The organism is Enterobacter sp. RHBSTW-00901 (assembly GCF_014103115.1).
Classification (GTDB): Bacteria; Pseudomonadota; Gammaproteobacteria; order Enterobacterales; family Enterobacteriaceae; genus Enterobacter; species Enterobacter cloacae_P.
Genome location: NZ_JABXPB010000001.1, coordinates 3046018 through 3161360, shown reverse-complemented (window position 1 = coordinate 3161360; position 115343 = coordinate 3046018). Strand labels below are relative to the sequence as shown.

Here is a 115343-nt window from a genome sequence, read left to right as displayed (position 1 = left end):
AATAGTGCCCCCTTCTCCCTCTCCCTGTGGGTGTACGGTCCGGGGACATGGTAGACAGGTGTTCGGGGACATGGTGAACACTTTTTAACATCCTTTACCTATGGTGATCGACTTTTTCTTCAGGTCGATCACCCCCACTTTCGTGCTGTACCACCACACGTCATAACAGCCGTCTTCCTGTGTTTCCCTCAGCCCTACCCGTTCCCCCCTGAACGCCTTGCCTGCGCTCAGACTGACTCCTTTCACGCTCAGCTTCCCGCTGATATCGACTTTCCTGACCATCACCCCCTCATCGTATTCCGGTGGGATTGTGTTGCCGTTGTACTGCCGTGCGGACGGCTGATACCGGGAGGCCGGAACGTTCATACCCAGCGCCTCGTGCGGTCGTTCAAGGTTATAGACGGTGCGCCAGTGTTCAAATGCACGCTGCAGTTCACCGCTGTCCGCGAACCACTTCCCCTGCAACACTTCCGCCTTCAGGCTGCGGTGAAAACGCTCCAGCTTGCCCTGTGTCTGCGGATGATATGGCCGGGAGTGCCCCACCCGGATACCCAGGCGCATCAGCCACAGCTCCAGTGCCGTCCAGATGCCGGTGGTGTCGCCCCACGGCGCTCCGTTATCCATCGTCATCCTGTCCGGCAGACCGTAGCGTTCAAACACGCTGACCAGTTGCTGCTGTACGGTCTCACGCCGTTCATCGGTGCAGTGTGCCAGGCACAGGGAAAAGCGGGAGTGGTCATCCAGCAGGGTGAGCGGATGACAGCGGCCACCACCAAAGGGAAAGTGTCCCTTAAAATCCATCTGCCAGAGGCGATTGGGCGCATCATGTTCGAACCGCCCTGAGGCCGGAATGCCCGGTGAAATGCCCGGCAGCAGACCGTGGCGGGCCATCAGGTTATGGACGGTGCTGAAAGCGGGCATGCAGTGCCCCAGGTCTTCCAGCCAGCGCTTAATCTTGCGTGCGCCCCAGCGTTCATGACGGTCATGTGCCATGCGCAGCAGAGCAGTGATGTCATCAGATGAGCGGTTCGGGGAATGATGAGGTATACGGGGCCGGTCCAGAAGGCCGGATGCACCTTCCTGAGCCCAGCGCTGAAGCCACTTATAGCCAGTGGCAGGCGAAATGCCGTAGTGACGGCACAGGGAACGGATGTTCGCCCCGTCCTGCGAGGCGAACAAAACAAACTCGGTACGTAATGACATGGTATCTCTCGCATCCCAGGGCATAAGTGACTCCATAAACGGGTTCTTATGCCTTAGTTGTAAGTGTCTACCATGTCCCCGAACAAGTGTTCACTATGTCCCCGGACCGTACAGTGGGAGAGGGCCGGGGTGAGGGTATCAGCCCGCACAGACTACTGATTCTCGATCAACAACGCTTCCAGCAAATCGAGATCGTGCAACAGCTTTTGCAGCGTCTCATTGCTGATCTGGCGTGTGGCACGCAGGTGATACAGCTCGGCACGTTCTGAGCGCAGCGCCGCCAGACGGAACCGGCGTTCCAGGTTCTCTTCCTGTAGCGAACTTTCCACATCGTTTCGCCCGTCAGCACGACGGCGCAAATTACCAATCACGCGCGAACTGACCTCTTTCAGAAGCTGGTTATCAATGTTCTCTTCAGCATCCGTCGCCAGACGTTCTTCCATCTTCTCGATAGCCACGATCGCCACTTCTGCCGTGGCAGCCCGGGCAATGCGTTCCTCTTTGTGCTGCTGGGAATGGTCGCCCACATCCAGATGCTGCAGCAAAACAGGCAGTATGACCACGCCGACAAACAGCGAGAACAAAATCACGCCTGCCGCCAGGAACACCAGTTCGTAACGCGCCGGGAAGACATCCCCCGTCGGCAGCAACAGTGGAATGGAGAGCACACCGGCGAGAGTGATTGCCCCACGGACACCCGCAAAAGAAGCAATCAACAGCTCACGCGTTGACCACGACCCGAACTCCATCGGCTTTTTCTTCAGGAAGCGCTGGCTGAAGTTTTTCATCGTCCACAGCCAGCCAAAACGCACCAGCATCAGCGCCAGGTAGATCAACGCGATATCGGCGAACAGCATCCAGGTTTCGACGTTAGGGTCAGCTTCTGCCGCCACCAGTGAGGACTCCAGAATACCCGGCAACTGCAGGCCCAACAGCAGGAAGACCATGCCGTTAAACACAAACTCCAGCATCGCCCATGTGCTGTTTGCACGCAAACGCATAGCCAGAGGAGCGGTACGCATCACACCAGAACGGGTGATGGTCATCCCCGCCGCAACCGCCGCAAGAATGCCCGACACGCCAATGTGTTCGGCAATCAGATACGAGGCAAACGGCAGCAGGAATAACAGAACAATCTGCGTGGCAGGTTCATCACCCCCCCAGCGGCTGAGAAAGCGCAGCGAGCGACCATACAGCCAGCTCACCACAAACCCGGCCAGGATACCGCCAATCGCCACCTTGAAGAATTCAAAGGTTGCACCGCCGACGGTAAAGACCATCGTTCCCATCGCAACCGCCACGGCAAATTTCAGGGCAACCAGGCCAGAGGCGTCGTTCATCAGCGCCTCTCCCTGCAAAATGCCCATAATTTTCTTCGGAATACGGCCTTCACCCACAATACCCGATAGCGCCACGGCATCGGTTGGCGACAGGACAGCCGCCAGCGCAAAAGCCGGAATGAGCGGAATACCCGGCACCACCCAGTAGATCAGGAAGCCGATCCCAACCACCGTGACCACCACTAGCGCCAGCGCCAGACCGAAGATCTCTCGCCCGTGCTCCAGGAATTCGCGCGTCGGGGTTTTCCAGCCATCGGCGAACAGCAGCGGCGGGATAAACAGGACGAGGAACAATTCCGGATCGAACTCAACGTGCAGACCAAACGTCGGCCATGCCAGCAGCGCGCCGATGGCAATTTGCATTAAGGGTAGGGGCAACTGAAAGGGCAGTACGCGTGTGACCACCCCGGAAAGCGAGACCACAAGGGTCATGATAAGTATTGTGAAGAAGATTTCCATGCGTTCCCTGTTTGCTGTGTTGCTTATGTACTGCGGAAGGCGTCGTGCCTTTTATTCTATCTTCCAGAGAGTAACGCAAAAGGCAACGGGATGAGTCCTGAAAATAAAAACGGGCGGCCTGAGCCACCCGTTTTCGCATCAAAGGACAACTTAAATCGCCCAGCCACCCGCGTAGAACACCACCAGTGCGATAGCGATAACGACGGTGCCGATGTTCAGCTTACGCCATTCACCCGAAACCAGGCGGCCAATCACCAGCGACGCAAAACCGATCATGATGCCGGTTACGATGTTACAGGTCAGCACGATAAATACCGCTGTGATGAGGCCAGACATGGCATCCACAAAATCAGCAAAGTCGATTTTTGCCACGTTGCTCAGCATCAGCAGACCTACATACATCAGCGCTGGCGCGGTCGCGTACGCGGGTACCAGGTAGGAGAGCGGAGAGAGGAACAGGATCAGCAGGAACAGCGCACCTACGGTGATCGCCGTCAGACCTGTTTTCCCGCCTGCCGCCGTACCCGCTGCAGACTCAATGTACACCGCTGCCGGAGCGGCACCGACCAGGCCAGAGAAGACGCTGCTCAGGGAGTCGGTCGTCAGCGCTTTGCCGCCATCAATAATCTGACCGTCTTTATCGAGCAGGTTTGCCTGACCGGCCACCGCGCGGATGGTGCCGGTGGCATCAAACACGGCGGTCATCACCAGGGCCAGAACGCTTGGCAGGATCACCGGGTTCAGTGCGCCCACGATGTCCAGACTACCAATCAGGGAATTGCCTTTGTCATCACTCAGCGACGGCATGGCAAAAACACCGGAGAAGTGCACGTTCGGGTCGAAAATCAGGCCAACGATGGAAACGCCGATAATGGTCAGCAGAATGCCGCCTGGCACCTTCAGTTTTTCCAGACCGATGATCACCGCCAGGCCGATCAGCGACATGATGACCGGGAAGCTTGCGAAATGACCCAGCGCAACCGGCAGACCGTCCAGCGGGTTTTTGATCACCAGACCCACGCCGTTCGCCGCAATCAGCAGCAGGAACAGACCAATACCAATGCCGGTACCATGCGCCACACCATGCGGCAGGTTGCGCAAAATCCAGCTACGAATGCCAGTCGCGGAAATGACGGTAAACAGCACCCCCATCAGGAACACAGCACCCAGTGCAACAGGCACGCTGATGTGCTGACCCAACACCAGACTGAATGCGGTAAAGGCGGTCAGAGAGATGGCGCAACCAATCGCCAGCGGCAGGTTCGCCCACAGGCCCATCACGATGGAACCCACACCCGCCACGAGGCAGGTGGCAACAAAAACGGCCGCCGGTGGGAAGCCGGCTTTGCCCAGCATGCCCGGCACAACGATGACGGAGTAAACCATCGCCAGAAACGTTGTCAGACCCGCAACGATTTCCTGGCGCACGGTGCTGCCGCGAGCTGAAATTTTAAACATGGCGTCGAGTGAACCGCCGGTACGCGCAGATGGCGTAGACATAGAAAACATCCCCTGAGAGTTTTTATAGAAAGTCCGCAAGCGTGGTGGAGACTCCACTGCCAGCAAAACGTCAAATCCTTGTGCTGCATTTGCGACGAAAGGGGCGTCGCAAAAAAAGCAAACGTTTAGCTCCGCGCTTACAAAACGGGTGGTCAAATTAAGGCAAACGATTATCTAGCCTAATCACCGCCCTTTTCAACTGAACTTTCTCGTTTTTCGCTAAAATCCCCTTATGCCGCTGAAGAAATAAGCAGAGGATGCGCAAACGTTATCGTCTGTGCGCAATTTAGTAACATTTTACCCTTCGCCAGGTATGTTAAACGGGCCACCTTGTTCGAGCGTTCTCTGCCAGCCAGGGCGCATTTCGATCTTTTCCTTCCACGCCTGTATGTGCGGCAGGTTTTCAATACCACCACGCGCCAGCAGGGCGAAGATGGGAAAACTCATCTGAATATCGGCCATACTGAGTGCGTCACCGGCAAACCAGCTGTTTTCCGCCAGATGTGACTCGATATAGCGCGCGTGGGTTTCTAGCTGTCGGTTGAGCCAGGCCTTTTGTACCCCCTGTCCCAGCACGCTCCCCAGCGCCCGCAGGCCAAACGGGATCGGCGGTTTACCGAGGCTGGCAAAGATCAGCTTCATTAACAGCAGCGGCATCAGCGAACCCTCGGCATAATGCAGCCAGAAGCGATACTGCACCTTATGGGCAGGATCCAGCGGTTTGAACCGCGATTCGGTGTCGTAGGTTTCCTGTAGATATTCCAGAATAGCTCCCGATTCCGCAAGAATGAGCCCGTTGTCTTCAACCACCGGGGATTTCCCCAAAGGGTGTACTTTCTTGAGGGAGGCGGGAGCCAGCATATTTTTTTCACGTTGGTAGTGAACAATCTCATAGGATAAAGAAAGTTCTTCCAGCGCCCAGATCACGCGCTGTGAACGTGACTGGTTAAGATGATGTACCGTGAGCATCGTTGCCTCCTGTTATTCATACTTATTAACTATAGAAAATCGAACAACATCGCGAAAAAAATTTGGCTAAAAAGCCACGGCTCAGGCTGGCGAAAACCGGGGGCTTGCATAGAATTAAAGTGTCAGCACAATCCGGAACCTCCCCAACTTGCTCGACATGAGGGGTGCTGATGTCGGGGGAAACCCTCCCGTGAACCAGCGGGATAGAGAGAAAGACAAAGACCGGGAAAAACTAAAGCGCCCTTATGTGGCGCTTTAGTTCTTTATATAGCGCGGGAAAATCCTCAATCCTCCTCCAGCAACCGCGCCCCTGTGCCCTGCTCGCCCAGCCTGTCTCCAGGGTTACGCAACGGGCAATCACTACGCGACAAACAGCCGCAACCGATACAGCCGTCCAGTTCATCGCGCAACGCCACAAGAGTATGAATGCGCCGGTCAAGCTCATCACGCCACTGGGATGACAGATGTTTCCACTCTTTTGCGCTCAGCGAGTGCCCTTCCGGCAACACGCCGAACGCATCACCGATGGTGGCCAGGGGAATTCCGATTCGTTGCGCAATTTTGATTATTGCAACATAGCGGAGCACATCACGGGTGTAGCGCCGCTGGTTTCCTGCGTTACGGATACTCTTAATTAACCCTTTGCTTTCATAGAAGTGGAGCGCAGACACCGCCACACCGCTTCGCTTCGCCACTTCGCCGGGGGTTAAAAGCGCTTTTATTCGCGGCAATCTCTTTTCCATAAAACCTCTTTACCTCAAGTTAACTTGAGGAATTATACTCCCCCACAGAGAAAACGACGAATCAACCGGGATATACATAAAATCATTCAAGCTGGATCAAGGCTGCTTGAAGGATGACATGTATAGTTGTATCTACAGAGGGGCAACCTTATGTCGCATCAGCAAATTATTCAGACACTTATTGAATGGATTGATGAACATATCGACCAACCGTTGAACATTGATGTGGTCGCTAAAAAGTCGGGCTATTCGAAATGGTATTTACAGAGAATGTTCCGCACCGTCATGCATCAGACGCTGGGTGAGTACATTCGCCAGCGCAGGCTGCTGCTGGCGGCTCAGGCGTTACGCTCTACGCAACGGCCCATTTTTGATATCGCGATGGATCTGGGTTATGTATCGCAACAAACCTTTTCCCGCGTGTTTCGTCGCGAGTTTGACCGCACGCCGAGCGATTACCGCCACCAGCTGAATTAAGGCGTATCATCACAAAGGTTGCTGCTGCCAGGTCATAAACTCCTGGGGCGGCATTGCTTTCGCGAAGTGCCATCCCTGACAATACTGTACGCCGCGCTTCAACAGCCAGCTCACCTGCTCGTCCGTCTCCACGCCTTCCGCAATGGTCTTAAGGCGCAGGCTTTGCGCCATCTCGATGATGTGCTCGGCAATCAGATGACTGGTACTGTTGGTCGTTAAGGTATCGATAAAGGATTTGTCGATTTTGAGAATATCGACGTTCAGCGAATAGAGATTATGCAGGTTGGAGTAACCTGTTCCGAAATCATCGATCGCCACTTCATAGCCCGCCTGGCGGAAAGCCTGAATAACGGGCGTGGTTTTAGGCACATCGATAAATCCACGTTCCGTCACTTCGATTTTGATTTGCTGCGCACGGACGGCGTAGTGGCGGGCCTTATCAGAGATCAGAGCGATCAGGCGCGAAGAGTGAAAATCTGAGGCCGACAGGTTAATCGAAATATACAGATGCGGACTGGTGGCCAGGAAATGCCCCAGATCGTTGAACACTTCCTCCACAACATAATCTGTAATTCGCTCAATCATGCCCTCTTTTTCCGCCAGCGGAATAAATTCCGCCGGGCTCATCACCTGCCCGTTAAAGCCAGGCCAGCGCAGCAGCGCCTCAGCGCCCACGCACTGGTTATTCTTGATATCAATAATCGGCTGATAGTGTACGCAAAGCTGGCGTTTGTTCAGCGCCCGGTGCAGCAAACGCCCTGGTGAGTTGAGTTCACGATGGGTGCGTGACCACATCAGTAAAATAATGATGCTGCAAATCATCCCCAACGGCAGCGTCAATGTGGCCTGGTGGTAGAGGATTTCATAAAAACGTTTGCTGGAGGTTGATACGATAGCTGCAATGGGACGCTTATCGGATTTTACGATGGTATAGAAACGGCCATCTTTTTGAAATGACGATTCCTTATGTCGAATCATCGAATTTAATAAAGACACATTTGCTTTCTGGCTGACAGAAAAGAATGCATTGGTCACCGTGTCATACACGCCCCATGACAGTGAATAATCTGTCGACATTACCTCACTGTAGAAAAGCGGGTTGACTACCACGACATAATTTCCGCGCTGCATATATGTCATTTTATAGCCAGTGAAAAATGGCGTATCGCGATAATAATAGATAGCCACATCAGGCTTACGTTTGTAATTTGCAGCGGCGATAGCGTAAGGCTGTTCAGGAGTAATCGCGGTCGAACAAAGAAAATTCTGACCTTCAGCATAAATTAAATCGGCGATGAACAGGCGGCCACGAACAACGTTCAACATATATTGACGATGTCCCGGTGTACAAAGTTCACCCTGATATTTTTCGGCGTCGCTACGGGCCAGCTCCACCTGTTGAATAACGAGTTCTGTTTTGTCTAAAGCCAGTTCGGCAAATGTGCGTAGCTGGGCGCTTGTTTCCGACACGGCTCTGAGCTGGGCAAACCATAGCGCAAGCATCACCGGCAGCATAACTACCATGATGATCCCTACCACCCTGAGCATCTTGCGCCGCGCGCTACGATTCATTTCCCGCCCTATATCCCTGCATTTTGTACGCCCGTAGTAATGAAGGCCGGATGCTTTGTTAAACAGGTGATTACGTTGCATGAATCATGCGAAGTTAGCAACTGACTTTTGGTATTAAAATTCTTAAAATTCGTTATGACGATAATATTTTCCCGTAAGCCAAACTGAAAGTATTCATTCCGTTTCTGCTAAGGAAAATAATTATCCAGCCTGAACTGGAGATTTTAAGATAGCACAACAGAGGATCGTTGATTAAACCAAACTTCCGGCAGCATGAAAAAAGTACAACATGAGTATGAAATTTCATGCTATTTGCCCGACGCTATTTCCGGGTTTGATTTATAAATAATCAGAAGCCACCACTGTTTTCCCTCGCCCCATACGCTTGGCATCATATAATGCTTTATCGGCACGCATCAGTAATGCTGAAGTATCGCGTTGTGGCTGGCACACCTCAACAACCCCTGCGCTAAATGAAAGCACCAGTTTTTTATCGCCAACCCGCAGCGGCTTCGTGGACAAAACAGAACGTAGCCGGGCGGATAGCAGCATAGCGGCATTGCCGTCAGTTCGTGCCAACAGGAGCAAAAACTCTTCACCTCCGACACGTCCCAGCGCCGAGTCCACCGGAATAAGCTCCCGGATACAGTCACAAAAATGAATTAGCGCCACATCGCCAACCTGATGCCCCCATTCATCATTGATCTGTTTGAAAAAATCCAGGTCAAACATCAGCACGCAAAAATGGCTGTTAGTATCCTGTCTGGAGCTTGCCGCCAGCGATGATTTCAACTGCTGCAAAATCGCAGACCGGTTAAAACAGCCGGTGAGATCGTCAGTGGTCGCTTTCACTTCCAGCTGCTGTTCCGCTTTTTTACGTTCGGTGATATCCAGCCCAATATTCAGGATAGAGTTGTCCGGTAACAGAATGTTCGACCACAGGATCGTCAGTTGCACACCGTCTTTGCGTACCGGATGCCACTCATACATATCCTTTAGCGGTGAGATACGAACCGACTCCAGCACCCGCCGCCGTTCATCCGGATCGGGGTAAAACAGTGACAGTGGATCTGAATGCGCACCGATCTCCGCCATCGTCCAGCCAAAGACTTTTTCGCACTCAGCATTCCACAACACACAACGGTTATACTTGTCGAAGGAGTTCATCAATACAGGTGCCCGCTCAAACAACGTTTTATACTGCGTTACGACACGCTGCATTTCCTGTGCCGTTTTTTCACGGGCAATAATTTCCTCAAAATAATCCTTTAATTTCTCAACCAGCACTACCATGATATTTTTCAGGTTCGGCAAAGAATATAATTTTTCCTCAAATGCCAAAAAGAAATAACCGCTACAATGCCAGTCATGAGTTGAAAGTTTGCATAACACACCGCTTTGTAATTGTGCGTAACCAGGGTGCTGAGGGGAAAATAACGAATGGCCAATTTTCTCTTTCCAGTAAACCACCCGCCACGAACGGTGATTTCGCTGTAGCAGCGTGCTGGCAAGAAAATCAGTGACTTCAAACGAATGGCAGGCCACCTCACCCACACAGACCACGCGCTGCAGCCCATCATTATCAACGCTTATCCAGGCAAGCGTTGATCCCAGTGCCCGGTTGATAGTCTCCAGCATTTCCGCCAGTGAACACTGAGCGTTAAGCAGAGGCATCAGCTTCGCCAGCGCGTGCAACGCCCGCGCGCTGTCATTAACAATCTCACGTCGTTTTTCTTTCATTATTTTTTCGCAGATGATTAAACGATAAAAAGAACGCAGCTTTCTTCAGATTCAAAAAGCATAAAGTGGAGACCATTTCAGCGAAATCAAATAACGCCGTGTGTAATTAAAATAATACATAATAGTAAAAAGGCCAGAAAATTCAGGAGCCTGAATCATTAGCTACGAGTACATTTATTTGTCCACTCAAGCATAATCCATAGGTTTACGACTGTAAATATTATACAACCAGGGAAACATTGCAGAGGTTTTGTTATCTCAATGAATTTATTATAAAGAGTCAGTGAAATGGTTGCTTAGTCTGCAAAGATATATTTTCCACTCAGATTTCAACACCGTTCCTGTGGTTATAAATCCTCCACTTTTCACCACACGACCACTGGCGAATAAAACAACAAACGTGATATAGTTCACATATATTATGTAACGAAAAACACTTTTTCAGTGTCGTGCGTCAGCTGTTTCGAGGATGGATTTTATGGCGACCATTACCACCAGCATGGTTCTTCTGCGCTGGCCCTTGTTGAGTGCGGTGTTGATGTTTTTAGCCAGCACGCTGAACATTCAGTTTCGTAAATCTGACTATGCTGGTCTTGCCGTGATCAGTACCCTGTTGGGTTTGGGTGCGGCGTGCTGGTTCGCAACGGGTCTGCTCGGCATCACCCTGCTGGATATCACCGCCGTCTGGGAAAATATTAAAGTGGTGATGGTGGAAGCCATGAGTCACACCCCGCCAGACTGGCCGATGGTGATTACCTGATCCCTGGTTAATAAAAAACCCAGACGCTTGTCTGGGTTTTTTTATTTTTAGCGTCTGGTAATCAGAACGGAATGTCGTCGTCGAAGTCCATTGGTGGTTCGTTTGACGGAGCCGGAGCAGACTGCTGCTGCGGGCGGGGCTGCGCGCCGCCGCTGAACTGGTTGCCGCCCTGTGGCTGCTGAGGCTGACCCCAACCGCCCTGCTGCTGGCCGCCACCTGCTGGTGCGCCACCGCCCTGACGGCCACCCAGCATCTGCATGGTGCCGCCAACGTTGACCACCACTTCGGTGGTGTATTTTTCAGCGCCGGACTGATCGGTCCATTTGCGGGTACGCAGCTGGCCTTCAATATAAACCTGAGAACCTTTACGCAGGTATTCACCGGCCACTTCTGCCAGTTTGCCAAACAGCACAACACGGTGCCATTCGGTCTGCTCTTTCATCTCACCGGTCGCTTTATCACGCCAGGATTCGGAAGTAGCCAGCGTAATGTTGGCAACTGCGCCACCACTCGGCATGTAGCGTACTTCCGGGTCCTGGCCCAGATTACCGACGAGAATCACCTTGTTTACGCCTCTGCTGGCCATGTTCGTGTCTCCTGAATACGTTTCTTAATAGTGTAAACGCGCGAGTGTACCATTTCCATGCGACACTTTGATAGTTGCGTAGCACGTTCCAGAGTTCTCTCGCCAGCGCAACATTGTTGCACAGCGAATCAGAAATTGCATTCCAATACTGTATATTCAAACAGGTCGAGTTGTGTCATAATTAGCCGTTTCTGACAGTCGGTTGTCCTTCAAACAAACCAGGCAATCCGTGTTCCAACCGGGAAAGGTGAATGGATAAGATCGAAGTTCGGGGCGCTCGCACCCACAATCTCAAAAATATCAACCTCATAATCCCTCGCGACAAACTCATCGTCGTGACCGGGCTTTCGGGGTCTGGCAAATCCTCACTGGCTTTCGACACGTTGTATGCCGAAGGACAGCGTCGTTACGTTGAGTCCCTCTCTGCGTACGCACGTCAGTTCCTGTCACTGATGGAAAAACCAGACGTAGACCATATTGAAGGGTTATCACCTGCTATCTCTATTGAGCAGAAATCCACTTCGCATAACCCGCGTTCAACGGTTGGTACGATTACCGAAATTCATGACTACCTGCGTCTGCTGTATGCGCGCGTGGGTGAGCCGCGCTGTCCGGATCACGACGTCCCGCTGGCGGCGCAAACCGTCAGCCAGATGGTGGATAACGTGTTGTCGCAGCCAGAAGGTAAACGCCTGATGCTGCTTGCGCCGATCATTAAAGAGCGCAAAGGCGAGCACACCAAGACGCTGGAGAACCTGGCAAGCCAGGGCTATATTCGCGCCCGTATCGACGGGGAAGTGTGTGACCTGTCAGACCCACCCAAGCTGGAGCTGCAGAAGAAGCACACCATTGAAGTGGTGATTGACCGCTTCAAAGTACGCGAAGATCTGGCAACCCGGCTGGCCGAATCGTTTGAAACGGCGCTGGAACTCTCTGGCGGCACCGCCGTGGTGTCCGATATGGACAACCCGAAAGCGGAAGAACTGCTTTTTTCTGCCAACTTTGCCTGTCCCATTTGCGGCTACAGCATGCGCGAGCTGGAACCGCGTCTGTTTTCGTTCAACAACCCGGCGGGCGCGTGTCCGACGTGCGACGGTCTGGGCGTACAGCAGTATTTTGACCCGGATCGCGTGATCCAAAACCCGGAACTGTCACTGGCAGGCGGGGCTATTCGCGGCTGGGATCGCCGTAATTTCTACTACTTCCAGATGCTGAAGTCGCTGGCAGAGCACTATAAATTCGATGTCGAAGCGCCGTGGGGCAGCCTGAATCCACATGTACACAAAGTGGTGCTGTACGGTTCGGGTAAAGAGAACATCGAGTTTAAGTACATGAACGATCGCGGCGATACCTCCGTGCGTCGCCACCCGTTCGAAGGGGTGCTGCACAATATGGAGCGCCGCTACAAAGAGACCGAATCCAGTGCAGTACGTGAAGAGCTGGCGAAGTTTATCAGCAACCGCTCCTGTGCAACCTGCGAAGGGACACGTCTGCGCCGCGAGGCTCGCCACGTCTTTGTCGAAAACACGGCGCTACCGACCATCTCAGACATGAGCATCGGTCACTCGATGGACTTCTTCAACAACCTGAAGCTCTCCGGCCAGCGCGCGAAAATCGCCGAAAAAGTGTTGAAAGAGATTGGGGATCGGCTGAAGTTCCTGGTGAACGTGGGTCTGAACTACCTGACGCTTTCCCGCTCTGCTGAAACACTCTCCGGCGGTGAAGCGCAGCGTATTCGTCTGGCAAGCCAGATTGGTGCGGGCCTGGTGGGTGTGATGTACGTGCTGGATGAGCCGTCTATCGGCCTGCACCAGCGCGACAACGAACGCCTGCTCGGGACGCTGATCCACCTGCGCAACCTCGGCAACACGGTGATTGTGGTCGAGCATGATGAAGATGCCATCCGCGCCGCTGACCACGTTATTGATATCGGCCCGGGCGCAGGCGTTCACGGCGGTCAGGTAGTCGCGGAAGGGACGCTGGAAGATATCATGGCAGTGCCAGAGTCTCTGACCGGCCAGTACATGAGCGGCAAGCGCAAAATTGACGTACCGACGCAGCGCGTGGCGGCAGACCCGGAAAAAGTGCTGAAGCTGACTGGCGCACGCGGCAACAACCTGAAAGATGTGACCCTGACGCTGCCGGTTGGGCTGTTTACCTGTATCACCGGCGTGTCCGGTTCCGGTAAATCGACGCTGATTAACGATACGCTGTTCCCGATTGCGCAGACGCAGCTGAACGGCGCGACCCTCGCCGAGCCTGCACCGTACCGCGACATCCAGGGGCTGGAGCATTTCGACAAGGTTATCGACATTGACCAAAGCCCCATTGGACGCACCCCGCGTTCCAACCCGGCGACCTATACCGGCGTCTTTACGCCTGTACGTGAACTGTTTGCGGGTGTACCGGAAGCGCGCTCGCGCGGGTATACCCCTGGACGTTTCAGCTTTAACGTCCGCGGTGGCCGCTGTGAAGCATGTCAGGGCGACGGCGTAATCAAGGTTGAGATGCATTTCCTGCCGGATATCTACGTACCGTGCGACCAGTGCAAAGGCAAACGCTATAACCGTGAAACGCTGGAGATTAAGTACAAAGGTAAAACCATCCACGAAGTGCTGGATATGACCATCGAAGAGGCTCGTGAGTTCTTTGATGCAGTCCCTGCGCTGGCGCGTAAGTTGCAAACGCTGATGGACGTAGGCCTGACCTATATTCGTCTGGGGCAGTCTGCTACCACGCTGTCTGGCGGTGAAGCGCAGCGCGTGAAGCTGGCGCGTGAACTATCCAAACGAGGCACCGGTCAGACGCTGTACATTCTGGATGAGCCGACGACCGGCCTGCACTTTGCCGATATTCAGCAGTTGCTTGATGTTCTGCATCAGCTCAGAGACCAGGGCAACACCATCGTGGTCATTGAACACAATCTGGACGTGATTAAAACCGCAGACTGGATTGTCGATCTCGGCCCGGAAGGCGGTAGCGGCGGCGGTGAAATCCTCGTCTCCGGTACGCCAGAGACCGTTGCAGAGTGCGAAGCCTCGCACACCGCACGCTTCCTCAAACCGTTGCTGTAGTTGTCACACGGAGAGTTGCTGTCGGGTCACTTCCGGCAGCAGCTCAACCGCCTGTTGATAAGAGGCATCCACCAGATAATAAATCTGCGAGCCTGGCAGCGAGCCATCAAGATAAACAGTGCTCCAGTGTGCCTTGTTCAGATGCTTACTCGGTCTGACGTCATGGTGCTGCTGACGTAACAAATCCGCCAGCTCCGGGCTGGTTTTCAGCGATGCAGCCGGGCGGCCCTCAACCTCTTTCACCATAGCAAACAACACGTCGCCAACCTTTATTTGCGTGGCTTTCCAGTCGCTGTGAACGCTTTGCTCCGCACCGGGTTTACTCATGCAGTACTGGAGTATCTCCGAAATTGTCATCTTTGCTCCCCTGTGAATGGGTTGAACTCGAACTGAGTGCCTGCCTCTTTAAATTGTGTAGCAAGACGACAAAAGGTAAACCCGGCAGGCCTGATTTGTTCAAAAAATCAGCATACATCAGTATTCAGAATTCACAATCACCTCTTCGCCAAATTTCCCGGCCATTGGCAGCGGTCGATAGGTCGAGTTAGAGGCGCGTAGTACCCTGATCCCTCTGGCTCCCACATCATGAGCGGCGGTAATGTCGTTATCCGAATCACCGTAGAAGATTTTGATATTTTTCTGCTCCAGCCACTGGGTTTTGGTGTTTTGCCCGGACTTGTCACCGGCAAAAATAACCGGGTTCATGCTGGTCGCCGGGATCTGGAAATCATCCTGCAGCGTTTTTGATACGGTTTCAGTTTTGGTCTGGCTGCGCCCCGTCACAAAGTAAATGCTGTCACCACGCTTAGCGTGCATGGCGATCAACGCACGGGCAACCTCTTTCGGGATGCTGAACTCATCCCAGCCGTTATTCATCTTCTCCCAGAATTCGGGGTTCTTCAGATACGCTTCGCTGTCCGGTGAGAAGGTTTTCTTGCCCCGCCAGAAACCCGGGCTGGAGAACAGCACGGTATCGTCGATATCGAAGCCTACAGCCATTGGCGGACGCCCCATCAGGCTATTTTCAATTTGTGCCACGGAAACCCAGTGAATGGGTGCCTGTTCAGCAAGAATGGCGGCGGTGGTTCCGGTGTAAAGCGGCGTCGGTGCAGAAGCACGCGCGACGACTGCACTATTAAGCGAGAACAATAAACAGGCGGCGCTGAGCGCCAGTGTGATCTTGCGCATATTTTCCCCTGAATATTCAGTTTGTTATCGTTTTAATTTGAGCGAATGGTCAAAAAACTATCCGACCATAACCCCAGCGGGAAGTGAAAGAAAGGAGTTTTTGCTTATGAATCTGAATAAAAAGAAGAAGATCACAAAGCGCGGATGCGTGGCGTAGGCCCGGTAAGCGCCAGCGCCACCGGGTAAGATTTTCTGCGGCCTGATGCCCTCATCCCGACCCTCTCCCACAGGGAGAGGGGGAATGATAGTGAATACTTACATCACAGCAGCGAAGGCCTGAGCCACGCGCTTGACGTTATCGGTATTCAAGCCCGCCATGCACATACGACCACTGGAAATCAGGTAGATGCCAAATTCTTCACGCAGCCTTTCAACCTGAGCCGCGCTCAGACCGGTATAGCTAAACATCCCGCGCTGCTTAAGCAGATAGTCAAAGTTATGCCAGGGAACGGCCTCTTTCAGCACATTAACCAGTTCCTGACGCATCGACAAAATGCGCTTACGCATCGCTTCCACTTCGGCAAGCCAGGACGCTTTCAGCCGATCATCTCCAAGAACCGTGGCCACCACCTGCGCACCAAAGTTTGGCGGGCTGGAATAGATGCGGCGCACTGTCGCTTTCAGCTGACCCAGCACACGACTGGCTGCTTCGGCATCTTCACATACCACGGACAGGCCGCCAACGCGTTCGCCGTACAGAGAGAAGATTTTTGAGAAGGAGTTGCTGACCAGTACAGGTAACCCGGCGCTGGCAGCGGCACGAATGGCGTAGGCATCGTCTTCCATTCCTGCGCCAAAGCCCTGATAGGCGATATCGAGGAATGGGATCAGGTTACGCGCCTTCAGCACCTCAATCACGGCATCCCACTGTGCATTGGTGAGATCGGCACCGGTCGGGTTATGGCAGCACGGATGCAGCAGTACAATACTGCGCTCTGGCAGGGTGTTCAGTTTTTCCAGCAGCGCATCAATACGTACGCCGTTGGTTGCACTGTCAAACCACGGGTAGGTCGACACCTTAAAGCCCGAGCCTTCAAAAATGGCTACGTGGTTTTCCCAGGTTGGATCGCTGACCCACACGCCGGAATCCGGGAAGTATTTTTTCAAAAAGTCTGCGCCGACCTTCAGCGCCCCTGAACCGCCCAGCGTCTGGATGGTCGCCACGCGTTTTTGCGCGAGTACCGCGTGATCGGCTCCAAACAGCAGCGGCGCGATGGTGTTGCGGTAGGTGTTTAACCCTTCCATTGGCAGATAGAGCGAGGCCCCGTGCGGAACCGCGTTAAGACGCGCTTCGGCTTCGGCCACGGCCTGCAGCTGAGGAATGATACCGCCCTCGTTGTAATACAGACCAATGCTAAGATTCACTTTGTCGCTGCGAGGATCTTCTTTAAAACGCTCCATTAAGGAGAGAATGGGGTCGCCAGCATAGGCGTCTACTTTCTGAAACACGCGATGGTTCTCCGGAATTCGATGAGGCAGGGAATTCCACAATAAACTGGAACATGCCGTAACACCACCCCTTCGCCTTATCCTGCAATTGGCATAGGTTTTTTGCATCCTCTCGCCATGACATTTACCCAATATTTTCGCCCCCTCCGCTCCCGTAATGTGACTCCTGCGCAACCGCGCATTCACTGACTCAAGGAGTTCACATTATGGATTCACAATTTATTGGTTCAGTCATTAATGCCCTGCCACTCGAACATATGATTGGTGGGCCACTGCAGGCAATGATCAAAGCACAGGTACAGGCCAGCAAATCCTATGCCGACTTCCTGCTCTCTGTCTGTATTAAGGATGGTAAAGCCGTTGCCATCGAATTCGACTACGACGAAACCCTGGTAGACGAGCAAGGGGTGAGCAAAGGTAGCGTCACCCGCAAAATGAGTATTCCGCTGCTGGCGGCGGTTACTCACCCGATTATTTGTATTGAAGACGGTACCATCGATTTTGAGCTGGAAGTCACTCAGAGCGAAGCCAGTTCAAGCAGCACTGAAGCCGAAGCCTCGGTGGAAGCGTCAATCGGTTGGGGTATCTTCTCAGCCAAAATGACCGGTAAGGTATCGCACAAATCAGAACAAACTCGTTCAACCGACACACGCGCTAAATATTCCATCCATACCCAAATCAAGCGTCAGGATCCACCTGAAGCCCTCCAGCGCGTCATTGACTATTTAACCAACGCCAAAACCAAGCCTGTTGCTGCGCAATAACGTTTTGCACTGTGGGTAATAGCCATTCCGTAACGTACGGGGCCGCCTTTGGTGGCCCCTCTTCAGGAGCGAATTATGTCTTTTAAAACATGGCTACGCGGCAGTAAGGATGAGGAGCCAGAAAATAAGAGGGAGAAAGAGGCTGACGGAACGACGCCCCCTGTACAAGGGAAAAATCCGCCGCCACCGCCTGCGGATATTCCCGGCGTACCGGTCACGCTGGAGGATATTACGCGCGGAATGCAGTACGCCGCAACGGCGGCAAACGAGTTAATCGCTCAGCAGTACATGAAGATGCTGGATCCCTTTTTCGAACCCGCCGATGACGGTTCACTGATCCCGCGCACCGTCCAGCTGGCACTGGATGAGAACCACTATTTCGATCTGCCCCTCGTTGCGCTCTCTACACCGCGTGGGCTGATGCTGGAAAAGATGAAGGTCAACCTGACGATCCGCACGGAAGGTATGCAAGCCCCCTCCCCGCAATCGGGAGAAAACGAGTTTGGCCGCTTTCACGTCAGCCTTTCACCTTCCAGCGATAGCAAAGGTGGGCGTGACAGCCGCCACGTTGACGTGGAGATGCAATTTACCGCCCTCCCACCACCAGAAAGCATCATGCGTTTGATTGATGAGTACACCAACAAAGTTATCCCCCGTCCGAAAGCAGAGGAGACTCCGTGATGAACAAGCAACCAGAAAGCACTGGTGACAAAGGCGTGCAGCTGATTTGCCAGTTTGAAGGACTAAAGCTGGAACGTTACCGCGATGCCGTCGGGTTATGGACGATTGGCTACGGCCATTTGATTCTGAAAGAGGAGATGGAAAAGCTCATCAAAATCACCACCGGTGAAGCCAAAAATATCCTGCGCAAAGACCTGAAGCGCACTGAAACTGGCGTGAAGAAACTGCTGACGCTGTCGGTTACCCAGAATCAGTTCGACGCCCTGGTGTCCTTCGCCTTCAATCTTGGCCTCGGCAATTTAAAGAAATCGACGCTGCTTAAAAAGGTCAACGCAGGAGACAAAGAAGCGGCTGCGTTGCAATTTAAATGCTGGAACAAAGCAGGCGGCAGAGTACTGGCGGGGCTTACGCGTCGCCGTGACGCCGAAATGAGATTATTTCTGAGTTAACCATTAAAGGAACATCATGAAAATCAATAAACTAATCACTGTAGCGCTGTTATCGGTTTCGCTTTTTTCAGCCATGCAGGTCAGTGCCGCTTTAAAAACCTGTGAAGATGAAATTAAAGAGACAAATACCTTTTTGACGGAAAAAGGTGTTCCACCGGTAAATAACATCACCGATTTAGCGACCACGCTGCGCAATATTAAAAATTTTGGTCGGCTACCTGACAGGTATATCACCGTAGATGAAGCAAAGCGTCTTGGGTGGTCTGGCCAGGCGTCTGAAACGCTGTGGGGCGTGAAAAAAACCAACAACAGATGGATAGGTGGCGATATTTACAACAACCCAGCGCTACCGGCAAATCAAGCCTGGCTGACTGCGGACATTGATGTCGTGAAAGGATATCGCAGCCCCAAACGGGTGATTTACAGCCTGTCAGGGCCACAGCGATTTATTACCACCGATCAATACCAACATTTGGTTGAGCTTGAACCTTGCCAATAACCCACTCTGTAACTGGCGGTGAAATCCCCTGACTTCTCAATCACGGACAGGGGATTTTACCCACGCTGAGGATAAGCCCATGTCTGACATCTATCTCCCCACACTGATCAGTGAGGCACTACTGGCTTTCTCTGGATTATTTGGTGGCGTAAGTATCTCCTTTTTTTGGCAGCCACAACGGCTGCACCAGCATAGTCGATTTGTCGCAGGCGTGATCTTTGGTGGAATAAGTATGGGGGCCGCCATTGCATTGGGCGGGTTAGCGGCTCGCTGGCTCAAGATCGATCTGACTCAGGCAGATATCACTCTGGGCCTGGGGTATATCTTAGGTGCGCTCAGCAATGGGTTGATCGTCTGGCTGGCAAACTTCTTTCGACGGCATGAGCAGCAGGATATTTTTGATGTTGCCAGCGTAATCAAAAGAAAAGTCAGGAACGATTCACTCCCTCAGTCAGATTCAAATGATAACAAGCTCAACGGGGAATAATATGCTCAATATGAACAAAGACTGGGTACTGCTGGTCATTATTCTTGTCGATCTGATAACGTCATTTATTATTTTGTTTGCCGCCTATAGCCGCCGTGTTCATGCATTGCCTGTTATGAGTAAGATAGGTCTGGCAGCACTGGCATTTGGTTTTTTCGGTGAGAGCTGTCTGAATGTAAAATTCATTTTGACAGGAGAAGATATCTTAAATGATAGCTTCCCATTTTGGTTACTTCAGGATTTTGGTACGTTAGTTGTGGTGATTTATTATTTTTTCCTCAGACATAAATAGTAAAAAGCGCAACAAATTCCACATTTGTTGCGCTTTCATCTGCATCTGTAATGTAACCTAGATCGCAATATATTTATAATAGAGCATTGCTGCCTGCGTGCGGTTATTCACCTGAAGACGATGGAAAATGGATTCAAGGTGTACTTTTACGGTTCCGGCACTGATATTTAACTGCCTGCTGATTTGTTTATTGGTACCTCCTTTTGCCAGTAACTTCAGCACCTCCTGCTGGCGTCGGCTCAGCGTATGAATGAGTAGCGTGTTACCCGGAGCTTCACGATGAAGTATGGCCTGTTCAGGAAAACAGACAACGCCGGATGAAACCATGCTCAGGATCTGGCTGATTTTTTCCACGGGAAGATCCTTGGTAAAAAGACCTTTTACATTTTGCTGAATATAAAAATTAAAGATCCCATCCGTCGCCTTTCTCAACATCACAACAATGGGTAATGAAGGCCAGTCCTGCGTTAGCATTTTGATGAACTCGCTGCAATTCATTTCACCGTCTAACAGAACAATGTTAACGGAAGTGGACATCAAAACGGTGTGTGCGTCTTCGAAGCTGTCTGTAGAAAAAACGGTACATTCAGGCATCACTCTCTTTAGTTCAGTCTTCATACCGTGAATGTAGATCGGTAATTCATCAATCATCAATACATTCATCACCACTTTACCTCGTCTTGGTTTTATTTCCTTACGTTATTAAATAAGCCTTTTCAAAAATAAGTATGAGTGTAATTTGAGAACTTGAAAAACAGCAAATGGCATAAGACAAATGTCATATTCACACGCATTAAATTAAGCAGCGCTAAACAAAAAATATAGCATACATTAATTTTCCACCGACATTATTCATAACAAAAACAACCTGGGCCGATTAGCATATTTAAGATGTGAACCGGCTCACCTATTATTTATCTGCATTTATGCAACCCACCCATACATTAATATTTGAATGAGGTTTCTTATGACGACATTAACAGTGTATTTCTGCGGTACCGGTTCGAATAAATTTGATGACACACATGTTAACTACTGGAACGGGGAGTTAATTTCGACGCTCGCCGCCAATAACAAAGGTAAAGAGTTTGCGGAATGGATCATTCTTGATGGCCCAGGAAGTGGCAACCTCCAGAGTGATGAGCTGTGGGTAAAAAGCGGTGATTACGGCCAGCTACGTGGTCGGCTTTTTGGAAGCGGCTGGAACGAAAATATTCAGCATGCCCTCAATATTATGAAAGGGCACGTTGACTGGCAGCGAGAAAAGCTCACGAAAGAGAATTATGAGCAGCTGAAAAAGGCTGGTATCCCGATTGAGGACGTCGAAGTCACAGGCTCGTTCTGGTGGCGTAAATATGATTACGGCGACCGAAAAGTCACGCAGCAGGCGCTGCAGCAGCAGATCATTAAAACTTTCCGCAAGGGGCAAATTCTGCCGACGCAGGTCAACCTGGTAGGATGGAGTCGGGGTGGGATCAGTTGCCATATGCTGGCCAACGCCATGCTGGCCGACCCGGTTCTGACAACCATCCCGGTCAATATTTTTGCAGTTGACCCAGTTCCGGGAACAGGCAATTTCAAATCAGACAAAGTGACCTTAGGCAGCAACGTCAAAGAGTATGTTGCTTTTTATGCCAAAGATGAGCGCTCAACAGGTTTCTCCTGTGTCATCCCTGAAACCCATAATACGACGCGTGTGCACATTTATCCGATGTCTGGCCGACACGCGACCCTCGTCGGCAATGCATCGGCTAATGGTGATAAGGGGCCAAAAGTAGCGCATGAACCAGGCATGATCGTGCGTCATTTTGCAGAGGTTTGTCTGCAAAGATGGGGCGTGAATATGGACAAGAAACTCAATCTGGACGGGATACAGCTACTTGAGTTGCATCAGTCAATTCAGCGTAACGCTGCGGTATTTAGCCAAATGCGAAACACCGTTTACACCGTTTCCGAGAATGACCAGGGTGAGCGCTACGTTTCCCGCGCAAGCACCGGGATGCCTTTCTCAGCAGTGCACGGAGTGCCTTTCACCCCTGAATCGGGGCTGGTATCGGAATACCTCACGAATCAGGCTATTTACGACGTGCTGAAATAAGACGTTCACCGCATCCAACGGTCATATCGGCTGTTGGATGCGGACATTCAGGCACGGTTAATCGATATACTTCATCTCCACCCGCGACGTCAGGCGCGTGATAAGTTCGTAAGCACTTACTTTCGTGATTTCAGCAATGCGTTCAACGGGTAAGCCTTCGCCCCACATCACCACCGGATCGCCAGCCTTGTCCTGTGCCTCTGGCCCCAGGTCAACGCAGATCATATCCATCGCCACACGGCCCACAATCTGCACTTCACGGCCATTCACCAGCACCGGCGTACCGGATGGCGCAGCGCGCGGGTAACCGTCACCGTAACCCATCGCCACCACACCCAGACGCGTATCGCGCTTGCTGTCCCAGGTTCCGCCGTAGCCCACCGGTTCACCCGCTTTGTGCTCGCGCACGGCAATCAGGTTAGAAACCAGCGACATCACCGGCTGCAAGCCAAAATCTGGCCCCCACGGTTTATTCTCCAGCGGCGACACGCCGTAGAGAATAATCCCCGGGCGCGCCCAGTCGAAGTGCGACTGTGGCCACAACAGAATGCCGCCGGATGCCGCAATAGAGCGCATCCCCGGCTTGCCTTCACAGAAGGTGTTAAAAATATCGAGTTGCTGCTCGGTTGCGCCACATTCTGGCTCATCTGCGCGAGCAAAATGGCTGACAATATTCACCGGCTGACGCACGTTTTTGCACTGACACAGACGCTGATAAAACGCCTCTGCGTTTTCCGGGCGCACGCCCAGACGGTGCATGCCCGTGTCGAGCTTCATCCACACGGTGACCGGCTCGCTCAGCTCTGCCGTTTCCAGTGCTGCCAGCTGCTCTTCGTTATGTACCGCTGTGTGCAGGTGCTGATCGGCGATGGTCGGCAGGTCGGAGGCTTCGAAAAAACCTTCGAGGAGCAGAATGGGTTGGGCGATCCCGCCTGCACGCAGGCGGAGAGCTTCTTCGAGACGGGCGACGCCAAAGGCGTCGGCATCGGGGAGCGTTCGCGCGGTCTCGAGAAGACCGTGTCCGTAAGCGTTCGCTTTCACGACTGCAACGAGCTTGCTGGCGGGGGCCAGTTCACGCAGACGCTGCAGGTTGTGTCGCAGAGCGCGGCGGTTAATGATTACAGTTGCCGCTTGCATTTGAATTCCTTAATAAAAGAATCACCAAAATCATTCGCGTTGCAGTCAACGCACCTGCGTCGTGAAGGATGAAGGCGATTTACTCATCATCATATTGAGGACCGGCATAGTTGTCGAAACGCGACCACTGTCCGTTAAAGGTCAGACGTACCGTACCGATGGGGCCGTTACGTTGTTTACCAATAATAATTTCGGCGATCCCTTTCAGGTCGCTATTCTCGTGATAAACCTCATCACGGTAGATAAACATGATTAAGTCCGCATCCTGCTCGATGGAGCCGGATTCACGCAGATCGGAGTTCACCGGACGTTTATCGGCACGCTGTTCCAGAGAGCGGTTAAGCTGGGAGAGCGCCACCACCGGCACGTGTAGCTCTTTGGCTAATGCTTTGAGCGAGCGGGAAATCTCTGCAATCTCCAGCGTACGGTTGTCGGAGAGCGACGGCACGCGCATCAGCTGGAGGTAGTCGATCATGATAAGGCCAATACCACCGTGTTCACGGGCGATACGGCGCGCACGGGAGCGCACTTCCGTCGGCGTCAGACCGGAGGAGTCATCGATATAGATATTACGTTTATCCAGCAGAATACCCATCGTGCCGGAGATCCGCGCCCAGTCTTCATCGTCGAGCTGACCGGTACGAATACGGGTCTGATCCACGCGAGACAGCGACGCCAGGGAACGCATCATGATCTGTTCTGATGGCATCTCAAGACTGAAGATTAAAACCGGTTTATCCTGCAACATCGCCGCGTTTTCGACGAGGTTCATCGCAAATGTTGTTTTACCCATTGATGGACGCGCCGCGACGATGATCAAATCTGACGGCTGCAGACCGGCAGTTTTCTTGTTGAGATCGTCATAGCCGGTATTCACACCGGTCACACCATCATGGGGTTGCTGGAACAGCTGTTCGATACGCGCAACGGTCGCATCAAGCACATCGGCGATGTTTTTCGGCCCTTCGTCTTTGTTCGCGCGGCTTTCGGCGATTTTAAAGACGCGGGACTCAGCGAGATCGAGCAGATCTTCGCTGGTGCGACCCTGTGGATCAAAACCCGCCTCGGCGATTTCATTCGCCACCGAGATCATCTCACGCACAACGGCACGTTCACGCACGATGTCAGCGTAAGCGCTGATGTTCGCCGCACTTGGCGTATTTTTAGAAAGCTCTGCCAGATAGGCAAACCCACCGACGCTGTCCAGTTGACCCTGCCGCTCCAGCGATTCCGCGAGCGTGATCAGGTCAATCGGGCTGCCCGACTCCTGCAGACGCGCCATTTCAGTAAAGATATGGCGATGCGGGCGGGTGTAGAAATCTTCGGACACGACGCGCTCGGCGACGTCGTCCCAGCGTTCGTTATCCAGCATTAAACCGCCCAACACCGACTGTTCCGCTTCAATCGAGTGCGGCGGGACTTTTAACCCGGCGACCTGAAAATCACGTTCACGGGGTTCAGTCTGTTTGTTGAAGGGTTTGTTTCCTGCCATAGTGAATGGAGTTACCGAGATAAAGAGTGGGTCGAAAGATTACCACATTTTCTTATGGAGGAAGCATGGCAACGCGTATTGAATTTCACAAGCATGGTGGCCCTGACGTACTCAAAGCAGTAGAGTTCACCCCTGCTGCACCTGGCGATAACGAAATCCAGGTCGAAAACAAAGCCATCGGCATCAACTACATTGATACCTATATTCGCAGCGGTCTTTATCCCCCTCCGTCAATGCCGAGCGGGCTGGGAACCGAAGCGGCAGGTGTGGTTATCAAGGTGGGCAACGCCGTTAAGCATATAAAAGAAGGTGCCCGCGTGGTGTATGCGCAATCGGCACTGGGTGCATACAGTACCGTTCATAACGTTCCGGCAGACAAAGCCGCAATTCTACCGAATGCGATATCGTTCGAGCAGGCTGCCGCTTCTTTCCTGAAGGGGCTAACCGTTTATTACCTGCTGCGCAAAACCTATGAAATCAAACCCGATGAACAATTCCTGTTTCATGCCGCTGCAGGCGGTGTGGGGCTGATCGCCTGCCAGTGGGCAAAAGCGTTGGGTGCGAAACTTATCGGCACCGTAGGCTCTGCCCAAAAAGCCCAGCGGGCACTGCAGGCTGGAGCATGGAAGGTGATTAACTACCGCGAAGAGAACATTGTTGAGCGACTGAAAGAGATAACCGGCGGCAAAAAGGTGCGCGTGGTGTATGACTCGGTGGGTAAAGACACCTGGGAAGCATCCCTGGACTGCCTGCAACGCCGCGGTCTGATGGTGAGTTTTGGTAATTCATCAGGGGCCGTTACTGGCGTGAATCTTGGCATTCTGAACCAGAAAGGTTCTCTGTATGTTACGCGCCCTTCTCTTCAGGGCTACATCACCAACCGGGCAGAGCTGCTTGAGGCCAGCAACGAGCTGTTCTCTCTGATCGCCAGCGGTGCGATTAAAGTGGATGTGGCCGATGCGCAGAAATACCCGTTAGCCGATGCGCAACGTGCGCATGAGGTGCTGGAGAGTCGGGCGACGCAGGGTTCAAGTCTGTTAATTCCCTGATCCCTGAAAAGAAATTGGGCTTCCCATAGGAAGCCCTTTCTTTTTTTAGTTCGGCTGTATGTAGGGTACAGCTCGATGAATTCTTTAGCGGCAGCCATAGTGACAGATTCGATAAGTAAATCCTATTCCGTTCTAAGCAATGTTGCCGGGAAAGTTGCAGGTATGTGACGAACCCCTCAATACCTTAGTAACGAAAGCGGTTATTACGCTGATAACCGGGAACCTTTGGCGATTTAATCGCCCGTATTACCCATACTACCGCAATCGCCAGCAGTAACCACGGCAACAGTTTGATCGTCAGGGCAAACAATCCGCCGATAAACATCACCGCCGTCGCCACAAAGATAGCGGCCAGAATGCCGAGCAGTGAAACCCCCGTCACCAACAGCATGACAAAAAAGCCAATCACAAAAAGTAGTTCCAGCATGGTGCTCTCCCACGAGTTCCCGAATGATGCAGCGATCATTACAAAAAGCATGCCAAAACTAACTCATTGTTATAAAAGCAAAACGCCCCGCAATATTTTGCGAGGCGTGGTGAATTTGACGATCTTTTAGCGAAATTTATCGCTTATCTGCCACCAGACGCAGCGCGTGTTCCAGCACGTCGATATCCGCACCGGCTTTATGCGCATTTTCGCTCAGGTAACGACGCCACTGACGCGCCCCCGGGATCCCCTGGAACAGGCCGAGCATATGGCGGGTAATGTGACCAAGGTAAGTCCCATTGCTTAGCTCACGTTCGATATACGGATACATGGCACGCACCACGGCAACCGGATCGGTATCTGCACCTTCAATGCCAAAGATTTCGCGATCGACCGTCGCCAGGAGCCCAGGGTTCTGATACGCCTCGCGCCCCACCATTACGCCATCCATATGTTCCAGATGCGTTTTGGCCTCGTCCAGCGACTTGATACCGCCGTTAATTGACAGGGTCAGATGTGGGAAGTCACGCTTCAGCTGATACACACGCGGGTAGTCCAGCGGCGGAATTTCACGGTTCTCTTTCGGGCTAAGACCCGAGAGCCACGCTTTGCGTGCGTGGATGATAAACATCTCGCACTCGCCTTTCCCGGCAACCGTATTGATGAAATCGCACAGAAATTCGTAACTGTCCTGGTCGTCGATACCAATACGGGTTTTAACCGTTACCGGAATGGAGACAACATCGCGCATCGCCTTGATGCAATCAGCCACCAGCTGCGCGTTCCCCATCAGGCATGCGCCAAACATACCGTTTTGCACGCGATCGGAAGGGCAACCAACGTTAAGGTTAACTTCGTCATAACCGCGTTCTTCCGCCAGCTTCGCGCACTGCGCCAGGGCTGCCGGATCGCTGCCGCCAAGCTGCAGGGCAACCGGATGCTCTTCTTCACTGTAGGCCAGATAGTCACCCTTACCGTGAATAATCGCCCCGGTAGTCACCATTTCGGTGTACAGCAACGTATGGCGGGAGAGCTGACGCAGGAAATAGCGGCAGTGTCTGTCCGTCCAGTCGAGCATCGGCGCAATGGAAAAACGGTGTGCAGGGAAAGCAGTCTGTAATTCTGACGACATGGCGAAGTTTTAAGCATCTGGTGGAAAAGGGGCGCTACTATAGCACAAAGAAAAGCCGGAGGCGCAGCGCCTCCGGTGCACTTTAGAACGTCAGGCTCAGCTGTGCCCCTGCGCCCCAGGTTTCATCTTCGCCGTACAGACCCATCAGGTCGACATGTACGGTGTTAAGCGGTGCAAAACCCACCCCCGCCGTAAAAACGTTGCTGTCGTTGTTTTTCACATCAGCACGGTAACCCGCGCGAACGGCCAGCCAGTTTAGTGGTGTGACTTCTGCACCCACGCCAACGTACTGAGAGTTCTCTTCGCTTTTAAAGCCTTTGGTTTCGGTCAGGTCACCGTCTGCCGTCAACGTCACGAGATCGGTATGCCAGGCCACACCTGCCGTTACGACAGGACTGATCTGATACGTATCACGTACCCCATCCACTTCTTTGGTATCGATATCACGTGAGAAGAGGTTTTTCCCCGTCAGACCGACAGTCCAGTTATCGCCGAAATCAGCCGCAAGACCGGCATCGACGTTAAACCCGGTGTCGTCATTGCGATAGCGGCTACTGTTGATATCGCCGCTGTCGAAGTTGTAGATAGAGACGGTGTAGTTATACAGCCAGGTTTTTTGCAGCTTTGGGGTGATACCCACGGAAACCGGTACACCGCTAATATCAAACTGATGCGCCACCGCCACGCCATAGTCTGAAACGATAGCCGCACGACCAAAACCTTTTGATTTGAGATCCTTCGGGTCAATGCCAAAAGCGGCAACAGGGGTTGCCTCCACTAAACGTAGTTTATCGATATCCCCCTGATCGATGTAAGAACTCACGCGAGCGCGAGCATTCGCTTTGGCCACAAATGCGAATGAGAGCACATCATCAGGAATGCTTACCGCGATCCCGCCGCCCGCTTTACCGCTGGCAGTTTTTCCTTTCAGCGAATCCAGCTGATCGGCAAGATTGCCTGCTGCAGAAGAAACATCCCGTGAGGCCTGGCTTGAAGGATTTAAGAGATCGATAAGGTTGATAGTATCCAGCGTGCTACGGTACCGACTGACATCGTCGCTGATGTTATCAATCTTATCCCGCAGGTTGTCTTTGTCTGAAATCTGCGCACCAATGGAAGGTAAAATGAGCGTCACACCATCATCAGGTTTCGCTTTCGCCAGCAATGCCGGGTTGATTAACACCCCACTGCCGTAGCTGCCTGCTGCGACGCCCGTGCCCCCCATCGCGTCGCTGCGCGCCTCTGTCCAGGTATTGGCTGCCCCCGCCTGATTTGCCATAAACAAGGAGACAGCGATGCTAACCACCGAAAATTTAAAATGTTTCTTCACAGTATGCTCGTCTTATAATCTGTTATGAAATAACCCCTGTCTGTTATCACCCAAACAGGCACGAACTATTGCTGTGAATAAGTACAAAAAGACCCGCTTTTTCCCTAAGTTAAATCACACCCGGGCCTGTTGTAATTTGTGACGACCCTCAATATTTATAGAAGAGGAAATTATTTTCGCCCAGGTTTTCCATCGTGCGGACCAAAAAACTGGGGCGGATGGTCAACCCAGCGGTCCTCGCGCGTGGCGGCGTACACCGGGTTTAGCGGATAGTAGATGCGGTTGTGCTTTTTATTGGCCTCCCCAACGACCAGCAAGCGCACCTCTTCATCAGTGTTGTTAATGAAGGTGTGGCAGACACCCGTTCCGGCAGGAAAACCCACGCTGTCACCAGGTTCGAGTTTCCACAGATAACCGTTAATCCAGGCCTCGGGGTAACCTTCCAGCACATAGATAAATTCCTCTTCGTCGCTTTCCGCGTGAGGATACGAGGTACGACGCCCCGGAGGGAGACGCTCATGGTGAATACCAATACGGCCCAGGCCCAGCTTGCGGGCCAGCGGTGCACCGATGGAGAAACGCTCGTGACTGTCGGAATAGGTAGAGTCATCTGCCCCTTCAACGTCACGCCAGTGCCGAATACAGTCAGGTCTTTTCATCGTAAATGTCCAGAATTGCGATGCGTCAGGTATAGCACAGCCTGGCGGATCTCGGTGTTTTTACCAGAACATGATAAAGTGAGGGTTTCCCAGCCTATAACATCCGGGGTGCTAAATGGATAAGACCGCAACGCAAGAGCTGTTAGCGCAGGCAGAAAAGCTGTGTGCGCAACGCAATGTGCGCCTGACTCCGCAGCGCCTTGAGGTATTGCGACTGATGAGCCTGCAGCAAGGAGCCATCAGCGCATACGACCTGCTCGACCTGCTGCGCGAAAGCGAGCCGCAGGCAAAACCGCCTACGGTTTATCGTGCGCTGGATTTCCTGCTGGAACAAGGGTTTGTTCACAAGGTCGAATCAACAAACAGCTATGTGCTGTGCCACCTGTTTGATCAACCGACCCACACATCTGCCATGTTTATCTGCGACCGCTGCGGTGTGGTGAAGGAAGAGTGTGCAGAAGGCGTTGAAGACATCATGCATTCGCTGGCAGCCAAAATGGGCTTTGCCCTGCGTCATAACGTGATTGAAGCACACGGGCTGTGCTCCGCATGCGTGGAAGTGGAATCCTGTCGGCATCAGGATGAGTGTCAGCACGATCACTCTATCCTCGTGAAGAAAAAACCACGTTAACAGTGGTGGGATGAAAACCAGGTATCACGCCGCCAGTGGCGATGCCAGATAAACGCCAGAGAGAGGCCGCGCAAGGCAAGAAAGACTGCCAGCGCCAGCCACAAACCGTGGTTGCCCAGAGACGGGAGCGTCAACAGCGTCAGACCAAAGCCTGCCGCTGCGACCGCCATGCTGTTGCGCATCTCCGCCCCTCGCGTCGCACCGATGAACATACCGTCCAGCAGATAGCACCAGACGCCCACCACCGGTAAGATCGCCTGCCAGATGAGATAATGACCCGCCAGTTCACGAAGCCGGGGGAGCGACGTGAGTAACGCAATGATCTGTTGGCCAAAACAGGCATAAGTCAGTGCAAACGCCAGCGCCACCAGACCCGCCTGACGACAGGCTGCCCGCCATACATCACGGAGCTGACCGCTTTCACGCGCACCGTATGCCTGCCCGGAATGCGCTTCAACAGCGTAGGCAAAGCCATCCAGCGCATAAGCGGTAAAGGTGAGCAGCGTCATCAGAACCGCATTAACCGCGACAATATCTGGCCCAAGACGCGCCCCAAAGACCGTCAGTGCGCCAAAGCAGAGCTGTAACAAGAGCGAGCGCAACATAATGTCGCGATTAAGCGCCAGCAGTGTGCGGATATTGCCACGCCACGCGGTTTTCAGTAGAGAGACAGAGATACCGCGCATGGTCAGAACATGCCAGACCATCCACAACCCGATAAAAAATGTCCCGTATTCCGCAATTGCCGTCGCCAGTGCTGCACCCTGCACGTTCATATGCAGGCCCATCACCAGCCAGAGGTCGAGCACAATGTTGAGGAGGTTTCCCACTACCAGCAGAATGACCGGCGCACGAGCATACTGCACGCCCAATAACCATCCAAGCAGCACCAGATTTGCCAGTGATGCAGGCGCACTGAGCCAGCGAATTTCAAGGAAACGTCGTGCCTGCTCAAGTACCGTCTCACTGCCACCAACAATGTGCAACGCCAGATCAATCAGTGGGGTACGCAGCAACACGATTAACGCCCCTGCACCGAGCGCCAGAATTAACGGCTGAACAAGCGCACGAGCCAGACGCAGGGGATCTTTCGCACCATATGCCTGTGCCGTCAACCCCGTGGTGCTCATGCGTAAAAAGAGCAGGAGCATAAAGAGGAAGCTGGTTGCCGTTGCGCCGATAGCCACACCGCCCAGATAAACGGGTGAATCCAGATGACCAATCACCGCCGTATCCACCAGCCCCAGCAAAGGAACGGTGATATTGGAAAAAATCATTGGCAGAGCAAGACGCCACAATGCCTTATCTGAAGCCGTCAGCAGTGACATGAAAAAATACCAGGAGCGGGAAATGAATCAGGCTACGGAGACTCCGTAGCCTGTCGGGAAGAGATTACAGCCATTCACCGTTGCGAATAACACCTACCGCCAGCCCTTCAATAGAGAAGTTCTGTTCGCGGAGATCCACCACAATTGGGGAGAACTCGCTGTTTTCCGGTAGCAGCTGCACGGTATTACCCTGTTTTTTCAGGCGCTTAACGGTAACTTCATCATCAATACGCGCGACCACAACCTGGCCGTTGCGCACGTCCTGCGTTTTGTGAACCGCAAGCAAATCGCCATCGAGAATGCCGATATCCTTCATGGACATACCGCTTACGCGCAGCAAGAAATCTGCGCTCGGTTTGAACATGCCAGGATCGACCTGATAGTGACCTTCGATGTGCTGCTGTGCCAGCAGCGGTTCACCAGCAGCGACACGGCCAACCAGTGGAATTCCCGTCTCTTCTTCTACCAGCAGACGGATACCGCGTGAAGCACCCGAAACAATCTCAATCGCGCCTTTACGCGCCAGCGCTTTAAGGTGTTCCTCGGCAGCATTTGGAGAACGGAAACCCAGACGCTGCGCAATTTCCGCACGCGTGGGTGGCATACCCGTCTGGCCGATATGATCCCGGATGAGATCAAACACCTCTTGTTGCCTGGTCGTTAACGCTTTCATTCCGCCCCCTGGGTGTATATACAGTTATGCTGTGAGTATATACAGTCAAAGGTGATTTTGGAACCAAAAACTGCACAAAAAACCAGGGACTTAATTATTCCTCGAGGCTCATCGGAAATGTGACCAAAGCAGCGTGACCCAGGTGATGACCGCAGTGATAATCGACAGCAGTACAGCGGCAGACCCCATGTCTTTCGCGCGCCCAGAGAGCTCGTGGAACTCAGAGCCGATGCGATCCACAACGGCCTCAATAGCGCTATTGAGAATTTCCACTATCATCACCAACAGTACAGAACCAATCAGAAGAACGCGGGTTATGGCATCAACATCAAGGAAACAGGCGATGATAACCGCGACGATAGCGGTAACACCCTCCTGGCGAAAAGCGGCTTCATTAGCCCACGCGGCACGGAAACCTTTCCATGAATAGCCGGCAGCTTTGATGATTCGGGTTAACCCAGTGGTATTATTGGCCATTAAAAGAACCTTTTATGAGAAATAGCGTCAGTAACTATACACAAAATCATTCATGCAGCGGCAAGGTGAAGGATGAAGTGTATATAGCTGCAACGCGTTTTGCTGCAGCCCGAAGTATGACGGGTAACAACAGTAATTTTGCGCGCTTTCTGTTATCCTTGCGCCGCAATTGCATTATTAACCAGAGGCTTTACATCGTTTATGTCCGGCTGGCCACGAATTTACTACAAATTACTTAATTTACCATTAAGCGTCCTGGTAAAAAGCAAGTCTATCCCAGCAGAACCCGCGCTGGAATTGGGGCTCGATACATCGCGCCCTATCATGTACGTTTTGCCTTATAACTCGAAGGCAGACTTGCTGACGCTTCGCGCCCAGTGTCTGGCGCACGATTTACCCGATCCGCTTGAACCGTTGGAAATCGACGGGACGCTACTGCCGCGCTACGTGTTCATTCACGGCGGGCCGCGCGTGTTTACCTATTACACGCCAAAAGAAGAGTCCATCAAGCTGTTCCACGACTATCTCGACCTGCACCGCAGTAATCCTGACCTGGATGTACAGATGGTGCCGGTTTCGGTGATGTTTGGTCGTCGCCCGGGTCGTGAAAAAGGCGAAGAGAATCCGCCGCTGCGTATGCTCAACGGCATCCAGAAATTCTTCGCGGTTTCCTGGCTGGGGCGCGATAGCTTTGTGCGTTTCTCCCCTTCAGTCTCGCTGCGCCGGATGGCGGACGAGCACGGCACCGATAAGATCATCGCGCAAAAACTGGCGCGCGTGGCGCGTATGCACTTCGCGCGCCAGCGTCTGGCCGCCGTTGGGCCACGTCTCCCGGCGCGTCAGGATCTGTTCAACAAGCTGCTGGCCTCCAAAGCGATCGCTCGCGCCGTTGAAGACGAAGCGCGCAGCAAGAAGATTTCGCACGAGAAAGCGCAGCAGAACGCCATTGCGCTGATGGAAGAGATTGCCGCGAACTTCTCCTACGAGATGATTCGCCTGTCCGATCGTATTCTGAGCTTTACGTGGAACCGCCTCTATCAGGGGATTAACGTTCACAACGCCGAGCGCGTGCGTCAACTGGCGCATGACGGCCACGAAATTGTCTATGTTCCCTGCCACCGCAGCCACATGGACTACCTGTTGCTCTCTTACGTGCTTTATCACCAGGGGCTGGTACCGCCGCACATTGCTGCCGGTATTAACCTGAATTTCTGGCCTGCAGGCCCGATTTTCCGCCGCCTCGGAGCGTTCTTTATTCGTCGTACCTTTAAGGGCAACAAGCTCTACTCCACCGTGTTCCGGGAATATCTGGGCGAACTGTTTAGCCGCGGTTATTCCGTGGAGTACTTCGTGGAGGGGGGGCGTTCCCGTACTGGACGCCTGCTCGATCCGAAGACCGGCACGCTGTCGATGACCATCCAGGCAATGCTGCGCGGGGGAACCCGTCCCATCACGCTGGTGCCAATCTATATTGGCTATGAGCACGTGATGGAAGTGGGTACTTACGCCAAAGAGCTACGCGGGGCGACCAAAGAGAAAGAGAGCCTGCCGCAAATGTTGCGTGGCCTCAGTAAGCTGCGCAACCTCGGCCAGGGTTACGTGAACTTTGGTGAGCCAATGCCACTAATGACGTATCTGAACAACCATGTTCCGGAGTGGCGTGAGTCTATCGATCCAATCGAGGCGATACGTCCTGCCTGGCTGACGCCAACGGTGAACGGTATTGCAGCCGAGCTGATGGTGCGCATTAACAACGCTGGCGCGGCGAATGCCATGAACCTGTGTTGTACCGCGCTTCTGGCCTCCCGCCAGCGTTCACTGACCCGTGAGCAGCTTACGGAGCAGCTTGATTGTTATCTGGATATCATGCGTAACGTTCCGTACTCCGTTGATTCAACCGCGCCTGCAAGCACGGCGGGTGAGCTCATCGAACACGCGCTGCAGATGAACAAGTTCGAAGTTGAGAAAGATACGATTGGCGACATCATCATTCTGCCGCGCGAGCAGGCTGTGCTGATGACGTACTATCGCAACAACATCACGCATATGCTGATGCTACCGTCACTCATGGCGGCAATCATCACTCAGCATCGCCGCATTTCACGTCAGGAGCTGTTGCGCCACGTTGAAGCCATCTATCCGATGCTAAAAGCTGAGCTGTTCCTGCGCTGGAGCAAAGATGAGCTGGCGGTAGAGCTCGATAAAATGACGGAAGAGATGCATCGCCAGGGGTTGATTACCCTTACTCATGACGAGCTGCATATCAGTCCATCGCGTACCCGAACTCTGCAACTGCTGGCGGCCGGTGCGCGCGAAACACTGCAGCGCTACGCCATCACCTTCTGGCTGTTGAGCGCGAACCCGTCCATTAACCGCGGGACGCTGGAAAAAGAGAGCCGGACGCTGGCACAGCGCCTGTCTGTTCTGCACGGCATTAACGCACCAGAATTCTTCGACAAAGCGGTATTCAGCTCACTGGTGCTGACGCTGCGTGATGAAGGATTTATTAGTGATACGGGTGATGCCGAGCCGGAAGAGACGCTGAAGGTTTATCAGATGCTTGCCGAGTTGATTACCTCAGATGTGCGTTTAACGATTGAGAGTGCGACGCAGGGCGAATGATGCTATCAGCCCAGCTATCTCTGTGAGAGAGAGAAAACAAAACGGCAGCTATTCGGCTGCCGTTCTTCTATGAAAAGTAACTCATAACCAGCCCTAAAAAAAGCACCAGACCAACATAGTTATTATTCATGAACGCTTTAAAGCAGGCTTCACGTTCGCGCTTTGCAATCAGCTTTTGCTGATATGCAAACAACAACCCCGCCACCAGCACTGACCAGTAAAACGCCCAGTTCAGCCCGTTCAGGCGACCAATCACTACCATCAGCGCCAGCACCGCTGCCTGCAGAATGCCAATGATCAGTTTGTCCTGGCGACCAAACAGGATCGCGGTCGATTTAATGCCAATTTTCAGGTCATCATCACGGTCAACCATCGCATACTGCGTATCGTACGCTACGGCCCAGAGGATATTCGCCAGGAACATCAGCCAGCAACTGAGCGGCACAGACTCACTCACTGCCGCAAATGCCATGGGAATCGACCAGCCAAACGCCGCGCCCAGCACCACCTGCGGCAGATGGGTATAACGCTTCATGAATGGATAAACCCAGGCCAGCGCCAGCCCTGCAATGGAAAGCAGGATGGTCATCGTATTCAGGGTTAACACCAGCATGAAAGAGAACACAACCAGCACGGCAAACAGTGTAAGCGCCTCTTTCTCGGTAACCTGCCCGCCAGGCAAAGGACGATTAGCGGTACGCTTCACATGCCCGTCAAACTTACGATCTGCATAGTCATTGACCACACAGCCCGCCGCACGCATCAGCCAGACACCGGCGAAAAATACGCCCAGGATCCACAGCGGTGGCATCCCCGGGGTCGCCACCCACAGCGCCCATAAGGTCGGCCATAGCAGCAGTAATGCGCCAATGGGTTTATCTGTACGCATTAAGCGGTGATAGGCCAGCAGCTTATTCTGCGTCAGGCTCCACTCCATTTTTTTCTTCCTCTCAGTACAACGGCGACGCCGGTAAAAAAAGCTCCGTCAGTATTAGCGGCTTACCACTCAGGCGAAGGCGGGAACGACGCCCCCACAGGTCGGCTTCACTTCCAATCTCAATAAAATCCCGGGTAAGTTCAGACGATGTGAAAAGATAGCGCCCAAGAGGCGTTTTCCCCAGCCGTTGCAGAGCCAGCTCCGGCCCGGAAAGAGTGGACTCGGGAACCACCGTCCGACCAGCAAGCCACGGCTCACCGTCAGCACACAGTAAAATTTCACGCAGCCAGTAGCGATTTTCTTTCGGCAACAGCGGCAGCTCACTGGCAATTTCATCGGCAGAAACAAACCCTTCCCGAATCATCGTCACCGTGACCGTTTTGCCCTGTTGTTCAAAACGTTTCGTCATGGAATCTTCCAGCAGCAACCAGTCACGTTGCTCCGGATCAAGCGCAGGTATTTGGTCGAAATAGCGTAGCGCACGCAGTTGCGTTAGCGCAGGGTGTGACATGCCAGACTCTCCGATACATAACGTAATGGCATTGTATCGCAGAAAAGCAGATTGAGGGCGGCCAAACGTTATTTAGCGATCACTATCGCAACAATGGCGCAACAGCGCAGGCGGTACAAAAAAAGTGCGCCCACTCAGGCGCACTAAACTACTAACAAATCAGCACTGTGGGGAGACGGTTACCCCTTGCCTTTTACACTGCTGATAAAGGTGGAACGGGCAGTGGTGGAACCTAAACGCTCGGCTTCATCAAGCAGTTTCAGTGCTTTGTCGACATCGCCGCGCTTCACCGCCTGCTTAATGGCATTGTTGAAATAGGTTTCGGTGTCGTTCAGCATCGGATCGGCTTTCTTCGCCGGAGCTGGTGCGGCAGCGGCAACGGGTGCGGCTGCTGCTGTGGCAGCTGGCGCGGTGTACACAGGTGCAGCAGTATTGCCTACGGTGACAGGGCCAGTACCGGAGGAACCAAACAGTGGGCCAACCAGCACGCTGGAAGCATTGTTAGTAGAGACTTTCAGTTTCAGCAGACCGTCGGTGACGTGGCGTGCTAATGGATCCGGAATATCCGGAACAGAGTTACCCGTCCCTTTGGCGTAGGCTTTCGCCGGATCGATAAGCTTCGTGGTCTGCTGCAAATCTTTCTCTGTTGTGAAGACCAGAACATAAATCTTTTGCTGACCCAGGGCAGGCGTCAGGCGCATTTTGCCTTCCAGGCGGTCGGCGCTCATGACGCCAGGCTCCTGGTAGCTGAAATATTCACTCGGGAAAAATGCAGATGGCGTCAGATTCTGATCCAGAATCAGCACGTTAGGTGCAAAGACGCTGGTCTGCTTATTCACTTCACTGGTCAGCGTGAGGGTCAGTTCACCGATGTTCGCCGGTACGCTAAAGGCGGCAACCGGGCCAGTAATTCCCGGTACGTTCAGGGGTTGGCCACCAGCAGAAAGCTGGGTTGACTGGGTTTTGGATTGATCAACCGGGACCCAGGTCAGTTGCTGGAGCGCCGCCGCCGGAATAGCAGGGGCAGCACTGGTATTTTGTGGTACGAAATTGACGTCTGCGAAGGTGATAGCTGGAGCACAGGCCAGCAGCCCCGCAGAGAGGCACAGCGCGACGAGACTTTTCTTCATTTTCATTGTTATTACCTCTGATAGCGTGAGCACTGCGGTGGCCAGGCAATAGCGCGCAGTACCCTAAGGATAGAGGGGCTTACGCCCCTCTTTTTAGGTCATTACGTCAGGTCTAACGAATTACCACCAGATTTCCATCTGGGCACCGAAGGTCCACTCGTCGGAGTCACCACGGCTGAAGGTTTTCGCGGAGGTGTCGCTGTACGCGATGCCAGAGTCATAACCAGCACCGGAGTCACTGTTTGCGTAGCCCCATTTCTCATCCCACTTCGCATAGGTTGCGAAGACACGGATAGCCGGACGGGACCAGATGCTGTCGCCTGCCTGCCATTGCTGTGCCAGGGTGATTTTGTACTGGCTGTTGGTGTCGTCAGTTTTCTGAGACTTAACGTTGTCGTAGCCAACTTCCAGCAGGGTACTCATGATTGGCGTCCATTTGTACATAGGACGCACACCGACGGTCCACCACTTGGTACCGTTGTTGTTATCCAGGTTGATGTCCTGGTACATACCCACATACATCAGATCCCAGGAGTCGCCCAGAGAGATCGCACCGTGGTCCAGCACGCGCCACATGTCGCCGTTGTTGTTGATGCTACCACCTTCCGGACGGCCTTTACCGTTGGAGGTCATAGAGTCAGTTGCGTACTGCAGAACGAACTTGTTGAAGCCCTTCAGCATGCTCTGGGTGTGTTCAGCAGTGAACATCCAGCCATCTTTAGACGCGCCAGGCTGCAGGTAGTAGTCATCAGGAATGTTGGTGTGACCATAGTCAACACCAAACTCCAGCGTACCGCCGTCGTTGATCTGCATCTGTGCTAAACGGACGTCGAAGACATCGTTCGGTACCAGGTTGTCATAAATACGATTACCCAGTGCATCACGGTCAGCGAAGGTTGCAGAACCGCCCGATTCGGAAGAACGGGTTGCTGCCAGAGAGAGTTTACCGAAGCCCAGATCGATGTTTTCGATACCCGCACCAGGACCAGAAATATCCCAGTAGTAGAAGTCGATCATGTGAACGTCATGACGTTGATAGAAACGCTTACCGGCCCAAATGGTGGAGCCTGGCAGTGCTTCGATGAGATTTTTACCCTGCACGTTAGCTTCACGGAAGGCTGGGCTGGTGGATTCCCAGTCGTTCTGCTGAGAAACGGAATACGCGACGTTGGTGTCGAAATAGAAGCTCTTATCACCTTCTTTCCACACTTCCTGGCCCAGTTTCAATTCCGCATAGGTTTCACATTCGTTACCAAGACGGTATTTACTTTGAGCACCGGTTGCCTGGAAACATTGTTGTTCACCGCCACTCCCGGTCCAGCCGATGCCAGAACGAGCATAACCTTTAAAGTCTACGGCACCCGCCTGGGCAGACAGGATGCCTGCCGCAATGGCGATTGCCAGAGGGACTTGTTTGCGCAGAGTAATCATCATTCTATCTCCTGAGATCATTGCTTTTCTTTGAACACTTCACCTGTCGGTTTCGTGTCTTCTTTTGGGATTGCTTAAACGCCTGGCTCTTTATGCAGCCGACGACATGCGGTGCCATCCTCACGGAACAGATGGCAACGCTCTGGCGGCAAACCGATAGCGAATGTGGCACCCTCTTCTACCAACACCACGTCATTCTGGCGGTACACCAGGTTCTGACGAATGGCGGGGATCTGGATATGAATCTGTGTTTCGTGACCAAGTTGTTCTACAACCTGAACTTCACCTTCCAGGGTCACATCAGCGATGTGGCTCGGCAGTAAATGTTCAGGGCGAATACCCAGGGACATGTTTGCCCCTACCTGTACGTTGGCGCTGTCGACCGGCAACCAGATTTGCTGGCGGTTTGGCAGCTCCACCTGTACCTGTTCAATGGCTGTCGCGGTCACTTTGACGGGCAGGAAGTTCATCTTTGGCGAGCCAATGAAGCCCGCAACAAAGCGGTCTGCCGGGTAGTGATACAACTCCAGCGGTTTACCCACCTGCGCCACACGACCGGCGTCCAGCACCACAATTTTGTCGGCCAGCGTCATCGCTTCGACCTGATCGTGGGTGACGTAAATCATCGTGCGGCCAAGACGTTTGTGCAGACGGGAGATTTCGATACGCATCTGAACGCGCAGCGCGGCATCCAGGTTAGAAAGAGGTTCATCGAGCAGGAACACGCGCGGTTCTGCCACCAGCGTACGGCCAATTGCCACGCGCTGACGCTGACCACCGGAGAGCGCTTTCGGTTTACGCTCCAGCAGATGAGCCAGCTGTAACACTTCCGCCACCTGAGTGACGCGCTGGTTAATCACCTCTTTCTTCGCCCCCGCCAGCTTCAGACCGAAAGACATGTTCTCGGCCACGGAAAGATGGGGATAAAGTGCATAAGACTGGAACACCATACCTACGCCACGTTCCGCGGGCGGGATGTCGTTCATTCGGGTATCACCGATCAGCAAATCGCCGCTGGTGATGGTTTCAAGACCGGCAATCATACGCAGCAGAGTAGATTTACCGCAGCCAGATGGGCCGACAAACACCACGAATTCACCTTCGTGGATGTCCAGATTGATGTCTTTTGACACCACTACATCGCCCCAGGCTTTCGTTACATTACGCAGCTGTACGCTCGCCATGCCCTTCTCCCTTCGTTACAACCTGTCGCCGACAGAAACATTCAAGATAAGTTCACTATGGGGTATCCATTACTTTCGCAAATCCTCCACCCCCCGGCTTTTTTATGGGGGAGGAGGCGGGAGGATGAGAGAGCAGGCTCTGCGACCGCCGCAGGAGGGCTGAGGCAAAATTCGTGAAGCCGCCTGCAAAAATCAGCGTGTTTTTATGTGCGCCAGCACTCATAACCTAGGTTTATGCAACAGAGATCACACAAAGAAGGGGTGGGGCGTAGGACTTGGGAGGATGGAAAGAGGATGTCAAATAAGGAGACTGAGTCACGTTGAACCACCTCATGTATCCACGAGCACATCACCAAAAAAGGATGGCAGATATGAAGATCAAGACTGGCGCACGCGTTTTCGCATTGTCCGCCCTGGCAGCAATGATGATTTCCGCACCGGCTCTCGCCAAAATTGAAGAAGGTAAGCTGGTTATCTGGATTAACGGCGACAAAGGCTATAACGGCCTTGCCGAAGTGGGTAAAAAATTCGAAAAAGACACGGGTATTAAAGTAACCATTGAACACCCGGACAAACTGGAAGAGAAATTCCCACAGGTTGCTGCAACGGGTGACGGTCCGGACATCATCTTCTGGGCACATGACCGCTTCGGTGGTTACGCGCAATCAGGTCTGCTGGCTGAAGTGACGCCAGACAAAGCGTTCCAGGACAAACTGTTCCCGTTCACGTGGGACGCCGTTCGCTATAACGGCAAGCTGATCGCGTACCCAATTGCGGTTGAAGCGCTGTCTCTGATTTACAACAAAGACCTGGTGCCTAACCCACCGAAGACCTGGGAAGAGATCCCGAAACTGGATAAAGAGCTGAAGGCGAAAGGTAAGAGCGCCCTGATGTTCAACCTGCAAGAACCGTACTTCACCTGGCCGCTGATTGCTGCTGACGGTGGTTATGCATTCAAGTATGCAAACGGCAAGTATGACGTTAAAGATGTGGGCGTGGACAACGCTGGCGCGAAAGCGGGTCTGACCTTCCTGGTTGACCTCATCAAGAACAAACACATGAACGCGGATACCGATTACTCCATCGCGGAAGCAGCATTCAACAAAGGCGAAACGGCGATGACCATCAACGGTCCGTGGGCCTGGACCAACATCGACAAGAGCAAAATCAACTACGGCGTAACGCTGCTGCCAACCTTCAAAGGCAAGCCGTCTAAACCGTTCGTTGGTGTGCTGAGTGCGGGCATCAACGCCGCCAGCCCGAATAAAGAGCTGGCGAAAGAGTTCCTGGAAAACTACCTGCTGACCGATCAGGGTCTGGATGAAGTGAACAAGGACAAACCGCTGGGTGCTGTTGCGCTGAAATCCTTCCAGGATCATCTGGCGAAAGATCCACGCATCGCCGCAACCATGGATAACGCCCAGAAAGGCGAAATCATGCCGAACATCCCGCAAATGGCTGCGTTCTGGTATGCCACCCGTACTGCAGTTATCAATGCCGCAAGCGGTCGTCAGACTGTTGATGCTGCACTGAAAGATGCACAGGGTCGTATCACTAAGTAATGCCGTAGTTCCCTCTCCCTTTGGGAGAGGGTTCGGGTGAGGGTTGTCGCTATCCGCACGCCCTCACCCCGGCCCTCTCACCCAGGAGAGGGAGAAGAGATCAAACGTGGTAGAGGAAAAACCTCATGGATGTCATTAAAAAGAAACACTGGTGGCAAAGCAACGCGCTGAAGTGGTCGGCAATAGGTTTGCTGTGTCTGCTGGTGGGTTACCTTGTTGTTTTAATGTACGTACAAGGGGAGTATTTGTTCGCCATTGTGACGCTGATTTTAAGCTCCGCTGGCCTGTATATTTTTGCCAATCGCAAAGCCTATGCCTGGCGTTATGTTTACCCTGGCGTGGCTGGGATGGGGCTGTTTGTCCTGTTCCCACTGATCTGTACCATCGCCATTGCCTTTACCAACTACAGCAGCACTAACCAGCTTGCTCAGGAACGCGCGCAACAGGTGCTTCTGGACCGCTCTTACCAGGCGGGTAAGACCTTCAACTTCGGCCTGTATCCTGCGGGTAATGAGTGGAAGTTAGCGCTCACTGACGAAGAGAATGGCAAAAACTATGTTTCCGATACGTTCAAATTTGGCGGCGAGCAGAAGCTGGCCTTAAAAGAGGCGGCAGCCCTGCCAGAAGGTGAACGTGCCAACCTGCGTATCATTACCCAAAACCGTCAGGCGCTGACTCAGATCACCGCCCTACTGCCAGACGAAAGCAAAGTGACCATGAGTTCGCTGCGCCAGTTCTCCGGCACACAACCGCTCTACACTCTGGCGGATAACGGTACGCTGACCAACAACCAGAGCGGTGTGAAGTACCGCCCGAACAACGACATTGGTTTCTATCAGTCCATTACTGCCGATGGCAAATGGGGTGATGACAAACTCAGCCCAGGCTATACCGTGACCATCGGCTGGGACAACTTTGCCCGCGTCTTTACCGACGAAGGCATCCAGAAACCGTTCTTCGCTATCTTTATCTGGACGGTAGTCTTCTCCGTACTGACCGTTCTCCTGACCGTCGCCGTGGGCATGGTACTGGCGTGTCTCGTACAGTGGGAGTCCCTTAAAGGCAAAGCGATTTACCGCGTGCTGCTGATTCTGCCGTATGCCGTACCGTCATTTATCTCGATTCTGATTTTCAAAGGGCTGTTTAACCAGAGTTTCGGTGAAATCAACATGATGCTGAGCGCACTGTTTGGTATCAAACCGGCCTGGTTCAGCGACCCAACCACTGCCCGTTCGATGATTATCATCGTGAACACCTGGCTGGGTTATCCGTACATGATGATCCTGTGCATGGGTCTGCTGAAAGCGATTCCGGACGACCTGTATGAAGCCTCGGCAATGGACGGTGCAGGCCCGTTCCAGAACTTCTTTAAGATAACGCTGCCGCTGCTCATTAAGCCGCTGACGCCACTGATGATTGCGAGCTTTGCCTTTAACTTTAACAACTTCGTGCTGATTCAGCTGTTGACCAACGGTGGCCCTGACCGTCTGGGTACCACCACGCCAGCAGGCTATACCGACCTGCTTGTGAGCTACACCTACCGTATCGCCTTTGAAGGCGGTGGCGGTCAGGACTTCGGTCTGGCGGCAGCGATTGCCACGCTGATCTTCCTGCTGGTAGGCGCACTGGCGATTGTGAACCTGAAAGCAACACGCATGAAATTCGACTAAGGAGGGCACTGAATATGTCTATGGTTCAACCTAAATCTCAGAAACTGCGCCTCCTCGCGACGCACTTAGGCCTGCTGATTTTTATTGCGGCGATTATGTTCCCGCTGCTGATGGTTATCGCCATCTCCCTGCGCTCAGGTAACTTCGCCACCGGGAGCTTGATCCCGGACGAGATCTCCTGGGAGCACTGGAAGCTCGCGCTGGGCTTCAGCGTAGAGCACGCCGATGGCCGCGTGACCCCCCCCCCGTTCCCGGTGCTGTTATGGCTGTGGAACTCGGTAAAAATCGCCGGGATCACCGCGATAGGTATTGTCACGCTCTCCACCACCTGTGCTTACGCCTTTGCCCGTATGCGCTTCCCGGGTAAAGCGACGCTGCTGAAAGGGATGCTGATTTTCCAGATGTTCCCGGCAGTGCTGTCCCTGGTGGCGTTGTATGCCTTGTTTGACCGTCTGGGCCAGTACATACCGTTTATCGGCCTGAACACTCACGGTGGCGTGATCTTCGCCTATCTTGGCGGTATCGCACTGCATGTGTGGACCATCAAAGGGTATTTCGAAACCATCGATGGCTCGCTGGAAGAAGCGGCGGCGCTGGATGGCGCAACCCCGTGGCAGGCGTTCCGCCTGGTTCTGCTGCCGCTGTCGGTGCCTATCCTGGCGGTGGTGTTTATTCTGTCGTTTATCGCCGCCATCACCGAAGTACCGGTCGCATCTCTGTTACTGCGTGATGTGAACAGCTACACGCTGGCCGTTGGTATGCAGCAATACCTCAACCCACAAAACTACCTGTGGGGTGACTTTGCCGCAGCGGCTGTGCTCTCCGCCATCCCGATTACCGTGGTGTTCTTGCTGGCTCAACGCTGGCTGGTCAACGGCCTGACGGCGGGCGGTGTGAAAGGTTAAGTTTCATCTGTTATGCCACTGCAACCCTCAACTTTAGACGTATTGTATTGACCCAATACTCAAAATATTTTGCGGTGCTGGAAGGCGGCAAGTGAGTGAATCCCCTGGAGCTTACTAAAGTAAGTGACTGGGGTGAGCGAGCGTAGCCAACGCATCAGCAGCGTAAAATATGAAGAGTAAACTTGTGACTGTTGTTAGGCGGCCTCCGGGCCGCCATTTTTTTATTCGCGCTTCAGTCGCTTAGAGTTGCACAACCACAGAGTCACCACGAGGAGCAGGATCGCGGCTGAGTAGATCAACACGTCGAGCGGTGATTTATGATCGACGATGATCAGCCGCACAATGGCGGTGATCCCAATGTAGACGAAATAGCGTAGTGGGAAATGAAAGCCGGACTGAAAGTACTTCACAATCAGGGCGATAAATTCGAAGTAGAGAAAGTAGACCACCAGTCCTTCCACCAGCTCATATTTGCTGGTTTGCTCGGGGGCGAACAGCACATCCGCCAGATGCACCGTCTCTTTACCGAGAAAAACAACCAGTATCAGGCCAAGGCTCAGCAGACCGAGGTTCAGCACGGTCTGGAGGATTGTTGAGATAAACTCAACACGCGGGCGAGTCAGGGATGTCATACAGCACCTCATTCTCCAGGGCGAGAGTCCTGTATAACGCAAAAATGTGACGCGGATCTATATTTTTTGTTTATGTTTGATGCAATGCAAAGGATTGATCCCCTCTCTCCTTTGGAGAGAGGGGTCAGAGTGAGGGGCATCAGCGGAAGTTGATGTTCTTATCGCTGGTCATATCATACAGCTGGAACTTACGCCCAAGCTGCTGGCCCCCGTCACGTGTTAATGGCACCCAGCCAACCGCCGCGCGGCTGCGGGTTGGGCTCGATGAGAACAGATCCAGCGGAATCGACACGTAAACCCCTTTGGTGAAGTCCCCTTCCCCATACTCGTCCGGTGAGACGTTGGTGATCGTAGCGTAACCGCCAACGACCACACCGCTGTCGAAGTGTTTAGAGATATCCAGCGTGCCGCCCTTGTCGCCTGCCAGATACTGGCCGACGCTGGCTTTTACCAGCACGTCCGGGGCAAACGACGGCGTCCAGTAGGCCGTCAGGTGGCCAGTTTTAACGCTGTAGTCGGTGAACTTCATCATGTCCTGCGCGCTATGCCAGTCACGCTGTTTCACGTAGTTAGCATCAATACCGAACGCCCAGTTACTGTCGACAGGACGGTAAAGTACCTCAGCTCCCGCGCCACCGTACATGGTTTCCAGATAACCGCCGTACACCTGGCCGTAGAAACCGTTACCAAAATACTGGAAGTAGTTGGCCTGCAGGTTGTTCACGTAGACATCGTTCTGCACATATTCACGCACGTGGGTACGAACACGCGGTAGCGCCGAGTCATTCGGCGGGTTGGTGTAGTTAAATTTATCGTAGTTGTTGGCAATGTTTCCAAACAGGCTGCCGGTGGTCAGCAGGTGGTCGGTGACCCACAGATCCGCCGTCGCCATTACGCCCAGCTGATACATGTAGAAGTTTTCTGGCCCGCCAACGGACTGGCTCAGCACCGGATCGATATGGAAATCAAAGCGCGATTTATCGATATACCAGCCCTGTTCGGTGGTATCTGGTACGACAGGCTCAACGCGTTTTTGTACCAGCCCGGTTTCATGCCCAAGCGGTTCACCTTCCAGATGGCGCTTAAGGCTGGCGACATCCGTTTCTGTTGTGACTTGCGGCAGGTTGAGACGGTTTTCCGTCACGCGGATCGTGCGGATCCCGTCGGGCAGATCGTTCATGATTATCCGGTTGGCGCGTTCGATCCCTTCCCGCGAGTCGCGGTATTTCACCTGCTCGCCGGTGACGTACAGCGTATCGCCTTTCACCTGAATTTTCGGATCGGCCAGACCGGCATTGTATTTCAGTAACGTCAGCTGGTTCGCCACCACGGAGTGCTGAATGATGGCATCCTGCGGTTCCGGCTGATAAGCAGGCCGCGCGTTGTCGTTATAGTGCGGCCGCATATCGTTAAAGTTGGTACGTAACGTCACACCAAACATCACGGTGTTGCCGCGCTCGTAGCTGAGGTTAACGTCGGCCCAGTCAGTGACGCGGTAAATGGCCCCGACGTTAAACTTGCTCTTCTGCTCAATCTTCCCGGCGAAATCTTCGCTGTAGTTATTGCCTTCATACTCAAGCTTCAGGCGTAGTGGCTGCCAGGGTGTCTGGTATTCTACACCGCCAAACAGTGAGGCCGGGCCGTGGAACATCTGGTCGCCGTTGATGGAACCCGCTTTCTGGTAGCTGTTATCCCGATAGCAGTACTTTTCGCTATAGGAGCAGAACGGGTTTTTCACGTTACCGCTGGTTCCCAGATAGCCCCAGCCGAGACCAAGTGAGAAATCAAACGGCCCCCAGGCTTTACTGGCCACAACATATTCCGCATCAAACAGACCCGTACCGCCGATATCGCGTGCGCCAACGGAAACCTGCGGCATCCAGTAGCTCTCTTCCCACAGGCGCAGTTTTACGTCGAAAGCTTTATCTTTGTAGGTTTGATCGCCGGAGAAAGCCTCGACGCTACTGTACTTTTTGGTGCGCACATCGGTATAGCGCAGCGTGGTTTCAAGCCACGGGAATAGCTGCACCGACGCAGAGTAGTAGCGGTACTGATCGTTATCACGATAGTTAAGACTCAACTCCCCGTCACGCGCCATGCGCGCGGTGGGCGTTTGCAGTAAACCGACGCCACCGAAGTCTGACTGAGACGGGCCAATGGGTGCCGGATACGTTTCTGCATGGCAGGCGGCACTGACGCACAGTGCCAGCATGCTGTAGAGATATGTTTTTTTCATTAATCCGGTATCCGCTGTATCAGGGAGCGAAGGATATCGGCGTTAATCCCGTCATACGCCTTCGTCCAGGAGTGGTCGGCAAAACCGACGAAAATCACGCTGCCGGGCATGGGTTCGATATGGCGTTTATTCCAGTAGGCCACCGGGGCTTTTTGCGTGCGCCCGTCGGGGTAAATCACCCATGCGTAGCTGTTATCAGCCCCGCTCAGCAAGCTCTGCTCATCGAGATAGCTCGCGACATCGCGTCCCGGCGTAAAGGACAGTTTTCCCGGACGGCTGATAAGCCCCATCACGGTGACGGTGGAAGGCTCCACCGGAAGCCAGAGCGCATAGTCCCCTTCCAGCGTTGGGTTGCCGTTTTCCACCACGCGGACTTCATCCGGATCAAGATTGATTTTCAGACGCCCGGTAACCTTCAGCGCCTGAAGCTGCTGGCGCATGCTGTTAATGGCTGCCGCATCGTCGCCCCCTTCCTGCTCTGCCAGCCCCGTTAATCTGGCGAGCAGCGCGCTGTGCTTTTGTTCCGCCGCCACCGTCGCCTGTCGCTCGCTGATAACGGCTCCCGGCCACCAGCTGTTCGCCAGTTTTGGCTGGCCGACGAGATCGAGCAAATGCCCGGCGTTGGTCAGGGTTTTGGGTTGTGCGCTGTCCGGCATGTAGACCTTCACCGTCCCGGCAGACCAGGCGAGCGGCGTGGCAAAGCTTGCGATCAGCACAGCGCGGATGAGTATTTTCATGATTTCGCAGCCTTGATCAGGGTCGTTTTGACCGGGAAGAAACCAGCCCCGAGATACTGCAATGACTGGCGGATCTGCCCTTCGTCATCCACCCAGAAGCGGTTATGCCAGGTGGCCTGGTCAGTGGTCACCTCTTCATCCAGCACGCGAACCTGCGTTTCGTCGCTGCCCACGTTGATGCTGTCTGTACCGTCCCAGCGGAAGGTTGAACGGGCAGTGGCGTAGCGTACCTGCTTGTGTTCTGTCCAGCCCATCGTGCGCGTCCAGCTTGCACCGTCGGTGATTTGATGCGGTTTGATGAGGGGGTCGGCGGCAAGGTTGTTCACCTCAAGCAGGTTGTCGCCACCGAGCAGCGTTTTCACAATACGGCTATGCTGCGTCACGATGGTGGCCTGATCCTGCGTCACCCATTTCTGCTGCCCGTTTTCATCGAAAGCGAGCACCACAAACAGTTGAGGACCATCGTTTAACTGCATGTACTGGCTGGCATACGGCATGTTCTGCAGCTCGTCATCCGTCAGATGTACGCCAGGCGTGCCGAAAATGCTGTCCCACAGTGAGTTCCCCAGCCCTTTGGTGGTGGCTGAGCATGCCTGCAAGAGCAGGCAAATCAGGATGATCCCTGGTCGCTTCACGACTCTTCTCCGTATGGTTCCTACAGGTCCCGCAGGTCCCTGAAAAATCAGAATAACCACACCGAAGTGTGGTTATGATTAAAACACCCGCTATTACCGGGTGCTGGTCGTCGTGGTGGTCGTGGTTCCGGTATTGGAGCCATCACCGCCACCGGTTGCCGCCAGCGCGACACCCACGGCTGAACTTACGGTGCTGGCGCTGGCTGCGGTAGAACTTCCCGCAGACGCAGACGTCGCAGCCGAACCTGCCGCTTCCCCAACCTGAACCGGAGCAGCATAAACAGATGTCACCGCAAGCGCAGATATGGCAAGAATGCCATACAGTACTTTCTTCATAACAATTTCCCTTCATTGAATGAATGGAGGTTTGCCCAAAAAGAATTTCAGGCGGATTCGAGTATACACAACTAATGCGGGTGGATTACCGTGCGGATAAATAGGGGTGGAGTTTTCGGATTATTGGATAAAATTGAAATAGAAGAATATTTAATTAAATATTAAATGATTTAAAATCAACAAGATATAATTAAATTCTGATAAATGCATTCTCCGTATATTCCTAAAATAAACTGCGATGATTAATGGAGTAATGGTGTTTTTCGGATAAAACTCAGAGCAAGTTTTTGAGGTAAATAACAGACATCAGGAATTATCCGATAAAAAAATGCCGGCATTCCGCCGGCATTTTTCATGACATATTAATTACGCACGCCATGCTTTATAACGATTAATCAAACCATTTGTCGAGCTGTCGTGGCTGTTAATTGCTTTATCGTCACCCAGCTCTGGCAGAATGCGGTTTGCCAGCTGTTTACCCAGCTCAACGCCCCACTGGTCAAAGGTGAAGATGTTCAGGATAGCACCCTGAGTGAAGATCTTGTGCTCGTACAGGGCAATCAGCGCCCCCAGGCTGAACGGGGTCATTTCGCGCAGCAGGATGGAGTTGGTTGGACGGTTACCTTCGAACACTTTGAACGGCACAACGTGATCCAGGGTAGCCGGATCTTTGCCCTGGTCACGGTATTCCTGCTCCACCACCTCGCGAGACTTACCGAACGCCAGCGCTTCGGTCTGGGCGAAGAAGTTAGACAGCAGCTTCGGATGGTGGTCGGACAGCGGGTTATGGGTGATAGCCGGGGCGATGAAATCGCACGGTACCATTTTGGTGCCCTGGTGAATCAGCTGGTAGAACGCATGCTGGCCGTTGGTGCCTGGCTCACCCCAGATGATTGGGCCAGTCTGGTAATCCACCGCGTTGCCGTTACGGTCAACGTATTTACCGTTGGATTCCATGTTGCCCTGCTGGAAGTAAGCGGCAAAGCGGTGCATGTACTGGTCGTACGGCAGGATAGCTTCAGTTTCAGCACCGAAGAAGTTGTTGTACCAGATACCGATCAGCGCCAGCAGCACTGGCAGGTTTTTCTCTGGTGCCGTGGTGGAGAAGTGTTTATCCATCGCGTGCGCACCGGAGAGCAGCTCAACGAAGTTGTCGAAGCCAACGGACAGGATGATGGACAGACCGATTGCTGACCACAGAGAGTAGCGGCCACCAACCCAGTCCCAGAACTCGAACATGTTCGCCGTGTCGATACCGAACTCACCCACAGCTTTGCCGTTGGTAGACAGCGCCGCGAAGTGTTTTGCGACGTGCTTGTTGTCGCCCGCAGTTTTCAGGAACCAGTCGCGTGCGCTGTGGGCGTTGGTCATGGTTTCCTGAGTGGTGAAGGTTTTAGACGCGACCAGGAACAGGGTGGTTTCCGGGTTCACGTTCTTCAGCACTTCAGCGATGTGGGTACCATCGACGTTAGAGACAAAGTGCATGTTGAGGTGGTTTTTGTATGGGCGCAGCGCTTCGGTCACCATGAATGGGCCGAGGTCAGAACCGCCGATACCAATGTTCACCACGTCAGTGATCGCTTTGCCAGTGTAGCCTTTCCAGCTTCCGGAGATGATCGCTTCAGAGAACGCTTTCATCTTTTCCAGCACCGCGTTCACTTCCGGCATCACATCTTTGCCGTCAACGATGATTGGAGTATTGCTACGGTTACGCAGCGCCACGTGCAGCACAGCACGGTCTTCAGTGCGGTTGATCTTCTTACCGGAGAACATGGATTTGATGGCATCTGCCAGCTCTGTCTCTTTCGCCAGATCCTGCAGTTTCGCCAGCGTTTCTTCGGTAATGCGGTTTTTGGAGAAATCCACCAGCATCAGGTCATCGAAGGTCGCGGAGAACTTATTGAAACGATCGGCATCTTTCGCGAACAAATCCGCGATGGTGACGTCTTTCATTTCATCAAAATGTTTCTGTAGTGCCTGCCAGGCAGCGGTCTGCGTTGGGTTGATGTTTTTCATTAGCAATACTCTTCTGATTTGAGAATTGTGACTGCGGTCGATTGTAGCGCCTGCAAATAAAAATTGTGATGGTTTTTATGCCATTGCCCTGGCCTGCATCAAACACAGGTGAAAAGACCCAAAAAGTATAGCTGCTGGAATGGCCTCCAGGAGCGGCGAAATGTCGCCCAAAATGGGCTAAAATGGAGCATAAAATATGGCTCTGTTATAAGTCCTGTTACTGAGGGGTACCCCCCCATAAAAAATCCGCATAATCCCAGCATTGACAGGACCTCCCCCACATTTTATTTATAGGGCCGTATTTCGCGCCTGCACCTGTTTTCGTATCATTCTTGTGCCAAGGTCGCTTTATTCATTCCCTGACACGAGGTTGTTATGACGAGTTTTGTGGTCGCCAAGTTTGGCGGCACCAGTGTGGCTGATTACGATGCCATGAACCGCAGCGCCGATGTGGTGCTGGCCGATCCGAATACCCGCCTGGTGGTGCTTTCTGCCTCCGCTGGCGTGACGAACCTGTTGGTTTCTCTGTCTGAAGGACTGGAAGCGACCGAACGTTTCGTGAAGCTGGATGCACTGCGCAAAATTCAGTTCAACATCCTTGAACGTTTGCAAAACCCGAACGTGATCCGCGAGGAAGTGGAACGCCTGCTGGAAAATATCACCACTCTGGCAGAAGCGGCTTCCCTGGCAACGTCCACTGCCCTGACTGACGAGTTGGTCAGCCACGGTGAACTGATGTCTACCCTGCTGTTCGTTGAGATCCTGCGCGCACGTAACGTTCAGGCGCAGTGGTTTGACGTGCGTAAAATTATGCGCACCAGCGATCGCTTTGGCCGCGCCGAGCCGGACGTTGAGGTTCTGGCCGAACTGACCCATCAGCAACTGGTTCCGCGCCTGGCAGAAGGCATGGTGATCACTCAGGGCTTTATTGGCAGCGAAGCCAAAGGCCGTACCACCACGCTTGGCCGTGGTGGCAGTGACTACACCGCGGCTCTGCTGGGTGAAGCTCTGCATGCCACCCGTGTGGATATCTGGACTGACGTTCCGGGCATTTACACCACCGACCCGCGCGTGGTTTCTGCGGCAAAACGTATTGATGTGATCGCATTTGAAGAAGCTGCGGAAATGGCCACCTTCGGTGCGAAAGTGCTGCACCCGGCGACGTTGCTGCCTGCCGTACGCAGCGATATCCCGGTCTTCGTCGGTTCCAGTAAAGACCCGAAGGCGGGCGGTACGCTGGTGTGTAAGAAAACCGAAAACCCACCGCTGTTCCGCGCGATCGCCCTGCGTCGCCGTCAGACGCTGGTGACGCTGCACAGCCTGAATATGCTGCACTCCCGCGGCTTCCTGGCTGAAGTATTTGGTATTCTGGCGCGCCACAATATCTCCGTGGATCTGATCACCACCTCTGAAGTCAGCATCGCGCTGACGCTGGATACGACCGGCTCTACTTCTACTGGCGACACCCTGCTGACGCAGTCACTGCTGATTGAGCTGTCTGAGCTGTGCCGCGTTGAAGTGGAAGAGAACCTGGCGCTGGTTGCCATCATCGGTAATAAGCTGTCCCGCGCCTGCGGCGTAGGCAAAGAGGTCTTCGGCGTACTCGATCCGTTCAACATCCGCATGATTTGCTATGGCGCGTCCAGCTACAACCTCTGCTTCCTGGTCCCTGCCGATCAGGCGGAGCAGGTTGTGCAGAAACTTCATCAGAATTTGTTTGAATAAGCGCAAGAATGGCCCGGGTGTTTTCACCACCGGGCCATTCTTTAGCTTTTCATTACTGTTCTCATCAGCAGCGAATCCAGATCTTTTAAATCTCCTTCACTGCTGTCGGGTAGTACCGGCGGTAATTCTCCTCTCACCAGCTCACTTTGCAAAAAAGCGTGGATTAATGGCCGTTTAGGACCATATTCCGCTTCACCTGCGCGCTGTTTTATTTCCAGCAATGCATCAATTTCCGCACGTAACGGCGCACACAGTTCACTCCCGGCAAGCAGTGCGGCAAAACGCATAGGTGGAACGCCCTTCCCCGCTTCTACCCACCGCACCGCCAGCAAAGGGCGCAGGACATAAAAATACTTTTTCAGCCGAACCGTTTCCCCCTGTAAATATCCACGGAAGTTTTTCCGGGCCATTGAGAAGTAATGCCAGCGGGCGCGCAATGGCGAGAACCACGCGGGTATCAGCGCGCGCAGCTCGGCCAGCACCGTTTCATCTTCCTGATAGACAACAGGGGAATCCAGCCATTCTATTAGCGTCGGATTTGCACCCTTCAACAGGCCCAGAGCCTTACGCCATTCCCAGCCACATACGTCCAGTTCATCATCTATCGGCAGCTCGATCACATCCCGCTGGGACTCGACGCGCAGATACCATTCAGGGCGGTGAACATACAAAAACCTCACATCATAATCGCTATCCGGTGAGGCAAACCCCCATCCCCTACTGCCTGATTCACAGGCGTAGAGCACGCGCACGTTATAGCGCTGCTCTATATCGTGAAGTTGCCCGCAGACGCGTTCACGCATCGCGCTATCAACATCGTTGTTGCTCATTTTTCATCCTTTTACACATACTACCTGACGCAGGGTGTGAACGATCTCCACCAGCGACGATTGCGCTGCCATCACTGCCTCGATGTCTTTAGAGCCTTTACCGAGATGTACGTCGGGCATCACCGCAAGGTGTTTGAAAATAAACGGCATCTTTGCAGTACTCAGCAATTGCGCCTCTGGCTCCACGGGAACGCCGTGAGTCCACATTTTGATCGGTGCGCCGTTTGACGCCGTCAGTAATTCAAAATCGCTCTGTTGCATTGCGCTATCCTTTCAGATTAACAAGGCCGTGTAATACCTGGTCCAGACCACCAAATACCGAAATTTTGTCGATACGTTCCGCGACCCTTTCCAGGGTTTCCAGCTCTTTTAAACGCAGCGCCACCGGGTTGTTCTCCATCACCTTTGCGGTGTTTAACAGCGATCGTGTCGCCGCCGTTTCTTCGCGTCGGCGAATAACATTCGCCTGGGCCGATTTTTCAGCCTCTACCAGACGGGATAAAATCGTTTTCATATCACCAGGTAAAACAATGTCTTTTACCCCAAGTGACGCAATTTCCATTCCAAAGGGTAACAGGCGGCCTTGCACCTGTTTGCTGACCACCTCATCAATGATCTGCTTATCTTCCAGTAACTCATCGAGAGTGCGGGTGCCGACCGCCTCACGCAGTGCGAACTGGAGTTCGCGGTACAAATGTTCCAACGGTTTCGTAAGCTGTCCGCACGCCTGCAGCACGTCGCCGTAGCGCCAGTTGGCCGCCAGGTTCAGGCGCAGGTTAACTTTGTCCTTCGTCAGGATCTCCTGCCCACTCACTTCCACCACCTGAAGGCGTGTATCCACTACCTCTGCCTCTACGAGATGGTTAATTTTCCAGTATGCCGTCAGGCCCGGCGGTAACAGTGCCTGAATTTCTCCGTCGATTTTCACCATCCCAACGTGCCAGGCAGGTACCTGTACGACCAGCATCGCGTCGCGCCCCTTTACCGCGCCATTACGACGCGGTTGCAGAGCAGCATTCATCACATCCACCGGCACCTGCACGTCGCGGGTATCGATTCTTTTCAGGGTCAACGCAGCATCCTGCTGCCAGTACAGACAACGTGTACAAGGCGGCACAATCTCCTGCAATACACCGTTGTTCGATAACACCCCGATTTCATCCGCAGTAAGATCAACCGCCAGGCAGTAACGTGCCACCCAGTCAGGCTGAAAGCGGCGCAGATAATCCGCCAGCGCATCCGGCACCTCACTGCCGTCCTGGCTCACCACCAGCACGTCGTCCGTATTGAACCACCCCAGACGGTGTTCGCCCGCCTCCAGTACCCGGTAATAATCGCCAGCTTTTGCTACCAGTCCTAACTGACCTTTTTTTATCGTGATTTTTTTAGCCATTTTATATTCCTTAAAGTCAGGCGCGGGTGCAGGCACGAAATCACAGGGGAATGCCTTTTCGCCTGCGATCCGGCACCGTTACCGGCGGCCTTCATTGGGATTGCTGACTGCGCAATACCCCGTTTTTACTTTGATGTTTACGACCAGTTTTCATTGGGAGAATGAATCGGGAATCGAACCCTTCTGTGTGTCATTGGTTGACGGAACGCCCCCGGAAAACAGCCTTGCAGTTCCTGATGCGCCGACGGGGCCTTAACCCCCTGTGTGCTCAACGTCGTGACGTTATCTGTATTGCCAGAATCGTGCCAAAAACAAAAATCATCGTTTTATTTTTTTATTTCATTAATTATTAATGGATTTTTATTGACCACTATTTTCATCCATTGCCGTTCGGCTCAATATTTTTTATCCTTTACTATCAATAATTATCTTTCTGGATAAATATGAAGAAGCGACGGGTGGTAATCGGGGTGCTTGGCACCGTGATGGATAAACGGGGAAAACGGGCTAATCGCTTTCGCAAATGGCGACCGACCGTTGGGCTGTGCCAACAGCCGGATTTCCCGGTCGACAGGCTGGAGTTGCTTCATCAACCGCGAGATCTCGGCATGGCCCAGCAACTGGCGCAAGATATTGTGCTGGTTTCCCCCCATACCGAGGTACGTCCCAGCACGGTAATCATTGAAGATCCGTGGGATTTCGAAGATGTTTATGCCGCATTTCTCGATTTTGCCACCCAGTACACTTTTGATACCGAGCACGAAGAGTATTTCGTCCACATCACCACCGGCACGCATGTGGCGCAGATCTGCTGGTTCCTGCTGACAGAAGCCCGCTATCTTCCCGCCAGCCTTTTACAGACTGGACCTGCCAGAAAAGAAGCCTCTCCTGAGGAGATCGCAGCCGGAACTTACTCAATTATCGACCTGGATTTAAGTCGCTACACGACCCTCACCAACCGCTTTCAGCGCGAGCAGCAGCAGTCAATATCATTTCTGAAAGCGGGCATTGATACGCGAAACGCCACCTTTAACAGTCTTATCGACAAGATTGAACGCGTGGCGCTCCGTTCCACAGCACCTATCCTGCTGACCGGCCCCACCGGCGCGGGTAAGTCGTTCCTCGCGAACCGCATTTATCAGCTTAAGCAGTCACGCCATCAGGTTTCCGGCAAGCTGGTTTCCGTCAACTGCGCGACCCTGCGCGGTGATAACGCCATGTCCACGCTGTTCGGCCACGTGAAAGGGGCCTTTACCGGCGCACTGTCGGCACGCAGCGGCCTGCTGCGTGAAGCCGATGGCGGCGTCCTTTTCCTCGACGAGATTGCCGAACTAGGCCTGGATGAACAGGCGATGCTGCTCAAAGCCATTGAAGAGAAAACCTTTTTCCCGTTTGGCTCCGACAAAGAAGTTCACAGCGATTTTCAGCTTATCGCCGGAACCCACCGTGATATGCGCCAGTGGGTGGCAGAGGGACGTTTTCGTGAAGATCTCTATGCCCGTATTAATATGTGGAGCTTTGCCTTGCCCGGCCTTGCCCAACGGAAAGAGGACATCACGCCGAATGTCGACTACGAACTTCAACGTTTCTCTCGCGAAAGCCAGACGCAAATCCGCTTCGATAAAGAAGCGCGCGAAGGCTATCTGACCTTTGCCTGTTCCAGCAGGGCACTGTGGCGCGGCAACTTTCGCGAGCTGAGCGCAAGCGTCGCACGCATGGCGACGCTGGCGGAACGAGGGCGTATTACTCAGGATCTGGTGCTGGAGGAGATTTCCCGGCTTCAGACCGACTGGCAAACTGACATGCCACAGCCTGCAACTTGCATGGAGATTGACCTCTTTGACCAGCGGCAACTGGAAACGGTGCTAGAGGTGTGTCGCCGCAGCGCATCGTTGTCTGAGGCCGGACGAGAGCTGTTTGCCGTTTCACGGCTCAAAAAAGCCAATCCTAACGACGCTGACCGACTGCGCAAATATCTGGCTCGCTTTAGTCTGAGCTGGGAAAGCATCCGGACATAATCCATTTGAACATTATTTCCTTACGCGATAAACAATAACTATAGCCGGGCTCGACCCCGGCTTTTTATAACAAACACTTGCAACATTATCGCACATTGCCTCCGTGGGCTTTGTGGTGATTGTCGCGGTAGTGCTGCATAACCCCCTTGGTCTGCTGGGTGGCTACTGGTCCGGCAAACCCATTGATGAGCAACCGAAAAAAGATGTGGTGAAACAGGTTTAATTTGCTGCGTTTGCTTTACACTGAAACCTTCCCATCAGGAGGCTTCAGCAATGGCTACACCACGACTGACCCAGAAAGACATGACGGAAGCCGAGCAGCGCGAACTTAAAACGCTACTCGACCGCGCCCGCATCGCACATGGCCGCACGCTGACGAACGCCGAAACCAATCAGGTTAAAAAAGAGTACATCGACAAACTGATGGCTCAGCGCGATGCCGAGGCGAAGAAAGCCCGCAAACTGAAAAAGCAGCAGGCTTATAAACCGGATACCGAGACGACCTTTTCCTGGTCGGCCAATACCTCAACCCGTGGAAGGCGCTAATCAGCGCCCTTTCTTTTTACGGCCCGGCTGGGCGAAGCGCTTCCCGTTAGCCGGTTTGCCCCGCCCCTTTTCTTCCGCTTGTGGCGCTTTTACCACAGGACGCTTAATTGCCTGCGTTTTTGGCTTCGCTTTGGTTTTTGGCTTCGCCTCGGACGAGGAGTTTTCGATAAGCTTAAACAGCTCAATCAGCTCGTCACCGGTTAAATCGCGCCACTCGCCCAGCGGGATACCGGACAGGCTGACATTCATGATGCGCGTACGCTCCAGCTTCGTCACTTCATAACCAAAGTGCTCGCACATACGGCGGATCTGACGGTTTAAGCCCTGTACCAGAGTAATACGGAACGCAAACGGCGCTTCCTTCTTCACCTTGCACTTTTTCGTGACGGTTCCGAGGATTGGCACGCCTGCGCCCATACCGCGAATAAATTCATCCGTGACCGGCTTATTGACCGTAACGATGTACTCTTTCTCGTGGTCGTTACCGGCACGCAGAATTTTATTGACCAGGTCGCCGTGGTTAGTCAGGAAAATAAGACCCTGGGAGTCTTTATCCAGACGACCAATCGGGAAAATACGGCTGCTGTGGTTAACGAAATCAACGATGTTGTCCCGCTCGCCATCTTCCGTGGTACTGACAACCCCAACCGGTTTGTTCAACGCGATAAACACCAGATCTTCTGCATCACGCGGTTCGATGACCTGACCATTCACTTTGACCACATCACCGGGCACCACCTGGTCGCCAATAGTGGCGCGTTTGCCGTTGAGGAACACGTTACCCTGTTCAATGTAACGGTCAGCCTCGCGACGTGAGCAGATACCGCTCTCGCTAATGTATTTGTTTAATCGGGTTGATTGAGTTGGCAGCATAGTTTCTCCTGTAAAGGCGAAATATACCTTACCTTGCGGCTGACCAAAATGCCTTAGTAGCCATTGATAAGAAAATCGAGCGCATCCCGTAGAGAAGCCCTTTTATCGGTAAGATCTGCAACGCTCTCACCAATTTCTTTTGCTGGGATTCCAGACATCATATGCATCATTACGACACAGGGTTTTCCCGCGATTTCAACGACAGGGCAAACTTTCGCAGGTAGATTGCTGCCAGCCAGGTTGTCCAGCTCGATCGCGGGGGCAACCAAAACATGTTTCATCACATTCGCAACGGGGTGCTGCATATTGATCAACCAGGGATAGACTTTCTTCCCGTTACCCGTGTTCTCATAAGCAAAATATTGCTCCATCAGAACGACCTCTGAAAATCGCTGAAAGAACCGTTTTCATCGACCCACCGGTTAACGGCATCGATAGCGTCCTGATTCTCTTCAAGCCAAACCGTACGTTGATTTTCGCGAAACTTCTCCTGCAATGCCTCTGTTAGCACAGCTGAAAGATTGAGTTTAAGCTTTCGGGCCTCTTCCAGTATTTCTGGTGCTAAAGAGACATTGACCGATTTTTTAATTCCTTTGACTGTGCGCATGATAACCCCCATTGGAGTGCGCATGAATTGGCGAAGTGTAGCGTAGTATATGAGCATTTCCTATTCCCTTAAAAATATGAGGGCTAAGGGTAGATTGCTCATTAAAGAGTGTCACGCCTCGCAAAACGGTTTTGCGAGGCGCTTTCAGAGATTAATACTCATCCCGTTCGTCATCTTCGTCCGGCTGTTCCATCACGCTGTATGCTACCGCGCAGAACAACGAGTTCAGACGTTTCATGTCCCCCAGCAGCCCCAGGTGCAGGGAGCTGGTTTCGATACTTTGCACGTTTTGCTGATGCAGACGCTCAACGTGAGCATGCGAGTAGCGACGGTTGAGAATGCGGAAACGGTGTTTATTACGGCGCAGGCGTCGCGCGCTCGGCACGTCACTGGAGAAGAAGACCGACATCGCCAGCTTCAGGTTGCTCACCAGCTGTTCGTGCAGCGCTTCAAGCTCTTTTAAACCTTCACCCGAGAAGGCCTGCCGCGTGGCCAGCGATTTGTCGGCGATTTCACTGCCCATGCGTTCAACGATATCCGAAGCCTGTTCCAGGTTGAGCGACATTTCAATGATTTCTGCCCAACGACGGGACTCCTCTTCCGCCAGTTCATCCTGCGGAATACGTGCCAGATAAAGCTTGATGGCGGTGTAAAGCACGTTAATGTCGTCCGCTATCCTGCGCAGTTCTTTCTCTTCGCGCGGCTCACCGTGCATCACCTTTTGCAGCCCTTCAAGCATGGTTTCCATCGCATCGCCTATGCGCAGCGTTTCACGAGCGGCATTGGCAATGGCCAGCGCGGGAGTATCCAGTACCGTGGTGTCCAGATGCTTCGGTTTCAGACGTGCATCCAGTTCAGGCTCATCGCGGATAAGACGCTCGCAAAAACGGGCCATTGGCGCAACAAAAGGCACCATCGCCAGGCAACGCGTCAGGTTGTAGAAGACGTGGAAGTAAATAACCAGTTCCGCCTTCGGCAGCGGGAGGTTGTCCATCAGGTTCGCCAGCGTGTGAACAAAAGGCAAAATGATCAGGCTACCCACCAGCTTAAACAGCAGGCTACCAAGCGCCACGCGGCGAGCGGCGGCATTCGCGGCGCTGTTGTTCAGCATCGCCAGCAGTCCCGAGCCGAGGTTGGCACCGATAACCAGACACAGCGCCACCGGGAAGGAGATCACCCCTGCGGTGGTGAGCGTTGCAGTCAGCAAGACGGCCGCCAGGCTGGAGTAGCTGACGATGGCAAACACCGCGCCAATCAACGCATCCAGCATGATGTCACCCGTCAGCGAGGCGAAGATAACCTGCACGCCGTTGGCCTGAGTGATGGGGGTGACCGCCTGCACAATCAGTTCCAGCGCCAGCAGGATCAGCCCCAGGCCAATTGCCACGCGGCCAAGCTGTCCGGCGCGGGTTTGTTTACGACCGAGGAAGAAGATAACGCCGATAAAAATCAGCAGCGGCGACAGCCAGGAGAGATCGAAAGTCAGGATACGCGCCATCAGCGCGGTCCCCACATCAGCACCGAGCACGATAACCAGCGCCGGAGCCAGCGCCACCAGATCCTGTGCCACAAACGAGGTAACGAGCATAGTGGTGGCATTACTGCTCTGAACCAGCGCCGTCACACCGATGCCCGCACAGAAGGCAAGTGGCTTCTTCTCAACGCTGCTGCTGAGAACGGTACGTAAGCGCGCGCCAAATACGCGCATGACACCGGTACGGACAATATGCGTGCCCCATACCAGCAATGCCACGGCAGAGAGCAGGTGTAACAGAGTCAGCACGGAAGGGGGTTCTCCTTATCGTTATAGGTTTCCTTAGGTTCAGTATAAGGGTTTAAGCGTAAGAAAGAGACAGGGCACCCGATGCGTGCCCTGTTTGTTGTAAGGAAAAGTGACGTCAGTCGGCGTCGTAGCCCAGGTTAGGCGCTAACCAACGCTCGACTTCGGACACGCTCATGCCTTTGCGCAGGGCGTAGTCCTCGATCTGGTCACGCTGCAGCTGTGCCACGGCGAAGTATTTGCTGTCCGGATGGCTGAAGTACCAGCCGGATACAGACGCGCCCGGCCACATGGCAAAGGACTCGGTCAGTTTCATGCCGGTGTGCGCTTCCACATCCAGCAGCTTCCAGATAGTGCCCTTTTCGGTGTGTTCCGGGCAGGCCGGGTAACCCGGTGCCGGACGAATGCCCTGGTAGTTTTCGCGGATCAACTCCTCGTTGCTGAGGTTCTCATTCGCCGCATAACCCCAGTACACCTTGCGCACACGCTCGTGCAGGTACTCCGCAAAGGCTTCTGCCAGACGGTCAGCAATCGCTTTGACCATGATTTTGTTGTAGTCATCGTGTTGCGCTTCGAACGCATCCGCCAGCGCATCTTCTTCCAGACCACCGGTCACGGCAAATGCGCCGATGTAATCGGCTTTCCCGGAAAGTTTCGGTGCAACGAAATCGGCCAGGCAGTAGTTAGCAAAGCCCACTTTCTCGGTTTGCTGGCGCAGGTGACGGCTCACCGTCAGCACGTGCGTGCGGGTTTCATCGCGATAAATTTCGATGTCGTCCCCCACACGGTTTGCCGGGAACAGGCCCACCACACCGCGCGGGTTGAGGGTTTTCTCTGCACTCAGCTTATCCAGCATCTCGTTAGCGTCGTTGAACAGGCGCTGTGCCTCTTCCCCCACCACGTCATCTTCGAGGATGCGCGGATATTTACCTGCCAGCGACCAGGTCATAAAGAACGGTGTCCAGTCGATGTAGTTACGCAGCGTTTCGATGCTGGCGGTAACCTCCTGCACGCCCAGGCGATGCGCCACCGGTGGCGTATAGCTCGGCCAGTCAAACGCCAGATCGTTATCGCGCGCGGCCTGTAACGTAACCGGCGGCGTGCGGGGTTTTTTACGCGCGTGCTGAATACGAACGGTTTCGTACTCTTTGCGGGTGCGTGCCACAAAGTCATCGTGCTGTGTGGCGGAAAGCAGCGCAGAGACAACACCCACGGTACGCGAGGCGTTCTGCACATAGACCGTCGGGCCACTGTAGTTCTGCTCGATTTTCACCGCCGTGTGCGCTTTTGAGGTGGTCGCCCCGCCAATCAACAACGGAATGGTAAAGCCCTGGCGTTCCATCTCTTTTGCCACGTTGACCATCTCGTCCAGCGACGGTGTAATCAGCCCGGAAAGGCCAATCAGGTCAGCATTCACTTCGCGCGCGGTTTTGAGGATTTTATCCGCCGGCACCATCACACCGAGGTCGATAATTTCGTAGTTATTACACTGCAGCACCACACCGACGATATTCTTACCGATGTCGTGAACATCGCCTTTCACGGTGGCGATAACCATTTTCCCGTTGCTGGAGCCTTTCTCTTTGCTGGCCTCGATAAACGGTTCAAGATAAGCCACGGCCTGCTTCATCACGCGCGCGGATTTCACCACCTGCGGCAGGAACATCTTGCCCTCACCAAACAGATCGCCCACCACGTTCATGCCGTCCATCAGCGGACCTTCGATCACTTCTATCGGGCGTGTTGACTGCTGACGCGCTTCTTCGGTGTCCTGCTCGATAAACTCGGTAATGCCTTTGACCAGCGAATATTCCAGACGTTTTCTCACGTCCCAGGAACGCCACTCGGCCTGCTGAACGTTTGCCGCTTCATCGGATTTGCTGCCGCGATATTTCTCAGCCAGATCCAGCATACGCTCGGTGGCATCGTCGCGACGGTTGAGGATGACATCCTCCACCGCGTCGCGCAGCTCCGCAGGCAGATCGTCGTAAATCGCCAGCTGTCCGGCGTTGACAATCCCCATGTCCATACCGTTACGGATGGCGTAGTAGAGAAACACGGCGTGGATAGCCTCACGCACCGGGTCGTTACCACGGAATGAGAACGACACGTTCGAGACACCGCCGGAGATCAGCGCATGTGGCAGCTCGCGCTTGATGTCTTCACACGCGCCGATAAAGTCCTGAGCATAGTTGTTGTGCTCTTCAATCCCGGTCGCGACCGCAAAGATATTTGGGTCGAAGATAATGTCTTCCGGCGGGAAGCCCACCTCTTCGGTCAAAATATTGTACGCGCGACGGCAAATCTCAATTTTACGCTCACGAGTATCGGCCTGGCCTACTTCATCAAAGGCCATCACGACCACGGCGGCACCGTAGCGGCGCACCAGCTTCGCGTGGTGGATAAAGATATCGACTCCCTCTTTCATCGAGATGGAGTTAACAATGCCTTTGCCCTGAATACATTTCAGCCCTTTCTCGATGACTTCCCACTTCGAGGAGTCAATCATAATCGGCACGCGGGCGATGTCCGGTTCACCGGCGATCAGGTTGAGGAAACGCACCATCGCCGCTTCGGCGTCGAGCATCCCCTCATCCATATTGATATCGATAATCTGCGCGCCGCTTTCTACCTGCTGGCGAGCAACGTCCAGCGCTTCGCTGTATTTTTCTTCTTTAATCAGTCGCTTGAACTTCGCCGAACCGGTGACGTTAGTACGTTCACCCACGTTCACAAACAGGCTGTCGTCACCGATGGTCAACGGCTCAAGACCGGAGAGGCGGCAGGCGACAGGAAGCTCGGGCAGTTTACGCGGCGGCAGCCCGGCCACCGCATTGCTCATGGCAGCGATGTGCTCCGGCGTGGTGCCGCAGCAGCCACCGACGATATTCAGGAAACCGGACTCGGCCCACTCACGGATTTGCACTGCCATGGTGTCCGCATCCAGATCGTATTCACCAAAGGCATTTGGCAAACCGGCGTTCGGGTGAGCGGTGACGTAGCATTCAGCGATGCGCGAGAGTTCCTGCACGTACTGGCGCAGCTCATCTGGCCCCAGCGCACAGTTCAGGCCGAAGGAGAGCGCATCAGCGTGGCGCAGGGAGTTATAAAAGGCTTCAGTTGTCTGGCCGGACAGGGTACGGCCAGAGGCATCGGTAATGGTGCCGGAAATCATGATCGGCAGATCAACGCCCAGCGCCTCGAACTCCTCCTTCACCGCGTAAATTGCGGCTTTGGCGTTGAGGGTATCGAATACCGTTTCAATCAGGATCAGATCGGAACCGCCTTCCACCAGCGCTTTGGTCGATTCACGGTAGGCCGTGACCAGCTGATCGAAGGTGATATTACGAAACGCCGGGTCGTTTACGTCCGGTGAAATCGACGCGGTACGGTTTGTCGGGCCAAGAACCCCGGCCACATAGCGCGGTTTGTCCGGCGTGCGGGCCGTCCATTCGTCCGCGCAGGCGCGCGCCAGCTTCGCCGCTTCAAAGTTGATTTCCGCCGACAGGGATTCCATCTGGTAATCCGCCATAGCGATGGTTGTCGAGTTGAAGGTGTTGGTTTCAACGATATCCGCACCCGCTTCGAAGTACGCGTTGTGGATTTCCGCAATGACGTGCGGCTTGCTTAATACCAGCAGGTCGTTGTTGCCTTTCAGGTCACATGGCCAGTCGGCGAAACGCTCACCGCGGAAATCGTCTTCACTCAGACGATAGCCCTGGATCATCGTGCCCATGCCGCCGTCCAGCACCAGAATTCGTTCATTTAACTGCGCACGCAGTTGCTCTACTTTGCTGCTCACACTTGCTCCCGACAACGCTCAACCAGGCCAAAAGGCCAGCAATCCATACTGGCATAATCTCGCAGGGTGGAAAAGTCACACGGTGGTAACATGAGACATGTTCACTATCACTCATCCGATCAGTCAGGATTACGGTTGCAAAATCACCAAATAAAACGAAAATGATTTCCACGATACAGAAAAAGGAGATCGTCATGGTCGCGACCGTTCCCGCTAAACGCGGCAGAAAACCTGCTGCCACCACCGCCGCACAACAGGGCGGGCAGGTTCAATCGCTTACGCGCGGCCTGAAGCTACTGGAGTGGATAGCCGAGTCACACGGCAGCGTGGCCCTCACGGAGCTGGCACAACAGGCCGGATTACCCAATTCCACCACGCACCGCCTGCTGACCACCATGCAGCAACTGGGCTTTGTGCGTCAGGTTGGTGAGCTGGGGCACTGGGCAGTGGGCGCGCATGCGTTTATTGTCGGCAGTAGCTTCCTGCAAAGCCGCAATCTGCTGGCGATTGTGCACCCTATTCTGCGCAAGCTGATGGAAGACTCCGGCGAAACGGTAAACCTGGCCGTGCTGGACCAGAGTGACCACCAGGCGATTATCATCGACCAGGTACAGTGTACACAGCTGATGCGTATGTCAGCACCGATTGGCGGTAAGCTGCCAATGCACGCCTCCGGAGCAGGAAAAGCATTTCTGTCGCAGCTAAGTGAAGAGCAGGTCACGGGGCTGTTACACCGCAAAGGGCTGCATGCTTACACGCACGCTACGCTGGTTTCCCCCGTGCACCTGAAAGAAGATCTGGCTTTGACGCGTAAACGCGGCTATTCGTTTGACGACGAAGAACATGCGCTCGGCCTGCGCTGCCTTGCTGCCTGTATTTTTGACGAGCACCGTGAGCCGTTTGCCGCCATCTCCATCTCCGGGCCGATTTCACGTATGACCGATGACCGTGTAACCGAGCTGGGTGCGCTGGTGATTAAGGCGGCGAAAGAGGTGACGCTGGCGTATGGTGGAATTCGCTAGGGTGGTTTCCTGCCAACATTCGGACCGTAGGCCCGGTAAGCGCAGCGCCACCGGGCGATTAGGCTGCACTGCGGACTGATGCCATCACCCCGGCCCTCTCCCACTGGGTGAGGGTGAAAATCTGAAGCAAAACCTCTGTTTACGTCGGTAAGCATACACATCTTCCACGTGCCCGTTCTTAATCCGCGTTTGCAGCCCGCGCCAGTAGCTGGCGTGGAACAGGTCATCATGCATCTCTTCAAATAACGGCCCGATGCGCGGGTCAGCACACAGCCAGTGACGAAATTCCTCCGGAAACACGTCGCCGGGTGAAACGCTGTACCACGGTTCGCCAGACAGTTCATCTTCCGGGTAGCGCGGCGCTGGAATATCGCGGAAATTCACCTCAGTCATGTAGCAAATTTCGTCGTAATCGTAGAACACCACCCGACCGTGTCGGGTCACACCGAAGTTTTTAAACAGCATGTCACCCGGGAAGATATTGGCCGCAGCAAGCTGGCGGATGGCGTTGCCATACTCTTCAATCGCATCCCGCAAGACCTGGCCGTCTGACTGTTCCAGCCAGATATTGAGCGGCACCATCCGGCGCTCAATGTAGAGATGGCTGATCGCAATTTTATCGCCAAGATCGGTGATTTTCCCCGGCGCTTCCTGCAGTAATAACGCCATAAGCGCCGGAGCGATCTGCTGCTTATCCAGCACAAAATTTTCGAACTCCTGGGTATCGGCCATGCGCCCGACGCGATCGTGCTCTTTCACCAGCTGGTAGCAAGCGCGGACGTGAGCGGCGGTCATCTCTTTCTGCGGCGCGAATTTGTCTTTTATCACCTTAAACACACGATCAAACCCCGGCAGGGTGAACACCAGCATCACCATGCCGCGAATGCCAGGAGCTTCGATAAATTGCTCATCGGCGCTGGCAATATAGTGCAGATACTCCCGATAGCTTTCGGTTTTCGCGTGCTTCTGACAGCCAATTGCCATATACAGCTCGGCGGTGGTTTTGCCCGGCAGGATCTCCCGTAGCCACTCCACCAGCGCCGCAGGTAGCGGGGCGTAAACCATGAAATAGGAACGGGCGAAACCAAACACAATACTGGCTTCCGCGCTGGTCGTCAGGCAGGTATCGACAAACAGTTCGCCATCATCAGTACGGTGAATAGGCAGCAAAAACGGGACCGTGGCGGTTGGCGTCACCAGTTTCCCGACCAGCCAGGCCGCTTTGTTACGGTAGAAAAGCTCATTGGCGACCTGCAAGTGGCTGTGCCTGAGCTCCCCCTCACCAAAGGTTTCGTTGAGATGTGCGATGATATAGCCAATATCCCGGGCTTTATTCTGCCAGGGCAAACGCAGCGGCAAGTCCGTTAATATGCGGTGCAGCAGCGGCTCCCAGCCGTGATCGGGAAAGAAGTCTTTCGCCAGCGGGCGCGGAATCGTACGAAAACGGCGTTCCGGCTGGGAGCTGAAAATAAATAACCGCTCAGGAGATAGTGAGCGGTGGTCAAATAACCGGCAATAAACGGAGTTGAAAAAGCTCTCCGCAATCTCGAAGCGCGGGTAATCGGGTAACAAGTGGGTGTAATGCTCTTTCACCCGCAGTAAAAAAGCCGCATCAGGGTTTTTGCCGTCGGTAATGCAGCGCAGCTGCTCCACCACCAGGCCTACGTGGTGATCGTAGAGATGGATGCGCTGCTTCATAGCCTGCTGAACCGCATGCCAGTCGGCATGTTCAAAGCGCTGCTGCGCGCCAGATGTCACTTCCAGAAAACGTCCATACTGGGCATCGAAACCCTGCAGGATGGTTTGTGCGATCAGTAATTCCAGGCCACGCGACATACATTCCCCTTCACCCAACCCTCTCCCCGAAGGGAGAGGGGGACATCATCAGAACTGTGCTTCTTCGGTTGAACCCGTTAAGGCGGTTACGGAGGAAGCGCCACCCTGAATGATGGTGGTCACGTTATCGAAGTAGCCAGTTCCTACCTCCTGCTGGTGAGACACAAAGGTATAACCCTCTTTACCCGCGGCAAATTCTGGTTGCTGAACCTTCTCAACATAGTGCTTCATGCCTTCACCCTGCGCGTAAGCATGCGCCAGGTCGAACATGTTGAACCACATGCTGTGGATACCCGCCAGGGTGATGAACTGGTATTTGTAGCCCATATCGGACAGCTGCTGCTGGAAGCTGGCGATGGTTTTGTCATCCAGATTCTTCTGCCAGTTAAAGGACGGTGAGCAGTTATAGGCCAGCAGTTTGCCCGGGTATTTTGCATGGATGGCATCGGCAAAGCGTTTTGCCAGCGCCAGATCCGGCGTGGAGGTTTCGCACCAGACCAGATCCGCATATGGAGCATACGCCAGGCCACGGCTGATCGCCTGCTCAATGCCGGCATGAGTGCGGTAGAACCCTTCGCTGGTACGCTCACCGGTAATGAACTCGCTGTCATACGGGTCGCAGTCAGAGGTGATCAGGTCAGCCGCATCGGCATCGGTACGAGCAATCACCAGCGTCGGTACGCCGAGTACGTCAGCGGCCAGACGCGCCGCAACCAGCTTCTGAATCGCTTCCTGGGTCGGAACTAACACTTTACCGCCCATGTGTCCGCACTTCTTCACTGACGCCAGTTGGTCTTCGAAGTGAACGGCCGCTGCACCGGCCTCAATCATCGATTTCATCAGTTCAAATGCGTTCAGCACGCCGCCAAAACCGGCTTCCGCATCCGCAACGATCGGCAGGAAGTAGTCAGTAAAGCGCGGATCGTTTGGCTCAATGCCTGCCGCCCACTGGATCTGATCCGCACGACGGAAGGTGTTGTTGATCCGATCCACCACCGACGGCACGGAGTTTGCCGGGTAAAGAGACTGATCCGGATACATGCTGGAGGCCAGGTTAGCGTCTGCCGCGACCTGCCAGCCAGAGAGATAGACCGCTTCAATCCCGGCTTTCGCCTGTTGCAGCGCCTGGCCGCCGGTCAGCGCACCAAGGCTGTTGATGTAACCCTTTTTGGAACCGCCGTGCAGTAAGCGCCACATTTTCGCCGCGCCATTCTGCGCCAGCGTACATTCCGGGTTGACCGAACCGCGCAATTTCACCACTTCCTCTGCACTGTACGGACGGCGGATGCCTTCCCAGCGCGGTTGTGTCCACTCTTTCTGTAACTCTTCGATCTGTTGGGTACGGGTTTTCATGTGCAGATGCTCCATATTGTTATGTGGTGGATTACGCCAGCAGGCGGTAGCCTGGCAGGGTGAGGAAGTCGATTAAGTCATCTGATGTGGTGATTTGCTCCATCAGGCGTGCGGCATCATCAAAACGTCCGCTGCTGAAGCGGTGTTCGCCCAGCTCGTCCTGGATCACCCGCATCTCTTCGGCCAGCATCTGGCGGAACAAGGCTTTGGTTACCGGCTTGCCATTGCTGAGCGTTTTCTGATGGTGGATCCACTGCCAGATGGAGGTTCGGGAGATCTCCGCCGTAGCCGCGTCTTCCATCAGGCCGTAAATCGGTACGCAGCCGTTGCCGGAGATCCATGCTTCGATGTACTGCACGGCGACGCGGATATTGGCGCGCATGCCCTCTTCAGTACGTTCACCTGAACACGGTGCCAGCAGTTGCTCTTCCGCGGTTGGGGCATCTTCTTCGCGAGTGACAAACAGCTGGTTTTTGTTGTCGCCGAGTACGCGGTTGAAGACCTCCATCGCCGTATCGGCCAGACCTGGATGCGCAATCCACGTCCCATCATGGCCGTTACGTGCTTCCAGCTCTTTATCGGCTTTCACCTTATTGAGTACCTGGTTGTTACGCTCAACGTCTTTGCTCGGGATAAATGCTGCCATACCGCCCATCGCAAAGGCTCCACGCTTGTGGCAGGTTTTAATCAGCAAACGCGAATAGGCGCTAAGGAACGGTTTATCCATAGTGACAACCTGGCGATCCGGAAGTACCCGGTCAGCATGATTTTTCAGGGTTTTGATATAGCTGAAGATATAGTCCCAGCGTCCGCAGTTCAGGCCAACAATATGGTCACGCAGGGCATGCAGGATCTCATTCATCTGGAAGACAGCGGGCAGCGTTTCAATCAGCAGCGTGGCTTTGATTGTGCCGCGTGACAGATTGAAGCAATCTTCGGCGTAGCTGAAGACCTCGCTCCACCAGGCCGCTTCCTGCCAGGACTGGGTTTTTGGCAGGTAGAAATACGGGCCGCTGCCTTTTGCCAGCAGGTTTTTATGGTTGTGGAAGAAGTACAATGCAAAATCAAACAGGCTGCCTGGGATAGCTTCGCCGCGCCAGGTGACATGTTTTTCAGGCAGATGCAGACCACGCACGCGACAGATCAGCACAGCCGGATTTGGTTTGAGCTGGTATATTTTCCCGGCTTCATTGGTGTAGCTGATAGTACCGTTAACGGCATCACGCAGGTTGATCTGCCCGTCGATCACTTTGCGCCAGTCCGGTGCCAGAGAATCTTCAAAATCCGCCATAAAGACTTTGACGTTGGCATTCATGGCGTTGATCACCATTTTGCGCTCTACAGGGCCGGTGATCTCAACACGGCGATCCTGTAAATCGTCGGGAATACCACGGATTTTCCACTCACCGCGTCGAATGGAAGCGGTTTCCGAAATAAATCCAGGCAACTTTCCATTGTCAATTTCCTGCTGCTGGTGAATACGCGCTGCCAGCAGCTTATTGCGCTGTGGCGTAAAGCGGGTTACCAGCCCGGTCAGGAACTCGACAGCCTCTGCCGTCAAAACTTGCTGCTCCTGCTCGCCATACGGCTGGGTAAAGGCCAGTTCATCGACCGTCGTTGCCTGTTGAGTCATTACTCTGCTCCTCATCAAAGATCCAAAATCACGCTCCCAATGCGAACGAAAGATCGTTGTGTAGTTTTCGCTCAGCAAAATTAAGACTACTCATAATTTTTCTAAAATCAAAAACAATTTCCATTTTAATAATTAAATTGACGTAATCGATTGATTAATATGAATTTAAAGTTTCATTCATTGCTGAGTGTTATTTCGGAAATAAAAAAGGCACCCGAAGGTGCCTGATTTGAATAGCTGAAACGCTTTAGGATCGTTTAGTGCAGAAGATTACTCCAGTGTCGGATTCATGTGACGCAGATCGTATGGCGTTATTTGGTAGACGTAATAGTTGAGCCAGTTAGTAAACAGCAAATTGCCGTGGCTGCGCCAGGATGCTCCAGGCTTGTTCTGCGGATCGTTTTTTGGGAAATAGTTATACGGAACATCCGGGTTCAGACCGGCTTCAACATCGCGGAAAAATTCCGCAGCGAGAGTATCGGCATCGTATTCAGGGTGTCCGGTTACAAAGGCAATGCGCTTATCTTTGCTGGCAAACAGATAGGCATCTCCCTCTTCCGTTTCCGCCAGGATCTCAAGATCGGTGTAATCACGGATCAACTGTGCCGGAAAATCCGCATAGCGGGAGTGCGGGGCCAGGAAGACGTCGTCGAAACCGCGCGTCAGTAACGCATGAGGATGAAGAATGTGGTGTTCGTATACGCCAGAGAGCTTTTCAGTACGGGTTTGCTTCGGGATACCATAGAGAATATTCAGTGCGGCTTGTACCGCCCAACAGACAAACAGCGTGGAGGTCACGTGATCTTTTGCCCACTCCAGCACCTGTTTGATCTGCGGCCAGTAGGCAACATCATTAAATTCAACCAGACCCAGCGGTGCACCGGTGACGATCAGCCCATCGAAGTTTTCATCACGAATGTCGTCGAAGTTGCAGTAGAAGTTATTCAGGTGCTCGGATGGGGTATTACGTGACTCGCGGGCATCGATCCGCAACAGCTGAATATCAACCTGCAGCGGAGAATTCGAAAGCAGACGCAGGAACTGGTTCTCTGTTTCGATCTTTTTCGGCATCAGATTGAGAATAAGCACCTTCAGCGGGCGAATTTCCTGACCTGTAGCGCGTGAAGCCGTCATTACGAAGACGTTTTCTTCACGTAAGAAATTGACGGCTGGTAGCTCGTCCTGCACCCGAATCGGCATAACCTTATATCCTCACAGCATACGTATAAACGTTTAGACATCCAGACAGCTAACGATACCCAGAAATGAGCTGAATGTCGAGTCTGCAAGCGAAAGGTGAGAAAGTTTCAAGGAGGGGATCGCGAAAATCCAGAGCAAAAAACCCCGCACCTTCCGGTACGGGGTTCTTCTTAATTGATGCCTGGCAGTTGTATGCCGGGCTTCCTGCCCGGCACCCTGCGGGCAGCACTCCGTGCTGTGCAAATCCGCTCCCGGCGGATTTGTCCTACTCTGGAGAGCGCTCACCGACAAACAACACATAAAACAAAAGGCCCAGTCTTTCGACTGGGCCTTTTGTTTTAATTGATGCCTGGCAGTTCCCTACTCTCACATGGGGAGACCCCACACTACCATCGGCGCTACGGCGTTTCACTTCTGAGTTCGGCATGGGGTCAGGTGGGACCACCGCGCTAAAGCCGCCAGGCAAATTCTGTTAAATCTGTATCAAAGCTGAAAATATTCTGTCTCTTCGCCGAAACAGCTTCGGCGTTGTAAGGTTAAGCCTCACGGTTCATTAGTATCGGTTAGCTCAACGTATCGCTACGCTTACACACCCGACCTATCAACGTCGTCGTCTTCAACGTTCCTTCAGGAGACTTAAAGTCTCAGGGAGAACTCATCTCGGGGCAAGTTTCGTGCTTAGATGCTTTCAGCACTTATCTCTTCCGCATTTAGCTACCGGGCAATGCCATTGGCATGACAACCCGAACACCAGTGATGCGTCCACTCCGGTCCTCTCGTACTAGGAGCAGCCCCCCTCAATTCTCCAGCGCCCACGGCAGATAGGGACCGAACTGTCTCACGACGTTCTAAACCCAGCTCGCGTACCACTTTAAATGGCGAACAGCCATACCCTTGGGACCTACTTCAGCCCCAGGATGTGATGAGCCGACATCGAGGTGCCAAACACCGCCGTCGATATGAACTCTTGGGCGGTATCAGCCTGTTATCCCCGGAGTACCTTTTATCCGTTGAGCGATGGCCCTTCCATTCAGAACCACCGGATCACTATGACCTGCTTTCGCACCTGCTCGAGCCGTCACTCTCGCAGTCAAGCTAGCTTATGCCATTGCACTAACCTCCTGATGTCCGACCAGGATTAGCTAACCTTCGTGCTCCTCCGTTACTCTTTGGGAGGAGACCGCCCCAGTCAAACTACCCACCAGACACTGTCCGCAACCCGGATTACGGGTCTACGTTAGAACACCAGCCATTAAAGGGTGGTATTTCAAGGTCGGCTCCACGCAGACTGGCGTCCACGCTTCAAAGCCTCCCACCTATCCTACACATCAAGGACCAGTGTTCAGTGTCAAGCTATAGTAAAGGTTCACGGGGTCTTTCCGTCTTGCCGCGGGTACACTGCATCTTCACAGCGAGTTCAATTTCACTGAGTCTCGGGTGGAGACAGCCTGGCCATCATTACGCCATTCGTGCAGGTCGGAACTTACCCGACAAGGAATTTCGCTACCTTAGGACCGTTATAGTTACGGCCGCCGTTTACCGGGGCTTCGATCAAGAGCTTCGCGTTGCCGCTAACCCCATCAATTAACCTTCCGGCACCGGGCAGGCGTCACACCGTATACGTCCACTTTCGTGTTTGCACAGTGCTGTGTTTTTAATAAACAGTTGCAGCCAGCTGGTATCTTCGACTGATTTCAGCTCCACCCGCAGGGGCTTCACCTACATATCAGCGTGCCTTCTCCCGAAGTTACGGCACCATTTTGCCTAGTTCCTTCACCCGAGTTCTCTCAAGCGCCTTGGTATTCTCTACCTGACCACCTGTGTCGGTTTGGGGTACGATTTGATGTTACCTGATGCTTAGAGGCTTTTCCTGGAAGCAGGGCATTTGTTACTTCAGCACCGTAGTGCCTCGTCATCACACCTCAGCGTTAAAAAACGACCGGATTTACCTAATCGTTCCGCCTACATGCTTAAACCGGGACAACCGTCGCCCGGCTAACATAGCCTTCTCCGTCCCCCCTTCGCAGTAACACCAAGTACAGGAATATTAACCTGTTTCCCATCGACTACGCCTTTCGGCCTCGCCTTAGGGGTCGACTCACCCTGCCCCGATTAACGTTGGACAGGAACCCTTGGTCTTCCGGCGAGCGGGCTTTTCACCCGCTTTATCGTTACTTATGTCAGCATTCGCACTTCTGATACCTCCAGCATGCCTCACAGCACACCTTCAACGGCTTACAGAACGCTCCCCTACCCAACAACGCATAAGCGTCGCTGCCGCAGCTTCGGTGCATGGTTTAGCCCCGTTACATCTTCCGCGCAGGCCGACTCGACCAGTGAGCTATTACGCTTTCTTTAAATGATGGCTGCTTCTAAGCCAACATCCTGGCTGTCTGTGCCTTCCCACATCGTTTCCCACTTAACCATGACTTTGGGACCTTAGCTGGCGGTCTGGGTTGTTTCCCTCTTCACGACGGACGTTAGCACCCGCCGTGTGTCTCCCGTGATAACATTCTTCGGTATTCGTAGTTTGCATCGGGTTGGTAAGCCGGGATGGCCCCCTAGCCGAAACAGTGCTCTACCCCCGAAGATGAGTTCACGAGGCGCTACCTAAATAGCTTTCGGGGAGAACCAGCTATCTCCCGGTTTGATTGGCCTTTCACCCCCAGCCACAAGTCATCCGCTAATTTTTCAACATTAGTCGGTTCGGTCCTCCAGTTAGTGTTACCCAACCTTCAACCTGCCCATGGCTAGATCACCGGGTTTCGGGTCTATACCCTGCAACTTAACGCCCAGTTAAGACTCGGTTTCCCTTCGGCTCCCCTATACGGTTAACCTTGCTACAGAATATAAGTCGCTGACCCATTATACAAAAGGTACGCAGTCACACCACGAAGGTGCTCCCACTGCTTGTACGTACACGGTTTCAGGTTCTTTTTCACTCCCCTCGCCGGGGTTCTTTTCGCCTTTCCCTCACGGTACTGGTTCACTATCGGTCAGTCAGGAGTATTTAGCCTTGGAGGATGGTCCCCCCATATTCAGACAGGATACCACGTGTCCCGCCCTACTCTTCGAGTTCACAACCTGTGCATTTTCGTGTACGGGGCTGTCACCCTGTATCGCCGGACTTTCCAGACCGTTCCACTAACACACAAGCTGATTCAGACTCTGGGCTGCTCCCCGTTCGCTCGCCGCTACTGGGGGAATCTCGGTTGATTTCTTTTCCTCGGGGTACTTAGATGTTTCAGTTCCCCCGGTTCGCCTCGTTAACCTATGTATTCAGTTAACGATAGTGTGACGAATCACACTGGGTTTCCCCATTCGGACATCGCCGGGTCAAAGGTTCATATCACCTCGCCGGCGCTTTTCGCAGATTAGCACGTCCTTCATCGCCTCTGACTGCCAGGGCATCCACCGTGTACGCTTAGTCGCTTAACCTCACAACCCGAAGATGTTTCTTTCGATTCATCACCGACTTGCGAAAATTTGAGAGACTCGAACACACCATTTAAGATGTGTCGTTTCAATTTTCAGCTTGATCCAGATTTTTAAAGAGCAAAACTTCGCAGTGCACCTTTTCAGGTTCACTCTGAAGTTTTCTTGTGTTCGCAGTAAAAGATGGTGGAGCTATGCGGGATCGAACCGCAGACCTCCTGCGTGCAAAGCAGGCGCTCTCCCAGCTGAGCTATAGCCCCATCGTTTTGCCAACCTCTGTACCGGTAATTTTTGTTGAGGCAAGGCGTGGTGACACAAAGCATACTTAAGTATGTGAGTTTCGCCGCAACGCAGCATCAGCAAAAATTTGGTAGGCCTGAGTGGACTTGAACCACCGACCTCACCCTTATCAGGGGTGCGCTCTAACCACCTGAGCTACAAGCCTGCAGAGATTTTTACTGCTGTATTTCATCAGACAATCTGTGTGAGCACTGCAAAGGCAGGTTCTTTAAGGTAAGGAGGTGATCCAACCGCAGGTTCCCCTACGGTTACCTTGTTACGACTTCACCCCAGTCATGAATCACAAAGTGGTAAGCGCCCTCCCGAAGGTTAAGCTACCTACTTCTTTTGCAACCCACTCCCATGGTGTGACGGGCGGTGTGTACAAGGCCCGGGAACGTATTCACCGTAGCATTCTGATCTACGATTACTAGCGATTCCGACTTCATGGAGTCGAGTTGCAGACTCCAATCCGGACTACGACGCACTTTATGAGGTCCGCTTGCTCTCGCGAGGTCGCTTCTCTTTGTATGCGCCATTGTAGCACGTGTGTAGCCCTACTCGTAAGGGCCATGATGACTTGACGTCATCCCCACCTTCCTCCAGTTTATCACTGGCAGTCTCCTTTGAGTTCCCGGCCGGACCGCTGGCAACAAAGGATAAGGGTTGCGCTCGTTGCGGGACTTAACCCAACATTTCACAACACGAGCTGACGACAGCCATGCAGCACCTGTCTCAGAGTTCCCGAAGGCACCAAAGCATCTCTGCTAAGTTCTCTGGATGTCAAGAGTAGGTAAGGTTCTTCGCGTTGCATCGAATTAAACCACATGCTCCACCGCTTGTGCGGGCCCCCGTCAATTCATTTGAGTTTTAACCTTGCGGCCGTACTCCCCAGGCGGTCGACTTAACGCGTTAGCTCCGGAAGCCACGCCTCAAGGGCACAACCTCCAAGTCGACATCGTTTACGGCGTGGACTACCAGGGTATCTAATCCTGTTTGCTCCCCACGCTTTCGCACCTGAGCGTCAGTCTTTGTCCAGGGGGCCGCCTTCGCCACCGGTATTCCTCCAGATCTCTACGCATTTCACCGCTACACCTGGAATTCTACCCCCCTCTACAAGACTCTAGCCTGCCAGTTTCGAATGCAGTTCCCAGGTTGAGCCCGGGGATTTCACATCCGACTTGACAGACCGCCTGCGTGCGCTTTACGCCCAGTAATTCCGATTAACGCTTGCACCCTCCGTATTACCGCGGCTGCTGGCACGGAGTTAGCCGGTGCTTCTTCTGCGGGTAACGTCAATTGCTGTGGTTATTAACCACAACACCTTCCTCCCCGCTGAAAGTACTTTACAACCCGAAGGCCTTCTTCATACACGCGGCATGGCTGCATCAGGCTTGCGCCCATTGTGCAATATTCCCCACTGCTGCCTCCCGTAGGAGTCTGGACCGTGTCTCAGTTCCAGTGTGGCTGGTCATCCTCTCAGACCAGCTAGGGATCGTCGCCTAGGTGAGCCGTTACCCCACCTACTAGCTAATCCCATCTGGGCACATCTGATGGCAAGAGGCCCGAAGGTCCCCCTCTTTGGTCTTGCGACGTTATGCGGTATTAGCTACCGTTTCCAGTAGTTATCCCCCTCCATCAGGCAGTTTCCCAGACATTACTCACCCGTCCGCCGCTCGTCACCCAGGAGCAAGCTCCCTGTGTTACCGCCCGACTTGCATGTGTTAGGCCTGCCGCCAGCGTTCAATCTGAGCCATGATCAAACTCTTCAATTTAAAAGTTTGATGCTCAATGAATTAAACTTCGTAATGAATTACGTGTTCACTCGTTGAGACTTGGTATTCATTTATCGTCCGAAGACGTTAAGAATCCATGTCACTTTGAGTGCCCACACAGATTGTCTGATAAATTGTTAAAGAGCAGTGCCGCTTCGTTTTCGCTGCGGCGCGGGGTGTGCATATTACGCTTTCCCGCTACAGAGTCAAGCATTTTATTTCGCTTTTCTCTGCTGGTGTTCATCTCTGAACCCCGCTAACCCGGCGGCCTGTAAGCCGTTGTTCCGTGTCAGTGGAGGCGCATTATAGGGAGTTATTCTGAAGTGACAAGCACAAAATACAAAAAACTTTTCGTTCGCTCACTTTTCAAACTCAACGCTTATTTAAGACGCGAATCGCCCGTTAAATGTGCGATTTCCCGTGCAAAACTGGCTACCTGCGACCAGTCGGTATAAACCACTTCTTTACGTGTATCCGTTTCACCGCCGGTCATCCTCATAATCAGACGGATCATAAAACGGTCATACCAGCGATAGCGTGGATAGCGCAGCGCGCCAGCAAACACAGCGCACAGGTCTGGCTGCCAGGGCGAACCCAGCAAAAACTTACGCGTATAGCTGTTAGTCTGCGGCGTGCGTTTTTCGGCTTTACGGGCAACCAGGTTTACCGAATAGAAAGCACCGGGCAACTTGTTAAGTATCGCCGTATGCTTTTTCACAAAACGATCCAGCGCCGGATGGAAATGACCATAACGAATGGATGCGCCAATCACCACGCGATCATAATCCTGCCAGGCAATATGCTCCGCGCGATTCAGGTTCACCACATCCGAGTAAATGCCCAGCTCTTTTAATTCAGATGCCAGATAAGAGGCAATCTCACGCGTTTGTCCGTCTCGCGTAGAAAAAAGAATAAGTGTTTTCACAGACGACTCCTTATTCGCGCCAGAATGTTGGGGTGAACAGCACCAGCAACGTAAAGACCTCAAGACGACCAAACAACATGTTGGCGATTAAGATCCACTTCGCTATCGGGTTCATGCTGGCAAAGTTATCTGCCACAACCCCCAGTCCAGGCCCCAGGTTATTCAGCGTTGCCACAACAGAAGCGAAGGCAGAGAAATCATCCACCCCGGTGGCGATGATCGCCAGCATGCTGACGATAAACACCAGCGCATACGCTGAGAAGAACCCCCACACCGCTTCAAGAATGCGTTCCGGCAGAGCACGGTTCCCCAGTTTGATACTGTAGACCGCATTCGGGTGTACCAGACGTTTCAGTTCACGGTTCCCCTGCTTAAACAGCAGCAGAATACGAATCACTTTCAGGCCACCGCCCGTTGACCCGGCACAGCCCCCGATAAACGCAGAACACAGAAGCAGTACAGGCAGGAACAGCGGCCAGCGCGCAATACTGTCCGTCGTAAACCCGGCGGTTGTCGCCATCGACACCACCTGGAAGAAGGCCTGGTTTAATGTTGTCACTGCCGAGCTATAGACATCGTGGAACCACAGCACCAGAGTACAGATGACCACCAGGGTCAACTGGACACCGATAAACATCCGAAACTCCGGGTCACGCGAGTACACCTTCAGGCTGCGTCCGCTAAGTAAAGAGAAGTGCAGGCCATAGTTACAGCCGGAGATCAGCAGGAAGATGGCAATGATGGTGTTAATCGTTGGGCTATTAAAGTAGCCAACGCTGGCATCGTGCGTGGAGAACCCGCCGATGGCGATAGTCGCAAAGCTGTGTCCGATGGCATCGAAAGCGGGCATCCCGGCAAACCACAGCGCCAGCGCACAGGCAATCGTCAGCAAGACATAAATAAGCCACAGCGTTTTCGCCGTCTCCGCAATACGCGGGCGCATTTTGTTATCTTTCAACGGGCCGGGCATTTCGGCGCGATAGAGCTGCATCCCACCGACGCCCAGAATAGGCAGGATAGCCACAGCCAGGACGATGATCCCCATACCGCCGAACCATTGAAGCATCTGGCGATAAAAGAGGATGGCGTGCGGCAACGAATCCAGCCCCACCAGCGTGGTCGCCCCGGTTGTCGTTAAACCAGAGAAGGATTCAAAGAATGCATCCGTGACGCTCAGGTTGGGTTGTTCAGAGAAAATAAAGGGCAGCGAACCGACGCTCCCCAGTACCGTCCAGAACAGAACAACAATCAAAAACCCTTCGCGAGATTTCAGCTCACCTTTTTGGCGACGGTTTGGCCACCACAACAACGAACCAATCGCCAGTGCGACAAAGAAGGTCTGGGTAAATGCCCGCCCTGCGCCGTCCCGGTAGATAAGTGCCACCAGCCCTGGGAGGATCATTGTCCCGGAAAAAAGTATGACCAGCAGTCCAACAATTCGGGTAATGGCACGAAAATGCATCTCTGCCGCTTCCTTTGGTATTCAAAAAAGTGAGGTGGGGATTATTCTTCAATCGGCAGCAATTGCAACGAACCACGACTAAAATCCGCCAGTTTTGCTGAAAAAGCAGCCTGTTCAGCCTGAGGGAGCGCCACGCGCAATTGTACCTTTGCCTGGTACTCACTGTGCGCAATTACGCCGTTAAATTGTTTCAGCAGCGTTTCGACACCGGATAACTGAGCGTAATCGCACAGTAAAGTATATTCAGTGAGCGGTGTTTTGCGGGTGGTTATCAGCAGATTAAGCGCCTGCTGAACGCCACCGCCGTAGGCTTTAACCAGCCCACCCGTACCTAACAAAATGCCGCCGTAGTAGCGAACCACTACGGCGGTGATCTCACCCACGCCACTGCCCATAAGCTGTGAGAGCATGGGTTTACCGGCCGTACCTGCCGGTTCACCGTCATCAGAAAACCCTAGTTGCTGCGAGTCGTTCGGCGGCCCTGCCACCCACGCCACACAGTGGTGACGAGCATCAGGATGTTGCGCGCGAACAGCTTCCACAAACGCCTTTGCCGCCTCTACGCCATCGGTATGTGCCAACAGCGTGATAAAACGGCTTTTCTTGATTTCCTCAACAAAGGTGACCGGTTCAACCGGTATCAGCCAGCTTTCCATCAGGCCAGCTTCAGATCTCGCGTCATATTCTCGATATTGCTTTCGTGAACAACCACGTTATCTTCGATACGAATGCCACCAAACGGCTTCAGCGCTTCAATTTTTGCCCAGTTGAAGTGCTTGCTGAACGGGCCTTCACGCCACGGAGCCAACAGTGACTCGATAAAGTAGATGCCCGGCTCGATGGTCAGCACCATACGCGGCTCAAGGATACGCGTGCAGCGCAGGTATGGATATTTAGACGGTGCCGCCAGATGCGTGCCAGTGTCATCCTGCATAAAACCTGCAACATCGTGAACCTGCAGACCCAGCGGGTGGCCAATACCGTGAGGCATAAATGGCCCGGTCAGGTCGTTTTCCACCATCGCCTCTTCACTCATCTCTTTCACAATCTGATGCTTACGCAGCAGTTTAGCGATGTGCTGATGGAACTGAATGTGGTAATCCACATAGCGGGTTCCCGCTTTCATGGTACTGATAAGCGCGAGTTGCTCATCGTTAACGTCTTTAATCAGGTGCGCAAAATCGGTATCTGCATCCGCCGCCCAGGTACGGGTCAGGTCAGCCGCATAGCCGTTGTACTCTGCCCCCGCATCCAGCAGGAAGCTGCGCATTTCAGACGGAACATGGTGATCGAGTTTGGTGTAGTGCAGAACAGACGCATGCTCATTCAGCGCGACAATGTTGCTGTAAGGCACGTCAGTATCACGGTGGCCGGTTGCGGTCAGGTACGCCTGGTTAATATCGAACTCGCTCATACCAGACTGGAACGCTTCATACGCTGCACGGTGACCATTCACCGCCGTTTTTTGCGCTGCACGCATGCAGTGAAGTTCGTAGTCGGTTTTATACGCACGGTAATAGTGCAGATAATCCAGTACCCCTTTCGGGTTCAGTTTGTCCGCCTGGATCCCCAGACCCAGCGCACGCTCAGTGACAGGGCCAATGTAGGCGATATTGCCACGTGCAGCAGGCAGCTGGCTGCCAATGCCGTCTGCTTTTGGCAGGGCAATGACATCCACTTCTTCCGTCCAGAAGCTGGTCGGCAGCGGCTCTACGTTGTGCCAGTAATCCACCGGCAGGTAGAACCACAGTTTCGGTTTGTTCACGCCATCCACCAGCAACCAGCAATTTGGAACCTGTGTTACTGGAACCCAGGCTTTAAACTGCGGGTTAACTTTGAACGGATAAGCATGGTCATCAAGAAACGTATTCATCAGCTCACCGGAGTGGATAAGCAGAGCATCCAGCTTAAAGCGTGCCAGGACATCACGGGTACGTTCCTGTAGGGTAACGATATGATTTTTATAAAGCGAAGACAGTGAGTCCATCTTTCTTCCTTTTGTTTTTTTGACCTCAAGTTCTCGCATCTTAGCACACCTGACTCCGACTGCGTGATTTCCACCGACCGTGATCAATGCAGCAATTTCTTAATGAGTGATTTGCATTTTATTAACATAAATTCCACACTCCGTTTCATCTGGTATGACCAGATCCAATTGCTGGATTCAGGAGACTGACATGCTCTACAAAGGCGACACCCTGTACCTCAACTGGCTGGAAAGTGGCATTGCCGAACTGGTGTTCGATGCCCCCGGCTCAGTGAACAAGCTCGATACCGCGACAGTGGCCAGTCTTGGCCAGGCGCTGGATGTACTTGAAAAGCAATCTGAATTAAAAGGGCTGCTGCTACGCTCGAACAAAGCGGCCTTTATTGTCGGTGCCGACATCACCGAATTCCTCTCGCTGTTCCTGGTACCGGAAGAGCAACTCAGCCAGTGGCTGCACTTTGCCAACAGCGTCTTCAATCGTCTGGAAGATTTACCGGTTCCAACGATCTCCGCCGTTAACGGCTACGCGCTGGGCGGCGGCTGCGAATGCGTGCTGGCCACCGACTACCGCCTGGCGACGCCAGACCTGCGCATCGGCCTGCCAGAAACCAGGCTGGGCATCATGCCGGGCTTTGGCGGCTCTGTGCGTATGCCACGTATGCTGGGTGCCGATAGCGCCCTGGAAATCATTGCTGCGGGTAAAAACATCGGCGCTGACCAGGCACAGAAAATCGGCCTGGTGGACGGTGTCGTTAAACCAGAAAAACTGGTTGAGGGTTCCCTCGCCATTCTGCGCCAGGCTATTAACGGCGACCTCGACTGGAAAGCCAAACGTCAGCCGAAGCTGGAACCGTTAAAACTCAGCAAAATTGAAGCCACCATGAGCTTCACCATCGCCAAAGGCATGGTGATGCAGACGGCAGGTAAGCACTACCCGGCTCCGATTACCGCCGTAAAAACCATTGAAGCCGCAGCCCGCTTTGGTCGCGATGAAGCCCTTAAGTTAGAAAATCAGAGCTTTGTTCCGCTGGCACACACCAATGAAGCCCGCGCACTGGTTGGCATCTTCCTGAACGATCAGTTCGTGAAAGGCAAAGCCAAACAGCTGACCAAAAACATTGAGACGCCAAAACATGCGGCGGTACTCGGTGCTGGCATTATGGGTGGCGGTATTGCTTATCAGTCGGCCTGGAAAGGCGTGCCGGTGGTCATGAAAGATATCAGCGAGAAATCCCTGACGCTGGGCATGACCGAAGCAGCCAAGCTGCTGAATAAACAACTGGAGCGCGGCAAGATCGACGGTCTCAAACTCGCCGGCGTCATTTCCACTATTCAGCCAACGCTGGAATACACCGGTTTTGACCGTGTGGACGTCGTGGTTGAAGCGGTCGTTGAGAACCCGAAAGTCAAAAAAGCGGTGCTGGCGGAAACTGAAGATAAAGTTCGCCCGGAGACTGTTCTGGCGTCGAACACCTCCACCATTCCGATTAGTGAGCTGGCAAGCGTGCTGAAACGCCCGGAAAACTTCTGTGGCATGCACTTCTTTAACCCGGTGCACCGTATGCCGCTGGTTGAAGTCATTCGTGGCGAAAAAACGTCTGATGAAACCATTGCCAAAGTGGTGGCATGGGCCAGCAAGATGGGTAAAACGCCAATCGTGGTGAACGACTGCCCGGGCTTCTTCGTCAACCGCGTGCTGTTCCCTTACTTCGCTGGTTTCAGCCAGCTGCTGCGCGACGGTGCGGATTTCCGCAAAGTCGACAAAGTGATGGAAAAACAGTTCGGCTGGCCAATGGGGCCTGCCTATCTGCTGGATGTGGTCGGCATTGATACCGCGCATCACGCACAGGCAGTCATGGCTGCTGGCTTCCCACTGCGTATGCAGAAAGATTACCGCGATGCGATTGACGCCCTGTTTGACGCCAGCCGCTACGGCCAGAAAAATGGCCTGGGCTTCTGGCGCTATAAAGAAGACAGCAAAGGCAAACCGAAGAAAGAAGAAGATGCCGCAGTGGACAATCTGTTGGCCGGGGTATGCCAGACGAAACGCGACTTCACAGACGATGAAATCATCGCCCGGATGATGATTCCGATGATCAACGAAGTGGTGCGTTGCCTGGAAGAAGGCATCATCGCCAGCCCGGCAGAAGCCGACATGGCGCTGGTGTACGGCCTCGGTTTCCCTCCGTTCCACGGCGGTGCGTTCCGCTGGCTGGATACGCTCGGCAGCGCCCGCTATCTCGATATGGCTCAGCAATATCAGCATCTCGGCCCGCTGTATGAGGTGCCGGAAGGTCTGCGCAACAAAGCGCGCCATAACGAACCCTACTATCCAGCAGTTGAGCCAGCCCGTCCGGTTGGCGAACTGAAAATGGCTTAAGGAGTCACAATGGAAAAGGTTGTCATTGTTGATGCAATTCGCACCCCGATGGGCCGTTCAAAGGGCGGCGCATTCCGTAACGTGCGCGCGGAAGACCTCTCCGCGCACCTGATGCGCAGCCTGCTGGCGCGTAACCCGGCGCTGGACCCAACTGCGCTGGACGATATCTACTGGGGCTGCGTACAGCAGACCCTGGAGCAAGGTTTCAACATCGCCCGTAATGCCTCGCTGCTGGCGGAAATCCCACACTCCGTTCCGGCTGTCACCGTGAACCGCCTGTGTGGTTCGTCAATGCAGGCGCTGCACGATGCTGCCCGCATGATCATGACTGGCGATGCACAGGCCTGCCTGGTGGGTGGCGTAGAGCATATGGGCCATGTGCCGATGAGCCACGGGGTAGATTTCCACCCAGGCATGAGCCGTAACGTGGCGAAAGCCGCGGGTATGATGGGGCTGACCGCCGAGATGCTCTCCCGCATGCACGGTATCAGCCGGGAAATGCAGGATGCCTTTGCTGCGCGCTCCCATGCTCGTGCCTGGGCCGCCACGCAATCTGGTGCATTTAAGAACGAGATCATCCCGACCGGAGGTCACGATGCTGACGGCGTACTGAAGCAGTTTAACTACGACGAAGTCATCCGCCCGGAAACTACCGTCGAAGCGCTCTCCACGCTGCGTCCGGCGTTTGATCCGGTGACCGGCACGGTAACGGCTGGTACCTCCTCAGCACTTTCCGATGGCGCAGCTGCCATGCTGGTGATGAGTGAAAGCCGTGCCCGTGAGCTTGGCCTGACGCCACGCGCTCGCGTGCGTTCAATGGCGGTGGTGGGCTGCGACCCGTCGATTATGGGTTACGGCCCGGTTCCGGCGTCAAAACTGGCGCTGAAAAAAGCGGGTCTGACTGCAAGCGATATAGATCTGTTTGAGATGAATGAAGCTTTCGCCGCACAGATCCTGCCATGCATTAAAGATCTGGGGCTGATGGACAAGATCGACGAGAAGATTAACCTCAACGGTGGCGCGATCGCCTTGGGTCACCCGCTGGGTTGTTCCGGGGCACGTATCAGCACCACGCTGATTAACCTGATGGAACGCAAAGATGCTCAGTTTGGACTGGCAACGATGTGTATCGGGTTAGGTCAGGGTATCGCGACAGTATTCGAAAGAGTGTAATTCCAGGAAAAGTATCTCAAAGCCAATGGCGTCAGAACAAGGCGACAAGTGAGCGCAGTTATGGCGTCATTGGCAAGAGAGACAGTTTAGTTGCCGTTCTTCCCGCCTGTCAGGGGCGGGTTTTTTATTTAGATGAATGCAAACGCATCGCCGAACAGGCGATCTTCACGCGCACCACGTTCATTACAGAACAAGTCACGGGCAATTTTCGCCATCTCGAAACGACCAGCGATGTAGATATCATGCCCGGCCAGCGTACCGTAATCCTGCAGCACTGCCGTCAGCACCGTACCGCTACGCCCACGCCAGCCCTCTTCCGGTTGCTCGACTACCGGCTCAATACGCAGGTTCGGATGGGTTACGCTCAGCGCTTCCAGTTCAGACAGGTCGTACAGATGTTTCTCTTCGCGGCCACCCCAGTAAATGGTGATATCGCGGTTCGGGTTACGCTCCAGTGCGGTCAACAGAATAGAACGCACATAGGAGAAGCCTGTACCACCGGCAATCAGGATCAGCGGACGGTCTTCATCTTCACGCAGCCAGGCGTCACCGTGTGGAATATCTACGACAATTTCACGCTCTTTAAGAATGCGATCCATAACGGCCATCGCATACAGATTCAGCTCTGACGCACCAATATGAAGCTCAATAAATTCCTGCTCTGCTGGCGTAGAAGCCATTGAGAAAGGGCGCTTATCACGTTCATCCATCACCACCATTAAGTACTGACCAGCGCGGAAAGAGAATGCCGCTTCTGGCACTAAACGGACGCGATATACGGTGTCGGTGATGGCATCTACCGAGGTCACTTTACAGCTTAAGGTTGTCATTCGCTCTCTCTGTCGGGAAGTCTAAGGGCTTAACGGTCAGATTCGGGTTTACCGTTATTCATTATGGCCAGTTCGTCCCAGATCGCGTCAATTCGCGCGGTCACGGCAGGATCTTTTTTGATCGGGCGACCCCATTCACGGTCGGTTTCGCCAGGCCATTTGTTTGTGGCATCCAGTCCCATTTTTGAACCAAGACCGGAAACCGGTGAGGCAAAATCCAGGTAATCTATCGGTGTGTTTTCGACTAACACCGTATCGCGCGCCGGATCCATTCGTGTGGTAATGGCCCAGATGACGTCATTCCAGTCGCGGGCGTTGACATCATCATCGCAGACGATAACAAATTTGGTATACATAAACTGACGCAGGAAAGACCATACGCCCATCATTACGCGTTTAGCGTGACCAGCATACTGCTTCTTCATCGTCACCACCGCCAGGCGATACGAACACCCTTCCGGCGGCAGATAGAAATCAACAATTTCCGGGAACTGCTTTTGCAGGATCGGCACGAACACTTCGTTCAGCGCCACTCCCAGCACTGCGGGTTCATCCGGTGGACGGCCGGTATAGGTCGAATGGTAAATCGCATCTTCACGCTGGGTAATGTGCGTAACGGTAAACACCGGGAAGTTATCGACTTCGTTGTAATAACCCGTGTGGTCACCGTATGGCCCTTCCGGTGCCATCTCACCCTGTTCGATATAACCTTCCAGAACAATTTCAGCGCTGGCGGGCACTTCCAGGTCATTAGAAATACACTTCACGACTTCGGTTTTGGTACCGCGCAACAGCCCTGCAAAGGCATATTCAGACAACGTATCAGGCACTGGCGTTACCGCACCCAGAATCGTTGCCGGATCAGCACCCAACGCCACAGACACCGGGAAACGCTCTCCCGGATGTTCCGCACACCACTCCTGGAAATCGAGCGCACCACCGCGATGCGACAGCCAGCGCATAATGAGCTTATTTTTACCTATCAATTGTTGACGGTAGATACCAAGATTTTGCCGCTCTTTATACGGGCCACGCGTGACGGTCAGCCCCCAGGTGATAAGCGGAGCGGCATCTTCTGGCCAGCATTGCATGATGGGAATTTTTGTCAGATCAACCGCATCGCCTTCCAGCACTTTCTGCTGACACGGCGCACCGCGCAGGCGTTTGGTTGGCATGTTCAACACCTGCTTAAACTGTGGCAGCTTGTCGAACAGATCGCGGAAGCCTTTTGGCGGCTCCGGCTCTTTCAGAAAGGCCAGCAATTTGCCCACTTCACGTAACGCAGTCACATCCTCTTGCCCCATTCCCAACGCCACACGGCGTGGTGTGCCAAACAGGTTGCACAGCACTGGCATGGAGTAGCCTTTTGGGTTTTCAAATAACAGCGCAGGGCCACCGGCACGCAAGGTACGGTCAGCAATTTCTGTCATTTCCAGATAAGGATCAACAGGAAGTGTAATGCGTTTGAGTTCGCCCTGCTTTTCCAGCAGCGTCAGGAAGTCGCGTAGATCGTGGTATTTCATGCAGTTAGTCATGGCCTCTCTGTAAGCGCTTCATTATACGGCGTAAGCCTGCGCGATGCTGTAATTTTGTTAAATTAGCGTGAACTTCTGCGTCCTGTTTCACTTTCGACCATTATAATCAACTTAGCGATCCCGCCAGGGTTTTGATATGCTTGCGCCCCGAACTAAGGGAAAGAGTGATTATGCAGGCCTGGTATTTACTGTATTGCAAACGCGGGCAACTTCAGCGCGCACAGGAACATCTGGAACGTCAGTCTGTAAACTGCCTGACACCCGTGATCACGCTTGAAAAAATGCAGCGTGGGAAGCGTACCACCGTCAGTGAACCTCTGTTCCCGAACTACCTGTTCGTCGAATTCGACCCGGAAGTGATCCATACCACCACCATTAGCGCAACGCGCGGTGTCAGCCACTTCGTACGTTTTGGTACTCACCCGGCAACCGTCCCGTCGACGGTCATTCATCAGCTTTCGGTTTACCAACAACCCGAGAATATCACCGACCCGGAAACCCCTTTCGCGGGCGATTGCGTGGTGATCACTGAAGGCTCCTTCGAAGGATTGCAGGCAATTTTCTCCGAACCTGACGGCGAAACACGCTCCATACTGTTGCTCAATCTGTTGAATAAACAGGTGCTGCAGAGCATTAAAAACACCGGGTTCCGCAAAGTTTAAACGTTTACTCCGAACAGGCGACGCACGTTGTCATTCGTCTGCGCCGCCAGCCAGTGCGGCTCTTCTCCACGCCAGTGCGCCACTTTCTCAACAATATGCCCCAGATACGCTGGTTCATTACGACGCGAAGCGGGCTTCGGTGAGAGATCACGTGGCAGCAGATACGGTGCATCCGTTTCTACCAGCAACCGTTCAGCAGGGATCACCGGCAGCAACTCACGAAGTTCCAGCCCGCGGCGTTCATCGCAGACCCAACCAGTAATACCCAGATACAGCCCACGGTTCAGACAATCCAGCGCCTCCTGCCGGGAACCGGTAAAGCAGTGCAGCACCGCGCCAGGCAGTTTATCCAGCCACGGTTCCAGCAAAGCGAGAAAGCGCTCATGCGCGTCACGGCAGTGCATAAAAGCTGGCATCCCGAGTTCCGCCGCAATCGCGAGCTGCGCGGTAAATGCTATTTCCTGCTCTTCGGGTGTTGAAAAGTTGCGATTGAAATCGAGCCCACATTCACCGATGGCCACCACCTCTGGTTTTTTTGCCAGACGATGAAGCACCTCAGCGCTGTCGTGTGTCCACTGGCTACTGTCATGAGGGTGCACTCCTGCGGTTGACCAGCAACGGTCGTAGCGTTGCGCCAGTTGCTGAGCCTGTTCACTTTCATGCAGGTTAGTACCCGTCAGCAAAAGCCCCTTCACCCCAGCGGCAAAAGCACGCGCCACCACCTCATCGCGATCTTTCGCAAACTGCGAGCTGGTCAGGTTAAGCCCAATATCAAACATGCGGATCCCCATATGACAACCGCCCTGACGGGCGGCTGGTTTTATTCTTCAGTGGTCTTTTCAGACTCGTCGTCTTCGTCATCCTGTGGACGTCGCTTACCCACGTAGAAACGCGAGAAAAACACACCGACTTCAAACAAGCAGTACATCGGTATTGCCAGCAGCGTTTGCGAGAAGACATCCGGCGGAGTCAGCAGCATACCCACTACAAATGCCCCCACCAGGATATACGGACGCTTCTTGCGCAGATCTTCTGGCGTCGTAACCCCCACCCAACAGAGCAGCACTATCGCCACCGGCACTTCGAACGCAACGCCGAACGCCATAAACAGCGCCATGACAAAGCTGAGATAACTGGCGATGTCCGTCGATACCTGAACCCCTTCCGGCGCGGTGTGTGTCAGGAAACCAAAGGCCAGTGGGAAGACCACAAAGTAAGCAAACGCCATGCCGATATAGAACAACAGCGAGCTGGATACCAACAGCGGGATAACTAATTTGCGTTCATGCTTATACAACGCCGGAGCCACAAAGGCCCAGACCTGATAAAGAATAATGGGCGCAGACGCAATCAGCGAAACCCAGAAGGTCAGCTTGATGGGGGTAAAGAACGGCGAAGCAACATCCGTTGCAATCATTGTTGCGCCCAGCGGCATCTGCTTAATCAGCGGTGCAGAAACCACCTGGTAGATATCGTTGGCGAAATAGACCAGGCACAAGAAAATGAGGAAAACTGCAATAATGCAGTTTAACAGGCGCTTACGCAGCTCAATGAGATGTGCAATGAGCGGTTGAGTATCATCTACTGCCATGTTTACGCTTTATCACTCGACGAGGGGGATGATTCGGAAACGGGTACGGCGGGTTTTGCTTCAGCCGCTTTTACAACGGGCTCTTCCGGCTGCACCTGCTTTTTCACTTCAGTTTCCTGCGGCGTCTGTTCTGGCGCGGCAGCCTGATGCCCGGCGCTGGCTGGCGTTACACCTTCTCGCTGCGCTTCGTTATCTTTCACCACCGGGTTATGGATGGTGTTAGCTTCATCACTCGCCTTTTCAGGATCATTGATGCTGTAAGAACGCTTCATGGACTCCGCCGCTTCACGCAGCTCATCCATCGAGGCCTTCAGTTCCGGCGTCAGGTTATCCATGCTCGCCTTCTCAACCTTTTTCAGGCTTTCCTGAAATTCCTGAAGCTTAAGCTCCTGCGCCAGCTCGTTCTGAACGGTACTTGCCAGCGAGCGAAGCGCACGCACCCACCCGACGACGGTTTTCACCGCAACAGGTAAACGCTGCGGCCCCAGCACGATCAAACCAATCACGAAGACCAGCAGCAACTCACCAAAACCAATATCGAACACGAATTACACCTGCTCTTTATCGTGGCGTTTAGCGTCTTCCTTTTTGGCGTCATCTTGCTTGTCGGAGATGGATTTCGCAGTAAAGTCAGCATCCTGGCTGGATTTATCCTGCTTGCTCTCATCATCGCTCATGGCTTTCTTAAAGCCTTTGATAGATGCGCCGAGGTCGGAACCGATAGAACCGAGTTTCTTCGTGCCAAACAGCAGCACGACGATGACGGCAATGATCAACAATTGCCAGATACTGATACCACCCATACATGTTCCTCAGGGATAGATGATTAATTAGTCAGATCGCATTATACGTATGCAACCCGGCGATAGCGACGCTAAATCAGCGCGTTTTTCTCCAGCCTGCGAGCCAGACAACAACCCCGCCAGCCATCAGCCAGGCAGGCATCATCTGCCAGTCCGGGCGATTGATCAGCAACAGCGTACCGCTCAGCAGCAATGTCGCCCCAATACCAAAGAGATAGCGTGACTGTCCCTGGCGAACGCGGCTGGACTGAAGCTCGCGGGCGATTTTATCCATGCTGTGCTGAAGGTTCTTGTTCTGACGCAAACTGTCATAAACCAGCTCAGGAATTTCAGGCATTTTTTCAATCCAGAACGGGGCTTTCTCTTTCAGAGAGCGCACCAGCGCCGGAATGCCAACCTGATCCTTAATCCAGGATTCCAGGAAAGGTTTCGCGGTTTTCCATAAGTCTAACTGAGGATAGAGCTGACGACCTACGCCTTCAACGTAAAGTAATGTTTTCTGAAGTAAAACTAACTGCGGTTGCACTTCCATATTGAAGCGGCGGGCGGTGTTAAACAGGTTCAGCAAAACATGGCCGAAGGAGATCTCCGCCAGTGGTTTTTCAAAAATCGGTTCACATACGGTACGAATAGCAAACTCAAACTCTTCGACGTTAGTATCCGCCGGAACCCAGCCTGAATCTACGTGCAACTCGGCCACCTTACGGTAGTCGCGATTAAAGAAGGCGATGAAGTTCTCGGCAAGATAGCGCTTATCTTCTTTGTTCAGCGAACCCACAATGCCACAGTCAATACCGATGTACTTCGGGTTCTCAGGGTGTTCGTAACTCACGAAGATATTGCCCGGGTGCATATCCGCATGGAAAAAGCTGTCGCGGAACACCTGGGTGAAGAAGACCTGCACGCCACGCTCGGCCAGCAGCTTCATGTTGGTGCCCTGGTTTTCCAGCGCAACCACATCCGATACCGGGATCCCGTAGATACGTTCCATCACCATCATGTTCTGGCTACAGTAGTCAGAATAGACTTCAGGCACATACAGCATCGGGCTGTCTTCAAAGTTACGACGCAGCTGAATGGCGTTTGCTGCTTCACGCTGCAGATTAAGTTCATCAATCAGCGTTTTTTCGTATTCCCGCACCACTTCCATTGGACGCAGTCGACGGCCATCAGGCAGCAAGCGTGGAACCCAGCGGGCCAGGCGGTAGATAAGCTTCATGTCAGCTTTGATTATCGGCAGGATATCCGGGCGAATAACCTTGATGACCACCTTTTTGCCGTTTTCTTTCAGACGCGCCGTGTGTACCTGAGCAATGGAGGCTGATGCCAAAGGCTCAATGTCGAAATCGTCAAACCAGGTTTCGACGGGGATATTGCCCATCGCTTCTTCAATCTGTTTCTTCGCCCTTCCCCCGTCAAACGGGGCAACGCGATCCTGCAACAGTGCCAGTTGGTCGGCAATGTTTGGTGGGAAGAGATCGCGACGGGTAGAAAGCATCTGCCCAAACTTGATCCATACCGGGCCAAGCTCCTGTAGCGCCAGACGCAGACGTTCACCCAGCGGCTGACCTTTATGACGATTTGGCATCCAGAACAACATCCGCCGCCAGATCCGAAGCGGCAGCGTAATGCGCATTTTGGGGATAAGTTCGTCTAGCCCGTAACTCAAAAAGGTGTGGACGATAAAATAGAGGCGGCGAATTTCACCAGGCGTCATTTGCTCTCCAGTTTTTCCAGCCGTTTGGTTAAGGCATCAACCGCGCGTTCAACAGCGGCAGTCTCTTCCGCAAACCATGCCACTTCCAGCGGCCCGGGTGCCATGCGCCATTCTTCGGTCAGCACTTCTGCCGCATAGCGCTGCTGTCGCTGCAGGCTTTTGCGCAGGAAAGCCGAACCACCATGAATCGCTTTACCGATCCCTTCAGCAGCAATGTCGCCAATAAAGGGCGCGAGCAGTTCTGCCGGATCAAACTCGGCCAGGTCGCTAAGCGCAACGAAGTTCTGCACGACCTGAATATCGCCTTCAACTTCCAGTTCACCGCTGCGGATAAGCGCGGTCAGTTGCTGGCGGTCACGCAGTTTTGGTAACACGCTCATGTGCGTAATGACCGAGCAGTCCGCCTCGCCTTCCCACTCACCCAGAACGTCGAGCTGACGTTCGCTGAAGACCAGCACAAGCGGTGTCGAAAACTCTTTTAAAACGATACGCAGTACCTTTCCGTTAAGCCGCTGACGTGCGACTTTCAGCGCAGGTGCGCGGTACAGAAAGGCATTCAGTACATTCTCAATGCCTGCGGTGACCAGGGGTTTAAAGGGCACGGGACACCTCCACTCAGAACTTGTAACCACGATGCAGCGCGACGACACCGGCCGTCATGTTGAAGTACTCAACGTTCTCAAATGCCGCATCCTGCATCATGGCTTTCAACGTGTCCTGATCCGGGTGCATACGAATAGACTCTGCCAGATAGCGGTAGCTTTCTGCATCGTTTGCCACCAGCTCACCAATACGCGGCAGAATGTGGAATGAATAGGCATCGTAGGCTTTACTCAGCGGCTCGATAACCGGTTTGGAGAACTCAAGCACCAGCAGGCGTCCGCCCGGCTTCAGCACGCGGTACATGGAACGCAGCGCTTTGTCTTTATCCGTAACGTTACGCAGGCCAAACGAGATAGTGATGCAGTCAAAGGTATTATCCGGGAACGGAAGAGCTTCAGCGTTGGCCTGTACATATTCCACATTACCCACAACGCCGATGTTACGCAGCTTCTCGCGTCCCATTTTCAGCATGGAGTCGTTGATATCGGCCAGAACAACGCGACCGGTTTCCCCTACCAGACGGGAGAATTTCGCGGTCAGATCGCCCGTACCACCCGCTAAATCCAGCACCGTTTGTCCACGACGCACACCGCTACAGTCGATGGTGAAGCGCTTCCACAAGCGATGAATGCCGAATGACATTAAGTCATTCATCACATCGTACTTCGCCGCCACGGAATGAAATACGTGGGCCACCATGTCAGCTTTCTGCGCTTTGGCGACAGTCTGAAAGCCAAAGTGCGTCGTGTCTTGTGAATCGTCAACCATCTCAGAGCCTGCTTATCAGTAAAATGTCCGGGAAGTGTAACAGATTGGGCGCGTTTGCCCTACGATTCAACCACCGCGAAAGAAACGCGTCGGCTCCTCTTCTGGCGATAAATCCGCCGTTAAATCGTTGTCTTCACTGTTTGTCTTTTGTTCAGCATGACCTTCTCGCAGACGGAATTCTTCGTCCTGAGCCGTGGCCTGTTCCACCAGTTCCGGATTAATCTCGCGTTTGACCTCCACCCCCAGGCTGCGAAACGCTTCGGCTTGCGCCAGCAAATTGCCGCGCCCGGAGGAGAGCTTTTTCATTGCCTGACGGTAGTTATCCTGCGCGCGGTCAAGGCTTTGCCCAACCGAGGACATATCGTCCACGAACAGGCGCATTTTGTCGTACAGCTTGCTGGCGCGATCGGCAATCTGCTGCGCATTGCGGCTCTGGTGCTCGTAGCGCCACAGGTTCGCAATGGTACGTAAGGCCACCAGCAACGTGGTGGGACTTACCAGCATAATGTTATTTTTCAGTGCTTCAGTAATCAGTTCTGGCTGCCTGTCGAGCGCCAGCAGGAATGCGGGCTCTACCGGGATGAACATCAGCACGTAGTCCAGAGAACGCAAACCCGGCAGCTGTTGATAGTCTTTTCGGCCCAGCAGACGAATGTGGTTACGTACAGAGGCAATATGTTCCTGCAGCGCCGCCTCACGAATGTAATCATCCTCTGCATTGAAGTAACGCTCGTAGGCCACCAGCGTCATTTTGGCGTCAATCACCACATCTTTGCCCTGCGGCAACCGCACAATCACATCCGGCTGCATGCGCGAGCGGGCATCGTCCTCAATGCTGACCTGCGTTTCGTATTCATACCCTTCACGCAGACCAGAAGCTTCCAGCACGCGGGTCAGTACCACCTCGCCCCAGTTACCCTGCGCTTTGTTATCCCCTTTCAGGGCGCGCGTCAGGTTGACTGCTTCCTGCGCCATCTGCGCATTCAGCTGCTGGAGATTACGAATTTCATGCGCCAGCGTGTGACGCTCGCGGGCTTCCTGGCCAAAGCTGTCCTGCACCTGACGACGAAAACCGTCAAGCTGTTCACGCAGCGGTGTCAGCAGGCTGTTCAGGCTCTGGCGGTTTTGTTCGTCAACGCGGCGGTTGCTGTGCTCAAAAATGCGGTTCGCAAGGTTCTCGAACTGCTCACTGAGGCGCTGCTCGCTGTTGATCATCTGGCGGATTTTATCTTCCGCATGCAGCTGGGTAGATTCAAGGCGGGTGGTCACTTCGCGGAGATCGGCCTCCAGCGAGGTGTTAATGTCGCGCAGGTTGCGCAGTTCGTTATTGAGCAACTCACACTCGTCGCGCCAGTGCGAACCCTGGGCAAGCTGTTGTTTTGCCGCGCTTAACTCCGCGACCATCTCTTCGCGTTCTGCCAGTTGATCGGCTTTCTGCTGCGCGTGCTGGTAGCTGGAAATCAGCCAGCCTATACCCACACCCACCAGCGCAATCACCGCATAAATCAGGATTGAGATATCCACAATGCCCCCTGCATCAACGTATTACCCGCACAAAATAGAATTCTGCTGTATAAACGTCCAGTTTGAAAGGGTTTTCCTGCGAGGCGCTACGCAAAAAGAAAAGGCCGAACGTATCGGCCTTTTATCTCATAAGACGGGACTAGATCAGGCGACGAGCGGCTTCAACCACGATTTTCACCGCATGACTTTCAGTCTGCTTCATGGTCTCGGCATTCGGGATCTCTTGCTGAGTACGGTTGACGATAACGCCTGCCACCATACCGGCACGCAGACCCTGGCTTGCGCACATGGTCAGCAGTGTTGCAGATTCCATTTCGTAGTTCATTACGCCCATAGACTGCCACTCTTCCATTGAGCCTTTAAAACGGCTCACGACGCGACCAGAGAAGGTGTCGTAACGCTCCTGGCCTGGGTAGAAGGTATCAGAAGAGGCGGTCACGCCCACGTGAGTCGTTGCCCCCACGGATTTCGCGGCTTCAACCAGTGCAGTGGTACATTCGAAATCAGCCACTGCCGGGAATTCCATTGGCGCAAAGTGCAGACTTGCTCCATCCAGACGCACAGACGCGGTGGTGACCAGCACGTCGCCGACATTGATATGTGGCTGAATAGCACCGGTGGTACCGATACGCAGGAAAGTACGAATGCCCAGCTGCGCCAGCTCTTCAACTGCAATCGAAGTAGACGGGCCGCCGATACCGGTCGAGCACACGATCACTGCTTTGCCATCCAGCTCAGCGCGCCAGGTGGTGAATTCACGATGGGCTGCCAGCTTAACCGGCTTATCCATCAGCGCGGCGATCTTTTCCACACGCTCAGGATCGCCAGGGACGATAGCGAGCGTAGCCCCTTGTAAATCGTTTTTAGTGAGGCCGAGATGAAAAACATCAGACTTAGACATAGGTGACTCCTCTGTGGGTCGGTTAGTCAGAAGAAGTAAAATGGTACTTTACAGAAGCAATAAGCACAATTTCGTGACACACCTCACCATGAATGAAAATGATTGCAGTAAATTTCCATGAAATGGTGATTCACATCACATTAACAAGTTATATCGCGGGGCACTGCACAAAAGATAGACGGTTTAAGGCACTGTGGGTTGTTATCTTGAGGTCTATATTTATATGCACTTACGGGTACGGAGAATACCATGACTCAGAAAACCAATTTTGCGCCTGCCGCCGCCCCTCTTGCTTCGACCATCGTCTCCACCTCTGAAGAATCGATCCTGGCCGGTGAAACCTCCATTCCCTCGCAGGGCGATAATATGCCTGCTTACCACGCACGGCCAAAATCCGCTGACGGCCCGCTGCCTATCGTGATTGTGGTTCAGGAGATTTTTGGCGTTCACGAACATATTCGCGACCTCTGCCGTCGACTGGCTCTGGAAGGGTATCTGGCCGTTGCACCAGAGCTCTATTTCCGCCAGGGCGATCCGAATGATTACAGTGATATCCCTACGCTTTTCAGCAACCTGGTCAGCAAAGTGCCAGATGCGCAGGTGCTGGCCGACCTTGACCACGTTGCCAGTTGGGCGGCGCGTAACGGTGGCGATCCGCATCGCCTGATGGTGACCGGTTTCTGCTGGGGTGGTCGTATTAGCTGGCTGTATGCCGCGCACAATCCACAGCTCAAAGCCGCCGTGGCCTGGTACGGTAAGCTGGTGGGTGAGAAGACGCTGAATTCACCGAAGCACCCTGTTGATATCGCAACAGACCTGAATGCACCGGTTCTGGGGTTGTACGGCGGACAGGATACGGGTATTCCACTCGATACCGTGGAAACGATGCGCCATGCGCTGCGTGCAGCCAACGCAAAGGCTGAAATTGTGGTGTATCCGGATGCCGGGCACGCCTTTAATGCCGATTATCGTCCGGGCTATCACGTGGAATCCGCTAAAGATGGCTGGGAGCGTATGCTGGCCTGGTTCAGCCAGTACGGTAATAAGAAATAACTTTTATGGCTCCGGGGCACACCGGAGCCATTCCCACATGAAAAATAAGTGCATTTCATCACATTCTTGCGACAAATTTTTTCACTCTAAATATTCTTCTCATCAAATTTTTTGCCACATTATTCAGCGATATGACCCCCTTCACACTCACCGGGTATAACGCCTGCCAATACAAATTTTTCGTTGCTGCACACCAAACTATTTTCCTGTCTCACCACCTCTTTCTGCTGAATACTCAGCATCAGATTTACGGATCGTTTATGACCTGAACAGGAGATTTACCATGACGCAATACGTATTCCAGGCTCAACCTTTTGTTCTGCCATTTGCCCCCCATAGCACCGCTCTGGTGATGATCGACATGCAGCGTGATTTTGTGGAAGCCGGTGGGTTTGGTGAAGCGCTCGGTAACGATGTTTCGCGGGTTCGTTGCGCCATCGAGCCCTGTAAAAACGTGCTCGCAGCAGCCCGCAGTCAGGGAATGCTGGTGATCCATACCCGTGAGGGGCACCGCGCAGACCTTAGCGATTGCCCGGCAGCCAAGCTCACCCGCGGGGGCAAAACCTTTATCGGCGAACCCGGCCCAATGGGGCGTATTCTGGTGCGCGGTGAAGCGGGCCACGACATTATTCCAGAGCTCTACCCTGTCGCGGGCGAACCGGTTATCGATAAACCGGGCAAGGGTGCGTTCTATCAGACTGACCTGCATCTCATTTTACAGAACCACGGCATTAAAACGCTGATTGTCTGCGGCGTCACCACTGAAGTTTGCGTCACCACGACCGTTCGCGAAGCTAACGATCGGGGTTACGAGTGCATTATCCCGGAAGATTGTGTCGGCTCTTATTTCCCGGAATTCCAGAAATATGCGCTGGAGATGATCAAGGCACAGGGTGCCATTTTCGGCTGGGTCAGCCATTCCTCCGCCATTCAGGAAGGCCTTAAGGGCTAAATAACGGAGATACCGTCGAGGCCTCGCGGTATCCGCTATCTAACAACCTCACATTATCACGACCTTTTCGTAGCGCCCGATACCACGCTATGCGGGTTCCCTTTGTCCGCACTCTGCTGTCGGGCAGTCATTACCAGGCTTAACATAATGAAAATTCAGAGCAAAGTTTTCAGCAACCTATACCAGGACTCTGTGTCTTTGATGCAGATTTCAGCGCGGATCAGCAAGCTACCAGGTATCCATAACGCGTCAGTGGTGATGGGAACCCCGATGAACCTCGACCAGCTTCGTGAAGCTGGACTTGGTACGGAGCTCCGCGCCGGTCCGAACGATCTGATCATTGCCGTCATGGGAGAAGAAGCCGCTTGCATAGCGGCGCTGGATCTCGCTGAGCAACGCCTGAACAGTAAGCCTGAAGAGAGTGCGGATATCAGCAAATCTCCCGACCCGGTTAGCCTGGATATGGCGCTGGAAACCGCGGCCGATGCTAATCTGGCGCTGATTTCCGTTCCCGGAGACTATGCGGCCGCCGAGGCGATAAAAGCGCTGAATCTGGGTATGAACGTGATGATGTTCAGCGATAACGTCAGTTCCGGGCAGGAAAAAGCGATTAAAACCCTCGCGCACGCACATCGCCGTATTGTGATGGGTCCCGACTGTGGCACTGCCATTATCAACGGTATTCCGTTGGGTTTTGCTAATGTGGTTAAACGCGGGGTCATCGGTATCGTCGGTGCATCCGGTACCGGGTTGCAGGAGGTGACGTGCCGTATTGACAGACTTGGGTCAGGCATCTCGCAGGCTCTGGGCACAGGCGGCCATGACCTCAGCGAAGAAATCGGCGGGATTTCCATGCTGGATGGACTCCAGGCACTTATGCAAGATGAAGCCACCGACGTCATCGTTTTGATCTCAAAACCACCTTCACCCACTGTGGCTACGCGCATTCTGGAGCAGGCTCAGTTTGCCGGGAAACCCGTGGTAGTGAACTTTATTGGTTCGGATCCGCAGGAGATCGCACGCCCTAACGTAAGCGCCGCAATGACGCTTGCCAGCGCGGCTGAAATCGCGGTTGCATTAGCCAACCATCAGCCATTACCAGAAAAACCGGCAGACCCAACACCTCGTGACATCGTTACCCTGCAACAGTCTTGCCTGAATTTGTCTGCGGCAAGGCAGGATATTCGCGGCGTCTTCGCGGGAGGGACGTTCTGCTATGAAGCGCAACTCATCTGCCAACAAAACGGTTTCAGCGCCGCATCAAACACCCCCGTTTCCGGAAATAAAAAACTGCAGGATATCTGGCAGAGCCACGGTCATACGCTAATCGACATGGGAGATGACGATTTCACCCGCGGTAAACCGCACCCGATGATTGACCCCACGCTGCGCAACCAGCGCCTCATTAACGAGCTGAACGATCCACAGACTGCCGCTGTATTGTTCGATGTAGTGCTGGGATATGGCGCATCCGAAACCCCTGCCAGTGAATTACTGGAGCAACTTGCTCACATTGATAAACACCATGCCCCGGTATTGATTGCGCATGTATGCGGCACAGAAGCCGATCCACAACAGCGCAGCCGCCAGGTTGACGCCCTGCGTGAAGCGGGCGTCATCATCGCCGATTGCAACGCGCAGGCCGCAGCCTGGGCCAGCATCGTGGCTAACATTCAGCTCCAGAAGAAGGACGTCTGCGCATGAACACCTTATTTAATCAGCCCCTGAAAGTAGTGAATGTCGGGCTTCAGAGCTTTGCCAGTAATATCCAGAAAGTCGGTGGCGAGGTTATCGCACTCAGCTGGCAACCCCCTGCGCTGGGCAATATCGATGCCGGACACGATCTTGCCTCTCTGCTGCATCACCCCTTAGTAGAACACGCCAACCAGATTGCGATGGCGCGTTACCTCAGTGCCCAGCCGGCTCTGGTGGATGTCATGCCGGCCAGCGAAGCGATTCCCGAAATGGCTCATCGCAAACTCATCCTGCATTCCGGCCCGCCCATTCGCTGGGAAAACATGTGCGGCCCGGTGAAAGGGGCCATTGTGGGTGCAATGTTGTTTGAAGGCTGGGCTAGCGGCCATGAAGAGGTCGAGGGACAGATCCTGGCGGGAGAGGTAGCACTTGAGCCATGTCATCACCATCACGCCGTTGGGCCGATGGCTGGCATTATCAGCCCGTCTATGCCGCTGTGGGTTATTGAAAATAAAACCAACGGACAACGCGCCTTCAGCAATTTTAACGAAGGGTTAGGTAAGGTTTTACGCTTTGGTGCCAACAACGAAGAAGTGCTCGAACGTCTGTGCTGGATGCGCGATGAGCTGGGACCTGCGCTTAAAGCCGCCGTGCGTCACCTGGGCGAGCTGGAGTTAAAACCGCTGATAGCACAGGCGTTACATATGGGTGATGAAGTTCATAACCGTAACGCCGCAGCAACCGGTCTACTGATCAAACGCCTGCTGCCCGCGCTACTGGCCTGCAACTTGCCTGGTACGAGCGTACAAAAGGTCGTGGCCTTTATCACCAGCAACGATCACTTCTTCCTCAACCTGTCGATGGCGGCCTGTAAAGCCATGATGGACGCAGCCGCCGGTGTGCCATTCAGTTCAATGGTTACGGTGATGGCACGCAACGGTGTTAATTTCGGCATTCGCTTGTCCGGCACCGGAGAGCAATGGTTCCAGGCTCCAGCCAACGCGGTCAAAGGGCTATTTTTCCCGGGCTATGGCGTGGACGATGCCGCCGCAGATCTTGGTGATAGCGCCATTACGGAAACCGCCGGCGTGGGTGGGTTTGCAATGGCATCTTCCCCTGCAATTGTAAAATTTGTCGGTGGAACCCCCGCAGATGCGACCAACAATAGCCGCCGAATGCAGTCAATTACCCTGGGTGGTAACCCGGCCTTCACACTGCCAGCCCTGAACTTTGCCCCGACGGCTGCCGGTATCGACGCCCGCAAGGTCGCCGACCGCGGTATTTTACCCGTCATCAACACCGGGATTGCGCACAAACAGGCCGGCATCGGCCAGATTGGAGCGGGCATCACGACCGCTCCCATGCCCTGCTTTGTCGAGGCAATTTCCACACTGGCGCAGATCGTTGCAAAAGGAGAACCACAATGAACAAGCCATTGGCTGTCGTTGCTGTCGGTGGTAACGCCCTGATCCAGGACGATCGACGGAATAGCATTCCCGATCAATACGATGCGGTGATTGAAAGCGTTGAACATATCACTGATATGGTCGAGGCCGGGTGGGATCTGGTATTGACCCACGGCAATGGTCCGCAGGTAGGGTTTATTTTACGCCGTTCCGAACTGGCGAGCGGTGAAGTTGCCCCCGTCCCACTGGATTACGCCGTGGGCGATACCCAGGGCGCAATCGGCTATATGTTCCAGAAAGCGCTGCATAACGCCCTGGCACGTCGCGGTATTCACAAACCCGTTATTGCTCTGGTGACGCAAACACGGGTCAGTGAGGAGGATGACGCCTTCGCAAACCCAACCAAACCTATCGGTGCATTCCTTGATGAAGCGACCGCCCGCGAACGTCAGCAGCAACTCGGCTGGACACTGATGGAAGATGCGGGCCGGGGCTGGCGACGCACCGTGCCTTCTCCCTCACCTCTGGAAATCATTGAACACAACACCATTGCCCAACTGGTGAAGCAGGGCTATATCGTCATCGCCTGCGGCGGTGGCGGGATCCCGGTCATTCGCGATGCACAACAACAGCTGAAAGGCGTCGAGGCGGTGATTGATAAAGATCGCGCGTCTGCTCTGCTCGCCAGCCAACTGCAAGCCGATTTGCTGCTCATTCCCACCGGGGTAGAAAAAGTGGCGATCAACTTCGGCACGCCCCGGCAGCAATGGCTGGACACCCTTACCGTTGAACAAGCCCAGGCGCTCGTGCAAGAGGGGCAATTTGGGGTCGGTAGCATGCAACCGAAAGTCGAAGCGATTCTCGATTTTGTGAACACCAGCCAACAACAGGGTAAATACGCCAGCGGTCTGATCACCAGCCCGCAGGCCATTAAAGCCGCCCTTTCACACCAGAGCGGAACCTGGATTACCCCATAACATTTACCGGAGAATAATATGACAACCACTACTCTGCTGGCTGTGAATGGCACCCTGATGCGCGGCCTGGAATTGAACAAAAACATGCTCAAGGCGGGCGGTGTATTCGTGCGCGAAGACCTCACCGACGCGCACTATCGCCTGTGGAGCATTAACGACAGACACCCTGGGATGATCCGCGTCGCACAAGGCGGCACGCAGGTTGCGCTGGAGATTTGGGCGCTTCCGCTCGCCAGTTTTGCCGAATTACTGATGAGTGAACCTGCGGGGCTGGCCATCGGTAAAGTCAAACTCGCCGATGGCAGCGAAGTGCTGGGCGTGCTGGCGGAAAACTGGCTCACGGAGGGTCAACGCGAAATCACAGAACAGGGAAGCTGGCGACAGTACACCGGCCATTTCCACACGGCGTAACGCGCACTTCAGAGGGAACAAGATATGCGTAAAACAGAAGAGAGTCTTCACACTGCGTCAGGGTTACGGATCGCCATGATTTTGCTTGGGATCGCCGTTACGCCGGTTCTGCTGTCATCTTCAAGTCTGGGTAACCAGCTTTCCAGCGGCAGCCTGATAAGTGTGGTATTGCTGGGTGGACTCATCCTCACCATTTTGTCTGCCATTACCATCAGCGTGGGCGAAAAAGCCCGCCTGCCAACGTACGGTATTGTGAAATATGCGTTTGGCGAAAAAGGCGCGATCGCTATCAATATCCTGATGGCCATCAGTCTGTTCGGCTGGATTGCGGTAACCGCCAGCATGTTCGGTCATTCCGTGCATGATTTGCTCACACAGCATGGGCTGAATGTTCCACTGCCGCTGCTGGTCGCTGCGGGATGTGTGATTTTTGTCGCCTCTACCGCGTTTGGCTTTGCGGTATTAGGGAAAGTCGCCCAGATTGCCGTCCCTGTAATTGTGCTGGTTCTGTGTTACATCCTGTATGTTGCCACCCACAGCGACATAGCAATGCCGCAAACCGTTGTCAGTATGAATACTGGCGTTGCCGTATCGACCGTCGTTGGCACGATCATCGTTCTGGTCGCGACTCTGCCGGACTTTGGCAGTTTCGTGCATAACCGCAAGCACGCCCTGATCGCGGCGGGGCTGACGTTTCTGGTTGCCTACCCCCTGCTGTACTGGGCTGGCGCGACGCCCAGCGCCATTAGCGGCCAGGGTTCCCTGCTGGGTGCGATGACAGTCTTTGGTGCCGTACTGCCTGCCGCGCTGTTGCTGATTTTCGCCTGCGTGACGGGTAATGCCGGGAATATGTTCCAGGGCACGCTGGTCGTGTCAACGTTACTGACCCGCTTTCCTAAATGGCAAATAACCCTCGCGCTGGGGGGATTGTCTGCCATCGTCGGTAGCCTGGATATTATGGCGTGGTTTATCCCGTTCCTGCTGTTCCTCGGTATTGCCACCCCACCGGTCGCCGGAATTTATATTGCCGATTTCTTCATGTACCGCCGCAACGGTTACCAGGATTCCGTTCTGACGCAGGAACCACAAATTAAAGCGCTGACGTTTGTCGCGTGGATTTCAGGCGCTGTTGTAGGTTTTATGACCGTGAAAGGGGTGTTCACCCTGACCACTATTCCGTCGGTAGACTCCATTGTTGTGGCCTGTATCGCATACGCGCTGCTCAGTCGTCTGGGTCAACACCGATAGTTCCTGCGTATAATTGGCACACTTTTACGGCTGAATCGAACCCGGGTTCAGCCGCTCTCTGCCGACCAGGAAACCCTATGTTTATTTCTGACGAAACTCTCCGCGTGATCCATCTGGTCGCCAGACACCAGAGCATTACGACTGCTGCCGAGCAGCTAAACAAAGTCCCGTCCGCCATTAGCTATACCATCAAAAAAACGGAAGAAGCGCTTGGCGCAGAACTGTTTCTTCGCAAAGGACGCTACATCGAACTCACGCCAGCGGGCAGCTATTTTATTGAACACAGCAAAACGATCCTCGGCGATCTGGAAGCACTCAGACGTAACACGGTGTTGATCCACGATGGCATTGAACGTGAATTAACGATTGCGGTAAACAACATCATTCCCACCGCCGTGCTGGTCGAGTTCATCCGCGATTTTGAACAACAATTCTCGTCGACGACACTGACGCTGAATCTTGAAGTCTACAACGGTTGTTGGGATGCACTGTACGGCAGACGGGCAGATCTGGTGATTGGTGCGCCCCATGCCGTTCCCGGCAGCGAGGGCATTATCAGCGCCCCTTTAGGGCAGCTGGAATGGGACTTTGTCGTCAGCCCACAGCATCCGCTCGCGGGTGCCCGACACCCGCTCGACAACGCTGAACTGCGTCACTATTCGGCCGTGTGTATTCGTGACACATCCATCAGCATCGCGCCGCAACAGGCCTGGCTGCTGGAGGGGCAAAAACCGCTTTTTGTGCCTGATTTCACCACCGCCATTGCATTAATCGAGCAAAACGTGGGGATTGGCTATATTCCGCACCATCTGGCGCTACCGTTGCTCAACAGGGGAACGCTACTCAAAAAACCGATGCGTGAACACAAACATGCCACAACGCTTTTTCTGGCAGCCCGTTCAGATGGTATGGGGAAAGTGTGCCGCTGGTGCATGGACTACCTGCAGCACCCGGCCTTAAGTGCAAGGCTAAGCGGGGGATAAAACACCTCTCCACAATGAAGGGAGAGGTTTTCCGGTTACGCCTGACGCAGATTCTGCGCCGCCTTCACCATGTTTGCCAGCGCCGCGCGGGTTTCCGGCCAACCGCGGGTTTTCAGGCCGCAGTCCGGGTTCACCCACAGACGCTCCGCCGGGATACGCTGAGCCGCTTTCTGCAATAAGGCTTCAATCCATTCTACGTCCGGCACGTTCGGTGAGTGGATGTCATACACGCCCGGCCCGATTTCGTTCGGGTAGTCGAACTCTTCGAATGACTCCAGCAGTTCCATGTCTGAACGTGATGTCTCAATAGTGATCACATCAGCATCCAGCGCAGCAATGGAATCCATGATGTCGTTAAACTCGCAGTAACACATATGGGTGTGGATCTGCGTGTCGTCCTTCGCGACGGCGGCGTTGATGCGGAAGGCTTCCACGCCCCAGGCCAGATACGCATCCCAGTCGCAGCGGCGCAGCGGCAGACCTTCGCGCAGTGCCGGTTCGTCAATCTGAATGATGCCAATGCCCGCCGCTTCCAGATCTGCCACTTCGTCACGCAGCGCCAGCGCAATCTGCTTCGCAATGGTTTCACGGCTCACATCTTCACGCGGGAAGGACCAGCAAAGAATGGTTACCGGACCGGTCAGCATGCCTTTCACCGGTTTGTCGGTCAGGGACTGAGCGTACTTCGCCCACTCAACGGTGATCGCTTCCGGACGGCTGATGTCACCAGTCACTACCGGTGGCTTCACGCAGCGGGAGCCGTAGCTTTGCACCCAACCGTTCTGGGTAAAGACGAAACCATCCAGGTGCTCACCAAAGTATTCCACCATGTCGTTACGCTCTGCTTCACCGTGCACCAGCACGTCCAGACCTAAGCGCTCCTGCTCCACAATCGCCTGTCTGATGTGTTCGGCGATACCGGTGCGATAGTGGTTCGCATCCAGATTACCCTTTTTAAAGTCCAGACGCAGGCCGCGGATTTCAGTGGTCTGCGGGAAGGAACCAATAGTGGTCGTCGGCCATGCTGGCAGATTGAAGCGGGCGCGCTGGGCTTCGGCACGCACGCTGTAAGCGTTCTGACGCTGGCTGTCCTGCGCCGTGATGGCCGCCAGACGTTTTTCGACCGCCGCATTGTGAACGCGGGTGGAGTGACGACGTGCCTGAATCGGCGCGCTCCATTCGGTAATCGCCGCCGTATTGCCCGTGTTCAGCGCATCACGCAGCAGCGACAGCTCTTCACATTTCTGCAGGGCGAAGGCAAACCAGCTTTTCACTTCCGCATCCAGGCGGGTTTCCACGCTCAGATCGATGGGGCTATGCAGCAGGGAGCAGGAAGAGGCGATCCACAGATCGCGTTTACCGACGACATCTTTAATCTGTGCATACTTCTCCGTCAGATCGGCACGCCAGACGTTGCGACCGTTGACCAGACCCGCCGAGAGCAGCCAGTCCGTTGGCAGACGCTTGTGCAGCTCCGCCACATCATCTTTGCCATGAACTAGGTCAACGTGCAGCCCCTGAACCGGCAGCGCCGCGATCGTGTCGAGGTTTGGCGTGACACCTTCAAAGTACGTGGTCAGCAGCAGCTTCACCTGACCCGTCAGCGCGTCGTAAGCCGGTTTGAAGGCGTTCAGCCATTCTTTCGGCAGCTCAAGCACCAGCGCTGGCTCATCAATTTGCACCCACTGAATGCCGCGTTTACCCAGCTCAATCAACACCTGTTTGTAGACCGGCAAAATATCGTTCAGCAGGCTGAGACGGTCAAATTGTTCGCCTTTCACTTTACCCAGCCACAGGTACGTAACCGGCCCCAGCAGCACAGGTTTTACCTGATGCCCCAGTGCCAGCGCTTCGTCCACTTCGTCCAGCAGTTGCGTCCAGGTCAGTTTGAACTGCTGGCCTTTTACGAACTCCGGCACCATGTAGTGATAGTTGGTGTTGAACCACTTGGTCATTTCCGCCGCTGCCGCTGGCTCCCCTGTTGGCGCACGGCCACGGCCAATGCGGAACAGGGTGTCGATATCTACCGATCCATCTTTGTTCTGATGACGAGCCGGCACGTTGCCAAGCAGCAGGCTGGTGGTCAGAACATGGTCGTACCAGGCGAAATCGCCCACTGGCAGCAGGTCAACACCCGCCTGTTTTTGCTGATCCCAGTGACGGGCACGCAGCTCGCGGCCAACGGTCAGCAGTTCTTCACGGGTCGTGTTGCCCGCCCAGTAGCTTTCTTGCGCTTTTTTCAGCTCGCGACGCAGGCCAACGCGAGGGAAACCGAGAGTGTGATTACGGATTGTCATGGTATGCCCCTTGTGAATTTTTACGATTTAGACGTCCAGATGTTTACACATCCATAATTGGCGGTTACTGTATATTCCTCAAGCGCAAAATGTTCATGCCGAAGTGAAGGACTTTCATGATCGAGATAAAACACCTGAAAACGCTACAAGCGTTGCGGAACTGCGGTTCTCTCGCAGCGGCTGCGGCCACACTGCACCAGACCCAGTCCGCCCTTTCTCACCAGTTCAGCGATCTGGAACAACGCCTCGGCTTTCGTCTTTTTGTGCGTAAGAGTCAGCCGCTACGCTTTACGCCGCAGGGTGAGATCCTGTTGCAGCTGGCCAACCAGGTGCTGCCGCAGATTGCCAGCGCCCTGCAATCCTGCAACGAGCCGCAGCAAACCAAACTGCGTATCGCAATTGAGTGTCACAGCTGTATTCAGTGGCTGACCCCCGCGCTTGAGAGCTTCCGTCAGAAGTGGCCGCAGGTGGAGATGGACTTTAAATCCGGTGTGACGTTTGACCCTCAGCCATCGCTCCAGCAGGGCGAGCTGGATCTGGTCATGACCTCAGACATTCTGCCGCGCAGTGGTCTGCACTATTCGCCGATGTTTGATTTTGAAGTGCGCCTGGTTCTGGCTCCGGATCACCCTCTGGCCAGTAAAACGCGCATCACGCCGGAAGATCTGGCGACGGAAACGCTGCTGATTTACCCGGTGCAGCGCAGCCGCCTGGATATCTGGCGTCACTTCCTGCAGCCCGCAGGTATTAGCCCACAGCTGAAAAGCGTGGATAACACCCTGCTGTTGATTCAGATGGTTGCGGCCAGAATGGGTATCGCGGCGCTGCCTCACTGGGTGGTGGAAAGCTTTGAACGCCAGGGTCTGGTCGTGACCAAAACCCTGGGTGAAGGACTGTGGAGCCGGCTGTACGCCGCCGTGCGCGACGGCGAGCAGCGTCAGCCAGTAACGGAAGCGTTTATTCGCTCAGCGCGGAACCACGCGTGCGACCATCTTCCGTTTGTGCGGAGCGCGGAGCGACCCAACGGCGATGTACCCACAGCGAAGCCAGGATCACCGTCCCTCCAGTAAGGAAGCTCGGCCAGTGCGGTTGTTCCTGCCAGATGGCGAGGTTCACCAGTAGCCCCGCAGGCACATGAACGTTGTTCATAATCCCCAGCGTACCGGCGTCTACCTGTGTAGCGCCGTAGTTCCACATGAAATACCCCAACCCGGATGCCACCACGCCCAGCCAGACCAGAATGCCCCACTGCACGGAGGTGGTCGGCAGTTTTTGCGGGTTACCGAGCATAAACCACGCCGCCACCGCGACGATAGCAGCCCCCATATAGAACCAGGCGAACGCGTTATGCTGTGGCATCGGACGGGTTTCCATCAGGCGTTTGTAGCCAACCATACCAATAGCAAAGCTGATATTCGCCAGCTGCACGAACATCAGGCCAGTCCAGAAGTGATCGCTCACTTTGTCATAGCGAATAATCGCCGCCCCCACAACCGCCAGCAGCGCACTCAGCACATAGCCCCAGCGTAAGCGACGCTTGCTCAGCAGATCGTAAATCAGCGTGATGTAGAGCGGTGTCAGCACGGTAAACAACAGGAATTCGGAGACGGACAAGTAGACGTATGCCCGGAAGCTGAACAGATACATGATGCCGAGCTGCATCGCCCCCACCAGCATGTACAGCAGAATGGTTTTTAGCGACTGCCCACGCGTACGCAAAAACGGCAGGAACACCAGCGCCGCCAGCCCGACACGCATCAGTACCGAGAAGTAGCTGTCAACATGTCCGGCAAGGTATTCACCGATCAGGCTAAAGGAGAAGGCCCACAGGATAGTGGTGATAATGAGTAGCGCCACAATGCTTGTCTCTCAGAAAGAAGGACAGGCATTGTAGCGAACTACTCAGTTGACAACTGGGCAGTAAATAACCAATTAAAGATTATTCAAGGAACAATTTGCGCAGATATTTTGGTACCGCGTTATCGGCGTTCGAACCAATCACTTCCAGCTCGGGGTGCAGATCTTTCAGACGCTGGTGCGCATTCTCCATAATGCAGCCTTTCCCTGCCATCGAGAGCATTTCTGCATCGTTCATACCATCACCAAAGGCAATGCTGTCTTTCAGGCCAAAACCCATACGCCTGGCGACAGCGTCCAGCGCGTGACCTTTCGAGACACCGCCCGCCATGACCTCCAGACAGGTAAGCGTAGAGAAACTGACGTTGACGCGGTCACCCCAGCGCGCATTAAACGCCTGCTCCAGCGGCAACAGTTCTTCATGGCTGGTGCAGGTGAAAAACACTTTACTGACGCCTTCCGGCTCCAGCAGACCCGGCTCGTACAGCGAATACTGGAATACCGCCTCTTTAAAGAAACGCATCTCTTCCGGACGGTGGCGGTTCATAAACCACTCATCGTCGCGATAAACGTTGGTGACGATATTCGGGTTGTTATGCACAACACCAAACAGATCGGCGGCAATGCCACGATCCAGATTGTGAGTGAAAATCAGGTTGCCATCGGTATCGTGTACTCGCGCACCGTTGGAGGTGATCATGTAGGACTTGATGTCCAGATTATCGCGGATCTGCCCTACATCCACGTGGTGGCGACCGGTGGCAAACACAAAGTTCACGCCATGGGCAGTCAGGAGTTTCAGGGTCTCTTTCGCATAAGGCGACAGGGTGTGGTCGGGGGAAAGTAGTGTGCCATCTAAATCAGATGCAACAACCTGGTACATAGGGAAATTTAACCTCAATAGAAAATCAGTTATGCCGGTTGAAAAACTCAACAATGGCGTTAAGCGCGACTGAGCGCATAGCGTCCTTTTCGAAAAGGATCTCATGGAATGCGCCGTTTATAACCAGCGGTTTTCGCCCTTCACAAGGGTGACCGGCGGCGGCGCGCAGTTCACAAAAGCGGTCATGCATGCGGTTATCGACCACACGCTCTTCTTCCGCCTGAATCAGGAGTGTCGGTGTGTCGTCATTGCCGACGCCAGTCAATACCTGCTCACCGGCCAGAATGCCTTCCCGCACCCAGTGATAAGTGGGACCACCGACGCGTAAACGCGGTTCATCGGCATAAAAGCGCAGGTTACGGCGATAACGCTGCCGACTGTGGGTTAACACATTGATGGCAAACGGTAGTGCCCGCCAGCGTCCTGTCCCGATGGCATACCCTTCACGAATGCGCTGATGGCCCTCAGCCCAGTCAAGAATATGACGCACCATCCAGTCAGGAAAACGCATCACGATGCCATACATCGGCGCGGTGAGCGCAATGGCATCGCACTGGTGCTCGTAACGCTGCAAAAACAATGTGGAGATCGCACCGCCCATTGAGTGCGCAAGGATATAACGCTTACGCCACGGGCCTGGCTGAACTTCCTGTTGCCAGAATGCGGCAAGATCGTCGACGTAATCGCTGAAATTATCCACATGACCACGGTGCGTGTCCGATAACATACGACCGGAAAGCCCCTGCCCACGATGGTCAATAATCAGGACATCGAACCCTGTATGGACCAGATCATAAGCCAGTTCGGCATATTTAACGTAGCTTTCTATACGCCCCGGGCATATCACAATCACCCGATCATTTTTCTTATCCCGAAAACGGACAAAGCGTACCGGAACACGACCTACGCCTGTAAATTCATCTTCCTCACGTTGCCGCCAGAAATGGGTCAGCGGCCCCATAGAGAAAGCAGCAAATGCGTTTTCTCGTGTTTCCCAGTCCTTTTTCTGCTGAAACATCGGGTTTCCACCCCTGTAAGCCAAGGAATATCGTTTTTTCATCACTGGTCACAAAATGACTCAGCAATAGCGTATTGTGGCATAAAAACAGACGATTCGGGAGTTTCAAATGACCTTCGAGTGGTGGTTCGCTTACCTGCTGACATCCATCATCCTCAGCCTTTCCCCTGGCTCTGGCGCGATCAATACCATGACCACATCCATCAACCACGGCTATCGCGGTGCGGCGGCGTCCATTGCCGGTTTGCAGACCGGGCTGGGCATTCACATCGTGCTGGTAGGGATTGGTCTGGGGACATTGTTCTCCCGCTCTGTACTGGCGTTTGAGGTGCTGAAATGGGCCGGCGCGGCATATCTGATTTGGCTGGGTATTCAGCAATGGCGTGCCGCAGGATCAATCAACCTGAACACACTCGCTCAGGCACAAACGCGCGGTCGTCTGTTTAAACGCGCAGTGTTCGTTAACCTGACTAACCCGAAAAGCATTGTTTTCCTGGCCGCGTTGTTCCCGCAGTTTATCGTGCCACACCAGCCGCAGGTGATGCAGTACGTGGTGCTGGGTACGACCACCATTGTTGTCGACATCATTGTGATGATTGGTTACGCGACGCTGGCGCAGCAAATCGCGGCCTGGATTAAAGGGCCTAAGCAGATGAAGGCCCTGAATAAAGTGTTCGGTTCGTTGTTTATGCTGGTTGGCGCGCTCCTTGCGTCAGCGCGTCATGCTTAGCGAGAGATAATCAAATGGATACCGAAGCCGGTGAACAACGCGCCGGCAAAACCGTCAATCCACTTTGCGATGCGCTGGTAACCACGGCGCATTGCCGGTAAGGCAAACAGGCTTGCCACCACGGTGAACCAGGCAAACGTCTCAACGACAATCAGCAGGAAGATACCCCAGCGCGCCCCCGCGCCCACGCTGTCACCGACAAACAGAGAGAACACGGAGCCAAAATAGATGATCGCTTTCGGGTTCGCCAGGTTGGTCAGCAGCCCTTTCACAAAGCTACGGCCGCCCGTTGCCAGCTCAACCTTTGGCTCTTCCGGCTTTTTCACTTCTTTCTTCAGCGCTCCGCGCAGCATCTGGTAGCCCATCCAGCACAGGTAGAGACCCCCGCCGACCATAATAATGTTATGCAGCCAGGCCATCTTTGCCAGAATCAGGTTCAGACCGAGTAGCGCCACCGCCGCCCAGACCATGACACCCGCAGTGATACCCAGCACGCCCATCATCGCCTCTTTGCGGGAGCGGCTGACAGCCGTTTGTGACACGAAGAAAAAGTCAGGGCCGGGGCTCATCAGCGCAACGATATGCACTAACGCCACGGTGAGAAATAGCATTAACATAATTAGCTCGCGGGGAAATAATACAGTGAGTCACCATCCTGGCACTTTTTAGCCCGGCTGACTACTCCTCATCATCACCATCCGCGTGAGAACGGATGAGCGCCATAAACTCTTTACCGAAGCGCTCCAGTTTGCGCGTACCCACGCCATTAACGCTGAGCATCTCGCCAGCGCTGAGTGGCATTTGCTCGGCCATCTCAATCAGCGTCGCATCGTTGAACACCACGTACGGTGGAATGTTCTCTTCATCGGCAATGGCCTTACGCAGCTTGCGCAGTTTGGCAAACAGCTTGCGGTCATAGTTGCCACCGTACGATTTTTGCATCACGCGTGGTTTCAGGGCGATAACGCGCGGAACGGCGAGCTTCAGTTCAATGTCACCGCGCAGCACCGGACGTGCGGCTTCAGTAAGCTGAAGCGCGGAGTGCTGGGCAATGTTTTGCGCGGCGAACCCCAGGTGGATCAGCTGGCGGATGATACTCACCCAGTGCTCGTGGCTCTGCTCTTTGCCAATCCCGTAGACGGGAAGTTTGTCGTGCCCCATATCGCGGATGCGCTGGTTGTTGGCTCCACGCAGCACTTCCACCACGTAGCCCATCCCGAAGCGCTGATTAACACGGTAGATGGTCGAGAGCGCTTTACGCGCGTCCATCAGGCCATCGTACTGCTTCGGCGGATCAAGACAGATATCGCAGTTGCCGCACGACTCCTGACGCCCCTCACCGAAGTAGTTGAGCAGTACCAGACGGCGGCAGGTTTGCGCTTCAGCGAACGCCCCCATCGCATTGAGCTTATGACGTTCGATATCCTGCAACTGTCCCTGCGGTTTCTCTTCCAGGCAGCGACGCAGCCACGCCATATCAGCCGGATCGTAAAACAGCATCGCCTCGGCTGGCAGACCATCACGCCCGGCACGGCCAGTTTCCTGGTAGTAGGATTCAATATTACGCGGGATATCGAAGTGCACCACAAAGCGCACGTTGGGCTTGTTAATCCCCATCCCGAACGCCACCGTTGCGACCACGATTTGCAGGTCGTCGCGCTGGAATTTCTCCTGCACGTCGGCGCGAATGTGATTTTCTAAGCCAGCATGATAGGCCGCAGCGCTAAAGCCACGGTTTTGCAGACGTGCGGCGGTGTCCTCCACCTTCGCACGGCTGTTACAGTAGATGATACCCGACTTGCCGCGCTGCTCCTGCACATAACGCAGAAGCTGATCCAGCGGCTTGAATTTTTCCATCAGCATATAGCGGATGTTCGGGCGGTCGAAGCTACTGACCTGAATCAGCGGATCATTCAGCCCAAGCAGGCGAACGATATCCAGACGCGTTGTGTCATCTGCCGTTGCGGTGAGCGCCATAAACGGCAGCTCGGGGAAGCGCTGACGCAGCTGACCAAGCGCGGCGTATTCCGGGCGGAAATCGTGCCCCCACTGCGAGATACAGTGCGCTTCATCCACCGCCAGCAGAACCGGGTTCCAGTGCGCCAGATGATCGAGGAAGTTATCCAGCATCAGACGTTCTGGTGCGATATACAGCAGGCGGATCTGCCCGGTACGGCAACCGGCCATCACCTCTTGCTGCTGCTCACGCGTCTGCGTGGAGTTAAGACAGGCTGCCGCCACGCCGTTGGCGAGCAGTTGGTCAACCTGGTCTTTCATCAGCGAAATAAGGGGTGATACCACGACCGTCAGGCCGTTGAGCACCAGCGCGGGAACCTGATAGCAGAGCGATTTACCGCCGCCAGTTGGCATCACCACCAGGCAATCACGCCCTTCCAGCACGGTATCAATGATGGTTTCCTGGCCAGGACGGAACTGCTGGTAGCCAAAGGTTTCATGCAGAACCTGTTTAGCCAGCGATTCCTGATTCAATACTTCCGCCTGCGCCACGTTAACCCCATATGCCAGAAATAAAACAGGCGCTATTTTCAGCGCCTGAGAGAGAAACTTCAACGTTTAACGGAAAAACATTCGAGCAGCCTAGAAAATATCGTTCAACATCACGCCCACGCCGACGCGGGTCTGGTTGAAGTTGTAATCGATAAGCGACTCGCCGTAACCGCTGTAGACCTGCGTATACAGGCGCACATGCTTGCTCACCGGATAGCTCAGGCCCACTTCCGCACCACCGTAGCCGGTGTTCCAGTTGTACTGGCCTTTGGCGCTCAGCACCGCATCACCCAGTTGATAGCCAATTTTGAGCTGGTAATAGCCCATATATTTGGTGATGTCCGGGTTGTCATTGGTTTCGCCCACCACGTACCACGGCTTCACTTCCACCATCCAGTTGCCGTTTTGCGCCATCAGGCGGGTATAAAGACGGTTCCAGCTTCGGGAAGTCGGGTCGGCACGGCCGTTGGAGTCATGGTTAAAACCCATCTCTACGTCGCGCAGCGTCCAGCCCGCAAATTCGTAATCCGTTGCGAAACCGAGGAACAACTGCGGCTCGTAATTGGTTTCACGGAACGGCGAAGATTCACCGCTGTTGGAGAGCTGCCACCAGGATTTCTGCGTATAGGACGCCCCGAGCACCGAGTTCGGCCCTAAAATGCCACGCCAGAACGGGAAGGCGAGACTGAGCTGATACTTCACCTCATCCTTGCGTGCGTTATCTGACCAGTCATAGGAGCGAATGGCCTCCTTGTTGATATCGCTGGTCCAGGTATAGAGCAGATAGTTGGTGTCGTACGGGTAAAGCGTGAAGGGATTATCATGCTCCTGCAGCAGGTTGGCGATAATGCTGCCACGCACCGCTGGCGTATCGTGTACCTCTTTTACCGTCGCTTCCTGCGCATATGCTGTGAGAGGCAGCGCAATCGCCGCCAGTAACCAACCCAGATACGTCCGCATCGGTGGTGTTCTCCTGAAAAACAGATTGATTTCATGAATCGTTATGAGCAGACATTCTACAGGCTTCTTCAGTAACTTCCGCCTCCTCCTTTCTGAAAGTGGAAATCCTGAAGCATGAGGCATAAAATCAACATTTTGTTAACAAAAAGGATGTCAATTCTCATGTCAGCCACGCTTACCGCCGAAGA

The 115343-nt window shown here is 53.8% G+C and carries 100 protein-coding genes, 2 tRNA genes, 3 rRNA genes and 1 pseudogene (2 of these 106 only partly in view); 35 read left to right on the top strand and 71 right to left on the bottom strand.

Translation table 11 applies throughout. The annotated features are described in order from the left end of the window. A protein-coding gene (locus tag HV318_RS15190) for a LysR family transcriptional regulator (protein ID WP_182273416.1) crosses the window boundary here: on the top strand, window positions 1–5 show its final stretch. It extends 883 nt beyond the left edge of the window; only the last 5 of its 888 coding nucleotides appear in the window; the start codon falls outside the window, past its left edge; its stop codon occupies window positions 3–5. A 79-nt stretch (window positions 6–84) separates the two neighbouring features. Here HV318_RS15190 and HV318_RS15185 read toward each other — a convergent pair whose 3' ends face one another. From HV318_RS15185 to soxR, 5 genes are all read right to left on the bottom strand, one after another. Beyond that, window positions 85–1227 carry an IS481 family transposase gene (locus HV318_RS15185; protein WP_524537212.1) on the bottom strand — a complete coding sequence of 381 codons (1143 nt, stop codon included), beginning with the start codon at window positions 1225–1227 and terminating at the stop codon, window positions 85–87. A 128-nt stretch (window positions 1228–1355) separates the two neighbouring features. After that, entirely contained in the window at window positions 1356–3002 is a 1647-nt protein-coding gene (locus HV318_RS15180; RefSeq protein WP_182273414.1) for a Na+/H+ antiporter, read from the bottom strand. Between the two features lie 150 nt (window positions 3003–3152). Further along, a complete protein-coding gene (gene ghxP / locus HV318_RS15175) occupies window positions 3153–4502 on the bottom strand; it encodes a guanine/hypoxanthine transporter GhxP (protein WP_182273413.1) in 1350 nt (449 codons plus the stop codon). A gap of 297 nt (window positions 4503–4799) precedes the next feature. Continuing rightward, entirely contained in the window at window positions 4800–5471 is a 672-nt protein-coding gene (locus HV318_RS15170; protein ID WP_182273412.1) for a glutathione S-transferase family protein, read from the bottom strand. A gap of 284 nt (window positions 5472–5755) precedes the next feature. Further along, the gene (soxR, locus tag HV318_RS15165) at window positions 5756–6214 is read right to left on the bottom strand and encodes a redox-sensitive transcriptional activator SoxR (RefSeq protein WP_182273411.1); all 459 of its coding nucleotides are present in this window, start codon (window positions 6212–6214) and stop codon (window positions 5756–5758) included. A 150-nt stretch (window positions 6215–6364) separates the two neighbouring features. Here soxR and soxS point away from each other — a divergent pair, with 150 nt between their 5' ends. Further along, entirely contained in the window at window positions 6365–6691 is a 327-nt protein-coding gene (soxS, locus tag HV318_RS15160; RefSeq protein WP_013095071.1) for a superoxide response transcriptional regulator SoxS, read from the top strand. A gap of 9 nt (window positions 6692–6700) precedes the next feature. On the opposite strand, the gene pdeC is transcribed toward soxS, so the two are convergent. Then, on the bottom strand, window positions 6701–8263 hold the full coding sequence (gene pdeC / locus HV318_RS15155) for a cyclic di-3',5'-guanosine monophosphate phosphodiesterase PdeC (RefSeq protein WP_182273410.1): 1563 nt from the start codon (window positions 8261–8263) through the stop codon (window positions 6701–6703). 339 nt (window positions 8264–8602) lie between these two features. Further along, entirely contained in the window at window positions 8603–10003 is a 1401-nt protein-coding gene (locus HV318_RS15150) for a sensor domain-containing diguanylate cyclase (RefSeq protein ID WP_182273409.1), read from the bottom strand. A 478-nt stretch (window positions 10004–10481) separates the two neighbouring features. On the opposite strand from HV318_RS15150, the gene HV318_RS15145 reads away from it, so the two are divergent. Next, on the top strand, window positions 10482–10763 hold the full coding sequence (locus HV318_RS15145; RefSeq protein WP_172514016.1) for a YjcB family protein: 282 nt from the start codon (window positions 10482–10484) through the stop codon (window positions 10761–10763). Window positions 10764–10824: 61 nt separating this feature from the next. Here the strand turns inward: HV318_RS15145 and ssb1 are convergent, their stop codons facing one another. Then, entirely contained in the window at window positions 10825–11349 is a 525-nt protein-coding gene (ssb1, locus tag HV318_RS15140; RefSeq protein WP_063616552.1) for a single-stranded DNA-binding protein SSB1, read from the bottom strand. Between the two features lie 251 nt (window positions 11350–11600). On the opposite strand from ssb1, the gene uvrA reads away from it, so the two are divergent. Further along, entirely contained in the window at window positions 11601–14423 is a 2823-nt protein-coding gene (gene uvrA / locus HV318_RS15135) for an excinuclease ABC subunit UvrA (protein ID WP_182273408.1), read from the top strand. Between the two features lie 3 nt (window positions 14424–14426). Here the strand turns inward: uvrA and HV318_RS15130 are convergent, their stop codons facing one another. From HV318_RS15130 to tyrB, 3 genes are all read right to left on the bottom strand, one after another. Further along, window positions 14427–14780, bottom strand: coding sequence for an MmcQ/YjbR family DNA-binding protein (locus HV318_RS15130; protein ID WP_182273407.1), 354 nt, complete (start codon window positions 14778–14780; stop codon window positions 14427–14429). A 117-nt stretch (window positions 14781–14897) separates the two neighbouring features. Further along, entirely contained in the window at window positions 14898–15611 is a 714-nt protein-coding gene (aphA, locus tag HV318_RS15125) for an acid phosphatase AphA (protein ID WP_182273406.1), read from the bottom strand. A 255-nt stretch (window positions 15612–15866) separates the two neighbouring features. Further along, window positions 15867–17060 carry an aromatic amino acid transaminase gene (gene tyrB / locus HV318_RS15120; protein WP_182273405.1) on the bottom strand — a complete coding sequence of 398 codons (1194 nt, stop codon included), beginning with the start codon at window positions 17058–17060 and terminating at the stop codon, window positions 15867–15869. A gap of 206 nt (window positions 17061–17266) precedes the next feature. Here tyrB and HV318_RS15115 point away from each other — a divergent pair, with 206 nt between their 5' ends. The 6 genes from HV318_RS15115 to HV318_RS15090 all read left to right on the top strand — a co-directional run bounded on the left by HV318_RS15115 (window position 17267) and on the right by HV318_RS15090 (window position 20232). Continuing rightward, window positions 17267–17824, top strand: a complete 558-nt coding sequence (locus HV318_RS15115; protein ID WP_182273404.1) for a DUF2589 domain-containing protein — start codon at window positions 17267–17269, stop codon at window positions 17822–17824. Between the two features lie 75 nt (window positions 17825–17899). Continuing rightward, window positions 17900–18505, top strand: coding sequence for a DUF2589 domain-containing protein (locus HV318_RS15110; protein ID WP_182273403.1), 606 nt, complete (start codon window positions 17900–17902; stop codon window positions 18503–18505). After that, complete coding sequence (locus HV318_RS15105; RefSeq protein WP_182273402.1) at window positions 18505–18954, top strand: lysozyme; 450 nt, start codon at window positions 18505–18507, stop codon at window positions 18952–18954. Before HV318_RS15110 ends, HV318_RS15105 begins: the two co-directional genes overlap by 1 nt. A gap of 16 nt (window positions 18955–18970) precedes the next feature. Beyond that, entirely contained in the window at window positions 18971–19453 is a 483-nt protein-coding gene (locus HV318_RS15100) for a ribonuclease domain-containing protein (protein WP_182273401.1), read from the top strand. A 79-nt stretch (window positions 19454–19532) separates the two neighbouring features. After that, window positions 19533–19940 carry a hypothetical protein gene (locus HV318_RS15095; protein WP_182273400.1) on the top strand — a complete coding sequence of 136 codons (408 nt, stop codon included), beginning with the start codon at window positions 19533–19535 and terminating at the stop codon, window positions 19938–19940. Between the two features lies 1 nt (window position 19941). Beyond that, window positions 19942–20232, top strand: coding sequence for a hypothetical protein (locus HV318_RS15090; protein WP_182273399.1), 291 nt, complete (start codon window positions 19942–19944; stop codon window positions 20230–20232). Between the two features lie 57 nt (window positions 20233–20289). Here the strand turns inward: HV318_RS15090 and HV318_RS15085 are convergent, their stop codons facing one another. Continuing rightward, window positions 20290–20883, bottom strand: a complete 594-nt coding sequence (locus HV318_RS15085; RefSeq protein WP_230857837.1) for a response regulator transcription factor — start codon at window positions 20881–20883, stop codon at window positions 20290–20292. Window positions 20884–21199: 316 nt separating this feature from the next. On the opposite strand from HV318_RS15085, the gene HV318_RS15080 reads away from it, so the two are divergent. Next, entirely contained in the window at window positions 21200–22330 is a 1131-nt protein-coding gene (locus HV318_RS15080; RefSeq protein ID WP_182273398.1) for a hypothetical protein, read from the top strand. 57 nt (window positions 22331–22387) lie between these two features. Here HV318_RS15080 and alr read toward each other — a convergent pair whose 3' ends face one another. Together alr and dnaB are read right to left on the bottom strand one after the other, a co-directional pair. Further along, window positions 22388–23467, bottom strand: a complete 1080-nt coding sequence (gene alr, locus HV318_RS15075; protein ID WP_182273397.1) for an alanine racemase — start codon at window positions 23465–23467, stop codon at window positions 22388–22390. A gap of 79 nt (window positions 23468–23546) precedes the next feature. Further along, window positions 23547–24959: a replicative DNA helicase gene (gene dnaB / locus HV318_RS15070; RefSeq protein ID WP_182273396.1), complete on the bottom strand. Its 1413-nt coding sequence runs from the start codon at window positions 24957–24959 to the stop codon at window positions 23547–23549. A 65-nt stretch (window positions 24960–25024) separates the two neighbouring features. On the opposite strand from dnaB, the gene HV318_RS15065 reads away from it, so the two are divergent. Beyond that, window positions 25025–26008: a quinone oxidoreductase gene (locus tag HV318_RS15065; RefSeq protein ID WP_182273395.1), complete on the top strand. Its 984-nt coding sequence runs from the start codon at window positions 25025–25027 to the stop codon at window positions 26006–26008. Window positions 26009–26192: 184 nt separating this feature from the next. Here HV318_RS15065 and pspG read toward each other — a convergent pair whose 3' ends face one another. The 4 genes from pspG to HV318_RS15045 all read right to left on the bottom strand — a co-directional run bounded on the left by pspG (window position 26193) and on the right by HV318_RS15045 (window position 29556). Beyond that, entirely contained in the window at window positions 26193–26435 is a 243-nt protein-coding gene (gene pspG / locus HV318_RS15060; RefSeq protein WP_182273394.1) for an envelope stress response protein PspG, read from the bottom strand. Window positions 26436–26571: 136 nt separating this feature from the next. Continuing rightward, window positions 26572–27567, bottom strand: coding sequence for a tRNA dihydrouridine(20/20a) synthase DusA (gene dusA, locus HV318_RS15055; RefSeq protein ID WP_182273393.1), 996 nt, complete (start codon window positions 27565–27567; stop codon window positions 26572–26574). Between the two features lie 82 nt (window positions 27568–27649). Next, entirely contained in the window at window positions 27650–28897 is a 1248-nt protein-coding gene (gene traF / locus HV318_RS15050; RefSeq protein ID WP_182273392.1) for a conjugal transfer protein TraF, read from the bottom strand. Window positions 28898–29067: 170 nt separating this feature from the next. Then, window positions 29068–29556 carry a cupin domain-containing protein gene (locus tag HV318_RS15045; protein ID WP_182273391.1) on the bottom strand — a complete coding sequence of 163 codons (489 nt, stop codon included), beginning with the start codon at window positions 29554–29556 and terminating at the stop codon, window positions 29068–29070. A gap of 115 nt (window positions 29557–29671) precedes the next feature. Between HV318_RS15045 and zur the strand changes: the two genes are divergently transcribed. Continuing rightward, complete coding sequence (gene zur, locus HV318_RS15040) at window positions 29672–30187, top strand: zinc uptake transcriptional repressor Zur (RefSeq protein ID WP_182273390.1); 516 nt, start codon at window positions 29672–29674, stop codon at window positions 30185–30187. Here zur and dinF read toward each other — a convergent pair. The 3 genes from dinF to HV318_RS15025 all read right to left on the bottom strand — a co-directional run bounded on the left by dinF (window position 30184) and on the right by HV318_RS15025 (window position 32665). After that, window positions 30184–31515: an MATE family efflux transporter DinF gene (dinF, locus tag HV318_RS15035; RefSeq protein ID WP_182273389.1), complete on the bottom strand. Its 1332-nt coding sequence runs from the start codon at window positions 31513–31515 to the stop codon at window positions 30184–30186. The genes zur and dinF overlap by 4 nt on opposite strands. 64 nt (window positions 31516–31579) lie before the next feature. Next, on the bottom strand, window positions 31580–32188 hold the full coding sequence (gene lexA, locus HV318_RS15030) for a transcriptional repressor LexA (protein ID WP_182273388.1): 609 nt from the start codon (window positions 32186–32188) through the stop codon (window positions 31580–31582). Window positions 32189–32296: 108 nt separating this feature from the next. Beyond that, complete coding sequence (locus tag HV318_RS15025) at window positions 32297–32665, bottom strand: diacylglycerol kinase (protein ID WP_182273387.1); 369 nt, start codon at window positions 32663–32665, stop codon at window positions 32297–32299. Between the two features lie 201 nt (window positions 32666–32866). Between HV318_RS15025 and plsB the strand changes: the two genes are divergently transcribed. After that, entirely contained in the window at window positions 32867–35287 is a 2421-nt protein-coding gene (gene plsB / locus HV318_RS15020) for a glycerol-3-phosphate 1-O-acyltransferase PlsB (RefSeq protein ID WP_182273386.1), read from the top strand. A 67-nt stretch (window positions 35288–35354) separates the two neighbouring features. Here plsB and ubiA read toward each other — a convergent pair whose 3' ends face one another. The 5 genes from ubiA to malK all read right to left on the bottom strand — a co-directional run bounded on the left by ubiA (window position 35355) and on the right by malK (window position 40480). Further along, window positions 35355–36224, bottom strand: a complete 870-nt coding sequence (gene ubiA, locus HV318_RS15015) for a 4-hydroxybenzoate octaprenyltransferase (protein WP_182273385.1) — start codon at window positions 36222–36224, stop codon at window positions 35355–35357. A gap of 13 nt (window positions 36225–36237) precedes the next feature. Then, window positions 36238–36735, bottom strand: a complete 498-nt coding sequence (gene ubiC / locus HV318_RS15010) for a chorismate lyase (protein WP_182273384.1) — start codon at window positions 36733–36735, stop codon at window positions 36238–36240. A 179-nt stretch (window positions 36736–36914) separates the two neighbouring features. Continuing rightward, window positions 36915–37871: a maltose operon protein MalM gene (gene malM / locus HV318_RS15005; protein ID WP_182273383.1), complete on the bottom strand. Its 957-nt coding sequence runs from the start codon at window positions 37869–37871 to the stop codon at window positions 36915–36917. A 114-nt stretch (window positions 37872–37985) separates the two neighbouring features. Further along, on the bottom strand, window positions 37986–39299 hold the full coding sequence (locus HV318_RS15000) for a maltoporin (RefSeq protein WP_182273382.1): 1314 nt from the start codon (window positions 39297–39299) through the stop codon (window positions 37986–37988). A gap of 71 nt (window positions 39300–39370) precedes the next feature. Further along, on the bottom strand, window positions 39371–40480 hold the full coding sequence (gene malK / locus HV318_RS14995) for a maltose/maltodextrin ABC transporter ATP-binding protein MalK (RefSeq protein ID WP_182273381.1): 1110 nt from the start codon (window positions 40478–40480) through the stop codon (window positions 39371–39373). A gap of 371 nt (window positions 40481–40851) precedes the next feature. On the opposite strand from malK, the gene malE reads away from it, so the two are divergent. The 3 genes from malE (at window position 40852) to malG (ending at window position 44617) form a co-directional block, all read left to right on the top strand. Further along, a complete protein-coding gene (gene malE, locus HV318_RS14990; RefSeq protein WP_182273380.1) occupies window positions 40852–42042 on the top strand; it encodes a maltose/maltodextrin ABC transporter substrate-binding protein MalE in 1191 nt (396 codons plus the stop codon). Window positions 42043–42167: 125 nt separating this feature from the next. Next, window positions 42168–43712: a maltose ABC transporter permease MalF gene (malF, locus tag HV318_RS14985; RefSeq protein ID WP_182273379.1), complete on the top strand. Its 1545-nt coding sequence runs from the start codon at window positions 42168–42170 to the stop codon at window positions 43710–43712. Between the two features lie 14 nt (window positions 43713–43726). Further along, complete coding sequence (malG, locus tag HV318_RS14980) at window positions 43727–44617, top strand: maltose ABC transporter permease MalG (RefSeq protein ID WP_182273378.1); 891 nt, start codon at window positions 43727–43729, stop codon at window positions 44615–44617. A 221-nt stretch (window positions 44618–44838) separates the two neighbouring features. Here the strand turns inward: malG and psiE are convergent, their stop codons facing one another. The 6 genes from psiE to pgi all read right to left on the bottom strand — a co-directional run bounded on the left by psiE (window position 44839) and on the right by pgi (window position 51209). Beyond that, window positions 44839–45249, bottom strand: a complete 411-nt coding sequence (gene psiE / locus HV318_RS14975; RefSeq protein ID WP_182273377.1) for a phosphate-starvation-inducible protein PsiE — start codon at window positions 45247–45249, stop codon at window positions 44839–44841. A 139-nt stretch (window positions 45250–45388) separates the two neighbouring features. Further along, window positions 45389–47485, bottom strand: a complete 2097-nt coding sequence (locus HV318_RS14970) for a YjbH domain-containing protein (protein WP_182273376.1) — start codon at window positions 47483–47485, stop codon at window positions 45389–45391. Then, window positions 47485–48222 carry a capsule biosynthesis GfcC family protein gene (locus HV318_RS14965; protein WP_182273375.1) on the bottom strand — a complete coding sequence of 246 codons (738 nt, stop codon included), beginning with the start codon at window positions 48220–48222 and terminating at the stop codon, window positions 47485–47487. Before HV318_RS14965 ends, HV318_RS14970 begins: the two co-directional genes overlap by 1 nt. Further along, window positions 48219–48857, bottom strand: coding sequence for a YjbF family lipoprotein (locus tag HV318_RS14960; protein WP_182273374.1), 639 nt, complete (start codon window positions 48855–48857; stop codon window positions 48219–48221). Before HV318_RS14960 ends, HV318_RS14965 begins: the two co-directional genes overlap by 4 nt. 93 nt (window positions 48858–48950) lie before the next feature. Next, on the bottom strand, window positions 48951–49193 hold the full coding sequence (gene yjbE, locus HV318_RS14955; RefSeq protein ID WP_182273373.1) for an exopolysaccharide production protein YjbE: 243 nt from the start codon (window positions 49191–49193) through the stop codon (window positions 48951–48953). 366 nt (window positions 49194–49559) lie between these two features. After that, a complete protein-coding gene (pgi, locus tag HV318_RS14950) occupies window positions 49560–51209 on the bottom strand; it encodes a glucose-6-phosphate isomerase (RefSeq protein WP_182273372.1) in 1650 nt (549 codons plus the stop codon). A 375-nt stretch (window positions 51210–51584) separates the two neighbouring features. Here pgi and lysC point away from each other — a divergent pair, with 375 nt between their 5' ends. Then, the gene (lysC, locus tag HV318_RS14945) at window positions 51585–52934 is read left to right on the top strand and encodes a lysine-sensitive aspartokinase 3 (protein WP_182273371.1); all 1350 of its coding nucleotides are present in this window, start codon (window positions 51585–51587) and stop codon (window positions 52932–52934) included. Between the two features lie 41 nt (window positions 52935–52975). Here lysC and HV318_RS14940 read toward each other — a convergent pair whose 3' ends face one another. From HV318_RS14940 to HV318_RS14930, 3 genes and pseudogenes are all read right to left on the bottom strand, one after another. Continuing rightward, the gene (locus HV318_RS14940) at window positions 52976–53764 is read right to left on the bottom strand and encodes a nucleotidyltransferase domain-containing protein (RefSeq protein ID WP_182273370.1); all 789 of its coding nucleotides are present in this window, start codon (window positions 53762–53764) and stop codon (window positions 52976–52978) included. Window positions 53765–53812: 48 nt separating this feature from the next. Beyond that, a pseudogene (locus HV318_RS14935) lies at window positions 53813–54025 on the bottom strand (RtcB family protein); the annotation flags it as partial. A gap of 4 nt (window positions 54026–54029) precedes the next feature. Further along, entirely contained in the window at window positions 54030–55157 is a 1128-nt protein-coding gene (locus HV318_RS14930; RefSeq protein WP_182273368.1) for a slipin family protein, read from the bottom strand. Between the two features lie 443 nt (window positions 55158–55600). Here HV318_RS14930 and rtcR point away from each other — a divergent pair, with 443 nt between their 5' ends. After that, entirely contained in the window at window positions 55601–57175 is a 1575-nt protein-coding gene (gene rtcR, locus HV318_RS14925; protein WP_182273367.1) for an RNA repair transcriptional activator RtcR, read from the top strand. Window positions 57176–57448: 273 nt separating this feature from the next. Next, window positions 57449–57721: a YjbD family protein gene (gene yjbD, locus HV318_RS14920; RefSeq protein WP_014830263.1), complete on the top strand. Its 273-nt coding sequence runs from the start codon at window positions 57449–57451 to the stop codon at window positions 57719–57721. Here the strand turns inward: yjbD and rluF are convergent, their stop codons facing one another. The 5 genes from rluF to metH all read right to left on the bottom strand — a co-directional run bounded on the left by rluF (window position 57722) and on the right by metH (window position 64783). Next, window positions 57722–58594 (bottom strand): 23S rRNA pseudouridine(2604) synthase RluF, encoded by an 873-nt coding sequence (gene rluF / locus HV318_RS14915; protein WP_182273366.1) that lies wholly within the window; start codon window positions 58592–58594, stop codon window positions 57722–57724. Window positions 58595–58647: 53 nt separating this feature from the next. Then, a complete protein-coding gene (locus HV318_RS14910) occupies window positions 58648–58965 on the bottom strand; it encodes a CcdB family protein (protein ID WP_182273365.1) in 318 nt (105 codons plus the stop codon). Then, window positions 58965–59258: a type II toxin-antitoxin system CcdA family antitoxin gene (locus HV318_RS14905; RefSeq protein ID WP_182273364.1), complete on the bottom strand. Its 294-nt coding sequence runs from the start codon at window positions 59256–59258 to the stop codon at window positions 58965–58967. Before HV318_RS14905 ends, HV318_RS14910 begins: the two co-directional genes overlap by 1 nt. 94 nt (window positions 59259–59352) lie before the next feature. After that, window positions 59353–60984: a Na/Pi cotransporter family protein gene (locus HV318_RS14900; protein WP_182273363.1), complete on the bottom strand. Its 1632-nt coding sequence runs from the start codon at window positions 60982–60984 to the stop codon at window positions 59353–59355. Window positions 60985–61099: 115 nt separating this feature from the next. Continuing rightward, complete coding sequence (metH, locus tag HV318_RS14895) at window positions 61100–64783, bottom strand: methionine synthase (protein ID WP_182273362.1); 3684 nt, start codon at window positions 64781–64783, stop codon at window positions 61100–61102. A gap of 194 nt (window positions 64784–64977) precedes the next feature. Between metH and iclR the strand changes: the two genes are divergently transcribed. Next, window positions 64978–65805: a glyoxylate bypass operon transcriptional repressor IclR gene (gene iclR / locus HV318_RS14890; protein WP_147430030.1), complete on the top strand. Its 828-nt coding sequence runs from the start codon at window positions 64978–64980 to the stop codon at window positions 65803–65805. Between the two features lie 84 nt (window positions 65806–65889). Here the strand turns inward: iclR and aceK are convergent, their stop codons facing one another. The 13 genes from aceK to pepQ all read right to left on the bottom strand — a co-directional run bounded on the left by aceK (window position 65890) and on the right by pepQ (window position 81690). After that, window positions 65890–67641: a bifunctional isocitrate dehydrogenase kinase/phosphatase gene (aceK, locus tag HV318_RS14885; RefSeq protein ID WP_182273361.1), complete on the bottom strand. Its 1752-nt coding sequence runs from the start codon at window positions 67639–67641 to the stop codon at window positions 65890–65892. A 48-nt stretch (window positions 67642–67689) separates the two neighbouring features. Continuing rightward, window positions 67690–68994 carry an isocitrate lyase gene (aceA, locus tag HV318_RS14880; protein ID WP_182273360.1) on the bottom strand — a complete coding sequence of 435 codons (1305 nt, stop codon included), beginning with the start codon at window positions 68992–68994 and terminating at the stop codon, window positions 67690–67692. A gap of 31 nt (window positions 68995–69025) precedes the next feature. Then, complete coding sequence (aceB, locus tag HV318_RS14875) at window positions 69026–70627, bottom strand: malate synthase A (protein ID WP_182273359.1); 1602 nt, start codon at window positions 70625–70627, stop codon at window positions 69026–69028. Between the two features lie 270 nt (window positions 70628–70897). After that, the gene (gene metA, locus HV318_RS14870; RefSeq protein ID WP_182273358.1) at window positions 70898–71827 is read right to left on the bottom strand and encodes a homoserine O-acetyltransferase MetA; all 930 of its coding nucleotides are present in this window, start codon (window positions 71825–71827) and stop codon (window positions 70898–70900) included. Window positions 71828–72174: 347 nt separating this feature from the next. Continuing rightward, a 5S ribosomal RNA gene (rrf, locus tag HV318_RS14865) occupies window positions 72175–72290 on the bottom strand. Between the two features lie 69 nt (window positions 72291–72359). After that, window positions 72360–75265, bottom strand: a 23S ribosomal RNA gene (locus HV318_RS14860). 181 nt (window positions 75266–75446) lie between these two features. Then, a tRNA-Ala gene (locus tag HV318_RS14855) sits at window positions 75447–75522 on the bottom strand. Window positions 75523–75630: 108 nt separating this feature from the next. Continuing rightward, a tRNA-Ile gene (locus HV318_RS14850) sits at window positions 75631–75707 on the bottom strand. Between the two features lie 69 nt (window positions 75708–75776). Further along, window positions 75777–77316 (bottom strand): 16S ribosomal RNA (locus tag HV318_RS14845). The 16S, 23S and 5S rRNA genes sit together here with 2 tRNA genes alongside, the layout of an rRNA operon. Window positions 77317–77695: 379 nt before the next feature. Beyond that, window positions 77696–78241 (bottom strand): menaquinone-dependent protoporphyrinogen IX dehydrogenase, encoded by a 546-nt coding sequence (gene hemG, locus HV318_RS14840; RefSeq protein WP_182273357.1) that lies wholly within the window; start codon window positions 78239–78241, stop codon window positions 77696–77698. Between the two features lie 10 nt (window positions 78242–78251). Next, entirely contained in the window at window positions 78252–79703 is a 1452-nt protein-coding gene (gene trkH, locus HV318_RS14835) for a Trk system potassium transporter TrkH (RefSeq protein WP_182273356.1), read from the bottom strand. A gap of 41 nt (window positions 79704–79744) precedes the next feature. Continuing rightward, on the bottom strand, window positions 79745–80359 hold the full coding sequence (locus tag HV318_RS14830) for an IMPACT family protein (RefSeq protein WP_182273355.1): 615 nt from the start codon (window positions 80357–80359) through the stop codon (window positions 79745–79747). Next, window positions 80359–81690 (bottom strand): Xaa-Pro dipeptidase, encoded by a 1332-nt coding sequence (gene pepQ / locus HV318_RS14825; RefSeq protein ID WP_182273354.1) that lies wholly within the window; start codon window positions 81688–81690, stop codon window positions 80359–80361. The genes HV318_RS14830 and pepQ overlap by 1 nt, the downstream gene beginning before the upstream one ends. Before the next feature lie 190 nt (window positions 81691–81880). On the opposite strand from pepQ, the gene fadB reads away from it, so the two are divergent. Continuing rightward, a complete protein-coding gene (gene fadB / locus HV318_RS14820; protein ID WP_182273353.1) occupies window positions 81881–84070 on the top strand; it encodes a fatty acid oxidation complex subunit alpha FadB in 2190 nt (729 codons plus the stop codon). 9 nt (window positions 84071–84079) lie between these two features. Continuing rightward, the gene (fadA, locus tag HV318_RS14815) at window positions 84080–85243 is read left to right on the top strand and encodes an acetyl-CoA C-acyltransferase FadA (RefSeq protein WP_182273352.1); all 1164 of its coding nucleotides are present in this window, start codon (window positions 84080–84082) and stop codon (window positions 85241–85243) included. Window positions 85244–85371: 128 nt separating this feature from the next. Here the strand turns inward: fadA and fre are convergent, their stop codons facing one another. Together fre and ubiD are read right to left on the bottom strand one after the other, a co-directional pair. After that, window positions 85372–86073 (bottom strand): NAD(P)H-flavin reductase, encoded by a 702-nt coding sequence (gene fre, locus HV318_RS14810; protein WP_182273351.1) that lies wholly within the window; start codon window positions 86071–86073, stop codon window positions 85372–85374. Between the two features lie 29 nt (window positions 86074–86102). After that, window positions 86103–87608: a 4-hydroxy-3-polyprenylbenzoate decarboxylase gene (gene ubiD / locus HV318_RS14805; RefSeq protein ID WP_182273350.1), complete on the bottom strand. Its 1506-nt coding sequence runs from the start codon at window positions 87606–87608 to the stop codon at window positions 86103–86105. Between the two features lie 170 nt (window positions 87609–87778). Here ubiD and rfaH point away from each other — a divergent pair, with 170 nt between their 5' ends. Beyond that, window positions 87779–88270, top strand: a complete 492-nt coding sequence (gene rfaH, locus HV318_RS14800; protein WP_182273349.1) for a transcription/translation regulatory transformer protein RfaH — start codon at window positions 87779–87781, stop codon at window positions 88268–88270. Here rfaH and tatD read toward each other — a convergent pair. The 9 genes from tatD to udp form a co-directional block, all read right to left on the bottom strand. Further along, window positions 88267–89049: a 3'-5' ssDNA/RNA exonuclease TatD gene (tatD, locus tag HV318_RS14795; protein ID WP_182273348.1), complete on the bottom strand. Its 783-nt coding sequence runs from the start codon at window positions 89047–89049 to the stop codon at window positions 88267–88269. The two genes, rfaH and tatD, sit on opposite strands and share 4 nt — an antisense overlap. Window positions 89050–89090: 41 nt before the next feature. Continuing rightward, window positions 89091–89861 (bottom strand): Sec-independent protein translocase subunit TatC, encoded by a 771-nt coding sequence (gene tatC / locus HV318_RS14790; protein WP_182273347.1) that lies wholly within the window; start codon window positions 89859–89861, stop codon window positions 89091–89093. Between the two features lie 2 nt (window positions 89862–89863). Beyond that, window positions 89864–90406 carry a Sec-independent protein translocase protein TatB gene (gene tatB / locus HV318_RS14785; RefSeq protein ID WP_182273346.1) on the bottom strand — a complete coding sequence of 181 codons (543 nt, stop codon included), beginning with the start codon at window positions 90404–90406 and terminating at the stop codon, window positions 89864–89866. Window positions 90407–90409: 3 nt separating this feature from the next. Further along, window positions 90410–90664: a Sec-independent protein translocase subunit TatA gene (tatA, locus tag HV318_RS14780; protein WP_182273345.1), complete on the bottom strand. Its 255-nt coding sequence runs from the start codon at window positions 90662–90664 to the stop codon at window positions 90410–90412. A 76-nt stretch (window positions 90665–90740) separates the two neighbouring features. Then, window positions 90741–92381: a ubiquinone biosynthesis regulatory protein kinase UbiB gene (ubiB, locus tag HV318_RS14775; RefSeq protein ID WP_182273344.1), complete on the bottom strand. Its 1641-nt coding sequence runs from the start codon at window positions 92379–92381 to the stop codon at window positions 90741–90743. Next, window positions 92378–92983: a ubiquinone biosynthesis protein UbiJ gene (ubiJ, locus tag HV318_RS14770; protein WP_182273343.1), complete on the bottom strand. Its 606-nt coding sequence runs from the start codon at window positions 92981–92983 to the stop codon at window positions 92378–92380. The genes ubiB and ubiJ overlap by 4 nt, the downstream gene beginning before the upstream one ends. Window positions 92984–92996: 13 nt before the next feature. Beyond that, window positions 92997–93752 carry a bifunctional demethylmenaquinone methyltransferase/2-methoxy-6-polyprenyl-1,4-benzoquinol methylase UbiE gene (gene ubiE / locus HV318_RS14765; protein ID WP_181621351.1) on the bottom strand — a complete coding sequence of 252 codons (756 nt, stop codon included), beginning with the start codon at window positions 93750–93752 and terminating at the stop codon, window positions 92997–92999. Window positions 93753–93818: 66 nt separating this feature from the next. Then, a complete protein-coding gene (rmuC, locus tag HV318_RS14760) occupies window positions 93819–95276 on the bottom strand; it encodes a DNA recombination protein RmuC (RefSeq protein WP_182273342.1) in 1458 nt (485 codons plus the stop codon). A 139-nt stretch (window positions 95277–95415) separates the two neighbouring features. After that, window positions 95416–96177 carry a uridine phosphorylase gene (gene udp / locus HV318_RS14755; RefSeq protein WP_003860792.1) on the bottom strand — a complete coding sequence of 254 codons (762 nt, stop codon included), beginning with the start codon at window positions 96175–96177 and terminating at the stop codon, window positions 95416–95418. 249 nt (window positions 96178–96426) lie between these two features. On the opposite strand from udp, the gene HV318_RS14750 reads away from it, so the two are divergent. The 8 genes from HV318_RS14750 to HV318_RS14715 all read left to right on the top strand — a co-directional run bounded on the left by HV318_RS14750 (window position 96427) and on the right by HV318_RS14715 (window position 104902). Next, window positions 96427–97230 carry a dienelactone hydrolase family protein gene (locus HV318_RS14750; RefSeq protein ID WP_182273341.1) on the top strand — a complete coding sequence of 268 codons (804 nt, stop codon included), beginning with the start codon at window positions 96427–96429 and terminating at the stop codon, window positions 97228–97230. A gap of 283 nt (window positions 97231–97513) precedes the next feature. Continuing rightward, complete coding sequence (locus HV318_RS14745) at window positions 97514–98182, top strand: cysteine hydrolase family protein (RefSeq protein ID WP_182273340.1); 669 nt, start codon at window positions 97514–97516, stop codon at window positions 98180–98182. Window positions 98183–98329: 147 nt separating this feature from the next. Beyond that, on the top strand, window positions 98330–99886 hold the full coding sequence (fdrA, locus tag HV318_RS14740; RefSeq protein ID WP_182273339.1) for an acyl-CoA synthetase FdrA: 1557 nt from the start codon (window positions 98330–98332) through the stop codon (window positions 99884–99886). After that, window positions 99883–101304, top strand: a complete 1422-nt coding sequence (locus HV318_RS14735) for a YlbE family protein (RefSeq protein WP_182273338.1) — start codon at window positions 99883–99885, stop codon at window positions 101302–101304. The genes fdrA and HV318_RS14735 overlap by 4 nt, the downstream gene beginning before the upstream one ends. Continuing rightward, complete coding sequence (locus HV318_RS14730; protein ID WP_182273337.1) at window positions 101301–102260, top strand: carbamate kinase; 960 nt, start codon at window positions 101301–101303, stop codon at window positions 102258–102260. The genes HV318_RS14735 and HV318_RS14730 overlap by 4 nt, the downstream gene beginning before the upstream one ends. Before the next feature lie 18 nt (window positions 102261–102278). Next, window positions 102279–102671, top strand: a complete 393-nt coding sequence (locus tag HV318_RS14725; protein ID WP_182273336.1) for an allophanate hydrolase-related protein — start codon at window positions 102279–102281, stop codon at window positions 102669–102671. A 24-nt stretch (window positions 102672–102695) separates the two neighbouring features. Beyond that, window positions 102696–103919, top strand: a complete 1224-nt coding sequence (locus HV318_RS14720; RefSeq protein WP_182273335.1) for a cytosine permease — start codon at window positions 102696–102698, stop codon at window positions 103917–103919. 77 nt (window positions 103920–103996) lie between these two features. Then, window positions 103997–104902, top strand: coding sequence for a LysR substrate-binding domain-containing protein (locus HV318_RS14715; RefSeq protein WP_182273334.1), 906 nt, complete (start codon window positions 103997–103999; stop codon window positions 104900–104902). Between the two features lie 35 nt (window positions 104903–104937). Here the strand turns inward: HV318_RS14715 and metE are convergent, their stop codons facing one another. Then, complete coding sequence (gene metE, locus HV318_RS14710; protein ID WP_182273333.1) at window positions 104938–107199, bottom strand: 5-methyltetrahydropteroyltriglutamate--homocysteine S-methyltransferase; 2262 nt, start codon at window positions 107197–107199, stop codon at window positions 104938–104940. A 116-nt stretch (window positions 107200–107315) separates the two neighbouring features. Here metE and metR point away from each other — a divergent pair, with 116 nt between their 5' ends. Then, entirely contained in the window at window positions 107316–108269 is a 954-nt protein-coding gene (metR, locus tag HV318_RS14705; RefSeq protein ID WP_182273332.1) for an HTH-type transcriptional regulator MetR, read from the top strand. Here metR and HV318_RS14700 read toward each other — a convergent pair. The 3 genes from HV318_RS14700 to pldB form a co-directional block, all read right to left on the bottom strand. Next, a complete protein-coding gene (locus HV318_RS14700) occupies window positions 108157–109056 on the bottom strand; it encodes a carboxylate/amino acid/amine transporter (RefSeq protein ID WP_182273331.1) in 900 nt (299 codons plus the stop codon). The two genes, metR and HV318_RS14700, sit on opposite strands and share 113 nt — an antisense overlap. A gap of 82 nt (window positions 109057–109138) precedes the next feature. Further along, entirely contained in the window at window positions 109139–109939 is an 801-nt protein-coding gene (yigL, locus tag HV318_RS14695; protein ID WP_182273330.1) for a sugar/pyridoxal phosphate phosphatase YigL, read from the bottom strand. A 25-nt stretch (window positions 109940–109964) separates the two neighbouring features. Continuing rightward, a complete protein-coding gene (gene pldB, locus HV318_RS14690; protein ID WP_182273329.1) occupies window positions 109965–110957 on the bottom strand; it encodes a lysophospholipase L2 in 993 nt (330 codons plus the stop codon). Between the two features lie 109 nt (window positions 110958–111066). Here pldB and rhtB point away from each other — a divergent pair, with 109 nt between their 5' ends. Next, the gene (gene rhtB, locus HV318_RS14685) at window positions 111067–111687 is read left to right on the top strand and encodes a homoserine/homoserine lactone efflux protein (protein ID WP_182273328.1); all 621 of its coding nucleotides are present in this window, start codon (window positions 111067–111069) and stop codon (window positions 111685–111687) included. Here the strand turns inward: rhtB and rhtC are convergent. The 3 genes from rhtC to pldA form a co-directional block, all read right to left on the bottom strand. Beyond that, window positions 111684–112304 (bottom strand): threonine export protein RhtC, encoded by a 621-nt coding sequence (rhtC, locus tag HV318_RS14680; RefSeq protein WP_182273327.1) that lies wholly within the window; start codon window positions 112302–112304, stop codon window positions 111684–111686. The genes rhtB and rhtC overlap by 4 nt on opposite strands. Window positions 112305–112365: 61 nt before the next feature. Next, the gene (gene recQ / locus HV318_RS14675; protein WP_182273326.1) at window positions 112366–114195 is read right to left on the bottom strand and encodes an ATP-dependent DNA helicase RecQ; all 1830 of its coding nucleotides are present in this window, start codon (window positions 114193–114195) and stop codon (window positions 112366–112368) included. 90 nt (window positions 114196–114285) lie between these two features. Continuing rightward, on the bottom strand, window positions 114286–115155 hold the full coding sequence (gene pldA, locus HV318_RS14670; protein WP_182273325.1) for a phospholipase A: 870 nt from the start codon (window positions 115153–115155) through the stop codon (window positions 114286–114288). Between the two features lie 162 nt (window positions 115156–115317). Here pldA and yigI point away from each other — a divergent pair, with 162 nt between their 5' ends. Next, window positions 115318–115343, top strand: partial view of an acyl-CoA thioesterase YigI gene (yigI, locus tag HV318_RS14665; protein ID WP_182273324.1) — the start only. It continues 442 nt past the right edge of the window; 26 of the gene's 468 nt are visible here — the first part of the coding sequence; the start codon lies at window positions 115318–115320; the stop codon falls past the right edge of the window.

Excerpts from the sequence above, each read along its gene's own strand:
- malK (WP_182273381.1), bottom strand. The coding sequence starts at position 40,480 with ATGGCGAGCGTACAGCTGCGTAATGTAACGAAAGCCTGGGGCGATGTA.
- fadA (WP_182273352.1), top strand. The coding sequence starts at position 84,080 with ATGGAAAAGGTTGTCATTGTTGATGCAATTCGCACCCCGATGGGCCGT.
- dusA (WP_182273393.1), bottom strand. The coding sequence starts at position 27,567 with ATGTCGTCAGAATTACAGACTGCTTTCCCTGCACACCGTTTTTCCATT.
- aceB (WP_182273359.1), bottom strand. The coding sequence starts at position 70,627 with ATGACTCAACAGGCAACGACGGTCGATGAACTGGCCTTTACCCAGCCG.
- HV318_RS15130 (WP_182273407.1), bottom strand. The coding sequence starts at position 14,780 with ATGACAATTTCGGAGATACTCCAGTACTGCATGAGTAAACCCGGTGCG.
- metR (WP_182273332.1), top strand. The coding sequence starts at position 107,316 with ATGATCGAGATAAAACACCTGAAAACGCTACAAGCGTTGCGGAACTGC.
- HV318_RS14745 (WP_182273340.1), top strand. The coding sequence starts at position 97,514 with ATGACGCAATACGTATTCCAGGCTCAACCTTTTGTTCTGCCATTTGCC.
- pldB (WP_182273329.1), bottom strand. The coding sequence starts at position 110,957 with ATGTTTCAGCAGAAAAAGGACTGGGAAACACGAGAAAACGCATTTGCT.
- HV318_RS15045 (WP_182273391.1), bottom strand. The coding sequence starts at position 29,556 with ATGAAAAGACCTGACTGTATTCGGCACTGGCGTGACGTTGAAGGGGCA.
- uvrA (WP_182273408.1), top strand. The coding sequence starts at position 11,601 with ATGGATAAGATCGAAGTTCGGGGCGCTCGCACCCACAATCTCAAAAAT.
- HV318_RS15170 (WP_182273412.1), bottom strand. The coding sequence starts at position 5,471 with ATGCTCACGGTACATCATCTTAACCAGTCACGTTCACAGCGCGTGATC.
- pepQ (WP_182273354.1), bottom strand. The coding sequence starts at position 81,690 with ATGGACTCACTGTCTTCGCTTTATAAAAATCATATCGTTACCCTACAG.
- HV318_RS15110 (WP_182273403.1), top strand. The coding sequence starts at position 17,900 with ATGTCTTTTAAAACATGGCTACGCGGCAGTAAGGATGAGGAGCCAGAA.
- dinF (WP_182273389.1), bottom strand. The coding sequence starts at position 31,515 with ATGTCACTGCTGACGGCTTCAGATAAGGCATTGTGGCGTCTTGCTCTG.
- HV318_RS14970 (WP_182273376.1), bottom strand. The coding sequence starts at position 47,485 with ATGAAAAAAACATATCTCTACAGCATGCTGGCACTGTGCGTCAGTGCC.
- HV318_RS14940 (WP_182273370.1), bottom strand. The coding sequence starts at position 53,764 with ATGAGCAACAACGATGTTGATAGCGCGATGCGTGAACGCGTCTGCGGG.
- yigL (WP_182273330.1), bottom strand. The coding sequence starts at position 109,939 with ATGTACCAGGTTGTTGCATCTGATTTAGATGGCACACTACTTTCCCCC.
- fadB (WP_182273353.1), top strand. The coding sequence starts at position 81,881 with ATGCTCTACAAAGGCGACACCCTGTACCTCAACTGGCTGGAAAGTGGC.
- malM (WP_182273383.1), bottom strand. The coding sequence starts at position 37,871 with ATGAAAATGAAGAAAAGTCTCGTCGCGCTGTGCCTCTCTGCGGGGCTG.
- rtcR (WP_182273367.1), top strand. The coding sequence starts at position 55,601 with ATGAAGAAGCGACGGGTGGTAATCGGGGTGCTTGGCACCGTGATGGAT.
- soxR (WP_182273411.1), bottom strand. The coding sequence starts at position 6,214 with ATGGAAAAGAGATTGCCGCGAATAAAAGCGCTTTTAACCCCCGGCGAA.
- trkH (WP_182273356.1), bottom strand. The coding sequence starts at position 79,703 with ATGCATTTTCGTGCCATTACCCGAATTGTTGGACTGCTGGTCATACTT.
- pdeC (WP_182273410.1), bottom strand. The coding sequence starts at position 8,263 with ATGAATCGTAGCGCGCGGCGCAAGATGCTCAGGGTGGTAGGGATCATC.
- aphA (WP_182273406.1), bottom strand. The coding sequence starts at position 15,611 with ATGCGCAAGATCACACTGGCGCTCAGCGCCGCCTGTTTATTGTTCTCG.
- ubiA (WP_182273385.1), bottom strand. The coding sequence starts at position 36,224 with ATGGAGTGGAGCCTGACGCAGAATAAGCTGCTGGCCTATCACCGCTTA.
- HV318_RS15085 (WP_230857837.1), bottom strand. The coding sequence starts at position 20,883 with ATGATTGATGAATTACCGATCTACATTCACGGTATGAAGACTGAACTA.
- ubiC (WP_182273384.1), bottom strand. The coding sequence starts at position 36,735 with ATGTCACACCCTGCGCTAACGCAACTGCGTGCGCTACGCTATTTCGAC.
- HV318_RS14730 (WP_182273337.1), top strand. The coding sequence starts at position 101,301 with ATGAACAAGCCATTGGCTGTCGTTGCTGTCGGTGGTAACGCCCTGATC.
- soxS (WP_013095071.1), top strand. The coding sequence starts at position 6,365 with ATGTCGCATCAGCAAATTATTCAGACACTTATTGAATGGATTGATGAA.
- udp (WP_003860792.1), bottom strand. The coding sequence starts at position 96,177 with ATGTCTAAGTCTGATGTTTTTCATCTCGGCCTCACTAAAAACGATTTA.
- HV318_RS14930 (WP_182273368.1), bottom strand. The coding sequence starts at position 55,157 with ATGGCTAAAAAAATCACGATAAAAAAAGGTCAGTTAGGACTGGTAGCA.
- malF (WP_182273379.1), top strand. The coding sequence starts at position 42,168 with ATGGATGTCATTAAAAAGAAACACTGGTGGCAAAGCAACGCGCTGAAG.
- HV318_RS15090 (WP_182273399.1), top strand. The coding sequence starts at position 19,942 with ATGCTCAATATGAACAAAGACTGGGTACTGCTGGTCATTATTCTTGTC.
- HV318_RS14910 (WP_182273365.1), bottom strand. The coding sequence starts at position 58,965 with ATGGAGCAATATTTTGCTTATGAGAACACGGGTAACGGGAAGAAAGTC.
- pspG (WP_182273394.1), bottom strand. The coding sequence starts at position 26,435 with ATGCTGGAACTACTTTTTGTGATTGGCTTTTTTGTCATGCTGTTGGTG.
- HV318_RS15185 (WP_524537212.1), bottom strand. The coding sequence starts at position 1,227 with ATGCCCTGGGATGCGAGAGATACCATGTCATTACGTACCGAGTTTGTT.
- tatD (WP_182273348.1), bottom strand. The coding sequence starts at position 89,049 with ATGTTTGATATTGGGCTTAACCTGACCAGCTCGCAGTTTGCGAAAGAT.
- metE (WP_182273333.1), bottom strand. The coding sequence starts at position 107,199 with ATGACAATCCGTAATCACACTCTCGGTTTCCCTCGCGTTGGCCTGCGT.
- HV318_RS15115 (WP_182273404.1), top strand. The coding sequence starts at position 17,267 with ATGGATTCACAATTTATTGGTTCAGTCATTAATGCCCTGCCACTCGAA.
- dnaB (WP_182273396.1), bottom strand. The coding sequence starts at position 24,959 with ATGGCAGGAAACAAACCCTTCAACAAACAGACTGAACCCCGTGAACGT.
- HV318_RS14965 (WP_182273375.1), bottom strand. The coding sequence starts at position 48,222 with ATGAAAATACTCATCCGCGCTGTGCTGATCGCAAGCTTTGCCACGCCG.
- HV318_RS15025 (WP_182273387.1), bottom strand. The coding sequence starts at position 32,665 with ATGGCCAATAATACCACTGGGTTAACCCGAATCATCAAAGCTGCCGGC.
- rfaH (WP_182273349.1), top strand. The coding sequence starts at position 87,779 with ATGCAGGCCTGGTATTTACTGTATTGCAAACGCGGGCAACTTCAGCGC.
- fdrA (WP_182273339.1), top strand. The coding sequence starts at position 98,330 with ATGAAAATTCAGAGCAAAGTTTTCAGCAACCTATACCAGGACTCTGTG.
- ssb1 (WP_063616552.1), bottom strand. The coding sequence starts at position 11,349 with ATGGCCAGCAGAGGCGTAAACAAGGTGATTCTCGTCGGTAATCTGGGC.
- lexA (WP_182273388.1), bottom strand. The coding sequence starts at position 32,188 with ATGAAAGCGTTAACGACCAGGCAACAAGAGGTGTTTGATCTCATCCGG.
- HV318_RS14750 (WP_182273341.1), top strand. The coding sequence starts at position 96,427 with ATGACTCAGAAAACCAATTTTGCGCCTGCCGCCGCCCCTCTTGCTTCG.
- rluF (WP_182273366.1), bottom strand. The coding sequence starts at position 58,594 with ATGCTGCCAACTCAATCAACCCGATTAAACAAATACATTAGCGAGAGC.
- metA (WP_182273358.1), bottom strand. The coding sequence starts at position 71,827 with ATGCCGATTCGGGTGCAGGACGAGCTACCAGCCGTCAATTTCTTACGT.
- HV318_RS15000 (WP_182273382.1), bottom strand. The coding sequence starts at position 39,299 with ATGATGATTACTCTGCGCAAACAAGTCCCTCTGGCAATCGCCATTGCG.
- plsB (WP_182273386.1), top strand. The coding sequence starts at position 32,867 with ATGTCCGGCTGGCCACGAATTTACTACAAATTACTTAATTTACCATTA.
- HV318_RS14830 (WP_182273355.1), bottom strand. The coding sequence starts at position 80,359 with ATGGAAAGCTGGCTGATACCGGTTGAACCGGTCACCTTTGTTGAGGAA.
- yjbD (WP_014830263.1), top strand. The coding sequence starts at position 57,449 with ATGGCTACACCACGACTGACCCAGAAAGACATGACGGAAGCCGAGCAG.
- HV318_RS14720 (WP_182273335.1), top strand. The coding sequence starts at position 102,696 with ATGCGTAAAACAGAAGAGAGTCTTCACACTGCGTCAGGGTTACGGATC.
- pgi (WP_182273372.1), bottom strand. The coding sequence starts at position 51,209 with ATGAAAAACATCAACCCAACGCAGACCGCTGCCTGGCAGGCACTACAG.
- yjbE (WP_182273373.1), bottom strand. The coding sequence starts at position 49,193 with ATGAAGAAAGTACTGTATGGCATTCTTGCCATATCTGCGCTTGCGGTG.
- malE (WP_182273380.1), top strand. The coding sequence starts at position 40,852 with ATGAAGATCAAGACTGGCGCACGCGTTTTCGCATTGTCCGCCCTGGCA.
- aceK (WP_182273361.1), bottom strand. The coding sequence starts at position 67,641 with ATGTCGCGTGGCCTGGAATTACTGATCGCACAAACCATCCTGCAGGGT.
- pldA (WP_182273325.1), bottom strand. The coding sequence starts at position 115,155 with ATGCGGACGTATCTGGGTTGGTTACTGGCGGCGATTGCGCTGCCTCTC.
- HV318_RS15095 (WP_182273400.1), top strand. The coding sequence starts at position 19,533 with ATGTCTGACATCTATCTCCCCACACTGATCAGTGAGGCACTACTGGCT.
- rhtC (WP_182273327.1), bottom strand. The coding sequence starts at position 112,304 with ATGTTAATGCTATTTCTCACCGTGGCGTTAGTGCATATCGTTGCGCTG.
- HV318_RS15105 (WP_182273402.1), top strand. The coding sequence starts at position 18,505 with ATGAACAAGCAACCAGAAAGCACTGGTGACAAAGGCGTGCAGCTGATT.
- HV318_RS15080 (WP_182273398.1), top strand. The coding sequence starts at position 21,200 with ATGACGACATTAACAGTGTATTTCTGCGGTACCGGTTCGAATAAATTT.
- psiE (WP_182273377.1), bottom strand. The coding sequence starts at position 45,249 with ATGACATCCCTGACTCGCCCGCGTGTTGAGTTTATCTCAACAATCCTC.
- HV318_RS14715 (WP_182273334.1), top strand. The coding sequence starts at position 103,997 with ATGTTTATTTCTGACGAAACTCTCCGCGTGATCCATCTGGTCGCCAGA.
- lysC (WP_182273371.1), top strand. The coding sequence starts at position 51,585 with ATGACGAGTTTTGTGGTCGCCAAGTTTGGCGGCACCAGTGTGGCTGAT.
- HV318_RS14905 (WP_182273364.1), bottom strand. The coding sequence starts at position 59,258 with ATGCTCATATACTACGCTACACTTCGCCAATTCATGCGCACTCCAATG.
- tatA (WP_182273345.1), bottom strand. The coding sequence starts at position 90,664 with ATGGGTGGTATCAGTATCTGGCAATTGTTGATCATTGCCGTCATCGTC.
- zur (WP_182273390.1), top strand. The coding sequence starts at position 29,672 with ATGGATAAGACCGCAACGCAAGAGCTGTTAGCGCAGGCAGAAAAGCTG.
- HV318_RS14725 (WP_182273336.1), top strand. The coding sequence starts at position 102,279 with ATGACAACCACTACTCTGCTGGCTGTGAATGGCACCCTGATGCGCGGC.
- ubiD (WP_182273350.1), bottom strand. The coding sequence starts at position 87,608 with ATGACTAACTGCATGAAATACCACGATCTACGCGACTTCCTGACGCTG.
- alr (WP_182273397.1), bottom strand. The coding sequence starts at position 23,467 with ATGCAAGCGGCAACTGTAATCATTAACCGCCGCGCTCTGCGACACAAC.
- HV318_RS15065 (WP_182273395.1), top strand. The coding sequence starts at position 25,025 with ATGGCAACGCGTATTGAATTTCACAAGCATGGTGGCCCTGACGTACTC.
- HV318_RS15150 (WP_182273409.1), bottom strand. The coding sequence starts at position 10,003 with ATGAAAGAAAAACGACGTGAGATTGTTAATGACAGCGCGCGGGCGTTG.
- iclR (WP_147430030.1), top strand. The coding sequence starts at position 64,978 with ATGGTCGCGACCGTTCCCGCTAAACGCGGCAGAAAACCTGCTGCCACC.
- malG (WP_182273378.1), top strand. The coding sequence starts at position 43,727 with ATGTCTATGGTTCAACCTAAATCTCAGAAACTGCGCCTCCTCGCGACG.
- HV318_RS15180 (WP_182273414.1), bottom strand. The coding sequence starts at position 3,002 with ATGGAAATCTTCTTCACAATACTTATCATGACCCTTGTGGTCTCGCTT.
- HV318_RS14735 (WP_182273338.1), top strand. The coding sequence starts at position 99,883 with ATGAACACCTTATTTAATCAGCCCCTGAAAGTAGTGAATGTCGGGCTT.
- aceA (WP_182273360.1), bottom strand. The coding sequence starts at position 68,994 with ATGAAAACCCGTACCCAACAGATCGAAGAGTTACAGAAAGAGTGGACA.
- HV318_RS15100 (WP_182273401.1), top strand. The coding sequence starts at position 18,971 with ATGAAAATCAATAAACTAATCACTGTAGCGCTGTTATCGGTTTCGCTT.
- ubiB (WP_182273344.1), bottom strand. The coding sequence starts at position 92,381 with ATGACGCCTGGTGAAATTCGCCGCCTCTATTTTATCGTCCACACCTTT.
- ubiE (WP_181621351.1), bottom strand. The coding sequence starts at position 93,752 with ATGGTTGACGATTCACAAGACACGACGCACTTTGGCTTTCAGACTGTC.
- ghxP (WP_182273413.1), bottom strand. The coding sequence starts at position 4,502 with ATGTCTACGCCATCTGCGCGTACCGGCGGTTCACTCGACGCCATGTTT.
- HV318_RS15145 (WP_172514016.1), top strand. The coding sequence starts at position 10,482 with ATGGCGACCATTACCACCAGCATGGTTCTTCTGCGCTGGCCCTTGTTG.
- fre (WP_182273351.1), bottom strand. The coding sequence starts at position 86,073 with ATGACAACCTTAAGCTGTAAAGTGACCTCGGTAGATGCCATCACCGAC.
- tatC (WP_182273347.1), bottom strand. The coding sequence starts at position 89,861 with ATGGCAGTAGATGATACTCAACCGCTCATTGCACATCTCATTGAGCTG.
- rhtB (WP_182273328.1), top strand. The coding sequence starts at position 111,067 with ATGACCTTCGAGTGGTGGTTCGCTTACCTGCTGACATCCATCATCCTC.